This is a genomic window from Streptomyces sp. NPDC093149 (assembly GCF_044754145.1).
Classification (GTDB): domain Bacteria; phylum Actinomycetota; class Actinomycetes; order Streptomycetales; family Streptomycetaceae; genus Streptomyces.
The window spans coordinates 57,672-173,014 of record NZ_JBIVON010000008.1 but is presented as its reverse complement, the minus strand read 5'-3'; the positions used below and the strand labels follow the sequence as shown (position 1 = coordinate 173,014).

The following is a 115,343-nucleotide window of genomic DNA, read 5'->3' as shown; positions in this document are numbered from 1 at the left end:
ATCCGCAAGGGCATCTACAGCGGGCCGCTGGTACTCAACTACGTTGCCATCGGAGGCGGGTTCGCCGGTCGGCACCCGGCCGACCTGATCGAGTTCATCCGCCGTGTCCCGGACGGCGCCGTGCTCACCATCGAGGCATCCATGCGCGCGGTGGCGCCGATGAACGCGATCGGCATCGCCCTCGGCACGCACGTGCGGGTGGGCAACGAGGACAACCTGTGGCGGCACAAGGGCGAGCGGATGTCCTCCGTGGAGCAGGTCGAGCAGATGGTGAAGATCGCCCATGCGCTCGGGCGTGAGATCGCCACCGGGCAGGAGGCGAAGAAGATCTACAAGCTCGGCGAAGTGTACTCGGACGCCGACGAGACCCTGGCCCAGCTCGGCATGGTGCCCAACCGCCGCCCCGGTCGGCGCGGTTCCATGCTGCGCGACCTCAAGAGCTGACCCGACCCCACCTGCGGTGGCACGGGTTCCCGCCACCGCCCCCACACACAGCCACACACGAGTAGACGGAGCACGCCTTGGTACACGCCATTCGATTCCACGAAACCGGTGGCCCCGACGTCATGCGGTGGGAAGAGGTCACCGTCGGCGACCCGGGTCCGGGCGAGGTACGGATCCGGCACGTCGCCGTAGGACTCAACTTCGCCGACACCTATTTCCGCACGGGCCTGTACCCCGCTTCACTGCCTGCGGGGCTCGGCGTGGAGGCTTCGGGTGTGATCGAGGCCGTGGGCGAGGGCGTGTCGCATGTCGCCGAGGGCGACCGTGTGACCTACACCGGCAGTCCGCTGGGTGCCTACAGCACGGAGCGGGTCATGCCCGCGGATTCACTGATCAGGCTGCCGGACGGGATCGACTGCGAGACCGCCGCGGCGATGACCATGCGCGGACTCACCTCGGCGTACCTGCTGCGCCGGATGCACCCGCTGAATCCCGGCGATACCGTACTGCTCCACGCGGCGGCCGGCGGCGTCGGCCTGATCGTCTCCCAGTGGGCGAAGCTCCTCGGCATCACGGTGATCGGCACGGTCTCCAGCGAGGAGAAGGCCGAGGCCGCCCGCGCCCACGGCTGCGAACACATCATCTACTACCGGCGCGAGAACGTGGCCGAGCGGGTGCGTGAGCTGACCGACGGCAAGGGCGTCCCGGTCGTCTTCGACAGTATCGGCAAGGACACCGTCGCCGGGTCCATGGCCTCGCTGCAACGCCGAGGTCTGCTGGTGTGTTTCGGCACGGCGTCCGGAGTCCCGCCGCTCGACGCCATGCAACTGGCCATCCACGGTTCGCTGTTCGTGACCCGCCCCGCGCTGGCCGACTACATCGCCGATCCGGTGGAGCGGGACGCCCTGGCCGCTGAGCTGTTCGGGCACGTCGCGGCCGGACGCATCAAGATCGAGACCAACCAGCGCTACGCCCTTCAGGACGCGGTGCAGGCCCATCGTGACCTGGAAGCGGGCCGGACCACAGGATCTTCTGTCTTCGTCCTCTGAGCTCGCCATGCCCCGCACGTCACCCCCAGGAGTGAGCACATGCCCCAGACCGTCCGCCCGAAGGAAGGCGCGCCCGCCCTGGTGCGTCCGGGCGTCCTCCGTCCCTCGATCAAGGTTGAGCCGCTGACCTGCACCATCGGCGCCCAGCTGTCCGGTGTGAACCTCGGCGACGCAGCGCGCGACGGGGACCTGTTCTCCGAGATCAAGAAGCTGCTGCTCCAGTACAAGGTCCTGTTCCTGCGCGACCAGGACATCACGCGCGCCGAACACACCGCCTTCGCCGGGCGCTTCGGCCCGCTGGAGGACCATCCGGTGGTAGGCAGCGACCCCGACCACCCGGGGCTGGTCCGCATCTACAAGGATCTGGACAGCAAACCCGAGCACTACGAGAACGCGCTGCACTGCGACGCAACCTGGCGCACGTGCCCGCCCATGGGTGCAGTGCTGCGCTGCGTGGAAACACCGGACGTGGGTGGTGACACGGTCTGGGTCAACATGGCCGAGGCCTACCGCAGACTGCCGGAGCACATCAAGACGCAGATCGCGGGCCTGCGCGCGCGGCACAGCATCGAGGCGACCTTCGGTGCCGTGATGCCGATGGAGCGACGCCACGAGCTGAGGGCCCGCTTCCCGGACCCGGAGCACCCGGTGGTGCGTGCCCACCCGGAGACCGGCGAGGAGATTCTCTTCGTCAACGCCTTCACCACGCACTTCGTCAACTACCACACGCCCGAGAACGTGCGTTTCGGCCAGGACTACGCGCCCGGAGCGGGCAGTCTCCTGAACTACCTGGTCAGCCAAGCGGCCGTCCCCGAGTACCAGGTGCGCTGGCGCTGGCAGAAGAACAGCGTCGCTATCTGGGACAACCGCTCAACCCAGCACTACGCCGTCCAGGACTACTGGCCCGCCGTCCGCAGGATGGAGCGCGCGGGGATTGTCGGCGACCAACCTTTCTGAGCCCCGACCAGAGACGAAGAGGTGATGCCAATGGGACTGCACACTGCCGGCACAACGGTGCCGGGGACGTCTCCCGCCGCGCCGGTCGTATCCCGTAGCTATGCCTGGCTGGTGTTCGCCCTCGGTTTTGGGCTGCTGCTGTCCGACTACATGTCGCGACAGGTCCTCAACGCGGTCTTCCCTCTGTTGAAGGCGGAATGGCTGCTCTCCGACGCCGAGTTGGGCTCCCTCAGCGGCATCGTGGCCCTGATGGTCGGTGTGCTCACCTTCCCCCTGTCGCTTCTGGCGGACCGCTGGGGCCGGGTCAGGATCTTGGTCATCGCCGCGACGGCCTGGAGCCTGGCGACGCTGGGCTGCGCCATTTCCGCGAGCTACAGCCAGATGTTCCTGGGCCGGTTCATGGTGGGCGTCGGAGAGGCGGCCTATGGGAGCGTCGGCATCGCGGTGGTCCTCAGCGTGTTCCCCATCGGTCTGCGGGCCACGCTCTCCGGGGCCTTCATGGCGGGGGGATCGTTCGGATCCGTGCTGGGTGTGTCGGTCGGCGGTGTGATCGCCCAGGAGCACGGCTGGCGCTGGGCGTTCGGCGCGATGGGAATCCTCGGGCTGGTCCTGGCCGCGGTCTACGGCCTCGTGGTCACCGAGAAGCGGTTGGGCCCGGCGTCCATCCGTGACAGCGCCGTGTCCGGCGAACGTGCCCCCATCCGGACCCAGCTGCCGCGACTGTTCTCCTCGGTCTCCGTGGTCTGCGCCTACATCGGCAGCGGGCTGCAGATGTTCATCGCGATGGCCCTGCTCGCCTGGATACCCAGTTTCCTCAACCGGTACTACGCCATGCCTCCTGCGAAGGCCGGTCCGGCCGCCGGGGTCTTCGCACTGATCAGCGGCATCGGCATGATCCTCTGCGGGGTCGTCGCGGACCGCCTCAGCCGGAAGGCCGCAGCCCGGAAGTGGATCGTCGCGATCGTCTGCGCTCTCGGGTCGTTCGTGCTGCTGACGGCGGGATTCCAGGCGCCGGCCGGCCCGCTGCAGCTCGTGCTGATCGCGGCCGGGACCCTGGTGGCCGGCGGCACGGCCGGTCCGGCGGCTGCCATGGTGGCCAATCTGACCCCCGCCGCCATCACGGCGACGGCCTTCGCCACCCTTACGCTGGCCAACAGCCTGCTCGGGCTGGCTCCCGGGCCCGCGGTGACGGGCATGCTCGCGGACCACCTGGGCCTGCTCGGCGCACTGCGGGTGATCCCGCTCGTCGCGCTCGCGGGCGGCGTGGCCTTCATCATCGGCAAGTTCTCCTACGAAAAAGATCTGCGCCGACTGGGGCTGCTCCCCGACCTGGCGCTCAGGATCCCGGAGTTGCAGTCATGAGTCTCAGCGCACTGCCGATGCTCGTCATTGTCCCTGGGCTGCGCGATCACGTGCCGGACCACTGGCAGACGGTCCTCGCCGACAAGATCGCCGACGCCCGAACCGTTCCCCCGCTGGAGCAGGACAGACTGAGCCGCGATGCTCAGGTTGCCGCACTGAACGAGGTGCTGTCGGACGTTTCCGGTCCCGTCCTGCTGGTCGCTCACAGCGCGGGGGTGATGACCGCTGTGCACTGGGCGGCGCAGCGACACCGGCGCCCAGTCAAGGGGGCTCTGCTGGCGACGCCGCCCGACTTCGTCGCCCCGCTGCCGGACGGCTTTCCCACCCCGGAAGCCCTGCGCGAAAACGGCTGGACACCCACGCCGCGAACGCCCCTGCCCTTCCCCAGCATCGATCAGTCGTGTCGAAGCGGTGCGGTCAAGGCCGCAGCGACACAAAGGGGATCGCGAGCCCGAGCCGTCAGGGGATCGCGAGCCGGACCCGTTCCGTCACGACCGTCAGGTCCTCCTCGATCGCGGCAGCCGCCGCCGTGAGCGCGGGGAGCACTGCTTGCCGCAGATCGTCCAGGGTGCCCCGGCTGGCGTGGGTGGAGACGTTCACGGCGGCCACCACCCGGCCGGTGCGGTCGTGCACCGGCACCGCGATCGACCGCAGGCCCTCCTTCAACTCCTGGTCCACCAGGGCGTGACCGTCCCGCCGCGCCTGCGCCACTGCCTCGGCGAGATCGGCGGCATCGACCCGGGTGAACGGCGTCAGCGGCCGCACCGAGGCCCGGGCCAGCCGCTCGACCGCCTCCTGCTCGGGCAGACCGGCCAGCAGCACCCGGCCCACGGAGGTGGCGTACGCAGGGAAGCGCGTGCCGACCGTGATGTTGACGCTCATGATGCGCACGGTGTGCACCCGGGCGACGTACATGATGTCGTCGTCGGCCAGTACCGCGACGGACGCCGAGTCGTGCACCTGCTCCACCAGCCGGGCCGGATGGGGCTGCGTGATCTCCGCGAAGGTCAGCCGGGAGAGGCGGGCGTAGCCCAGTTCCAGCAACGTGGGCAGGAGTGTGAAGCGACGCCCCTCACCGGCCGCGGCCGCGTACCCCAGCTGCTGGAGGGAGAGCGGCGCCCGGCGAGCGGTGGCACGGGCCAGGCCGGTGGCCTCCGCGGCGCCGGCGAGGGTGAGCCCACCGGGTGCCGAACCCAGGGCGGTGAGCACGGCCAGACCCCGGGTCAGCGACTGCAGGAATTCCGGACCCAGCTCCGCCTTGGCGGCGCGTGAGGTGTCGGGGCCGCCGGGTGCGGGCGGCGTGGCCGCCGGTGCGGGGGAAGCCAGGGCCGCCTCCATCCGCGCCCCGTACTCTCGCAGCCGGGGCAGGGCGTGCTCAGCCAGCGACCGAGCGCTGTGCCTGCTGGTGTGACTGACCACGCTGAGCGCGCACACGGTGTTGCCGTCGGGTGCGTGGACGGGGACTGCGACGGAATGTGGTTCGCGATGGCGAAAGCGGCGTTCGCTGCGGGCACGCCGCAGTGGACGGCCGACTGGAGCAGGACTTCCTCGATCTCCGCGGGGGTGAGACCGTTGCGCCGCGCGGCCCGCACATGCAGGGCCAGCTCCTCGTGGTGGCCGTGGGCCACCAGCGCGGTGAGGGTGATGCAACTGCGGGTGCTGCGGCTCAGTCCGGGCCGGGTCCAGATCTCGTCCCATGCGTAACGCGTGATGAAGTCCTGGAAACCGGCGGTGAAGTCGGTGGTGCGGGTGATCGCCCGGTCCACGTGCTCGTCACCGAGCACGGCGCGGCGCGCGGCCGTACCGGCGCGGTGCCGGGAGGCGTCGTCGGCGGGCGGGGCGGCATCGGCCGCGAAGTGCCCCAGCAGGGCGGCCAGGACGGGCACCGGACGCTCGACGTTGGCGAGGTGCGCGGCGTGAGCCATCTCGGTCAGGGCGGCGCCGGGGATGCCGTCGGCCAGCTCCCGGGCGTGCGCGACGGGCGTCGCGGGGTCCTCGCGGCCCGCGACGATCAGGGTCGGCGCGGTGATACGGGGCAGCTCGGCGCGCAGGTCGAAGCCGGCGAGTGCTTCGCAGAGCCCGGCGTAGGCCCCGGGGTCGGCCGCGGACAGGTCGTCGACCATCGCCCTGGCGGCGGGGGAGGCCGCGAAGGGCGGGGTGAATCAGCGGGCGGGGGCGGTCTCGGCGACCGGGCCGGTGCTCTCGGCGCGTACCAGCGCCGCACGGTCGTACCAGTCGTCCGGCCGGCCGAAGCGGGCCGAGGAGCAGAGGATCGCGAGCGAGGTGACCCGCTCGGGGTGGTGCACGGCGAGCCAGGTGCCGACGGCGCCGCCGAGCGAGATGCCGGCGTAGCCGAACTCCTCGCCGGACGTCGCGGTTTCCAGGCGCACCTGCCGCGCGGAACGGACGCGCCCGCGGAACGCCCGGCGTCGGCCGGGGTTCCGCGGGCGCGTCCGATCGCGTCACTCGCGGGGCGGGGTGGGGCGAGGTGGCGCGAGAAGCTGGTCGCATCGGCGATGACACAAGCCGTGCTCGGTTTCACCTCCGAGGTCAAACGGTCCGACCCGGCCGCGCCGAGCGGCCCGGCCGTCGTGGTCGTCGCGCTGATCCACCGGCCCGTCAACGCGTGGACCGGGTGCCCGGACGGAACCTCCGTCCGGGCACCCGGTCCGTGGTGATCAGTGGCGCAGCTCGAGACGGTGCACGCCGCCGTCGACGGTGCCGACGTAGAGCGTGCGGGCGTCGGGGCTCGCCGCCAGTTTGGTGGTGTCGGTGTTCTGCAGGCCGGATGAGATGTTGTGCCAGCTCAGGCCGTGGTCGGTACTGCGAAGTACGCCGCGGCCGCCTTGCAGGAGGCCGCTGGCCCCGGACCTGGTGGTGGCCGCGTAGAGCGTGTCCTCGACCCGGAGCAGGTCGGAGACATGGATCGCCAGAGCGCCGGTGTCCGAGGTGCGGAAGGTCCGGCCGCCGTCGGTGCTGACGCGGACACTCTCACCGCCGATGACCAGGCGCCGCCCGTCGAGGTCGATCGCGGTCACCGGGCCGTCGGCGACCTTGGTGACGGTCACCCCGCCGTCGTCGGACCGGTAGAGACCGGCGTTGTTGCCGAGCCACAGACGCAGCGGATTCGCCGGGTCGCCCGCGAGGGTGTCGAAGGAGCGCTCGTGGTAAAGGTTCTTCCACGTCGCGCCGCCGTCACTGGTGGCGAACAGCCCGTGGCCCAGAAGGCTTCGGAAGCTGACCATGACCCGGTTCGGGTCGGCGGGGTGGACCAGGAGTGCCGTCGGAACCTCCGCCGAACTGCCCCTGGTCCTCCAGGTGACACCGCCGTCGCCGCTGCGCTCGACGGTGAATGAGCCGAACGCGGTGCGCCGCACCTTCCAGATCACCTTCGGATCCTTGGCCGACACGGCGAGTTGCGGGACGGTCACGCCTCTCATGCCCTCGCCGCCCGACTTGCCCCATTCCGGGTTCGCGACGGGAAGGGCGGTGCGGTAGACCGCGCTGTCGGTGGCGGCGAGCAGGTGGCCGTCACTGACGGCGAGATCGTTGACGGTCAGTCCCTGGACGCCGATCCGCCGATATCCGGTGCCGTCCGCCGCACCCCGGTAGAGGCCGTCCTGCTCGCTGGAGACGGTGACGGAACCGTCGGCCCAACGGTCGTAGTCCATCGGCAGCGCTGCGCGCGACGGCGCGGCGACCGTGGTCCACGTCCGACCGTGGTCGCGGCTGAGACGGCCGCTGCCGGACAGCGTGCTCAGGTACAGGTCGCCACCCGAGGCGGTCAGGCGGAGGCCGCCGTCCGCCATGGACAGCAGGGTGGTCCAGGTCTCCCCGTTGTCACGGGAACCGACAACTCCCCGACCCGGGACATACACCGCCACGACCGAGGAGTCGGCGGCCGGCCCGCCGACGGTCCCGCCGGACGGTTCGAAGAGCAGGCGTGCCTCGCCGGGGTTGCCCGAACCGATGCCGGAGCGGGCCCAGACACCGTGGTACGTCGTCATGTAGAGGGTGTCACCGGTGACCGCGGCTGCGGTGACGGCGCCGGTCACACCGGTCGGATACGTCGTCCAGTGGTCACCCGCGTCCGTGCTGACCAACAGTGCGTCCGAGGTGATCGCGACCAGGGTGCGGGTCCGTTCATCGGCGGCGAGCGCCACGATGCGGGTGTCCGGGACGTCGAGCGTGCGCCAGGTCCGCCCGTTGTCATCGGTGCGCAGGACGGCGCCCCGGCGGCTGCCGTCGTGAACGCTGTTCACGGCGTACCACCAGCGGTCGGGATTCTTCGCGTCCACCACGAGCGGACCCGTGCCGTCCGCGACGGGCAGTCGGCCCAACTGGCGCCAGGTGGCACCGTTGTCGGTGGTCAGCCAGGGGGCCGCCTTCTGGTACTGGGTGAGGACGGCCTGCTTCGGCCGACTCGGCGAGAGGGCGACCGAACCGGCCTCGCTGTTGGGGCCGACCGGCTCCCAGCGGTCCCCGCGGCTGTCGACCGGGGTGACCTCGAAGGCGCCGCCGCCGGTGAGCCGCTGCCCGGTGCCGGCGGTGCCGTGTACCGAGACCCGGTAGGCGCCGGCCACGCTGCCGGTCACCTCGGCCCGGTAGTAGCCGCTGGCGGGATCGAGTGTGGAAGTGACGTCGACGGCCTTACCGCGCGGCGGGGTGACGGTGACGACCGGCGGTACGGCCAGCCGGGTCGGCGGGGCGATGTGCACGGTCGCGTGACCGTCGCTCGGGTCGGGTGCGGCCTGGACGGCCAGATGCCGGACGGCGAGCAGGTAGGGCACGCTGATCGCCGGCCCCCGGTCGGGGGTCGCCGTGAGACGGCCGCTGATCTCGGTGTCGGTGGCAGGCCTGGCGACACGCAGCGAGACCGTGACGGTCGCGGTCCTCCCGGCCGGTACGGTGACGCGCCTCGGCCAGGCCCTGGCCGGACCGTCGGTCCGCAGCGAGGTGGTGACCGGCCGCGTGCCGGAGTTCCGCAGCGTCACCTTCGCGGTGCCGCCGACCTGACGCCCGGACAGGTCGGCGAGTCCGAAGGACACCGAGGCCGGTGAGGAGCTGACGATGGCCGAGGCGGCCGCCGCCACATCGAGCCGGCCCGCGCCCCGCGTCGTGGGCCCGGTGTCGCTCAGCGGCTTCGCGGTGCCGACCAACGCGGCCTTGATCTCGGCGGGCGTCCGGCCGGGGTGCAGCTGACGCAACAGGGCCGCCGCGCCGGCGACGTGCGGGGCCGCCATCGACGTACCCGACATGCGGTACTGGCCGGGCCCGTACAGCGACTTGGGCACGGTGGAGCGGATCTCCACGCCCGGCGCGACCAGATCGGGCTTCAAACCGAAGCTCTGCCCGGGACCGCGTGAGGAGAACGAGGCGATCCGGTCGGTGGTCTCGGCGCCGCGCAGCGTCACCGAGACCTTCCCGGCGGCGAGTCGGGCGCTCAACTCCGTGTACTGGGTCGAGTCGATGCCCATGACCACCAGGCGGTCCATGCGCAGCGAGTCGCCGGAGGCGTCGATCCGCGCGGGCGACGACGGCACCTCGGTCACTCCCGGCTCGGGGTTCACCTCCGGCGGCCGCACCCCGCCCGGCGCACCGGCGACGAACACCGGGCCGTCGTTGGAGGGCAGGCCGGCCAGCACGGCGATCGCACCACGCTTCTCCGCCTCTCGCGCCCACTCCACGGCGCCCGCCGTCAGGTACTGGGCGTCGGAGGCGACGAGCATCTGCGCCCGTACGATCTTTCCGCGTACGTCGCCGACCCGCTTCCAGTCCTCGGGGGTGCCCTCGCCGACATCGACGAGCGGCGCCGTGACCGGGCTCTTCGGCGGGTTCGCGGACAGGACACCGCGGTAGCTCTGGATCAACTCGGGCTTCTTGCCGGCCAGATAGGCACTGGGCAGCCGTAGATTGCTCGTCGACGCGCCGACCGAGAGCACACCGTCGGCCGTGCCGGGGCTGCTGACCGTACCCGCGCCCGGCCCGTCGTTGCCGGCCGCGGCCACCACGACGACACCGGCTCGCACGGCCGCGGTCGCGGCGCGGCCCAGCGGATCGGTGCCGTCGCCCGGGCCGCCGAGGCTCATGTTGATGACATCGGCGCGGTGCGGATTGGCCGGGTCGGAGGCCGCCTCGATTCCGGCGATGATGTCCGACGTGTATCCGGAGCCGTCGGCGTCCATCACCTTGTAGGCCAGCAGATTCGCGCCGGGCGCCACGCCGGTGACGCCGCCCTTCCCAGCCGCCTTGCCCGCGATGATGCCGGCGACGTGGGTGCCGTGGCCGTTGTCGTCCATCGGGTCCTCGTCATCATTGACGAAGTCGTGCCCGCCGACGACCTTGTGCCCCTTGCCGAGTCCGCCGCCCAGGTCGGGGTGGGTGTAATCCACACCGCTGTCCAGGACCGCGACGGTGGTTCCCTTGCCCGTGACGCGGCTTCCGGCCGGGTCCCTGCGCTGCCAGACGCCGGGAGCGCCGATCAGCGGCACGCTCACGTCCGTCTTCGTCAGCACCCGCGTGTCGGGGCGGACGGCGGCGACGCCCGGCAGCGAGGACAGCCGCCCCACCTCGGACGCGGGCACCGTCATTGCCACGGCATCGATGAGCAGACCCAGTTTGCGGGTCGCCGAAGGGTGCAGCCCGGCGCTCCTCGCCGAGCCGAGGAACGTCTCCTGCCGCGCGTCGAGGGCGCGGCGGGCGGCGCCGACGCCGGGGGCGGCCTCGGCGGTCAGCAGGGATCCACCGGGCGCGGCGGTGACCGCCGGCTTCCCGGACAGTTCGACGAGAACCCGTTGCGACGGGTCGGGTGTGGACGCGTCGGCGGCACCCGGTGTCGCCGCCAGCGTGCCGGCGAGAACAACGGCGGCGAGGGCGGCATGACGCGATCTTCGTGACTTCATTGCCATGCGTAAAGGTCCTAGTGGTGAAGGCACTTGCCGCACAACTGATCTCCGTGGCCCATTGCTGTCGCTGGCACAACTGGGCCACCATCCGTCCATGACTCCCGAGACACCGCAACTCACGGCGGCAGGAATCGATCCGTTCGACGAGAGCGTCTACCGCGCCGTTCTGACCCGGCGGACGGCGGCGCCTGCCGAACTCGCCGCGGATCTCGGCTGTTCGGCCGAGCGCGTCGCCAGGGCGCTGGACCGGCTCCGCGACCACGGGCTGGTCGGCCGGCTCGCCGGCTCCCGCCGCCGGTACGCCGCGATCGAGCCGGGCGCCGCCGTCGAGGCGCTGGTACGGACCAGAAGCAATGAGCTGGAGCGTGTCCGTTCGGCGGCCGACGAGCTGTCGCGGCTGTTCGCCGCCGCGCGAACCGGCGCGACCTGTGAGGACGAGGTGGAGATCACCACCGGCAGCGAGGCGCTCGGCCGCTGGTTCGTCCGCCTTCAACAGGAGGCCCACGAGGACGTGATGACCCTGGACCGGCCGCCGTACGCCCTGACGACCTCCAACCCGGTGGAGGCGACGGCGCTTGGCCGCGGCGTACGGTACCGCGCGGTCTACGCCCCCGAGGCCCTGGAATGGCCAGGCGTCCTCGACGACATCCGCGAACTGGTCCGGCACGGCGAACAAGCCCGCGTCATGCCCGGCCTGGGCATCAAACTCGCCATCGCCGACCGCAAGCTCGCCCTGATGCCGCTCTCCCTCGACCTCGACGACGTCCGCGCCGCGGTGATCCGCCCGTCCACCCTGCTCGATGCCCTCACCGGTTACTGGGAAATGTGCTGGAAGCAGGCCCTGCCGCTCAACGCCCCCGCCGAGGACCCCCTCGGTGAGGAGGACCGACTCGTCCTCACCCTCCTGGTCAGCGGCCTCAAGGACGAGGCGATAGCCCGTCAGCTCGGCTGGTCCGTCCGCACCATGCGCCGCCGCATCAGCCGCCTGCACGATCTCCTCGGCGCCGCCAACCGCTTCCAGGCCGGAGTGATCGCGGCCCGCCGCGGCTGGTTGTGAGACAGCACGACGGCAGCAGGTGGGACGGCAATGAGTGGATATGGTCCCGGCGCGCCGACCTCGGACAACCACGAATGCCGTGACGAGCACGTGTGCCTGTACGGGGGACATGTGGGCCGAGGCGCGACGCTCTCCACCCACGACGCCGTATCCGGCCTCCGCGCCGTGGGGTTCGACGACAGGGCGCGCGGTGCCTTCAACAGCACCAGTGACGACTGGTGCCTGTACGGAATGAGAATTTCGGCGGTGAATGGCGGCTCGTGGAGCCCGGTGAGGCCGGTCACCTCACCGGGGAGTCCGACCGGGCGGTGTCCTCGTCGGGGCCGGGGTCTGAAGGCGGCTGCTGACCGGTCTGCGGCCCTGGGTGTGAGATGTCCCGCTTCTGTGCCCGGGGCCGACAGGTGTCCGGTTCACGTCCAACGGTGGTGGCTCGGGCTCGTGTGATGCCGCCACGCCGCTCCTCACACCCTCCCGGGAGGTGCGTGTGCGCGCCGCGGACGTCCCCGTCCTGGCGTCGCCGCTCCACCTGTGCGGCGACTACCCGGAACACCGTTCGGCGGCCATGGGCGGTCGAGTCGGCAAGGGGATTCACGGGGTGCCGGACCGGGGGTTGTGGTCGGTCGTGCCGGTGTCGAGTGCCTGCCGGGCGAACCGCAGGGCGTACGGCAGTGCGGCCCGGGTGAGCGGGCCCGCGCCGACGGCGACGGCCGCGGCCAGGACCACGGGCTCCGCACACGCGACGGCGCGGAGCAGGGCGGCGGGAGGGGCGCACAGCCGGGCGGGCGGGCCGGGGAGTACGAGGGTCAGGGTCCGGTCGTCGGTACCGGCGCGCGGCCAGGTGAGTTCGATGCGCATGGGACGGCCTCCGCGGAAGTGGGGCTCGGCGCCTGCGGCCCGGAGGACGTCGCCATCGCGTACAGCAGGACAGCCCGGGCCCGGCGGGGGAACGCGGGGGCGGGCCGGCCGGCGTACGCGGGGGACCGCGGTCAGGCCGGAGGGGCGGTGAGGGGGGTGATGGTGGTGAGGGTCGGCTTTCTGGAATACGGATCGGGACTGGACCGGGCGCTCATGCCGTCACCTCCTCATGGCCGGGACACACGCACATGTCCGGAAACCGAAACGCCGGTCGGGCGTCTTTGCGGGCTCGTCCGGCGGAGAGAAACGGGCGGCGCGGCAGCCGCACCGCCGACTCCGCCATCCAGCGGATACGGGCATCTCCAAAGTTGCCGAAATTTTCGGATCTGGTCAAGGTTGTCGAAAAGGTGAGCTATGTCACGGCATCGCCGCATGTCTCGCCTGTCCTACGGAGGGAGATCGACCATGACTGACAGTTCCCATGCGCACGGCTCAGGGGACACGAAGGCGCGGCATCCCGTTCAGGAGACGCTGGCGCACCCCATGAAGATGGCGACGACGGCGGTGGAGAAGGTTCCCGGTGCCGACCGGGCCAAGGAGTTCGTCGACGGTGTGCTGGACTCCGTCGGGATCGTCTCGCCCCACGCACGGCGCGTCGCGGCGTACGCCGGTGCCGGGCTGCTCGGTGTGGTCGGTGTGGTCGAGTGGCCGGTCGCCGCGGCGGGCGCCGCCGCCGTATGGCTCACGCAGCAGCGTCCCAAGGACGCCGCGACGGTCCGGACAGCCGGCGAGACCCGTGCCGAGGGGGCGTCGACGAAACGCACCGCCAAGTCGGCCAAGGCGTCGACTGCGACCCGCAAGGCGAAGGCCCCCGCCGGTAAGGCGAAGGCCCCCGCCGGTAAGGCGAAGTCCCGTCCCGACAAGGCCAAGTCCCGTCCCGGCAAGGCCGGTTCGGTGACGGCGAAGACCCGTGCGTCCAAGTCTGCGAGCACCACGGGCACGGCCGGGGCACGCTCGTCCGGGCGGACCGCCAAGAGCGCCGCGGCCGAAACCTCACGCACCGGGGCGGGCGCGCGGAAGAAGACCTGACGCCGGCCCTCCGCCCGCTCCGACGCCGAACACCGCGACGACCGACCGGCGCGGCCACCGCCCGCTCGACGACCCCGCTCGACCGTTCCGACGACCGTCCGTTGCCCCCGGCCCGTACGGCAGGCCCGCGAAGGTGAGACATGCTGCTCCGCTTACTGACCGGGCTGCCCGCCGTGGTCGTTCAGAACGCCCTGGCGGCCCCCGTCGGGGCCACGCGCCGGATCGCCCCGCCGGCCACCGGCACGGCGCAGATGGCCGCCGAACTCGTGAGCACCGGTGCACGTGGCGTCGTGAGCGGCGCGGCGGCGGTGTCGGCGACCGCACTGCGGGTCGGCAGGGTCGCCCGCAATGCCATGACTCCTCGGACCGGTCACTGGCGTGCCGGGTCCCGCATGCACCTCGCGCTGCGGCAGCACCCGGAGGCGAGGAAGCCCGCCGTGGAGGAGGTCGGAGCCGTTTGCGAGAAGGTCGCCGTCGAACTGGCCGAACACCCCGATGTGCTGGTCGCCTACTGGGACAGCGGCCTGGAACGGCTGGTCGTGCAGACCACCGAGGGCGCGGTCGGTGAGCAGCTGGTGGATCAGGTGTCCGAAATCGCCGCCCGGCACGGGCTGATGCGCGTCGACGACCAGACACTGGAACACACGCACCCGGGTGCGGCCGGGGGTGTACGCGCCAATGCCATCGCCGTGGCCTGCGATGCGGCGGGCATCGCGACGGCCCTCGTGGCGAGGGCGGCCTTCTTGAGGACCGTCCCGGAGATCGTCGTGGCCGCGGCCGTCGTCATGCGGGAGGACTCCCGGGTACGGGCGGTCCTGAACCGCGCACTGGGTCCGGACCCGGCCGACCTGGTGCTCGCCGCCGCCCATGCGGCCGCCTGCGGGATCGGGCAGTCCCCGAGCCCGCTGCTGCTCGACGCGGGCTTGCGGATCGCCCAGCTGGCGGAATCCGTCGCCCAGCTCGCGGCGTTCGACGCGGTGCACGACACGCTGTGCGTCCCGGGCAGGCCCACAGTGGGCGGAGACGACACCGTGCGTCCGCCGCTGCGTTCGTGCCCCGGCGAGGACTACGCCGACGCCGCGATCAACGGAATGCTGGGCGGGGCCGCCACCGCGCTCCTGTTCACCCGCAACCTCGACGGGGCGGCGGAGACCGTCCTCGCGGGTTCGCCCAAGGCCGCGCGCTACGGCCCGGCGGCCTTCACCGCAGCACTCGGCAGCATCCTGGCACGCGAGGACGTGCTGGTCCGCAGCCCGGAGCGACTGCGTCGGCTGGAGCTCGTGGACACCGTCGTCCTGCATCCCGGAGCACTGCGCAGCATCCGGCGCACCGTGCTGGAGGTCCATCCCAGCAGGACCAGTTGGGACCACCGCCGGCTGTGGCGGGAGGCCACCGCGGCACTGAGCCCGCCCGGGGACAGGGCGGCGACGTCCCGGACCAGGAAGCCGGGAATCGGCCTGCGCCCGGTGCCCGACGGGGCGGCGTCGGACGCCGAACCGTCGGACACGGGCCTGATGATCGCGTCGGTGCGCGGCATCGATGTCGGCACGGTCCTGGTCGGCCGGGAGCTCGACCCGATGGCCGAGGCCGTGCTGGACGCGGCGCGCCGGGCCGGCCTGCACGTCGTCGTACCGGACGACCACTCGCTCGGCGAGTTCGGGACCCTGGCCGACCAGATCGTCCCCTCCGGGGTTCCGCTGACCGAGGTGGTGGCCGGTCTGCGCGACGGCGGGCGGACGGTCCTGACGGTGGCACGCGTGCCGGCCGACCGGAGGGCGACGGAAGGGGCGCCGACCGACGCGGCCCGCGACGTGCTCGAAGGGCTGCTCGGCAGCGACATCGCTGTGGCCGTCGCCGACGAGCGCGGCGCCGTCGTCTGGGGCGCGGACGTGCTGCCGCTGCGCGGCCTGGAGGGCGCGTGGCGGTTGCTGTCCGCCGTACCCGCGGCACGGGCGGCCGGTCGCCGGGCCAAGTTCCTCGCCGAGGCGGGTGCCACGCTCTCCGAACTTCTGGTGCTCACCCGGGGGGCCCGGACCCAGCCGGTCCCCTTCCCGCTCGAACTGCGGATCAGTCCGGTCAGCATCGCCACCGCCGCGGCCCTGGTGTCCGGCTGGTGCGGCGCGCTGGGGGCCGCTTCCGGTGCGCCCCCACACCCCGGGCGGCGGGTGCCGTGGCACGCGCTGCACCCGGAGGAGGTCATGGCCCGGCTGGCGAGGGCGCCGCGGGCCGCGCCCACCGCGTGGGCGGTGGTGCGGGGCCGGGCCGGCCACGCACTGAACGCCGCGGCCACTCACCCGGCCCTCGCGCCGGTCAGGGTCGGCACGCGTCTGGCGGGCGCGACCTGGGCCGAACTCGACGACCCGTTCACTCCCGTCCTGCTGATCGGCGCCACCGCGTCCGCGCTGCTGGGGTCCGCGGTGGACGCGTTCCTCGTCGTCGGAGCCGTCACGGGGAACGCACTGGTCGGCGGAGTACAGCGGCTGCGCGCCGAGAGGGCGCTGGCCGAACTCGCCACCGGGCAGCGGCCCACGGCCCGGCGCCTGTCCGACGTGTCGGCGGACGAGCCGTCCGTCGTCGAGGCCGGACGACTGGTACCCGGCGACGTGATCGAGCTGCGCACCAACGACGTCGTGCCGGCCGACGCACGTCTGCTGGAGGTCAGCGGCTTCGAGGTCGACGAGTCGTCGTTGACCGGCGAGTCATTGCCCGCGCACAAACAGGTGGCACCCGTGGCGGAGGCATCCGTCGCGGACCGCAGCTCCATGGCGTTCGAAGGCACCACGGTGGTGGCCGGGCGCGCCCGCGCCGTGGTGGTGGGTACCGGCGACCAGACCGAGGCCGGCCGCGCGGCGTCCCTCGCCGCCCGGGTACCCGCCTCGCCGGGGGTCCAGGCGCGGCTGCACCAGCTGACCCGCCGGGCGCTGCCCCTCACCCTCGCAGGCGGCGCCGCGGTGGCGGGTCTGTCCCTGCTGCGCGGCCGCCCGGTGCGCACCGCGCTCCAGGGCGGGCTGGCGGTCGCGGTGGCCGCCGTCCCCGAAGGCATGCCCCTGGTGGCGACGGTGGCGCAGATGGCCGCGGCGCGGCGGCTCAGCGGGCTGGGAGTCCTGGTCCGCACGCCGCGCAGCCTGGAGGCCCTGGGACGCGTGGACACCATGTGCTTCGACAAGACCGGGACCCTCACCGAGAACAGGTTGCGGGTCGTCCGTCTGGTCACCGCCACCGGCGCCGAGCACCCGCCGTCCGGCCCCGAGGCGGAACAGATCCTTCGCGTCGCCGCCCGGGCCTGCCCGCGCGTGGCCGAGCAGCCGGGCGTCCACGCCCACGCCACAGACGAGGCCGTCCTGGCGGCTGCCCCGCGCGAGACCGGGTGGACCGTCGTGCGGGCCCAGCCCTTCGAGGCGAGCCGGGGCTACGCGGCCGCCGTCGGAAGGGAAACGGACGGCAGGGACACCCTGGTCGTCAAGGGAGCTCCCGAGGTCATGCTGTCGTGCTGTCCCGACGCGGACCCGGCAACCGTCGACAGGGCGCGCGCCCTTGCCGCCCGGGGCCTGCGACTGCTGGCCGTCGCCCGGCGCCGCCTCGCGGCCGAGGAGGCGGCCGAGGTGCTGGACAAGCCGCTCGAACTGCTGGAGCTCGTCGGGTTCGTGGCGCTCGCCGACCGTCCTCGTGCCAGTTCGGCCCCGCTCGTGGCCGGTCTCGGCGACGTTGGCGTACGCCCCGTCATGCTCACCGGCGACCACCCGGAGACCGCCCGTTCCGTGGCGGTGGCCCTGGGCTGGCCGTCGGACGTGACGGTCGTCACCGGCGACGAACTGGCCACGCTCGACCGGGCGGGGCGAGCGCGTCTGCTCCGGGACTGTGGTGTCGTGGCCCGCGTCGCACCCGAGCAGAAGCTGCTGGTGGTCGAGGCTCTCCGGGAGTCGGGACGCGTCGTGGGGATGGTCGGAGACGGCGCCAACGACGCCGCCGCCATCCGCGCCGCCGACGTCGGGGTCGGCATCGCGGCGCGTGGGTCGGCCGCCGCGCGCAACGCCGCCGACCTCGTGATCACCAACGACGAGCTGTCGGTTCTCATCGATGCCATCGGTGAGGGCCGTGCGCTGTGGCGCAGCGTGGCCGACGCGATCAGCATCCTGCTCGGCGGGAACGCCGGCGAGGTCGGCTTCTCCGTGCTGGGCACCCTGCTGTCCGGTACGTCGCCGCTGTCGACGCGTCAGCTGCTGCTGGTCAACCTGCTCACCGACATGTTCCCGGCGATGGCGGTCGCGGTCACCCCCCACGATCCGGAACCCGCCGGTGAGTCCGTCGCAGTCCTCGACGCCCCCGTGGGCCTCGCCGTCCTCGGTCCGCCACTGACCCGCCAGATCCTTCATCGCGGCCTGATCACCGGAGTCGGTGCGACCGTCGCATGGCTGTTCGGCGCACTCACCCCGGGCTCGGTCCGGCGCACCAGCACGATGGCCCTGTGCGGTGTGGTCGGCGCCCAGCTCACCCAGACCGTCGTCGGACGCCGCCACAGCCCGCTGGTGCTGGTCACCGTCGTCGGCACGGCCGCCGTGCTCATCACCCTCGTCCAGACGCCGGGTGTCAGCCACTTCTTCGGGTGTACGCCTCTGGGACCGCTGGCGTGGACCGGCGTGGCCGTCGCCGTCGGCGCGGCCGCCTGCGGGCCCCGCGTACTGCCGCACGCCGACCGGCTGCTGTCCGACCTCGCTTCGCGGGTGCGTCCCGTGGTGCGGTTCGTCCGCTGAGGGCTGTCCGCGTACCGCGGTCGCCCGGCCGGCGCCGGAGACACCGCAGCCAAAGGCGGTGGAGTCCGTCGACGGTCAGGTGATTCGACTGTCGCTGATCTCGTGACCGTTCGGCCGGGCCGTCGCAAACGGCTGGGGGAGAGGGTGACTGCCGTGACGATGGTGAATGGCACCCGGTAGGGTTGTGATCTTCGGTTGGCGGAAGCCACCCGGAGTCCCCCTGAGGCTGTGCCGACGACGATGAACCTCGACGACACTCCCGCACGGCTCCGGCTCGACCGCGCTCTGGAAGGCCTGGACGTCACCTTTCGTGGAATGACCGCCCGGAGCGACGAGACCCAGTGTGACTGCCACTGGGGCAGTGACGAAGAGCTTGCGCGACTGAAGGTCCCGGACGTGGTGCTCGACCCGGACCTTCTGCGTCGCACCTGGGATGCCCCCGACTGGAACGACCATGGCGCGGTGCTGCGACGTATCCTGCCTCAATTCGCCGGGGCGCTGGTCCGTGGCCTCGTGGAGCCCATGTTCGGCATGTACGAGGTCGGACGTTCGTTCGCTCGTGGCCACTGGCGGCAGTGGCCCGCGCACCAGGACGCGGCGGTCTGGGAGTTCCTGCATGCCTGGTGGGCTCGCACCCTCGCTGAATCGGATCCCGTCGTTCCCGTGCATGAGGTCCTCGCGCTATGCGCCGAGGCATCGGGCACGCTCAGCCCCTGGCTCACCACCTGGGAGGCACTCGAACACCGCGTTGCCGACCGGCATCTGGCCGAGGCGGCTGCCCACTGGGAGTACGAACTGCTGGGTGATCAACTTCCATGGGAGGCGTGGGAGAACGCAGATGCCCTGCGCGCCGGGCTCGCTGCCTGGCTGGTCCGTCACGCCCCTGCGCGGCTCCAAGGCCAGGATGTTTCCGAGGAACTGCTTCACCGGATACGGCTCATCGGGCTCACCGGCCCCGCCCGTTGGGAGGACCCGCACTGGCCCGGCCACCGCTACTGAGCCGGCTTCGCCGCGCGGCCTTCGTTGCTTCGGCTGATCGGACGGGCCGACCACCACGACGTGGAATCCGGAGAGCTTCAGCCCGCCGCTGATTGACATCGCAAGTGTGTCAATCGGTCGGATTTCGGTGTTGGTGCCGGACCCTGCCTCCCAGGCAGGCTGGGAGCCGTGTTCGACGGAATGCTCGAATTGATGTCGCTTCGAGCAACCGACATGTCCGTGTGGTGGAGGAAGACCGTGGATGTCCGCACAACGAAAGACGGTTTGGTCAGGGGCCGTCGGCCGGCCCCCGATATCGTGGCATTCCTCGGTATTCCCTATGCAGCCGCGCCTTTTGGGGCCAACCGCTTCAGAGAGCCGCGTCCGGTTCGGGCGTGGGAGGGTGTCCGTGAGTGCCAGGACTTCGGACCGGTGGCCCCGCAGTCCGCGCGGCTCCCGGAAGCGCCGTTCTGGTCGCCCGGCGAGGAGGACATCCTCACACTCAACGTCTGGGCTCCGGCATCCCACAACGGACCGTTGCCGGTTCTTGTCTGGATCCACGGTGGTGCCTACACCTTCGGCTCTTCCGCACAGCCCGACTTCGACGGCACCGCCCTGGCCGGTGCCGGGCTGGTGGTGGTGACCTTCAACTACCGACTTGGTTTTGAAGGCTTCGGTCATATCCCGCCCGGTGCCGAGCCGCCGTACCCGGAGAACCGGGGCCTGCTCGACCAGATCGCCGCGTTGCAGTGGGTGCGCGAGAACATCGCCGCCTTCGGTGGCGACCCGGCGAACGTCACGGTGGCGGGGCAGTCCTCCGGGGCGGCTTCGGCCGCCTGCCTGATGGTGATGGACCGGGCACGCGGGTTGTTCCGCCGCGTCATCGCACACAGCGCCGTCGGCCCTTGCTGCTCACCGGAACTCGCAGCTGAGACCACCCGCAGGGTTGCTGCGGCAGCCGGTGTCCCCGCCGCCTCCACGTGCCTGAGGTCCGCGACCCCGCACGCATTGGTCGTGGCTTCCGATCGTGTGGTCGAAAGCTACCGGCAGGATCCGGGTTCCGGGCCCCGCCACTACAACCCCGTCATCTACGGTCCGATCGTCGACGGAGACATCCTGCCCAGCGACCCCCTGTCCGCGATGGCAGCCGGGGCCTCGGAGACGGGGGCGGACCTTCTGGTGTCCCACACCCGTCAGGAGTACTGGTTGATGGACGCCGTCGGCAGTAGTGCGAAGGTCACCACCGACGAACAACTGACCGCCTTCGCCCGGGACTTCCGCCTCCCCGATGACCTGGTACAGGGCTACCGGGACCTGATGCCCGATGCCCCGGTCCTCGACATCCATCTTGCGATCCTCGGCGACCTGCTGTTCAGCGAATACACCAATCGGCTGGCAGAGCGGCACGCTCAAGCCGGTGGCCGAGCGTTCACATCCTGCTTCGCCCGCCACCGCAAGGGCCCCGAGGGAGAGGTACGCGCCTGGCACTGCGCCGACATCCCCTTTGCCTTCGGCAACCTCACCCTCAAAAGCGTCGAATTCCTCATCGGAGGTCCACCCGATGCCGCGGACCATGAGCTGTCCCAGCGCATGATGGGCGCGTGGGTCGGCTTCGCGACCACTGGTGAACCCGGATGGGCCCCCCTCAACGGTCCGACGACAACTCCCCATGTCTGGGACACCGCAGACAGCCCGGCCGCAGCACACAACACCGCGGCCCGTGCCCTGTGGCGCGACGTGGATTTCTCACCCCTCGGACCCTGAACCGAAAGTCGGGTTCGCAGGAGCCGAGGGAGGCAGCACAGCCACATGTCCCCGCCCGGAACGGCCGCTCCGGATCGGGATGCTGGACCGGGTGGCCCTGCCCCGGGTGGCCCTGCCCCGGGTCGCGTCGCCCCCGGCCGAGTGCGCATGAGCCCGACAGTCCCTGGCCTCGGCCGCCGAAGCGGTGGCCTCGGCAGAGGCTCCGAGCTGCCGGGTACATCGGGTTTCGCCGGGTCGTCGCCATGCCGCGCCCGAAGCCGTTGTCAGTGGGCGGGGATAGGTTCGTTCATGTTCCGCCGCGACGGCGCGAACATCCCCTTTGACATGCATGGGAGAGATGCGTTGACGGTCTGGGAGAGGGCGAGCACGGTGCGAGTGGTATCGCCCGCGCGGCCGCGGAAACTTGCCAAGGTACCGTTCGTGGAGCTGGCCGACGGGCGGCTGCAGGGCGTGGTGTCCAGCGGGTCCGACATAGGACGTGTGTACGTGTCCTCGATCGCGGCCGGAACATACGCGTTCGCGTGCAGCACCAACAACAACCGCCCCTGCGGCGGCGCGCGCGGCACCTTCTGCAACCACATCCGCGCGCTCGTCGGCGAGGCCGTCCTCCAGTACGGCGCCGGGCGCGTCGCCCGGTATCTGAAGGCCGAGACCCCCGACGGGGAGCTCGACGGCCCCGGGCTCGTCTCGATGATGACCGCCACGCGCCCCGCGCAGGGCGACACTTCGGCCGCCGCCCCGGTCTTCAGCCGGTTCCTGCGGCACCTGGCCTACCTCGAACTGGAGCCCGTCACAACACCGTTGCCCGAGATGCACTGGTTCCCGCCGACGAGGGCGGTGGCCTGATGCGTACGGACCTGCTCTTCGACCCCGTCGACGGGCTCGACGAGGCACTCGCGGCCGTGGACGCCTTCGACGGCGTACTCGTCGACGGGCTCCTCCGCCCGCAGCCCACGCAGGTCGCGGGCCTGACCGCGATCGCGGACGCCCTCTCGGGCACTCCGCTGGCCTCGAAGGTCGCCGAGGCGGCCGAGAAGGCCGCGGCCGGTGCCGCCGCCGAGGACCACTTCGTCGTGCTCGCCGCCGCCCGCACCGCCCTCATGGGCTCCGTCCACGACGCGCTGACGGCCCGCGTCGGGGACGTCACCGGGCGGCCGCGCGCCGAGGAGACCGCTCCCGCCGCCGACGGAACGGAGCACGGCGCGAACGTGCTCGCCGCCGCCCGCGCCTGGCTGTGCGACCTCGCCCGTGCCGGCTGGCACGGCATCGACCACGAACTGATCGCCGGTGCCGCGCCCGTGGTCTCCGCGATGCTGTCCGACCCGCTGCTGAGGCGGCAGGCGACACTGTTCGACGGCTTCGCCGCCGAACTCGCCGCCTCCTGCCCGGGGGCCGCCCTGGAGCGCGTTCCGGAGCGCCGCTGGGCCGACCTGTGGTCGCGCGCGCTGCTTCTGACCCTGGCGGGCGCCGCCCGCACACCGGCCACGTCCCCCGCGACCGGCCGCCTGCTGCCGCTCGGCGTCGACATGCAGGAACACGCGACCGCCGTGCAGGCCCAGGTCCACGCGGTGTTCGAGCCCGCCGACGGCACGGCACCGCGCCTGGTGCGGGCCTCGGTGTCCGCGCCCAAGCCCGACACCGTCGTCGGTGCCGGACTGTGGCAGCTGCTCCGCCCGCGCATGTCGCTTCTCGCCGCCGTGGGCGAGGGCCGCTCCATGGAGCTCGACGCCATGCCCCTCACCCCCGAGGGAGACCTCGTCTGGGACGACGAGCGGGCCCGCGCGGGCGAGGCCGCCGACCCGTTCGCGACGGCGCGGGTGATCCTCTCCACCGCGACCGATCCCGTCACCGCCCCGCTGGACCGCCACCCGGCCCGGATCGCCGTACCCGTCCTGCTGGAGGGGTACGCGGCCGAGCGGGAGGACGACGGGCCGCCGACGTTCAAACTCGCCGGGCACCGGCTGGCCGTCGACACCGACCGCGCGCCGGCCGCGGGCCCGCTCACCCCGGAGGCCGTCGCCGCGTCCGGCGCATGCGTGGGACTGCTGCGCTGGGACGCCGGGGAGTTCGTCCTCCAGCCGGTGGCCGTCGAGACGACCGTGCGGAAGAAGTCCGTCGCCGTCCACGCGGGCGCGTGGGCCGGTGGCACCGCCGACAAGGCCGGAGCACGGGCCGAGAAGGCGGCCACCGACTCCGTCGCCGTCCTGCGTGAGCGCGCCGGAAGGCTGCTGCGGAAATGACCGATCACACCCCTGGGAGCGGTCCCGGTTCCGCTGCCCCGCCGCCCGCCGAGCCGGCCCCCGACGACAACCGCCGCCAGGTCCTGTACTGGCGGCTCCTGGCCCGGCTCTTCGACCACGAGGAGCAGAGCGCGCTGGAAGCGGCGAGCCTCGCCGTGGTGGAGGACATCGGCCTGCCGTCCGCACTGCTGGACCCGGGCACGGCCGTCGACTCCGTCGTCCAGCGCCACCCGGAGCTGGCCGATGAATTCGACGACCTGATGACCCCGGAGCCCGAAGCGGACGGCGTGCGCGACCGTGCCGCCGAGGTGCGGCGCGCCGCGCTCGCGTCGAAGCTGCTGCTCAACGTCTTCGCCACCGGTTCCGGCACGGTCACCGCCGGCCAACTGGCCCGCTGGCAGTCCGACGCGAGCCGGCTCGAACGCGCGCTGGGCACCCCACCCGGCGAACGACCGGCCGGAGCGGGCATCGGCAACAACGGCCTGGGGCCCGAACTCGGGGCCATCGAGGCCGATCTGGTGCACCGAATGCACCTGCGCGAGGTACTGGCCGACCCGGTACTGGCCGCCCGGCTCACCCCGAGCATGTCCCTGATCGAGCAGTTGCTGCGCGACAAGGGCAACCTCTCCGGTGTCGCGCTGGCCAACGCCAAGTCCCTCATCCGGCGTTACGTGGACCAGGTCGCCGAGGTGCTGCGCACGCAGGTGGAGAAGGCCACAGTCGGTGAACTGGACCGTTCGGTCCCGCCCAAGCGCGTCTTCCGCAACCTCGACCTCGACCGCACCATCTGGAAGAACCTCACCAACTGGAGCCCGCAGGAGGAGCAGCTCTACGTCGACCGCCTCTACTACCGGCACACCGTCCGCCGGACCACGCCGCAGCGGCTGATCGTCGTCGTCGACCAGTCGGGCTCCATGGTCGACTCCATGGTCAACTGCACCATCCTGGCCTCGATCTTCGCCGGGCTGCCGAAGGTGGACGTCCACCTCATCGCGTACGACACCCGCGCGATCGACCTCACCCCCTGGGTGCACGATCCGTTCGACGTACTGCTGCGCACCAATCTCGGCGGCGGCAACGACGGACCGGTGGCCATGGCCATGGCCCGGCCGAAGATCGCCGAACCGAAGAACACCGTCATGGTGTGGATCTCGGACTTCTACGAGTTCGGCCGTTCCCAGCCGCTGTTCGAGGGCATCGAGGCGGTCCACCGGTCCGGGGTGAGATTCATCCCCGTCGGCTCGGTGACCAGCTCCGGACGACAGGAGGTCAACCCTTGGTTCCGCGAGCGGTTCAAGGCGCTCGGCACCCCGGTGGTCTCCGGCCACATCAACAAGCTCGTGCACGAACTCAAGACGTTCCTCACCTGAGACGACCCACGGCCCGGCCATCCGCCGTCCCTGCCGAAGGGGCGGCCGTCCGTCGGCCCCCGCATCGCCACCCGTGACCTGCCCAGAAAGGCCCTTCCCGTGTCCGACCTGCTGCGCGCCCCCGCCGAGATCAAGTACGCCGAGGAACTCGACTGGCTGGAGTCGATCGACGACAGCCCCAAGCCGTTCTCCTGGCGCCTGTCCCCGAAGATGATCCGCCTGTTCATCCTCGGTTCCGAGCGCGCCGACGGCCTCGATCGCGAGGTGTCGCAGAAGTGGTTCGGCGACCGGAGCTTCGTCGAGCGGTCCATCGTCACCCTCGCCTCCGACCGGGGCCTGCTGCTGATCGGCGACCCCGGCACGGGCAAGAGCTGGCTGGCCGAGCTCCTCTCGGCCGCGATCTGCCGTAACTCCACCCTGGTGGTCCAGGGCACGGCCGGCACCACCGAGGACCACATCAAGTACTCCTGGAACGTGTCCATGGTCATCGCCAAGGGGCAGTCGCGCGAGTCCATGATCGCCTCGCCGATCATGACCGCGATGGAGGCCGGCGTCATCGGCCGTTTCGAGGAACTGACCCGCTCCACCAGCGACGTGCAGGACGCGCTGATCTCGATCCTCTCCGAGAAGTACATCTCCGTCCCCGAGCTGCAGAGCGACGGCGATGGCGACAACATCGTCTTCGCCAAGCCCGGATTCTCGATCATCGCCACCGCCAACAGCCGTGACCGGGGCGTCAACGACCTCTCCTCCGCACTCAAGCGCCGCTTCAACTTCGTCCGCATCCCGATGGTGACGAACAAGAAGAGCGAGGCCGAGATCGTCCGCTTCCGCACCGAGGAACTGCTGCGCCGCCACGAGATCGAGCTGGAGGTGCCGCCCACCCTCCTCGACGTACTCCTGCAGAGTTTCGCCGATCTGCGCGCCTCGTCCGCCGCGGCCGGCAGCGACGACGAGAAGCTGGAGTCCGCGCTGTCCACCGCCGAACAGATCGGTGTGCTGGAGGACGCCGTCCTGCACAGCAACTTCTTCGGCGAGAGCACCCTGACCGCCCGCAATCTCGCCGCCTCACTGGTCGGTTCCCTCGCCCGGCGCGAGCCCGAGGACCTGGCCATTCTCAACAAGTACCTGCACGGCGTCGTCGAGCCGCGCGGCAAGGAGGAGGGCGGCTCCTGGCCCGAGTTCCTGGAGGGCGGCCGCGAAGCGATCGCGAAGCTGTCATGAGCAAGGCCCCCGAGAACCGCGCGGCCGCCGCGACCACCTTCGCCTCCCTGCGCGGTCAACTGCACGAGGCAGCAGACCGGTTCGCCGACGGCCCCGAAGCCCTGGAAGGCATCCTGCTGGGCATGGTCGACGACGTCGACCGCGCGGTGGGTGAACCGCTGGAGATCTTCCCCGTCTGCCACCACTCACCCGCCTCGGCGCTCGCCATGGCCCGCCGACTGCGCGAGAAGCAGCCGAAAGTCGTCTATCTGGAGCTGTGCGAGGACATGGCGCCGCTCCTCACCGAGCTGCGCAACTGCCGGCTGCCGGTGGCGGTGCAGGCGTTCGCGAGCGAGATCGACGGCTTCCCCGCCGAGTGGGCCCCCCTGTCGGTCGTCGCACCGATCACGGAGGCATCCGCCGAGTACCAGGCCATCGCCTACGCACTGGACACGCCGGGCGTCGAACTCGTCCTCGTGGACCGCTCCTCCGACCACGTCTTCCAGTGGGACACCCGGCACGAGCAGGCCGGGGAGCCGACCGGCGACGACACGACGGGCCCCGGCACCGAGGCCGCCGAGGCCGCGCTGCACGGCGAGGCCGTCGGCGTCGAGATCGGCGACCTGCGGCCGCGCTTCGCCGAACTGGAGGAACATCTGCTGCGCCACGGGAAGGTGCGGCACTGGTCGGAATGGTGGCACCAGTACGTCGAAATACCGCTCGGCGACAGCGACCACGACACCTACCGCCAGGTCATGTTCCTCATCGGAAGCCTGTTCCGGCGGCTCGCCCCCGGCGACGGGGAGCGTGTGCGCGTGGACGAGGACCGCGAGCGGTACATGTGGACCCGGATGCGCGAGCACCTGACCACGACCGGCACCGACCCGGCGGACTGCCTGTACGTCTGCGGTGCCTTCCACGCGGCCAGCCGCGTCGAGGAGTTCGGCGTGCACGGCGCCGACGGCTTCACGATCTCCCCGCGCACCGCCACGCGATGGCAGTACGGCCTGATCCCGTCCAGCCACGCTGCGATCGAGGCGCAGTTCGGCCTTGCCTCCGGCTCGGTGTCGATCGCCGCGACGCAGTGGGCGAAGAACCTCAAGCGCACCCGGGTGAAGCCGTACCGCCTGCAGGGGCAGGCCGGTACGAAGAAGGAACGCCCCACGAAGGCCGCGGCGCCCTCCGCCGCCGTCGCACCCGCCGCGGCGGAGGACCAGCTCTCCGGCTTCCTGAGCCGGCCACCGGTCCTCGACACCCTGGACGAGGCCGAACTGCTCGGCTGGTCCGTGGACATCACCCGAGCCGCGCGCCGCAACGGCTACCTCGCCTCGACCGCCGACGCCATCGCCGTGTTCGAGACGTCGATCCTGCTCGCCGGCATGAGGGACCGGGCCAAGCCGACGCCGTACGACTTCCAGGACGCGGCGATCACCTGCATCGAGAAGGACACCGTCCCCGGACGGCGGGACGTACGCCGCCTCGTCGAGATCATGATGGGCGGCGACCGCATCGGCCAGGTCGGCTACGACGCCCTGCCGCCCCTCGCCCGCGACGTGCACGACCGGCTGGCACCACTGGAGTTGAACCTCCAGCAGCGCGGCGTGCGCCGGGCCCTGCTGGACATGGCGTCCCACCCGGAGCTCCGGGCCTGCTCGGACGTGCTCTGGATGCTGCGCAGGCTGATGCCCGCCGGCGCCGCACGGCCCATCATGGGGGAGCGGCGACTGGGGGAGCGGTCGATCCAGGAGTCGTGGGACCTGTCGATCGGCACCCACCAGCGGGCGCTCATCGAAATCGGCTACGAGGGCGTGAGTCTTGAGCAGGTGCTGGAGCAGAGGCTCCGACGCACCGCGTACGGGCCGCAGGCGACGACGGCGGACGTGCTGGCCGCGGTCGAGGACGCGACGCTTTATCTGCCCGGCCGACGCCTCGCCGACGAACTGGGCACACGCGCACTCGAAGTCCTCGCGGCCGAGCGCACCGTCGACGGGGCACCCGAGGTGCTGCGCCGGGTACGCGGACTGCTGGCGTACTACCGCACCAACGAACCCGTCCTGCCTCCGTGGATCGAGTCCTTCGTCAAGGCCGGGTACGCGCACTACTGCACCCTGCTGCCGATGGCATTCACCGACGAGGACGCCACCGTCCGTCAGGTGGCGGCGATGCTGGGCTTCCTGTTCGGCATGGAGAGCCTCGCGCTCTCACTGGGATGCGACCGGACCCAGCTGGAACTGGCCGTCGCCCAGTCGCATCCGCAGGACCCGGCGAAGACGGCCCTGCTGTGGGCGGCGCAGGTACAGCTCGGCACCCTCTCCCGGGAGCAGTTGCGGACCCGCTGCGACGAACTGCTGGCCAACCCGCTGGTGGTGCCCTCCTACCCGCACTACCTCAGCGGCTTCGTGCACGCGCTGGAGCCGGTGCCGGGTCTGGCGGACATGGTGGTGGAGGCGGTGTCGAACGCGTTCGGCCGACTTCCGGACGCCGTGCTGCTGCCATGGCTGCCGGTCCTGATCACCACGCTCCGGTCGAACGCCTCGGAGCTCGCTCCACTGCTGATCCGCGAGGCCGGGCGGATCTTCCCGGCACGGCTCGCGGCGTTGGACGCCTGGCTGCCGCCGTGGCGGCAGCGACCGGCAAAGGCCCCGGCCGTCCGCGCCACCGATGGCGTGTCGTTGCTCCCTGCCCACCCTGCGACCTGCGACGCACTGGCGGACCTGCTGGGCTGCGCGGACGGCTGGGCGCCGGCCGATACGCGAGCCCGGGGCGTGTCGTTGCTCCCTGCCCATCCTGCGACCTGTGACGCACTGGCGGACCTGCTGGGGTGCGACGTTCCGTGGGCTCCGCCCGCCCAGGTGCCCGGCACTGTGGCCCTGATGGCCCGCCACCCCGCCCCAGCACACGCACTGGCGGCCCTGCTCACGGGACCGTGACACCGGCCTCGGCCGCCGGTACATCGCGTCCCGGCGGCCATGCCCGAGGTCGGCGGCAACGGGCGCGGGGCCGTCGATGCGCTGCTCGCGCACGTCCCCGAACACATTCGGCCCCCGGGAGGGCCCGGTCATCGCCCGTTCAAGGGGGGAACGGCCCCCTCCTGGCCGGATGCCTCCGTGCGTCGGGCCTTTGCCGGGGGCATGGTGTGCAGCAGTTCCAGTCGGCGCTGGGTGGCTTCGACCGCTCCGGGGCGCCGGCCAGGTACCCGGCGGCGCAATGAGACCAGGGGCGGGCCGAGTTCGCGGGCCTGCTGCAGGTCGCGAAGTTCCTGCCATTGGTGGTGGGCGCGGTCCACGGCGGCTTCTACGGCGGGGTCGTCCGGAGGCTGTTGCCGGGCGAGACGGGAGTTGGCGGCGGCCATCCACAGTGCGCAGCTGCGTGCCGGATCGTCGGCCAGACGGGCGAGGTCGGCGCGGACCTCGGTCCAGTGGGTGGTCTGCACGGAACCTGCGCCGTAGGTGCGCAGGGCCCACCCCTCCCATATGGCTGCGAGCGATGCGGCCTCGCCGTGCCGCCCGGCGTGGGCGGCGGCAAAGATCGCAGGCAACGGGTCCTCTTCGGTCGTCCCCGTGTTCTCCGATACCGGAGCAGGCACAGTCGGAACAGGTGAAGGCTCCTGGCGTGGCCGGTTCGGAACCGGCACGGCGGGTGCCGCAGGGGTGGGGACGGTTGTGCGGTCGACGGCCAGGAACAGTGCGTCGTCGGGGCCGGACTGGGCGGCGGCCTGTTCGTGGAGCTGGGCGAGTGGTGGGTTCATGCCGCTGCGCCAGATGGCGGCGAGGGCCTTCAGATAGACCGGTTCTGCGATCTGGCGGCGGGGTGGCGGCGGGGCGATCCGGCCGTATACGCGGATCCCGTGCCCGAGAGCGAGGCCCTCCGTACGGAGCTGCTGCCAGGCGTCCGGGGTGGCGACCAGGTCGATGACGACGGTGGTGGTGCCCGGCCGGCGCGGTTTGAGCTCGCCGACCAGCCAGTGCCAGGGCAATGCGGTGTAGCGCAGGGTCGTCGGCGTGGTCCGGGCGAGCGCGAGGTGGATCAGGCGCTGCTTGTGGTCGAGGTGGAGTTGTCCGGTCAGGTAGAGGGAGAGCGGACCGGGTGCGGCGGCCGCGGCGCGGATGCGGGTGAGGACGGTCTGAGGGTCGGCCGGGTCGGTGAGTTCAACGATGGTGGCTGCCGTCGTGCCGGTCAGGATGCCGGGCGGGACAGCCGCGAGCGTGGGCAGGACGCTGGTTGCGTCGATGAGACAGCCTCTGCCGGCCGGGGCCGCCGCGATCACCAGCGCCGTCCCGGATGCCGTGTCCCTGTTGATCATCACAACTGCACCGTAGCGGCTGCCCGGCCTGTGCATGTAACCAGTCGTTCAGGTACCACCGGGAGCCGGGCCGGGCCGTGGCGACTCCGTCACCCATTGATCGGGCGGCTGACGGATCTGTGACGCACACAAGGACCCGCTTCTCGACGAGTGCTCGCCGGACGGAATCGAGAGGGGCGATGGGCGATGACCGCGGCCGACCTCCTTTCCGGTGCCTGCCTCGGCTGCTCCCGTCGCGTCCGCTTCATGGACCGCGACCGTCCCCGTTCTGTGGCAGGTGCGCCGTGTCACGTCGCTGTTGACACCTGGAGCGGGTCACGATCGGGCTGTATGCCACCATGAACTGACGCTCACGGAGCGGTAGTTCGCCCCAGGGCGCTGTTGCCCGCTTCGTCGCTGGGTGCAAGCGGCCGGACGACCGAAGGATCCACAACGGGAGCCCGGTGCGACAGGAGTGTGAGTCTCGCCCGCCACCTCGCCGCCCCGCCCGCGATGTGCTCGGAGGCCGTTGCACGCAAGTTCGGCGGAGGACGAGTTCGCCATTCCGCCACGATCTTGCCCAAAGCCCTTCTAAGATCGCTGGCAAGGCGGTTCTCCGCATCTCTATGTACTCCCCCACGAGCAGGGCTTCAGGCCCTTCTGAACGCTGAGAGCAGGAGATGAAATCTACGAATGAACAAGCGAAGGGAGCCGCGCCCGGGCCGCGTCGGCGACGGCCGGGCATGCTCGGTCGCCGCACCGTCGGCTGCCTGGCCGCGCTCGCCTTGGGAATCGGTAGCGGCTCGTTAGCCGTGGCGCCTGCGGCGCACTCGCAGGCGGGGGACGGATCGGTGACGGTCCGGGTGATCCGAGCAGTGGACAACAGTGGCGTGTGGAAACCCGCGCTGGAACCCGGCATCGCGGGCGTCAAGGTGACCCTCACCGATGACGCCGGGTTGGGCATCGAGGGGGTCACGGCGGCCGACGGCACCGTGACACTGACCCCGGAGTCGGGCGGGACCACCAGCGGCAAGTACCGGGTGCAGGTGGTGAATCCGAAGCCGGGTGTGCTCTTCCCGGCTTTCGCCTCGCGCCAGGGGCTGGACGGCGCACCCAACCAGTTGAGCAGCAATGAGGAGTTCGTCGACCTCTCGGGCGAGAAGAGCGTGGCGTACACCACCGGACTGTGGAGTCCCGGTGACTACTGCCAGAAGAACGCACCGCTGATGACGACCTGTCAGCCCACCACGCGCGAGGGCGGGACTCAGCGCACGCTGGTCTCCTTCCCGTACGACGCGCGAGGCCAGGACGGCGTCGACGTCAATGTCACGAACGTCGCCACCAACGCCGAGACCGGCACGCTGTTCGGCATCGCGTGGAACAAGGCCGACCAGCGGGTGTTCTCCTCGGCGGTGGCCAAGCGCACCACGGACTACGGTCCGGGTGGCGCCGGGGGCATCTACGTGACCGATCGCGCGCAGAAGAAGACCACCCTGTTCACCGTCGTCCCGGACGCGGGGACGACGGCGCACGGCTCGGGTACCGACGACGCCTTCCTCGCCGTGCCGGGCAAGGAGAGCCTGGGCGGCATCAAGATCACCGATGACGGCAGGGACCTGTTCGTCGTCAACCTCAACAACCGCAAGCTCTACCGCTATGACGCCACGGTGGCGACCGCGGCGGCGCCGAAGGCCGTCTACGCGATCCCGGACCCGGGCTGTCCGGCGGCGGTGGACTGGCGCCCCTTCGGCCTGGGGATGCAGGACGGCACCGGCTACCTCGGCGGGGTCTGCTCGGGCGAGTCCACCGGTAAGGTCTCGGACCTGCGCGCGGTGGTTCTGCCCTTCGACCTGGGCACCGGCACCTTCCAGGAGGCCGTGCTGAACCAGCCGCTGGACTACCCGCGCGGCTCGACGGTCGGCGCCGGCCCGTGCGACGGCGCGGGCTGGTTCCCGTGGACGAGCACCTACCCGGCCTCGCAGGACGGCCGTCCGTGCGGCAACTCCACCATCGCCCAACCCGAACCGGAGTTGGGCGAGATCGCCTTCGAGGCCGACGGTTCGATGCTGCTGGCCTTCCGCGACCGCTTCGGCGACCGCGCGCCCGCCGGTCCCACGCCGAACTCCGCCGCCGTCGTCATGTCGGGCGGTGACCTGAACAAGGCCTGCCCGGCGGACGGCATGTATGTGATGGACACCAACAACGGCTGCGGGCTGTCTCCTCGGGGCACCCGGTTCTTCGACACCAGCTGGGGCGGTCACCGCAACACGGCGTTCGCTGGCATGGCGCTCTCCAAGGCCGAGAACACCATCGCGACCTCCGCTTTCGACCCCAACCACACCGCCCTCGGGTACGGCACATCGTTCCTCCAGCGCGATGGCACGCAGGACCCGAAGTTCGGCCTGCGCCTCAACCCGCCGGGCACCGTGGCCCCGTTCGGCAAGGGCGCCTCGATGGGCGACCTGGAGGTGCTCTGCGACCAGGCCCCGCTCCAGATCGGCAACCGCGTCTGGTACGACCCCGAGCGCAAGGGCATCCAGAACCCGGGCCAGCGGCCGGTCGTGGGCGCGACCGTCAACCTGTACGACGAGTCGGGCAAGCTGGTGGGCACGACCGAGACGACGGCGCGCGGCGAGTACTACTTCGACGACTCCAATGTCACCGGCGGCCTGAAGCCGAGGACCAAGTACACCATCCGCCTCGACAAGCCGGCCGACTACGCCAAGGGCGGCCCGCTCTACCAGTGGGTGCCCACGGAAGCGGATGTCGGCGACAACCACTTCATCGACTCCAAGGGAATTGTCCCGCGCGATGCGAAGTTCCCGGAGCGGGCGCTGACCACCGGCGGCCCCGGGGAGAACGATCACACCTACGACTTCGGTTTCCGGCAACAGGAAGGCGTGCTGCGCCTGGTCAAGCACGACCAGGACGGCAAGCCGCTGGCGAAGGCGAAGTTCCAGCTGTGGAAGGAGACGAATGGTTCCGACGGCTTGCAGGCCACCGGGACGGAGCCGGACACGCCGGTCGACAAGCCCTGTCTGACCGGGACCGACGGCATCTGCCAGGGCGCCGGCGCGCCGGGGACGTACTACTGGCAGGAGGTCAGCCCGCCCGAGGGGTACGCCGTACCCGACGTGGCGGTGTTCGGGCCGCTGGTACTGACCTCCGACAACCTCGACGAGGGGGTCTCGGTGACCGCGGTCAACGAGCGGCTGCCCGGCCCCACTCCGACGCCGACACCGACGACGCCGGGACCGGACACACCGGGTAAACCGGGTTCGCCGGGGGCTCCAGGTGCCCCGGGTGCACCGGGTGCACCGGGCCACGCGTCCAACTCGGGCCTGGCGTCCACCGGCATGAGCCAGGCGGTTCTGCTGGCCCTGGCCGGCTGCGCCGCGCTCACCGTCCTCGGCGGGGCTCTGGTCGTACTGATGCGCAGGCGAAGGACACAGCACTGCTAGCCCCGAAGCGGGGCGACCGGCACCGGTGACCCTCCGGGCCGGACCGGGCGGGTTCGCGGACCAGCGGTTCGCGAACCCGCCCTCCTGTGTGACCGACCGACGAGAGAAAGCGACCGCATGGCTCGGAAGAGAAAGACCGATGGCCGTACGCCGCGTCGGGCCCTCTGGTTGAGAACACTGATCGCGATCACGGCGTGCGGTGTCGCAGTGGGCGGCGTGGCCGCCTACCGGGCCTTCTCCGACGACACCGCCACCGAGCGGCCGGTGACGACGGAGGAGGCGTCCAGGCTGGCGCTGTCGCGGCTGAATCTGTACCAGGCCAGTCCCGTGGCGGTGACCCTCACCGCCACCGAGGGCGGCGGAGTGGCGGTGCGGGTCAAGGGGGTCGTGGATTACCGAACCCACCGGGCCGTGGGGAGCTACCAGGTCACCGGGGCCTCCGGGACCTCCGGAACGTCAGGGCCCGCCACCGGGCAGCTCGACCACGGGCTGATCGTCTGGGACACCGGCGGCCTCGGCCTGGCCCCCGCGCCCAAGGGAGACAACAGCCCGGCCTGGCAGCAGGCCGAGCACATCCCGCGCTCGGGCTGGTCCGCGCGCTCCTACACGACCGATCCTCTGGACGCCGGGCTTCAGTTGCTGATCGGGCTGGGCGCGGACCGCCCCGACAACCCGCTGTTGCTCGCACAGTCCGGGGCTCGCCGGCTGGGGCACGAACGCATCGACGGCCGCAGCTACGACCGGTTCGCCGGGCCGCGAGCCCAGGGCGCCACGCCCGGTGCGGGGCCCGACGGCGGACGGTCGCCGCTGACGTACTGGGTCGACGGTGACGGCGGCCTGCGACGGGTGACGATGCGGATGCCGGGCCTGGGGACCCCGACCACCCTGGAGTTCTCCGGACGCGACGACCGCGCGAAGCTCCCCGAGGCGCCGTGGGCCACCAGCTGATATTTCCGTGCCGATGCGCCCCGGCTTCCGTGGGTGCCGACGACGCTCCTCGGCCCACCCTTCGGGGCGGCACGGTGAGCGGAAGCCGAGTCCACCGCAGCACCGTGCTCAGCGCGAGTGCGGCACGACGTCCACGTCCTTCGGGAGCGGGTACGCGGCCGCGTCGACGACCCCCGGCAGGCCGGTCGCCGGGCTGCCCGGGGCCGTCGGGTCCGGCATGGACGGCTGGGCGGGTGGGGCCGGCACCTGGCTGAACGGGACGCCGGGCGGCGCCTGCACCGGCGCCGTCCGGCCGACGGGCAGCGCGCCCCGACGGCGATCGCCGCAGCCCGCGCGACCCTCCAGGCCGTCCGGGCTCTGGGTGGCGGGCCGGTTGCCGGCGAAACAGTTGCCGGGGTCGACAGAGGCCAGCACGAGGTCGATGCCGTTGCCGGTGGCACGGTTGCCTTCGACGCGATTGCCGCTCGCAGGATGCCCCGGCGGGTCGGTGACGATCACTCCGGCCGCCCGGTTGCCCCGGACCAGGTTGCGCTGGACGCGGTTCGCGGTGCCGCCGCCGATGCCGATGCCGATGCCGAAGCCCCCGTCCGCCTGCTCGGGCGTGTCGGCGGCGTTGTTGTCGGCGACCACGTTGCCCGCGATCACCGCGCCGTGCTGCGGCGCGAGGGCCTCCAGGTCGTTGGAGTTGACCGTGACGCCGACCCGGTTGCGGGCCACGCGATTGCCCAGCACCGACAGGCCGTCCGAGGCATTGGTCAGTTCGATGCCGACCGCGTTGCGCTCCACCGTGTTGCCACGGACGACGGTGGCGCAGGGCTTGCACTGGCCGACGTAGATGCCCGAGTCGGCATGCCCGGAGGCGTAGGAGTCCTCGATCACGCCGTCGCGCGCGTCAAAGGCGTAGATGCCGTACAGACCGTTGTTGTACGACGTCACCCGGGTTGCGCGGAAGCCCCGGACGGGAGGGAAGCGGGTGGTGTCCAACGGGTCGTAGGCGGAGCCGCCGGCGCCGCGCTGCTGCAAGCGCTCGTCGGTGACGCCGGTGAACAGCACGCCGTTGGCGAGGTAGCCGTGCACGGTGAGGTTCTCGACCACCGAGCCGGCGCCGGTCACGGTGATGCCGTTGGCCAGACGCACGCCGCCGTCGAAGACCACCTTGTTGCGGTCCGTTCCGCGCAGTACCACGCGGGGCCTGGTGACGCGCACGCTCTCCCGGTACACGCCCGGACCGATCAGCACCGTCTCGCCCTCACGAGCGGCGTCCACGGCCTGCTGCACCGAACGGAAGTCCTGCGGAACGCGCAGTACGCTCCCGGCCGGATGCCGCGCATCGGCGGACGTCGATTCCGTGCCGGAGCACCCGGTGGCCGCCAGTGCGACCGCGATGATCGGCGCCGACAGGCGCAGCGCCGCCCGGAACGCCGCCATCGAAACCGCTGAACGCGCTAACAGGCCTTCTGCAGACAGGATTTGCATGGCAGTTGTTTTATCGTCTCCAATAGGCGTATGCCCACCGAACAGGGAAATGCGCAGGATTCATCCAGACCAGCGGCAACCCGTTTCGGGCGGCGTCGGGCACTGCTCGCCGGCGGGGCGGTGCTCGCCGCAGGGATGGGCGCGGCGGCCGACGAACTGGTGAGGGACGACCGTACAGTCGGCCGTGCCGCCACCGGCGCCCCGTCGGCCGAGACCGCGACCCCCTTCCACGGCGCCCGGCAGGCCGGCGTCACGGCGCCCCAGCAACCGGCCACGCACCTGCTCTCCTTCGACCTCCCGAAAGTCTCCGCCGCCACCGACCGGAAGACCTTGCGCGGCGTCCTCGGCGCGCTGACCCGCACGCTCGCCGCCGCGGCCTCCGCCGCCCCGCCGGATCCGCGACTCCAGAGCGGCGGTGTGTCCCGGCTCGCCTCCCTGGTCGGCATCGGCCCCGCCCTTGCCGCCAGACTAGGCCTCAACGTCCCTGCTTCCTTCGGCGAGTTGCCGTCCTTCCCCGGCGACCGCCTCGACCCGCAGCGCAGCAACGGCGATCTCTTCGTCCAACTGTGCGCAGCCGACCGCTGGACGCTCACCATCGTTGCCGAACTCGTCGGCGCGGCCGCACACGCCGCCGGCGCCGTGCCCCGCTGGACCCAGTCCGGCTTCCTGCCCCACACGCCTCCGGGCACCACCCCTCGCAACCTGTTCGGCTCCAAGGACGGCATCGCCAACCCCGATCGCGCGGCTGCCGAGCGGTGGGTCTGGGGCCCGACGGGAGCTCACCGGAACGGCACCGTCCTGGTCTACCGCAGGATCCGCATGGACGTCGCCGCCTTCGCGGCCCTCCCCGAGGGCGAGCACGACCGGGTGATCGGCCGCCGCGCCCGCGACGGCGTCCCTCTCAGTGGCACCGCCGAGCATGACGAGCCGGACATCTACGCCAAGAACCCCGACGGTTCCTACGTCATCCCCGCCACCGCCCATGTGCGTCTCGCCAGCCCCCGCTTCGACGCCGGCGCCCGTATGCTCCGCCGCAGCTACAGCTACGACGACGGCCCGACCGACCGCGGCCTGCTGTTCTGCGCCTTCATGCGCGACCCCGGCCAGTTCACCCGCGTCCAGAACCGCCTCGCCGCGCGAGACGCCCTCAACCCGTTCCTCCAACACCGGGCCTCGGCCGTGGTCTACGTCCTGCCCGGCGCCGCACCCGCCGGGACTCTCGGCGAACAGCTCTGGACATGAAGTCGGCCTCGCTCCCTCCACCCGGAAATGCCAGGAACGGTTGGTCAGAGGAGGGACGCACCTGGGAGGAATCAGGAGCCGGCCCGGATGTCGACACATTGCGCCAGGAGAGCCGGACAAGGGCGCCTTCCAGGCATCTGCCCTGGTCAGGCTCCTCTTCTCCTGCTTCTGGAAGAAGCCGGGACTCTTCGGCGAGTACGACACCAGGAGGTTCTTTGTCTGCTGGTGGTACAGGCGCCGCACCTCTGTGACCAGGCTTCGCCGCCGTCCTCATCTGGACCCGCAGGTAACAGGACGCCGAGGTGATCCGGTCTATTGGAGGTCTGTGCTTGGCCGGCGCCGCCAGTCCCATCCGGGGTGGCGGCCCATCAGCGTGAGGAACTCGCCCGCCTGCAGGATCTCGTAGTGGTTGGTGTCGACAAGACCGTCGAGCCCAGGCAGGACGTCACGGAGAAACTCCCGGGCCGCGTCCATGGACTGGCACGACACATAGACCGCATACGGTTCGCCGATCCGGTTTGTCACCTGATCGATCTCGTCCGGCTCGTAGTCCGCCAGGATCCCGCCCGAGAGGTCGATGTAGTACGAGTACCCGTGCCAGTGCAGCCTTTCGTCACCCGTCACAGGATCCGGCAAGAGCTCAAAAGCGCGGATTCGCCCCTCGAGCGACGGGCGTCGCTCCGCGGAGACAAGGATGATCACAGATGGCCAGGACACGCGCATACCTCCCCGGCGACCGTAGCCGAGCAGACCCCTCGGGTCGCCTGATTTTCCGCCCGGCGGGGCGGCTTCTTCACCAAGGGGACAGGCGGTGAGCAAGATCGGCAGCCACGACCGTTCGTGGTCACGGTGACCCTCCGTGGCTCTGGTACGGATGTGATCCAGAGCCCGAATTCAGCCGTTGCCGACAGGTGTCCGTCACCGGCACCCGCTCGGCCCGTTCGTCGGCGGCCGACAAGGGCAGGCCAACGAACGTTGACTTGGTGGTCATCGAATCCGCTGGGCAGCCATTGAGTGGACGCGTAGCGGTGGGGAAGTCGGCTCGAGGCGTCGGAGGGCGGCTTACGCGCCTTGTCGCCCCTCGGCGCGGCTACCGCCTCCGAGGCGTCCGCTCCAGGGGCGGTCCGGTGGCCCGACCGCCGAGGGCGGTGTCGTGTTCCGTTGCACCTCAAGGCTGCCTCGCCCCCTGTAGAAGCCGCCGCCATCGGACTCCATCGGGCACCAGAGCTCTTGGGGAGATGTGGTCTGCGTGAGAAGCCACCAGCCGGGTCGAGGACCTCCCGATGCCTGCAACAACTCCTGCGCAGCCGTGCATCCCCTGCCACTCTGGATACGACCCCATCGGACTTTTCGGCGGTGTACGGCGGGACTCCGCACGGGCCTGCGCCCGCACCGTTCAGCCGGCCGACGGGGCACGGGCTCAAGGATCGTCGCCCGCTCGGCCGACTCGGCCTCGAAGAGTGGCGGCAAGCCGGAACGGCCATCGCCGCCAGCGACGAGCCCGCCGTCCCCGGCCCCGACCTCCTGGGGTCGAACAGGCCCCGAACGTCCTCCGTTCACACCCACATCGCCACGCCCGTCCGCCGGACGGAACCGCGAAGAGGAGATCACCGTGACCGAGTTCAAGCCTGTGCCTGACTTCGCCCTCGGGCCGGACATCCCGGAGTCCACCGGGTATGCCGTCACCAACCTGGGCGGTGATGCCTACCTCGTCACGCAAGGGATGATCAACACGATGTTCCTGGTGACCAAGAATGGCGTCGTGCTCGTGGACGCCTCGCCGTTCCTCGGGGACAAACTGCTGGAGGCCATGGAGTCGGTCACGCCCAAGCCCCTTACCCACCTCATCTACAGCCACGCGCACGCCGACCACATCGGGGCCGCTCACCTGCTGAACCGGGACGGCCTGAAGATCATCGCGCACGAGATCACCGGCGACCTCATCAAGGAGGCCAAGGACGACCGGCGCCCGCTGCCCACCGAGACCTTCAGCGGCTGGCACACGGAGATGGACATCGACGGGGTCCGGTTCGTCCTCGACTACACGAGGGACTGGCATGTGGCCGGCAACCTGTTCATCCACCTCCCGCAGCACAGGCTCATGGGAGCGATCGACAGCTTCACGCCGAAGAGCGCACCGTTCTTCCGGCTGTACTTCTCCGCGCACGTGCCCGCGTACTACGAGGCCATGAACGAGTTGCTCGAGTACGACTTCGACACGATCGTGACCGGCCACATGGCCCTGCCCGGCACCCCCGAGGACGTGGCGACGAACCGCGAGTTCATCCGCGACCTCCGCACCGCCGCCGCCGAGGCGCTGCGGACGGTCGACCTGAAGGAGAGCGCGGCCGCTGCCAAGGTTCCGCACAACAACCGACAGGCCGAACTGAAGGTCTGGATGGACGCGGTCGTCACACGCGCGGCGGAGCTGATGCCTTCCTGGGACGAGCGCCTGGCAGGAACCGACATCTTCCTGCGTGACAACCTCAACGCGGTCGCCTGGAGCGTCTTCATCGACTAGGGAGCGTCCGGGTGATCATGTGCGGAGCCAGATGGCCAGGGCTGCGAGGGTGACGGTTCCGAGGAAGTAGCCGCGTTTGTCGTAGCGGCTGGCGACGGCCCTGAACGCCTCGGCACCGGGGGGCAGGAGTGGTGTCCTGCGGGCGCCGGCCGCGTCCTGGTGGGTGCGCATCACGGTGGAGTCCACCGAGATGTCCCAGTCGATGCCCCGTCGGCATCGGCGACGGCCAAGGTCTGTTGGAACAGCCGCTCCCAAGTGCCGTCGGCCGACCACAGCCGGTGGCACTCATACGCTGTCTTTCAGGGGCTGAACCGTTCCGGCAGGTCCCGCCACGGCACCCCGGTCCGCACCCGGTGCAGTATCCCGTTGATCACTTGCCGGTGGTCGCGCCAGCGGCCGCACCGGTTGTTGCTCACCGGCAGCAGCGTTAAGCCGCTCCCACTCCTTGTCCGACGGCTTTCCCCGCCTCGCCATGCTCCGGGCAATGCGCCAAGGTTGTGATCGGATACGGGCCCTACAGTGGGGTGATGGCTGCAGACTAGCACCCCAACGTCATCGTCGACAGCGGTGTCGAGGTGCCGGTGCCCGCCGACGGCGAACTGTGGGCGGTAGGCGCGGTGATCCTCAACGGGCAGGGCCGGGCCTTCGCCCAGAAACGCGGCCCCCACCGGCGGCTGTTCCCCGATTGCTGGGACATCGTGGGCGGCCACGTCGAGCCCGGTGAGGACCTGTTGGACACGCTCATGCGGGAAGTCGAGGAAGAGACCGGCTGGCGTCTGCGCCGAGTCCGACGACTGCTCGGCGTCACCACCTGGACCGGCGACGACGGCGACGGGATGCGGCGCGAGGCCGACTACCTCGTCGAAGTCGACGGCGACTTGGACCATCCCGCCATGGAATGGTCCAAGCACACCACCTACCACTGGTTCGGGCCCGACGACCTGACCCGGCTCAAGGAGAACCGCGCCCCCGGGGAGTTCCTCATCCACGATCTAGTTGCCGCCGTACTACAAGATCGCCCGGACACGTGCTAGATGATCTATCCAAGGGGTCAGTGATCGTAGGCGATCAGTGAGCGTAGGACGGTTTGTCCGGTCGCGTCGTTGTGCCAGATCGCGGCGGTCAGCGCGAGGATGCGTTGCATGACGCGGGTTATGACACCTCCGGGTGTGCGCCCTCGGTGCCGTTCGAGGTCAAGCTGTCCCTTGAAGGTCTCGTTGATCGATTCGATGACCTGCCGCAGCTGCTTGAAGAGGGCGGCACCAGGCCGTTCCCGTTCGCCTTTACGGGCAGGCCGCAGCAACTGGACTCCATGCTGGGACAGTTCGCGTTCGAAACCACGGCCGAAGTAGTTCTTGTCGTCGATGAGAGTCTGTCGGGGGCGCTCTCGCAGAAGCTCGCATTCGGCGGCCAGGAGGTCGAGGAGGGTCTCGCGTTCGTCGGCCTTGGCCCCGGTCAGGACGAAGGCGATGGGCAGGCCCTGAAGGGTGCACAGCAGGTGCAGGCGCAGGCCCCAGAAAAGCGGCTGTGGCTGGCGCAGTAGCCGTATTCGGCCCAGCCTGCCAGGTCGGAGCGTTTGACGGTCTCGCGGGAGCGGCCGCATTCCACCGGGGTGGAGTCCACGAGCCATACGTCGTCGCTCCACACCGAGGTGGTGGTGGCCAGGATCCGGTTGACGCTTCGCATCAGACCGGCGGCCTTGCGCAGCCGCTTGTTGTAGCCGGGCTGCTGGGGCAGGTAGGGGAAGAGGTGGCGCAGGTGGGCACGGGCATGGCGGAGCCATTTGGCCTCGGAGGTGTAGCCGAGTATGGCCTGCATCGTGGCGAGGGTGACCGGTTCGGCATCGCTCAGGCGGGGCGTAATGCCGACCGGCGGGCGCCACGGCGCCAGCCCAGGATGCTCCTTCAGGATGTCGTCGGTCGTCGCATAGAGTGCTGTCGCGAGGGTGCCCACGTCGTTCGTCACAAAACGATCTTGGACACCCTCGTTCTCGTCTCCGCAGGCACCCCTTGGACCACACCACCAGGAGGAACCAGTGTCATACCCGCAACTGCTCACCCCCGAGGAGAGGCTCGCCGACGCGAAGAAGCTGTTGAGCCTCCCGCGTATCGTCGTGATCTGCGGTTCCACCCGCTTCATGACCGAGATGAACGAGGCCGATCTGCGGGAGACCAAAGCCGGAAAGATTGTCGTCAAACCGGGCTGTGATATGAAGTCGCCGCACGAACTTTGGTCCGATCCCGTCGAGGCCGAGGCGCTGAAGGTTCGACTCGACGATCTGCACCGGGCGAAGATTCGGCTCGCTGATGAGGTGCTCGTAGTCGGCGACTACATCGGAGACAGCACCCGAGCCGAAATCGCCTACGCCCGGTCGCTGGGCAAGCCCGTGCGGTTCACGCACCCCGAAGTCGACCCTGACGCCTGACCGCCCGCTGCCACCTCGACAACCAGGGCCGGCAGCCTGCCGCCTGACCGTCTCGCGGTGGCTTCGGCCACCGCCCACCCCACACCCTCCGCAGGCATCCCTTGGAATTGATCATCTAGACCGAAGGCCTACATGACGAGGGGCGAGCCGCGGCATGTCGATCCGTGCGCGAGGCGTGCGCCACGGAAGCCCGGCCCTGTTCGAGCGCGCTCCGGCACTCAGCGGCAGAAACCCGGGCTGGCGCTCCCGACGCGTCGGAGACGGCACGGAGTCGAGCACGCGCAGCTGATGTCCGGTGATCCGGCGGGCCCCGCTCAGCGGCGAGGGCGCGGACGCACCCGCCCGTCCTCTTCCGCGCCCCGGCATCCTTGGGTTGGAGCTGCCGTACCGGCTCCCCACGGAGAGGCTGGCGTGACCCGGCAGTGGGCTTCGGGGTGCTGCCGGCCCCAGGCATCCTGGCCGGTGCCCACGCGAAAGCGATGGCTGCGGCAACTTCCTTCTGCAGCTTGCCGGATGCGGCACCACCCTGGCCGCAGCCGCAGCCGCAGCCGCAGCCGCAGCCGCATAGCCCGTGCCCGGGATGCGGGGTCAAGCCCCCTGTCCGCTGGTCCTCGCGCCGTCCTCCGCCTCCGCCTGTGACCGGTCACCCGACTTGGCCGTTCCGCTCAGTGTGGCCCCCAGCCGGATCACTCCCTCGGCCCTGACCAGCGATGTGCCGTGGGCGTCCACTTGACGCATCAGTGGTGTCATCAGGGGGAGCCCGGAGGGCGGCTGGTCCGCGCCCACGGCAACGTGCAGCCGGGCCACGAACCGGGCGAGGCCGGCAGGGCTGGCCGGGTTGTCCATGTCGCCCGCGTACCGCTCGGCCCTGGCCATCGTGACTTCCGACTCCTGCACGCGTCCGGTGGCTCGCAGCACGAGTGCCAGCAGCACCCCTGACATGTGAAGGCGTTGGTGGCTGTTGGTGGCCTCCGCCCAGCGGAGCGCGGCGCGCAGGTCCGCCTCCGCCGCGGCGTAGTTGCCCACCAGACATGAAAGCCAGGCCCGGGTGTGCAGCGCCCTGGCCCGGTACTCGGGTTGGCCGGCCTCCCCGGCCCGGCGGGCGGCCGATCCGGCGAGCCGGCAAGCCTCGTCGTAGTGACCACGGCTCGGGAAGAGGCTGCAGACCGCGATCAGCATCAACAGGTCCACGGCCATCCGCAGGGCGTCGGGGACCGACGCCAGCGACTGCTCCACGGCAGCGGTCAGCACGGCGTGCTCCGCGCGGAACCAGGTCCGGGCCTGATCGGTGTCCTCGAAGGCGATGCCCGTGTGGTCCGCCGGGTGAAGCCAGGCGGGGGAGGGGGTGTTGTCCGGCAGAGCCGTGTGTGCCACGTGGACCGCGCTGCCGTAGAGGAGGGCCAGGACCCGGCGCAGCGCCTCCGTCCGGTCCTCGGCGCGCTCCATGGATTCGGCGTGGCCTCGGCCGTAGAGCCGGAGCAGGTCATGCAGGCGATAGCGGCCCGGGGCGGGGGACTCCAGCATCCCGGCGTCGACCAAGGCCTCGGCGAGGTCCTCGGCTGTGTGCACCTCCGTGCCGAGCAGAGCGGCAGCGACCGGCAGCGGCAGGTCGGGGGTGTCGAGGAGGGACAGGAAGCGAAAGGCCCGGGCCAGGTCGGGGGGCAGGGCGTCGTAGCCGAGCCGGAAGGCGGACTCCACCATGTGGTCGCCGTGGCTCAGTTCGTCCAGTAATACGCGGGTGTCGGTCAGCCGCGCGCCGAAAGCGCGTAGGCCCTGGCAGGGGAGGGCGGCGAGGCGGGCACCGACAATACGCACGGCGAGCGGCAGGCGGCCGCAGGAGTCGACCAGGTCCCGGGCGGCTTCGGGCTCCGCGGCCACTCGTGCGGCACCCGCGAGCGTGCCGAGCAACGACACCGCCTCGGCCTCGGCGAAGATGTCCACGGCGAAGGAGCGGGCGCCGGGTACGGCGAGATGAGGAGCCCGGGTGGTGACAAGTACCGCGGATCCGGCGGTGCCGGGCAGGAGCGGGCGGACCTGGGCGGCGTCACGGGCGTCGTCCAGGACGAGCAGCACACGACGGTCGGCGAGCAGGGTGCGCAGCAGCGCTGCCCGCTCTTCCCTGTCCAGCGGCAGCCGTTCGGGCGGGGTGCCGAGCGCGGAGAGGAGATCGGCGAGCACACCGGCCGGATCCGCCGGATGGGAGCCTGCGCGCAGGCTGACGTACAGCTGGCCGTCGGGGAAGGCCTCGCGCAGGCCGTGTGCCACATGGACGGCGAGCGCGGTCTTGCCTACGCCGCCGATGCCGGTGACGGTCGCGATGACGACGGCCCGGCTGTGCCCGGGGCGGGCCTTGAGCAGGTGCGCCCCGATCTCCTCGACGAGCCGACCACGCCCCGTGAAGCAGCCGATGTCGGAGGGCAGCGGTGCGGCGGTCATCACCGTGCCGCCTCGCGGAGTGCCGACGATCGCGGGTGCGCCGGGCCGCCGGTCCGCGCCCATGGACGACTGCCGCTGGAGCCCGAAGGCGCCTGCCAACCGGTCCGGGCGGAGGGGTGGGGCCGCGGGACGGACGTCGGTGCCCACGGGCCACGCGGGGGAACGCACCGTGTGCCCCGCGCGGAGTCCGCGATGCAGTTCCGTTAATTCCGCTGACGGCCGCGTCCCCAGTTCCCGCTCCAGGACTTCGCACGCCTCGTCGTACACACGAGCGGCGTCTGCCTGGCGTCCGGCGCGCTGCAGCGCCAGCATGAGCAGCCCGTGCGACCGCTCCCTCAAGGGGAACTCCTTTACCACTGATGCTAGTTCGGACACGGCCTCCTCGTGCCGTCCCAGGTCGACGGCTGCGGCGTACAGGTCTTCGCGCGCCGCCAACAGGGACTCAGTCAACTGCTCGCGGTGGTGCTTCGCCCAGGGCCCTGGCACCCCGGCCAGAGCGATGCCCCGCCAGCGTCCGACCGCGCGTGACAGCCGCTCGTACACGACCTCGGCAGAATCGCGCCGGTCCGCGGTCTCGCGCGCGAACACCTCGCTGTCCACGTCCACCGCCGACTCCAGGAACCGGTAGCCGCCCTCCGCGGCGACGATCGACCGGCTTCTGGACCGCGCGGGCCGGTCCGGTTCCAGGGCCGCGCGTAACTGGGAGACATAGGTGCGTACCGCCGAGGACGCGCAGCGCGGCGCGGCAGTCGATCCCCACACGCCTTCCACCAACTGCCCGATCGTGACGACGTGCCCACGCCGCAGTACCAGCATCGCGAACACCGCCTGCTGCTGCGGCGGTCCGAGCGCTATCCGCTCACCGCCACGCCTTGCACCGACCGGCCCCAGCAGACGCACCGTCAGATTCTTCGACGGTCCCTGTGCCTGTTCAAACCCCCGCATGACCGCACCCCTTGGCCAGGATGGTAGCCGTGTCCCTTCCCGAGCACGCCCTGGAACACGCCGCCGCCTTCCCGTCGCCTCCCCGCCGCGACGTTCATCGAACGTTGAGCTCTTCCTGGCAACCCGCGCCGAGCCTTGGACAGCCCGCAACGACATCCGACGAAACGGAGCGGATCCATGAACCACACCATCGGCAGATGGAGCAGGGCCGTCCTCGGCCGCTTCCTGCCCGTACTCGCCTTGGCCGGCCTGCTCTCCGCCGTCCTCACCGCGCCCGCGCACGCCGAGCTGCCCGACGGCGGATGGGGCGAGCGCCACCTCGACGAGGTCACCCTGTTGGGCAGCCACAACGGCTACGCCAACGGCCCCGACGGCATGAGCGCGCCGTTCACCAACCAGACGTACTCGCTGCGCGACCAGCTGTGGAACCAGGGCGTGCGCGCCACCGAACTCGACGTCTATGACTACAGCTACGGCACGGGCGACGACCGCCCGCCCTTCGCGCGCACCGGCCACGGTGAGGTGTTCCGCCAGTGGGGCCGCCCGCTGGCCGACCACCTGAGAACCATCGTCGACTTCCTCAACAGCAACCGACAGGAAGTCTTCGTCCTCACGCTGGAGGACAATGCCTCCAAGGACCTGCTGGCCGAGGCCTTCGACTCCGTCCCCGGCGCCCGCTCGATGATGTTCGACCCGCACGCCTGGAGAGTCGACTCAATCGGCTGGCCCCGCGTCCAGGACATGGTCAATACCAACCAGCGGCTGCTGGTCCTGTCCGGCAAGGTCGACCGGGAGGACATCGGCATCTTCCCCATGAGGGACTGGACGATCCAGAACCACTACGACAACGGCATCCGCCAGTGCACCGACCGCAGCGGAGACGGCATCTCCGACCCGCTGGACGTCGGCGGGAGGTACGGCGCGAGCGGACAGCGGGCATTCCAGAAGCTGTTCTTCAACAACCAGTTCAGCTCCCGTACCTACGACGACTTCTACCAGACGGTCAAGACTGCCTGCGAGTCCGCCACGCACGGGCGTATGCCCAACATGATCTCCACCGACTGGATCGGCTATGACAATCAGGACGCGTGGCGGTTCGTGAACGACACCGACAAGGGGGTGGGTTGGAACGTGGGCGGCCGCGACCTCTGCCTCGACGTGGAGGGAGGCCGCAGCGACAACGGCACTCCCGTACAGATCTACTCGTGCAACTGGACCAACTCGCAGGCGTGGAGCCGCGTCCCGATCCTCAAGCAGAATGTGTTCGAGATGCGTGCCTTCGGCAAGTGCCTGGATGTGGCCGGCGGGTCCACGGCCAATGGCACCCGGGTTCAGCTCTACGACTGCAACGGCACCGGTTCGCAGCTCTGGTGGCACGACAACCGAGCCCTGCGCAACCCCATGTCCGGCAAGTGCCTCGACGTGCCGTCCGGTGACTTCAGCCCGGGGCGCGACCTTCAGCTCTACGACTGCAACGGCATGCCGTCCCAGGCCTGGGACTGGCGCATGGTCTGACCCGTTGAGCCCGGCCACCGGTCACGTTCCGTTGGTCGGGCTCAGCCTGTTCGGTCGACGGTCCGCGGCGGCGGCAGACGGCTGCAGCAGCGCCGCCAGAAGAGTCCGGTCGCCGTTGCTGTGACAGGAAGGGTTCACCGGTTCGCGACGCCCGGCACGGCACTTCGCCGTGTTGCCGCATCATCCGAGTGCATCCGGTACGAGGTGGGGGCTGTCGGCCATCTGCCCCTCGGTCAGTTCGAAGGACGGAAGGCGGCAGCGCCGCTCGGCGGCGAGGGGGACCTTGCTGGTCAGTTCGCCGCGCGAGCGGCCCGGCCGAGCAGCCTTCAGACGGACCCGGCGTCTGCGCCGCAGTCGTCGCCGCTCGTTCTGCCGGGGGCGCCAAGCTCGCTGCTGCCCCAGACGTCCTGCGCCTGTCGTTCCTTTGCCCGGCTCCTTTTTCATCCGCAACGGCCTCTTCGAGGGAGGCCGGTACCTCCTCACGCACCACCGCCCCGGCCGCGTGGTGGTGGGCGCGGGCAACTGCGGAGTCCACGCTGACCAGCGACAGGTTCACCTGCCCCCGCCGTGCCGCCTCGGCGATTACTGCGTCCATCAGCTGCTCGAAGACGCCCGCATCCCGCCACACGGTGGTAGACGGTCTGCCAGGCGCCGTGGTCGGCCGACCTGTCCCGCCAAGGGCTGCCGGTGCGGAACCATCAGATCACGCCTTCGAACTGCGACCGCAGCCGCTCGGAACATGTACCGTTCCTGCCTACCGGCAGAAACGGTGCGAGCAACTCCCTTTCTGCGTAGCTGAGTTCGGTGGTGAATGGACCGCAAGCCTTGATTCGACGGAACGCTTTCTAGACGACTGTGGCCGTGACTGGCCATGCCCCGCGGCCCAACAGATCGACGACGATTGCGGCGATGTTCCACGCGTCGTCCTCGCCGCGGTGATGGCGTCCCTCGAGCGGCAGTCCGGCGATCTGCAGGGCGTGGTCCATGCCGGGTTTCTTGCGCAGCCCGTAGGCCGCGGCGAATACGGCCTTGGCGTTGGTGTGGGTGCGCTCCGTGGGATAGCCGAATGGGTACGCCACCCCGTCGGCCTGGCTCTGCCGAGCGAATTGCCGGCGGTCGTACTCGCCCCAGCTCGCCCAGGGGCGCTCACCGGCCTCGTACTCCTCGACGAGGATCCGGCATGCCTCGGCGAAGGTGACGCCCCGTTCCACCTCGGCCTGCGTCAGTCCGGTCAGTTCGGCGCAGAAGTCGCTCACCGCCGACCGGGCAGGACGGACCAGGACACGGTGCCGGGACACGCGGCGTCGTCCGACACGTCCACGACGGTGAGACCGATCTCGATGATCTCGTTCACGGAGCCGGGCGGCGGCTGCCCGTCCCAGCAGGTGGCTTCCACATCGATGACGTTCAGCAGGGCGGATTCGTCGCGCATGGGGCCGAGGGTAGGGATGCGCGCCCGGTCCCGGCACCGCGGACCTCTTCGAGCCGGACCTCACGCCTTGATCTGAAACAAGGAGCTGTCCCGTAATCCCCGGCAGGCACGCGACGACAGCTACGGCACCTCGCCGCGTTGCCGCATCATCCGAATGCATCCAGTATGCGGACCTCCCTCCGCCTTGCGATGCATCGCATCCGACGCCGCGCTATGAACCACCGCGGATTACGGGACAGCCCTTGGCCGCTGAGCTTGTCCCAGACGCCAACGATGGGCCCACCGAGCTGGATGTGCTCTCACCACCAGATTGGGCAGTCGGTCGAGGCGAAGCTCTTGCGGGGCCCCTTCAAGGGCCGATGATTCTGCAGCCGGTAGACCGGTCTGCTACCGAGATCCGGCGCCTGGACCTGCCACGGACAGGCACTGCGGGAAGGCTGTTCAGCATGGACGGTGATCGAAAAGATTGGTTGCCAGGCCGACCTCACCGCCGGCCATAGGGGGAGTAGATCGGCGTATGCCTCCGCACAAGCCGGACGGGAGCTGACCATCGCACAGGTTTGCCCCGGAGGTAGCGGCACCTGGAGGTAGAGCGTCCGCTCGATGTTCAACCGGGACTCCGAGGCAATTGCGCCCCGATTCGAAGGCTCGCGATCCCCCAACGAATTCGGCTGGTGCAGGGGGTGACTACTCGGTGTCTGATCGAGACGAAGCAGCGCGCTGACGCCACAGCGCCTCTCCAAGCCGAGTGAGGGCGCCACCGAGATCCTTCCATTCATCCTCGGCAAACACGTCGTGGTCGTACTCGGCGAGGAGCTGGTTCGCGCGCTCTATCGCTTCGACGCCTTGATCCGTCAACTCGATCACCGCCGCGCGGCCTTGGCCCACGCCACCGACCGTGACGACATAACCTTCGGTGATCAGCACTTCAATAATCGGGTGCAGGCTCTGCACTTTGATGCCTGCACGCCGTGCCAGCGCGCTGAACGAAATTCCCGGATCCGCCCGCAGATGCCCCAGAAGACCCAGTCGGCGTAGGGACAGGCCCATCGCCTTCAGCCCGTCCTCGACTCGCGCTTCCAAAGATCGCGCCTGCAGGATCAAGATCATCGTTGGACCCATCGGATACCGTGCCGAGCCGCCATCTTTCGCTTCTGCCATTCACGCCTCCTTGTGGGCCGCCCTCGACCTCACCGCACCGGAACCTGCAGGGATACTGTATCTTGTTGCTCGTATGTCGGTTCTCCTTCGGCGTCTCGCTCGGCCTCGTTGTTACGCTCGTCGACTGCTCAGGCGACGAGCTGCGGGACCCGAGTCCGGCGCCTGCCGTGCCGGGATCTCGCCCAGTGAAGCGGTTTAGCCCATCGCCGTCCGGAACCGCGCGGGTCTCTGCTTGAAGCGCGCATCTGCTGGTAGTGACTCTCTGGACAAGGGGCAGGTAACCGCACACATCCCGGGCGTTGGAGCCACCCTCGCCCTGCGTCAATTCGCCTCCGCCAACGAAGAACCAGCAGCGGCTGCGCGAGCCTGACCTCACTGCACAAAAGACACACCCTGCAGTCCATGAACCTCGGCGCCTGCGTCTTCCTCCGACCAAAGACCACGCGGGAAGAGACGCCCTGAGGTTCCCAGCAGAATGTCGGCAGAACCGAGACTTCCTCATCCGATCAGGAAGCCCCAAAAACGGCCTCCAGTGCGACGACTTCCCCGGGGCGCACTGGAGGTCCCACCATGAACATCCTCTCGACCACCCAACGAACGCGATGATGGAGTCCTTCAGGGTCCGGGTTCAGGTTGAACTGCTCAACCGCAGACGGTGGCGGACACGCCTGGAGCTGTCCACCGCTCTTCGAGTACCTGGAAATCTTCCCATAACCGCCGGCGCAGCCACTCCGCGCTGGGCATGCTCAGCGCGGAGTGGTACCAACTCCGCCCCCGCCAGTAGCCTGAAACCAAGCAACTCGACTCCACCCAAGGCAGGGTATTCCGGAGCCTGCACCAGACCCGCAGCGGTTCACGGCCAGTTCCCCGCCAGGGACCTGATCCGCGGCTGGCTGAAGGCGGGCATGAATGACCGCGGCCGGTTCGCACCGACCGAGGAGGGCACGCCTCACGGCGTGATCAGCCCGCTGTTGCTGAATGTTGCTCTGCATGGAGTGGGACAGGCCGCAGGGTGCAAGTACACGATTCGCTTTTCCGGGCGCTCGATGACCGCCGGTGCACCAGTCGAGCAATGCTCAGAACTTGTGGATCGGTGCGGGGAGGGACACGGAGGGCGTACCTTCCCCGAATGATCCTTTGATGGTCACCGAGTGGGCCCGCGTTCGCAGCGTGGGTCGGGAAGGCCCGCCCGTGCTCAGCGTAGTCACCGACGACGGCTCCACCCAGCCCGCCTCCCTGATCGACGGGATCGTCGGCGAGGGCTCGTCGAGTCCGCCCAGGCGCGATGGCGCGCGATCACCGGCGCCCACCTGGTGCCGCTCGTCCGTGCGGGAGCCCGGTTCGAGAGCGGCGTGGTCGCGCGGTCCGAGGTGACAGCGTGAAGGACATGTCCGCTGCACTCGAAGCTCTGACCGACCGCGATCCGGGCCGGCGGGACGTCGCAGCCGCCTCGCTCGGGGATCTCCTGCGCGGCACCGCCCTCGACGCCGATACAGCCCGCCTCGTCGTCGGGCGTCTGGTCAGTCTGACCGTCAACGAACCCGTCACCCGGGTCCGGGAGTCCGCTCTGAACGCGGTCAGTGAGGCGTTCAACCATCACCGCCTGCCCCTTGACTTCCTCAAGCCGCTGGCCGCTGCCATGCCGACGATGGAGACCGAGATCCTTGGCCACACGATCTACATCCTCGGTGCCACGCACGCCCCCAAGGCGCTACCGGTGATCGAGCCTTTCCTCAACCACCCCGACCAGGACGTGCGCGAGGAAGCCCGTCTTGCCGCAGCTGAGATCACCGCCTCAAACCCAGAAGACGCCACCCACAACTCTTGACGATTGCTCGCCGGTTTTTCCGATGGCGCTGGCCTGCACCCTGCACCCGCTCCTGAAGCAGGAACAGCCGACGTGAACGTTTTCCAACCTCAGGATGACGGTGCCAGGGGTCCTTGGCGGGGTTTGGCAAGAGCAGCGCGAGCAGTCGTGAGATAGCGCTGGTTGCGACCCAAGCTCACTGCTGTCCAGGACAGGTGCTGACCTAATTCACGCCTATCGTCGTTGCCTGCCACCAACTTCAGCGAAAGGACCGCGATGCCCGAGCAGACCAGCGCCGCGCCGGAGGGCTACACCACCGTTGCGCCCTGGGTCGTCACCGATGACACGGGGGCCTTCCTCGACTTCGTCACCCAGGCGTTCGGGGGTGAGGAGCTCGGGCGGGTATCGACCGAGGATGGCTTGATCGGTCACGGTGAGATCCGAGTTGGCGACACTGTCGTGTTGGCCTTCGACCGACATGCGGACTGGCCCACCATGCCGAGCCTGCTGCGCGTGTTCCTCGCCGACGCGGACGAGGCGTTCTCACAAGCTGTCGCGGCCGGCGGCCATGTCGTCACTTCCCTGGCCGACGACGCCTTCGGACAGCGCGGAGGGCGTATCAAGGACCCCTTCGGCAACATCTGGTGGGTGGTCAGCTGCGTTGAGGACGTCTCTGAGGACGAGATGTGGAAACGCCTGCAGGACCCCGTCTATGCCGAGGCCATGCGCGTGGCTCAGGAGACACTCGACGCCGAGCTCAGTGGTCGACACCACGGGCGCAGCAGTGCACCCATCAGGACAACCAGCCCATGATGCCGGGGTTCGCATGCGCCGGACTCATAGCCGAGGAGCGGTTCGATCCTGCTTCGGCAGCTTGCCAGTTGGCCTGACACAAGGGTGAAATCCCTGGTAGATGGGTTTTCGACCAAGAGATCCGTCTCTACCAGAGGCTTCACGTGCTTGTTTACCCGTCCGGGCCGGACGTGTCCAGTTCTGCCCTCCGCTTCCTCTCCGCCTGTCTGCGGGAACACCGCCGTGGTCTCGGCGCACGGTGGCGGCGCCTGAGCGCAGGTCGGCAGGCCCTGCTCGCCCTCGCCCATCTCCGCAACGGTCATCCGTATGTGCAGTTCGGGGCCGGGTTCGGCGTGAGTACCACCACTGGCTACCGCTATGTCACCGAGGCGGTTGAGGTCCTGGCCGCCCGCGCCCCGACGCCACCTGCCCGAGCAGGACCTGGGCGGCGGCGCGGTCGCCGATGTCCGCGGCGGTGACCATCACCGCGAGCAGCAGGCCGAGGGTATTGACCACGACGTGTCGCTTGCGGCCGTTGACGAGCTTGCCGCCATCGAAGCCGCGGCCGTCCGCACCGACGATGGCATCCGCCTTGACGTACTGCGAGTCGATCACGGCGGCCGTCGGCTCCGTATCCCGGCCCAACCTCTCGCGGACCTGCCCCTCTCATGCCCGCGACCAGCTGCGACCACCCGATCGAGACTCCTGTTCGACGCTCACCCCTCAAGAACGGAACGACAACAGCTCCTTACGAGCTGGCGCATGGTTGCGGGTGATGTGTTTCTGCTGGTGGGTGGCCTGATCCAGATGTGGCGATCACGGTTGATCGAGCGGTTCTCGCACAGCAGTTGTTTGTTCATGGGGATCTCTCGGCATCATCTCGCTTGCCTGGTCGAGGAGTTGGCCAGGCCGTGGCAGGCTGTTGTCGAAGGGCGCCGTCACGAAGCACGCGGTGGGGCCAGGAAGCGTGCGGCAGGGGCAGGCGTTCGGCACCAACTGGTCTTCGTTGACCGGCTGACGGTCACACTCATTCACCTGCGACACGATCTTCCGCGGTCTTCGGAGTCTGCGGCTGGAAGGTATCCAGGGAACGTCGACGCGGCGACCGTCGGCGGACCGATGAACAAGATCGCGGCCGTCACATGGACGACGAGAAGGGTGATTCCCACCATTCGCCTTTCGATTTGCACTGCGGATCAGGCTGGAAGAATGAGATCGCGCCATGGGATTCCTCGGCTCAGAGCGTCAGATGGAGCAGGGGGTCTATGGCGACCGCGACGAAGACGAGGGCGAGATAGGTGATCGAGCTGCGGAATACGCGCATGGGCCGGTCACCCGCCGCGTCAGATGTGCGGGTTTGCCAATAGAAGCGCCAGGCGTCGCAGAGGAACCAGCTACCCGACGCGACGGTGACCACCGAATACAGCAGTCCCATCCCGGCGACCGGGATGAGCACCATCGAGCACAACACTGTCGCGAACGCGTAAATGGCCACCCGCGCGGCGACGTGGCGTGTGCCCCGCGTAGCTCCGAGCATCGGTATGTCTGCGGCGCGATAGTCGTCGCGGTAGTTCACTGAGAGCGGCCAGTAGTGGGCGGGCGTCCAGAGGAAGACCAACACGAAGAGCACGACCGCTGGCCAGGAGAGCGTGTCGGTCACCGCGCTCCACCCGATGAGCGCGGGAAAGCAGCCCGCGATTCCTCCCCAGACGATGTTCTGCTCAGTCCGGCGCTTGAGCAGCACCGTGTACACCACCACATAGAAGAAGATCGCGAACGCGGACAACGCAGCCGACAGCAGATTGACGGTGATGAGGAACCACGCAGTCGATGCGACGGCGAGAGCCCACGCGAATGCAAGCCCAGCGCGAGGCGACACCTCACCGGTCACGAGAGGGCGCTTCGCCGTCCGCCTCATCCGCGCGTCCACATCCCGGTCGAGATACATGTTGAACGCCGCAGCCGCCCCTCCGCTGAGTATCCCGCCAGTCACGGTCGCGGCAATCAGCCACAGATCGGGAATCCCTCGCTGGGCAAGCACCATCACGGGAGCTGTCGTCAGGAGCAGCAGCTCCAAGACGCGCGGCTTCGTGAGCTCCACATAGGCCCAGATCCGGCGGAGAAGAGGGCGACGGCCTACAAGTGCCGGCCGTCCTGCGAGTTCGTGCATCTGATTCGACCCTTCGTGCATGCCTCTTCGTAGAAATCACTTGCAGTCTAACTGCAAGCAGAGTCGCCATCCGCACGCGCGGTCACGACCTCCTGTCATGAGGGACTGCGCAAGGCAACGGGCAGCGGAGTGAAGACGGAGCGCATGTGCGACCCCCGCTTGGCGACCGGAGGCACTGCCGCGCTGGAGCCGACGCGATCCATGGCGTCGGCTCCGGCCGGCTCCACCATTGATGGCAGGTCGCCGACGCGAGCGGCGTTACTCATTGCTCACGAAGCGGCAATGGTTCCCGGCGATCTGCCCGCCGCTTTCCATCGAGCACCCCCGCAGTACGGGCCGACGCCCCTGCGCGCGCTTTTCCGACGGCACCTGCCGAGCGCCAGGAGCTCCCGCACACGGAGTCGGAATCGTCCGTCCGGAGAACGCGGCCCGATACTCGGACGCGACACGTCGAGGATTCTCCGAAAATGCAGGCGGAGGTCGGATCCGGTTCCCGATCCGACGCGCTCGGCGATCTGATCGACCGGGAGCTTCGTGGCTTCCAGGAGTGCTCGGGCAGAGTCGACTCGAGCACGGAGGCCCCACTGCGGCGGCGTCTCGCCGGTCTCCTCGGCGAAGCGGCGCATGAAGGTGCGTAGCGACATCCGTGCGTGCGTCGCGAGATCGGTGACTGCGGGCGGTTCGTGCAGGCGTGTCAGTGCCTACTCTCGGGTCGCTGCGAGCGTGTCGCCATGCGGTGCCGGGCTGCTTCGGGGAAGGTGCTGAGCCTGGCCGCCGCTCCGATAGGGCGCCGTCACCAGACGGCGGACGATGTCGTTCGCCACGCTCACGCCGAGGTCGCGCCCGGACGATGTGAAGGCACAGGTCGATGCCTCCCGCGACGCCGGCTGATGTGAGGACCGAACCCTCATCGACGAACAGAACATTGGGCTCCACCGCGATGCCCGGATGGCGCTGCGTCAGCCTTCCTGCTCGCAGCCCTCGACAGGCGCGTGCGCGACGACGTCGAGCAGGCACTGAAACCGACCGGATACACCCTGCGGCACCTCGCCGCTCTCGGACATCTGCGCCGCGAACCTGGCTTCTCCTGCAGAGAGTTGGGGCGCCCGGCGGGGATTACAGTGCAGAGCGCCCAGGTCGCCGTCCGCCGGCTTGAGGAACGGGGGGCCGTCGAGCGGCGCACCGAAGCAGGTCGCGGCCGCACCACCGAGCTCCACATCACCGAAGATGGCATGCGACTGCTGGCCGCCGGTCGGGATCCCTACGCCGCGGCCGACGCGGGCCTGCAGGGCGCACTCGGCCCCGACGCCTGCCGCCATCTCGCCGGATTGCTGCTCCAGGCGCTCTCCGCTCGCGCCGGCTGCCCCCCCACGCACGGTTCGGCGGCGAGCCGTCCACCGCGCCGCGCCGAGACGTTACGGTATCGAGTACCATTTGGAACTCGATACCGAGGAGTCTGCCATGGATAGCCGGACCATCGTGTTGACCGGAGTGACCCGCGGTTTCGGCCGCGAGTCCGTCGAGTTGCTGATGCGGGAACGGCCGCAGAACCACTACGTCGTGCTGGCCCGCCGCGGCGAACGCCTCGCTGCGGAACTCGCTGAGGCCACCGGCGTTTCCGCGGTCACAGGCGTGGATTGTGACCTCGCTTCGCTCGCCGAGATCAGGCGGGCGGTGGAGGAGATTCTGCGTGGGCTCGACACCGGGTACCTGCCGCCACTCGGTGGCTATCTCGGCAACGCCGGCCTGACGGTCACGACGACCGAGAAGCGCACCACGGACGGGTACGAGATGACCTTCGGGGTCAATGTGCTGTCCCACTATCTGCTCGTCAGGGAGCTGCTGCCCCGGTTTACCGGTCCGGGCTGGGTCGTGCTTACGTCGAGCGACTGCCACTTCGGGCGGTTCCGCTATACGCTCGGCGCCACGCCGCCGCCGCGCTGGGAGACGCCGGAACGACTGGCCACGCCTCGTGCCGGTGGCGCGCGGCAGGCCGGGCGGGCGTACGCGACCAGCAAACTCGGCGTCATCTACCTGGCCCACGCGCTGGCCCGCCGCCTGCCCGAGAGTATCGGCGTCTACTCCTACAACCCGGCGCTCGTCGCGGGCACCGATTTCTTCCGCCACGCCCCGGGGCCCGTGCGGGGCGTGCTCAACGGATTCTTCCAGCTTCAGCGATTCCTCGGCCGGGGCATGACGCCGCAGCAGGCGGGCGCCCGGCTCGCTGAGACGATCCTGACCGGGCTGACCGCCCGGACCGGGTCCTACCTCGATCGCGGCCGCAACGTCCCGTCGTCGCCGGAGTCGCACGACGAGGCCCGCGAGGAGGAGCTGTGGCGCGAGGCCGCCCGCCTCGTCGACGCTGACCGCCGGGCGGGACGGGCGGATATCCTGGCCGAATGAACACGAACACGGTTCCGGTGGAGTCATTGCGGGACCGTAAACGCCGCCAGACCCGGGAGCGGATCATCGAGACGGCCTTCGCGCTCTTCATGGAGCGGGGGTTCGATGTCGTCACCGTGGACGAGATCGCCCAGCAGGCCGAGATCGGCCGCACCACCTTCTTCCGCTACTTCGGCGACAAGCAGGAAGTCGTCTTCTCCACCGAGGACGACTTCCTGCGCGCGCTCACCGCGGCCATGCACGATGCGCCCGCCGAGCCGCTCCAGGATCTCGCGCAGGCACTGGCCACATCTCGGCGACTGCTGCTCGCGATCTGCACCGAGGCCGCCCGCAACCCCGGCCACTACGCGGTTTACCACCGTCTGGTCAAGCAGCACCCCGAGCTCGAAGACCGCCACACCCGTAAGACCCGGCACTACGCCGACCTCCTCGAGAAGTACCTGATCGACCACGGCACCCCGCCGGCCACCGCCGTCCTCGCCGCCCAGTTGACCATCGCCTGCTACCAGGCGGCTTGGCGCCTCGGCAGCCACGACGCGACGGCGGTGCTCCGCGAGGCGAATGACGCCTTCGACCTCCTGCTGGCCGCCACCGCCGCATGACCGGCGGGCCGGCCTTCGCTCGGCCGGGACATGCGCCACCTCGCAGTGGACTCGATCACCAGTCCAGCACTCGGGCAGATACAGTTCCCGATCAATCAGCGTGTGCCCCCGCCGGGTCGCGTACGTCGCGAACACCCCGATCCGACAGTTCTCCACCTGCTCGGGGGCTTGTCATTGAATAACTGTCCCACGGTCCTTCAGCCGCTCCAGGGCGCGGGCGGGCGCTCCGGGCAATGGTGTGACGGTGATTTTGTGCAGGTCCAGGAGACGGGGCCCGTCCTGGAACTGATTGGACAGGTTGATGCGGGTGATGGGACGTCATGCACCACACCGTTCACCAAGCCGGCCTCGACCCCGACAGGCTGTCCTTCGCCCGCCCCCTTCGCATCGCTCGCCGCCACCTCACCGACCGGGCGGCACCCTCCGCCCACGACTCAGTCGGTCCCTGACTCACGCCATCCGTGAGCTGTTAGAACGACTCCTGCCACCCCGCATGCAACGTTCCAACCCCCGTGTCATCAAACGCAAGATGGCCCCAACTGGCGCCTCAAACACACCCACCACCGCAACACACCCCGACCGTCCGCAGCAGCAATCACACTGGTCCCACCCACCAAACCAACCAGCAAGCGCCAGAAAAACACCTAAATCACCGGTATTGCATGTAGGGCATGTTTCAGAGACCGAACCCACCAAGGTCGAGAGCTTGATCGGTTACTACAGTCACCTGCATGGCAGCACCAGTGATCCAAGCGATTGAGGCTAATGGGACGACCTGGGACGACCCGTCCGAGGAACAGCTACACGACTTGCTGGCCGACATGACCCTTACGTGGCGGTTTGTCATCGTGAAGCGACTCGACCTGGAACCTGTCGACCAGCATTACATGCAGGTCTATCTCAACGACGACCTGAGCTACCAGGTGGAATACCGTGACGGAGGGCCGGACAGGCACTTCCAGGCATGGGTACCCCACGAGGATTCGGTCTTCGCGGTAGAACCTGTGGCTGAGGTGCTTCAGGGCTGGGCCTATGGGCGACCCGGTTGGCGTGAGGCCCTTCCCTGGGTCCCGTGGTCACCAGCACAGTGATGCGCCCGCCACCACCCCGTCACAGCCACTCGTTGATGGCTGCGACCAGGACGGTCGCTGCGTAGCGGACGGCAAGCTCGTCATATCTCGTGGCGACCGCGCGGTGGCGTTCGAGGCGATTGATCCCGCACTCCACCGCATGGCGCTCTTTGTAGTCGGCCGGGCCGAACTTCGGCGGACGGCCACCGCGAGAGCCGCGCTTCTTGCGGTTGGCAATCTGATCGAGCTTCACCGGGATAGTGCAGCGGATCCCTCGTCGACGCAGGTAGGCGCGGTTCGCTCGGGAGCCGTACGTCTTGTCGGCGCGGACCTTGTCCGGCCGAGTACGAGGCCGACCGGATCCGAGCCGGGCACGCGGATGCGGCCGAGGGCAACCTGGAACTGCGGGGAGTCTCCACACTGCCCGCCCATGATCACCAGCAACATCGGCTTCCGGGCCTGCTCAACCGCCAAGTGCAGCTTGGTGGTCAGCCTGCCCCGGGAGCGTCCGAGCCCACCACACGGTCTTGATCCACTTCTGAAAGCTAGTCCCACCTGCACAGATGAGGTCTTCGGCGTGGCAGGGACAGCGGGGGAGAAGCTGGGAGTCACCAAGTAGACCGGGTTCTGCTCCGAGTGGGACCGGTGAAAGGGGCCTGACAGGCGAACGACCAGGTCGGTCGTCCTCGCCGTCCAGCCGATCAGCTTCGACTTGCTCCGGGCCTGCCGCAAGGACGGCCCCGGTTTGCCGCTCCCTGCGAGCGGCCGGATACCCGCTGGAGGCGACACGGGGGAGACCTGGGCCGTGGTGCCGGGCCGAGCTGGAGCGGACGCTGTACCAGAACACCAGCGATGTGGTCGGTGGGCTCCCCGGTGGGTTGCCGGGGCCTCGTCATGGCTGGTCGGTCGTATCAGGCGATCTTGATCCCGCTGGCACACCGGCCAGGCGGCGGAGAACAGCCTGTCGGGCGTCGGTACCCGGATCTACCCGCCGCATCCTCCGCCGTAGGGCTTCATGAAAGCTTCAAGGGCCCACCCGCACAAGGCACATGGGTGGAGGAGAGCCTCAGCGGGCCTCCGACAGATCCGCGGAGAGCCGTACGGCCCCGGTGCAGGCGAGTCGGTCCGCCACCTCGACGCATGCCTCGGCCCCCTTCGGGCTGGTCGCGGGCAGCATCGGGCTGCTTTTGCCGTGCGTCACCCTGTCCCGGCGCGAGGCGAGCAGCTCGTCCGCTCCGGATCGGATCGAGACCTCCAGGGCGCCATCGCGCGTGTCCGTCTCCACCTCGGACCAGACGGTGGCGCAGGACGGGCTGAACCGGAGTCGTACGGCGTAGGCATCCTCGGTGACGGTGCTCTCAGTGCGGGCATCCCGGTCGCAGTGGGAGGAGCTCGGATACTGGCCCCGGCAGCTTTCCATGCGGCAGGTCGCCGCTTGCCGCTCCGGGCTGCCGCCCGACAGGGCCGGGGCACCCACGGCGCAGGCCACGGCGCCCAGCGTGGCGGAGACGGCCAGCACGACGGCCGTCCGCAGCCGTCGCGTCCGGGCAGTTGCGTCGAGCGGCAGCCGCGGCGCAGGGGGCTGGGGCGCCGTGCTCAGTGGTCTGGTCTCGGCCCGGCAGGCGTTCTCCCACAGGGCGACCAGCGGCGCCATCTCCGTGCCGCCGAGTCGCCCCAGCGCCTCGACAGCGGTACGCGGCGGGAGCTTGACGCCGTTGAGATATCGATGCCATGAGGATTTGCTGTGGGCGGTGCGTGTGGCCAGCGCGGCCAGGCTCAGCCCGGTCTGCTGTTTGAGGTCACGCAGCCGCTCCACCAGCAGCAGCCCGTCGGGGCCGAGTGAGTCGGGCAGTTGCTGCCGGCGAGCCGTCGCTTGCTCCTTCATGCCGTTCCCAATCCTTCTCTCAGGCATCCGGTTCATTCCGGATCGCGTGATGTGTGCCCTGGGGTCGGGGCGGCCACACGCGCGGCCGGAGTCATCGGGCGATCGGCTTGTAGTACAAGGAGAAGGTGCGGTGCGAAGGTTGGCCCTGGGTGAAGCCAAGGCACAGCCAGGGCCCGCCCCGGCGCAGCACAGCCAGGCCCTCCGGCTCGCGCGGGTAGAGCCCTCTCGCAGTGTGGTCCAGCACCTGCTGCACCACGCGTCCGGTACGAACGTCGATACGGAACAGGCGGACGTCGCCGGCCGAGCCGGCAGGGTTGTCAGCGCCGTATCCGTGGCCGAGCAACTGGTAGGCGTACGGGCCGTACAGCGCCATGCCCTGGAAGGGGAGCCCCAGTTCGGCGCCGGGCTGGGCGAAGTCGATGACGGGCCGGAAAACCCCGGCCGCGAACTGATTGAGCCCGTACACCCCGTAGCGCGGCATGCCGCCCACCCTGTACCGCAGCAGCAGCCGGTCGTGCGCAGGGTCGAGGGCCACCTGGTTGTTCGTGGTGCCGGGGAGCGGGCGATACGTGGCAATCGTGCGGCTGGCGCGGGTCAGCACCCGGCCCGCGGTGAAGGTGAAGCGGCAGATACCGCGGCCGTTGCCGGAGCCCGGCTGTGCGTCCCACTCCGTCCACAGAGCGCCGGCACGGCGGGCCGCGTCCTCCACACCGAGGGCGCTGCCGTGACCGAAGCCCAGCAGGTACATATCGCCGGTGAGCGCGCCGCCCATGGTGAGCCGGTTCAGGCACATGTCGCCGCGGGCCGCGCGCTCGGCACGGGTGTACGCGCGCGGCTCACCCGGCAGCCGGACGCCGCCCTCCATGACCTGGAGCGCGTACATGTGGCCGTGCCGCTCGTCGAAGGCGAAGGACTGAAGCACCGTGGAGTGGTGCAGCCGTACACCCTGGAGCCACGGCTTGCCCGCCGGCGCCAGGTCGGCCGGCTGGTCCCTCGGCTGGGCCTCTGCCCTGCCGGCGGGGAATGTGGCGGCCAGTGCGACCGCAGCTCCGAGGCCGAGAACGGATCTGCGGCCCGGATCGGACGGAAGGGAAAGGGACATGGGGTCTCCTCGCTTGCTCGTGAGCTTCGTGGAACGGGCCCGCCCGCCCCGTGAGCGGGACGGGCGGGCACAGCGGCTCAGCACCAGGGGACGGCGCTCACGTTGCGGACGTAGCGGGCGGAGATGTAGCCCTTGTTGTGGGAGAGCTTGTACCAGAGGTGGTTGCCGCGGACGTTGCGCCCGTACTTCTTGCAGGGGATGTGGACCGTGCTGGCGGGACGCAGCGTGCCGATGACCCGGTACCCCGTGCCCGGGCCGGAGCGGATCCTGAGCGGCATGTGACGGGTTACCACACGGCCCTGGACGTAGCCGGTGCAGGTGACGGGCCGGGGCGTGGAGTGACTCGGCGCCCACAGCTGGGGCGGGGCCGTGCGCCGGTGGGTCATCTGCTGGTGAGGCGCCGTGTGTCGCTGCTGCGCGGCGGCGGTGTCGGCGGAAACGACTGCGGCGGGCAGCATCGCGATCGCCGCAACCGCGGTCACGAGGCTGCGCTGGATCATGCGATTCATGGACTCTCCTATGAGGGTGTCTTCAGGATCGGCTGAGTGAGACCCTGTGTCGCTCAGCGTTTCCTGGCCTTCGGACGAAGATTCCGTCCCACGTGTTTCCGGGAGAAAGCGGGACGTCCCACCCGAAGGGACGGTTGAGTCCCGGCCGCCGTCGCCCGGGAGGCCAGCCCCCCATTTCCCGCCGGGCGGCGGATGCGGGCCCCGTCAGGGTGGGCGGTGACCAACTGTTCGATCTCGTCTTCCAGTGCCTTGAGGAGGGCCTTGCCGGCCGTCGGTCGGTCGGCGAGTTCGCGGATGAGTTCGGCGGTGCGCCGCTCGCCGGGAGGCGCGACGCGGTGGGCCTGCGTGGAGTTCACGGCGGCGCCCGCGAGGGCCTGCGCCACGGTCTGCCTGCTGACGCCGTGCCTGCCCAGATGGCCAAGCGATGCGGGTGGTTCCGGCGCGCCGGAACCCGCTCGCGATGACGTGGCGGCCCGGCACGACGAGTCCGGACTTCGTCGTGGGGTCCACGGCGCGTTCCAGGCGGGGGAGGCCTCCGGTCCGCTGGAGACAGCGACACGCATATTGCCGAGGACATCTGGTCAGTGGCCGTGGAGCGGATCCGGCGGACCACTCGGTTCCCACAACAGCCGTCCCAGTCCTCGCCTGAGTTCGATGAGATGACGACCCGGTTCGTCGAGAGGGGCCTGATTCGATTCCCGGGGGTGGACATCGGGTCGGGTACCTCAGGGAGCTGCGGCATCGCGTCGGCGCAGTCGAAGACCTTGTCGTAGGACTCGGCGTGCTCGGCGATCAACAGCGTGTTGTCGCAGGCTTCAAGTTCCGCGCCCTGACCTGGAATAACGACGAACGGATACATGCACCCACCGAGCGTGACCGGATCGCGGGCATTGAGACAGAACCGGGCTGGGTGGCCGGAGGGCGGGCAGCAGAGCAGGCTGGAGGTACCGATGGCCCGGGCGGCCGGGCCGGGAAGCGAGGCTCCCGATGAGCAGGCTCGAAGAACAGGTCAACGTCGATGTCCCGGCGCAGGAGGTCTGGGCGCAACTGCACCGCATCGATGAGTATCCGATGTTCATGGAGGGCGTGAAGAGTGCCGCCGCGGAAGGCAGCAGCCGAGCCCATCTCGACGTCCGGATCGGGGACGACGAGCAGGCTTTCGAGACACGTATCACCGATCGCGGCAAGGGCCAGGTGATGGACTGCACGGTGGACAGCCCGGACCTGAAGGCAGCCTTCGCCGTGAACCCGCTGGACGACCAACACACCCAGCTGCAAGTCCGGCTGGAGTACGACCCGGACACCGTGCGGGCGACCTTCGGGGGCCCGAAGGGATTCGCCCAGGTCCATGCGATCGAGGACACAGTCCGCACCGACCTGGAGAAGCTCAAGGACCTGCTGGAGAGCAGGCATTGATCTCGACGTGTTGATCGTGCTCGGGAAAGGACGGGCGCACAGGCCGACACCACCGGCTCCGTAGCCCTGCACCACTGGGCGGAAGTCCTGGACCGGCACCTCCCTCTCGGCCGCCAATACCCGCGACAGCCACGGTCTGTGGTGCTCGGATGTCCCCTGGGCGCGGGTGTCGCAGCCCGGACCTGCGTCCCACTTCCGCCTCGGTCACCGCTGCTGCGTTCGGCATCGGCCGGGCGGTCGCCATGGGGCTGGTTGATGCCGGAACGTCCGTCATCGTGACCGGGCGCAACGCCCGGCACGGAGCCCGGACCTCAGTCGAGACGGGCGAGTTCGCCGTGGAGGCGGCCTGTCACTGAAAGCGGGACTGCTCTCAGCTGCGCGAGGTGGCACGCAGGCGCAAGCCGACAGTTGTGAGACCTTCGAAGGTGGCGAGCTGGTAGCTGGGTTCTGGTCCGGGCGGCTCGCTCAAGTGGTATCGGCGGGCGGTCTGCGCGGTCAGGAGCGTCAGCATCGCCATGGCCAGAGCGGCTCCTTCGCAGCCATGCGGCCCGGTACCGAAGGAGAGAAAGACCCCGGGTTTCGCCGGCGAGCCCGAATCATCGAGCCAACGCTCGGGCTGGAACCGGTCCGGCTCGGGGTGCTCCCGTGCGTCGCGGTGGGCGGTGTAGGGGCAGACAAGAACGGTGGACCCGGCGTCGATGGTGTAGTCGGCGAGCTGGGTCCGCCGCGTGGCGCGCCGGGTCAGTAGCCAGCTCGGGGGGTGCAGTCGGAGCACCTCGCGGACCAGTGCCTGGGTGTATTGCAGGCTGTCGAGGTGGGTGCTGGTCGTCGCGGCCGGGTCCGCGGGCAGCAAGGCGGCTTCGGCCGCGACGCGGCCCGCTGCCTGGGGGTACCGGGCCAGGTTGAGCAGAATCCATCCGGCTGCCCGGGAAGGTGTCTCGAAGGTGGCGAGGGTGATTCCGGGGAGAGGGTCGAGGACGGCCTCTTCCGGCAGTAGGCCGTAGCGGGAGGAGGGCCGGAGCATCTGTCCCAGCACGTCGTCACCGAGCAGGCCCGATGAACGGCGTCGGCGGACGATGGGCAGCAAAGCGTCGACGAAGGCGACTTGCTGCCGTGTACGGAACCGCCGTGCCGGTGTGGGGACCCAGCGCGGCCATACCCAGCGCGAGGGGCGTACGAGCACCTCCCGGGCCAGGAAGAGCTGCGAGGCGAAGGGCAGCAGAGTGGGAGCGTCCTCGGAGAAGAGGTAGCGCACGCCGATCTCCGCCAGGGCGTGCCGGACCGGGGGCAGAATCTCGACGTCCTGGTCCGTGGGCCACTGGTCAGCAAATCGAGCGGTGCTGGGCGCTATCTCACCGATCCGGGCTGCAACCGCCTGCGGGCGTAGTCCGCGCATGCGGGCGGCGTGAGCGTGCGCACGCTCCTCAGGCGTCGGTGCTCCGCTCGACCGCTTCAACGACGGGAAGAGTGGCGAGGGTGGTTTGGGGAAGTCCTGCGCGCGGCGCAGAACTGCTTCACACGGCCCGGCCGTGGCCGCTACGTAGACACCCGGCTCCAGTTGCCAGACGTCCCCGCACTCGACAGCGCCACGGCGCGCCAGCGTCAGCCGGTCGCGGCTCCAGGCCGCGAAGCTGCCTTCGGGCAACCGCGGCGGCTCATTCATCCGGCCCATGGGATCGCCCCTGGCTCTCGTACCTGTCCGGGCCGAAATTGTCGGCAACGTGACCAGAAGCCGACGGGCGCCCGGGGGCTCCCGCCGGCAGTGCTGTCAGACCCGGTAGTCGCCCCTTACGCACCCCAGTCGTGTTCCCCGTACGCACCGTAGTGGCGGGTGAAGGACAGCTTGCCGAGCAGCTTGGCGATCATGATGCACTCCTCTCGCCTGCCTGAGCCCTCCCAGCAGAGGGTTCAGCAAAGAAGTTCTCGCCAGCACCAACTGCCACATATCCCATGTTTCCACTCACGCCATATATGTCACATTCAGGGCATCAGCCGCGCGCGTGGATACGAGGCGCGTGCGTGCGGGCCGGGCCCGCAGCCAGCCGTCGTCGCCCCGTTGCTGGATGTCAGTGCCGCGCCCTCGGCCGCGAGGTGTGGCGACGCCGGTCACCTCCTGACCTGGCCAACTTCTCTGTCAAGTTCAGAGTGTTGAGCTGAGTTCGGCGTCAGGCCTTCCACTGGGAGAGGAGCTGATTGCCGAGCGCGATGCGGCGAGTGCGCCCAGTGATGCCAGAGGCTACGGGGTGTCTGGGTGCCAGGGGGCGTCGGATCGGGTGGGAAGCGCGCCAGCGGCCAGTTGGAGTGCGTACGTCGGCCGCTCGATGCCGGGGACGGGGCCGAGGTAGTGGTGGCCGGTCATGTGGCACCAGGCGGGGAGGTCGAGCGGTGCGGCCGGGTCGGTGGCGATGACGTGGACGACAGTGCCGGGTCTGGCGCCGTCGATCTCCTGGCGAAGGCGGAGCAGGAGGGTGACGCAGAGCAGGTCGGTGCCGTCGACGGTGATGTCCGGCGCTGGGATCTCGGGGTTCATGGGGCTCATCGTCGGTAGGCGGTGGCGGCGACAGCGGGCAGGAGGGCGAGGGAGAGGATGCCGCCGGTGAGGGCGAGAGCGGGGTAGCTGGTGGCGGCGACCATGATGCCGGAGGCCATGCCGCCGGTGGCGCCGGCGATGGCGATGGAGACGTCGACCGTGCCCTGGGTCTTGGCGCGGGTGGCGAGCGGGACGGTGTCGGTGATGATCGCGGTGCCGGACACGAGGCCGAAGTTCCAGCCCAGCCCCAGCAGAGCCAGGGCGAGCGCGAGGAGCGCGACGGAGTCACCGGGCGCGGCGGCTGCGAGGATGCCGGCGCCGAGGAGGGTGATTCCCGAGGATGCGGCGATCTTCATACGGCCGTAGCGGTCGACGAGCCAGCCGGTGAGCGGTGAGGGCAGGTACATGGCGCCTATGTGGATGGCGATGACGAGGCCGGAGGCGGCGGTGCCGTGGCCGTGGTCGTGCATGTGGACCGGCGTCATGGTCATGATCGCGACCATGACGAGCTGGGTGAGGACCATGACCAGTGCGCCGAGGACGACGCCTCCGCGGCCGCCGTTCGTGTCGGCGCTGCCGGTGGCGGCCGGGGCAGTTGCGGCGCCGGTGTCCTTGGACTCGGCGATGGTATGGGCCAGGAGCAGTGGGTCGGGGCGCAGCCAGAGGGCGAGGACGAGGGCGGCCAGGGCGTACGCGGCGCCGGAGAGGATGAAGGGGCCGGCGAGGTCGGGCATGCCGAGGGTTTCGGCGAGGACGCCGGTGGGGGCGGCGAGGTTGGGGCCGGCGACGCCGCCGAGGGTGGTGGCCACCAGGACGGTGGAGACGGCCCGGGCGCGGTGGCCGGGGGCGGCGAGATCGGCTCCGGCGTAGCGCGCCTGGAGGTTGGTTGCGGTGCCCGCGCCGTAGACGAACAGGGCGATGAACAGCAGTACCGGGTTGTCCAGGATGGCGGCGGCGATGACACCGGCGGAGCCGATCGCTCCGGTGAGGTAGCCGGTCGCGAGGCCGGGGCGGCGGCCGCGGGCCTGGGAGATGCGGCCTACGGCGACGGCGGCCAGCGCGGACCCGGCGGTGAACAGGGCGCTGGGAAGCCCGGCGAGGCTGGTCGAGCCGAGCATGTCCTGGGCGAGGAGGGCGCCGACGGTCACGCCGGCGGCCAGGCCGGCGCCGCTGAGGATCTGGGAGGCGACAAGGACGCGCAGGATGCGGCGTTGTGCCTGGGTGGGGTCGGGTATGGAGGCCGTCGTGCCGACGGGCGCAGTACCGGTCATGTCTCTTTCCGGAGCGGCAGTGAGTGATGCAGGACAGGAGGGAAGGCCGTCGACGGGCACGGTGGTCTGCGTCCGGCGCCGGTCTCCGCTGGGCGCCGGGCTGTCGTTCACCGGCCCGGCGCCGAGTGAGCAGTGCCGCGGGCCGGTGCACGGGGTGTGTTCAGTCGGCTTCGAGGGCTTGGGCGAGGTCGGCGATCAGGTCGTCGGCTCTTCGAGGCCGATGGGCAGGCGGATCATGCTGTCGGCGATACCTCGTTTTTGGTGCGCTCGGCCAGGTCCAGGCCGTGATGGGTGGTGGTGATGGGCTGGGTGACCGGTGCTGTGGCCGGAAAGGTTTGCCGGGAGGCTCGCGGCGTCCGGTGCGGTGGGTCGCAAGGCGGAGGATCGCCCTCGTGCTGGACGTACTCGGGTGATGCGACAACGCGGCGAGGTGCCGTGCCGGGCGTCGCGAGCCGGTGAACCTTTCCGGTCGCAGCACCAGGAACTCGACGCCGCCGAGGCTGGGAGGGATGGCGAACAGGCGCAGCCGGCCCACCACCGCGGCGGTCTGTTCGGCGTCCGCGTCCAGGACGACGCTGAGCATGCTGCCGCCGAGCATGTCGCCGCCGCGCATCTGTGTGTGCACGATCTGCTTCTGCTCGCCGGTGGCCGGCCTGGGTAGTTGACGAGGGCCACGCGCGGGTGGGTGGCGAGGAAGGCGGCGACGGGTGGTCCGGTCACTGCGCGCCGGCCGCCCCGACAAGGGCCGCTGCTGCCGTCTCGATGTCCTTCGGCGTGGTCCACCGCCCGAGGGACAGTCGCAGCGCCCCGAGCGCGCGGGTCGGCTCAAGGCCCATGGCGGTCAGGACGGGTGAGGGCGTGTGGGTGCCGCTGTGGCACGCCGAGCCGGTCGAAGCCGCGATCTCGCCGGCCGCGGCGAGCAGTTCGTGCCCCAGGGCACCCTCTACGCTGACGTTGAGCGTGTTCGGCAGCCGATGTTTCTCCGGCCCGTTGATGTGGACCCGGCCCGGCAGGGCCGTCGCCAGTCGCTGGTGGAGGTCGTTGCGCAGGGCTGCGAGACGAGCCGGGGCGCCGGTGGCGAGGTCGTCGACGGCGAGCTGGGCGGCGGTCCCGAGCGCGACGGCCAAGGCCACGTTTTCGGTGCCCGCGCGCAGGCCGCGTTCCTGCCCGCCGCCGTAGACGACCGGCTCCAGCCGTACGCCATCACGTACGTACAGGGCGGCGGCGCCCTTGGGCGCGTACATCTTGTGCCCCACGATCGTGAGCAGGTCCACACCCAGCTCGTCGATGTCGAGGGGGATCTTGCCCGCGGCTTGGGCGGCGTCGCAGTGGAACAGCGCATTGTGCTCGTGGGCGAGGGCGGCGAGTTCGGTGACCGGCTGGAGGGCGCCGGTCTCGTTGTTCGCTGCCATCACCGACACGAGCACCGTGTCCTCGGTGAGCGCTCCGGCCAGCGCCGCCGGGGCGAGGAGTCCGTGGCTGTCGACGGGCAGCACCGTGACGCGTGCGCCGTGCAGCCGTTCCAGCGCGGACACCGTCTCCAGCACGGCCGGGTGCTCGGTGGCCTGGGTGATCACGTGCGGGCTCGGGTGGGCGGAGGCGAGGACCGCGCCGCGCAGCGCGAGCAGGTCTGCCTCGGATCCGGAGGAGGTGAAGACGACCTCGCCGGGCCGGGCGCCGATCAGGTCGGCGACCTGGGCGCGGGCCTGATCGAGCGCCCGCCGCGGCACCTTGGAGAAGGGATGGCTGCTGGAGGGGTTGCCGAAGAAGTCCGTCAGGTGCGGCCGCATCGCCTCGGTCACCCGCGGGTCGACCGGGGTGGTGGCGTTGGAGTCCAGGTACACGGGGCCGTCGGCGAGGCCCGGGTGCGGCGGGAGCGTGCGGTCGGGGCCGCTCATGTCAGCTCCGCCGCGTCGACGGGCAGTTCGGACAGACGCCACTCCAGCATGCCGTCGTTGAGGCGGATCGCGCGGCGGCCGCGGTCGGTCAGCAGCCGTACGGCGTCGTAGGCCAGGACGCAGTATTCGCCGCGGCAGTAGACGACGATCTCGGTGTCCTCGGGCAGTTCGTCGATCCGGTCGGCCAGCTCCTGAACGGGGATGGAGAGTGCACCGGGGATGTGCCCGGCGTGGTACTCCTCCGCAGGTCGCACATCGAGCACGACGACGTCTCCCGCGGCGACGCGGGCGCGTAGTTCCTCGCGGCCCATCTCGTCGGTCGTGTCCGGGCCGAGGTAGGCGTCGCGCGCGGGGGGCACGGCCGTCTGGTGGCGGTCCGCGACCTTGCGCAGCAGGGCGAAGAGCTGGGCGACGTCGTCGCCGGCGATCCGGTAGTGGATGCGCACGCCTTCACGGCGGGTCGCGACGAACCCGGCCTGCTTGAGGGTCTGCAGGTGCGCGGACGCGGTGGTCAGGTTCAGCCCGGCCGCCTTCGCGAGCGCGTCCACCGTGCGCTCGCCCTGGGCGAGCAGATCCAGCAACTCCAGACGCTTTCCGCTGGCCAGCGCCTTTCCGCTGGCCGCGAACGCGTCATACAGCCTGGCCTTCGTCGCGCTCTTCATGCTCTCCGACATGGAATCCTCCATAAATCCATGGATTATCGTAGTTGAATCTTTGGGGCATGACTACCCCCTTCCCGAGATCTTGGAGGACGCCGTGGGCTCCGTGGACGATCACCTCACCCCGCTCGTCGACGAAGGGCTCGGCAACAGCGCCTACCCGCTCGATCCCGGCGACGGACGCGCCCTGGCCATGACCGCCGCCGGCCTGCTGGAACGCGCCGGGCGCACCGACCTCGCGGTCCTGGACGGCGGGCCGGACCAGTACGCCACCGCCCGCGGCCGGCAGCCCGTCCAGCACACGGAGGACGCGCACTCGTGAACGCCACGTCCCCCACCACTTCGACCGACGCCTCCGGGCGGCGTGTGCAACTGGGCCTGCGAGAGAACTGGCTCCAGTTCACCCTGCTGGTCATCGTCAACGTCTGCGTCGGCGGCCTGGTCGGCCTGGAACGCACCACCGTCCCGCTCATCGGCTCCGAGACGTTCGGCCTGACCAGCGACCTGGCCGTCTTCTCCTTCATCATCGCCTTCGGTCTCACCAAGGCGTTCACCAACCTCGCCGCCGGCGCCCTCACAGCCCGCTTCCGCCGCAAGCAGCTCCTGGTGGCCGGCTGGCTGCTCGGCATCCCCGTCCCCTTCACCCTCGCCTACGCACCGCACTGGGGCTGGATCGTCGCCGCCAACGTGCTGCTCGGCCTCAACCAGGGCCTGACCTGGTCGATGACCGTCAACATGAAGATCGACCTCGTCGGCCCCTCCCGGCGCGGGCTCGCCACCGGACTGAACGAGGCCGCGGGTTACACCGCGGTCGGCGTCACCGCCCTGCTCACCGGCTACCTCGCCACCGGCTACGGCCTGCGCCCCGTCCCCGAACTCATCGGTGTCGTCTTCGTCATCGCCGGCCTCGCCCTGGCCCTGGCCGTCCGCGACACCGCGGCCCACGTCGCCCTTGAACTCGCCCACCACACCAAGCCGCTGCCGACCGGCGAGGACACCGGACTGAAAGCCACGTTCACCCGCACCTCCTGGCACGACCGCTCCCTGCGCGGCGCCAGCCAGGCGGGCCTGATCAACAACCTCAACGACGGCCTGACCTGGGGAGTCTTCCCTCTACTGTTCACCGACCACGGACTGGGCCTGGCCGCCATCGGCCTGATCAAGGGCCTCTACCCGATCCTGTGGGGCATCGGGCAGATCCCCACCGGTCACCTCGCCGACCGCATCGGCCGCAAACCCCTCATCGTCAGCGGCATGCTCGTCCAGGCCGTGGGTTTCGTTCTCGCCCTCGCCCTGCTCGACCGCCCGCTGCTCGCGGGCGTCCTCTCGGCGGTCTTCCTCGGCCTGGGCACGGCCATGGTCTACCCGGCCCTCATCGCGTCCGTCTCCGACCACGCCCATCCTGCCTGGCGGGCCAACGCACTGGGCACCTACCGCTTCTGGCGCGACATCGGCTACGCAGCCGGCGCGCTGGTCGCCGGCATTCTCGCCGACGCCCTCGGCCTCAACGCCACCGTCATCGCCGCAGCCGTCCTCACCGCCGCCTCCGGGCTCCTCGCCGCCCGCTGGATCACCGGCCCGACCCCCACCGAATGACCAGCCTGCCCCGGCCGCTACCGGTGCAGGCCCTGAGCCCCTCCTCGAAGGCGTGCACCTTCGCCAGGCGCCGGCCTTCGGGTAGAGCATCGACAAGACCGCGGTCGAAGGAGTGCGCCGCGAAGCCGCGATGTTCGTAGATGCTGTCACCGTGCGGTGTGCCGACGCCGTAGTGGGGGGCGCCGTACGGAACCTGGAACACCGCTCAGCCGCGTGACCACTTCTGCTTGGCCCACGAAAGGTCGGCCGGCGCAACCCAGTAGTTGTTGAAGAACCTCACAACCTGCGCGGAGTCCGGCGCATCCAGGCCGGGCGGGGGCAACTCGCGGCGCTCCGCCGGCCGGGAGCACCCCAGAATGGCCTGCTCGAATCCGGCCGGGGTGTAGTAGTTGAGGCAGTGACAGACTTCCGTCCCCGTCACCTTGAACTCGTGCATCACGTTCCGCGGGAGGTGGCCCAGGCTACCCGGCCCGAGGACTGCTTTCTGCCCACCGATGATGGCTGTCATCTCGCCGGACAGGACGTAAAACGCCTCGTCCTCGAACGGGTGAATGTGCGGAGGTGGGCCGGACCCGACCGGCATGAACTGTTCGATGACGGAGTACTCACCGTTGGTTTCCTCGCCGCTGGCCAGAACCAGCCACAGGATATCGAGCAGCCATCGCGCAGGGGCGTCATCTCTGCTACGGGTAAAGGGATTGCCGGACACGATCAGAGCCATGGCGATGACCTCCAGGAGCTGTGGAAGTGCAGCTTTGTTCCGGGATGGTGGACGGCCCTTAGCCACTTGTTCGCCGGGCCCGCCTGCTTGCCGGATGACTCAGGCTGGACGCAACAAGCGTCACGCACAGGCGGCGCATCTACCCGGCCTGGGGCTGCTGGTCGGCCCGGAGTGGGGACTGTGTGCGAGGACGTCTTCGCCGGGCTGAGCCCGGATGCGCCGGTCCTCTGGTGGATCGAGCAACGGTCGTAGCGCCCTTGGTGCCGCGTACGCCGGTCCGGGCCTACCGCACACGCCGACTGCGTGCTTGTCCACTGCCGGCGATACGGGGCTTGGACACCTGCTCAACTGCTGAGGGCTGGCCCCGACGGACGAATCGGTCGTAGAGCACCGCGGCGAGGACACCACCGACCACAGGGCCTACCAGGCTCACCCACCAGCCGCTGAACGAGCCGGCCGCGATCATCGGGCCAAGACCGCGGGCGGGGTTGACCGCGGCCCCGTCACTGGGGCCGCCGATGAAGACCGCCGCGGCGAGGGCGAAGCCGACCACGACCGGGGCAATGGGGGCCGGAAACCGCTTATCGGTGACCGCGGCGGTCACCACGAGGACCAGTACGAAGGTGATCAGGATCTCGACGACCAGGGCACGGCCATCGCCCACCCCGGGCGCCGGGTTGGTGGCACCGAGGTGCGTGGTGGCCCGAGCGGCGTTGCCGTGAATGGCCCAGGTGGCGAGAGCGCCGAGGATCCCCCCGGTCATCTGGACAGCGATATAGCCGGGGACATGCCGCCACGAGAACCTGCGGATGACAGCCAATGCCACGGTGACGGCCGGGTTGAAGTGCGCGCTGGAGACGTGGGCGAGGCCCCCGACCAGCGCGGCCAGCGCCATCCCGTTGGCCAGGACGATGGCCAGCGAGCCGTAGGCCGGTCCGGCGATGGTGTGTGCCAGTCCGGCGGAGGTGGCGGTGGCGGTTATGGCGAAGACCAGGATGAAGGTCCCGATCAGCTCAGCGAGGTAGGCGCCGACCACGCCGTCGGCGTGCGGCGCCCAGGGGCGTGTGGCGGAAACTCGGATACGCTCTTCGACTTGCAGAGGCATGTTTCACTTCCTTGGCTGAAACGCACGGCTGGTGCTGAGCCTTGAAGGATGTTTGTCGCAACGCAGAGGGGCGCCCTGACGGCATATCAACCCACCCGATACTTCAACCGCAGCCTCAGGATGCGGAGATCGGCGTCGCTCGTCAGAGGTGTCGCTCGACCGCTCGCCAATGCCGCTGCGATGGGGGAGACCCGACGCAGGGCTTCGGCCGTTGGTCGGCAGACGCTCCTTTCAAGCGTACGACGTCGCTGTGAGGGCGTCTCCTTGGCCCAGGACAGGAGTCGCCGACGGGGCATGTCTTCCTCTGCCGGGAGCTCCTCCCACATCGCGTTCGCCGCGCGAACAGTGGGCACGGCCGACTCCGGGTCCCCGATGAAGCCCCAGTCGTCGCCGGCCGCTCGGACCTCCTCGTCACGAACCGCACGAATGGGAGGTCCGCGCCTTCGACATCGACAACCAGCAGTGCACCAACGGCGTGAGGGCGGTGGAAGGACTCGCGAATGCTGTCGCAGTCGCACTCCGTGCGGGCGGCTGCGAGATCCTGGATAGGGATGAGCTGGGCACTGTTGTCATTCTTGGGGCGATCAAGGACGGCAAGGTTCCCTGTATCGATGGCTGTGTCCAGGAGGAGCGCGCATGCAATGACCCTGGCCCGTGCATGGCCGATGGCTGCGCAGCGGACGGTGCGCAGCCATCACTGCTTGCAGACCTGGACGTTTGGGGCGCCGGTCAGGGGAGTTCGCGGTACTCGGTGATGAGGTAGTCGGCCTCGTCATCGATGGCATTCGCCAGCCAGTCGATGTGAATCTCAGTGGGGTGTCCATCTGCGGCAAATACCGCCTCCGCGACCTCAGCCTGGCCTGCACGGGCCTTCTGCACGTCAGTGAGGAGACTGCCAAGCGTTGGGACATCCTGCGGATTCTCCTTGACGGTACGCCGGGCCGGCTCGTCGAGGCCGATCGCCTTGACGACCGTCCCGTTCCCCACGGTGATCCGGTACTCTCCAAGGCCGCCCCGCTCTCCGGACTCGGAGAGAAGCCGGAATGAATACCGATCCGGTTCGGACCATCGGGCTGCCTCTGCTGTGGCACCGCCTCCGGCGGCGACCGGTGTGGACCCTGAGTCGCAGCCGACCACGGCGAGGGCAAGCGCAGCGGATGCGGCGAGCAGATACATGCTGGATTTCGTCACGGCCAGGCCTTTCAGCAGCTCAATTGCTCCTTCGACGGCGTCGCCATTGATCTGGTTCCTGCCCGAGCCTGCGCGTCGTTGCTCTCCGCTTCCACGTCGACGACATGACGGGCATCCCAGGCGGTGAAATCCCGGCAGCAGCTCATCGTGCCCGTGAGGCCGGTGATGCTCATACGTGACCACACGTCCCTGCCCAAGTCACTCAAGCGGGGTCCGCCGGATGTACAGTCCGGCGGCAGCGGTCAGAGGACGGGGCAGCCATGCACGGGCCAGGGTCACTGCATGTTCGGGATCGGTCCGGTTCTCCGGTCTCGGGCATGTGACGTCGTGTCCCTGTCCCCATTGCGACGAGATGCGCCGACTCAAGGTCGCCGCCTTCCGGCGCCTCGGCTGCGCGAGCGCACGGCCCTGCCGGCGAGTGCTCGGCCCGACGTCGGGTACGAGTCAGGACCTGGCCCGGCCCCCGGGGTTATCGCCGTGGGCGAGGAGGTGGGCCCGTTCTCGGCAGCACATCAGGGCCTCCGCACTCAGCCGTGAGCTGGCCTGGGCCGTCTTCGTCGGCGACGCCTTGGAGTGAACCCCCCTTCGTGTGAACCATTGCCTCATGCCAGGCTCCGCCCGGCACCCGGAACCCGGCACGCACCAACCAACGATGCGCCCGATCCCATGAGCTCACTCTGGTTCCGGGCTCTGGAAAGGTCCGGATGCGGGCGTACGCACGTGGGGCAGGAACCCACGGGCTGGCCGACCAGCCTGCGGCTTCCTGCCTCATCACCACCCCGAACAGCTGACGTCGACGCGACCGAGGCGTGGGCTACCGTGTGGCGGACACCCCGGGACGCACCGCGCAGGGACCTGGTCAGCAGCGGGTGAGCACTGCCACCTCATGGCCGAACCCCACCACCAGACGACCGTCCGGGGAAACGGTCACAGCGTTCACCCCTGTTGGAAACACCAACTCCCGTTCCTCGAGTCGGCCGGTGGCCAGGTCCCATACTCGCGCCGTGTTGTCATCGCTGCCGGTGACGGCGACCGGACGACCGTCCACGACCGTCGTCGCCACCGCCCTCACCCCGCCGGCGTGACCGGTCAACGGCTCGCCGATCTGTTGGCCGGTGGGCAGATCCCACACCCGTACCTTTCCATCGCTGCTGCCGGTGACGGCGACCGGGCGGCTGTCCATCACCGTTGTCGCCACTGCCACCACCGCTTCGGTGTGGCCGGTGAAGGGCTTGCCAACCGGTTGGCCGGTGGCCACGTCCCACACCTGCACCAGCCCGTCCCAGCTGCCGGTGAGGACGACCGGGCGGCTGTCCATCACCGTTGTCGCCACTGCCACCACCGCTTCGGTGTGGCCGGTGAAGGGCTCGCCAACCGGTTGGCCGGTGGCCACGTCCCATACCCGCACCGACCCGTCCCAGCTGCCGGTGACAGCGACCGGGCGGCCCTCCACCACCGCCGTCGCCACCGCCACCACCGCTTCGGTGTGATCGCTGAGGGGTTTGCCGACGGGCCGGCCGGTGGCGAGGTCCCATACTCGCGCCGTGTTGTCGTTGCTGCCGGTGACGGCAACCGCACGGCCCTCCAACACTGCCGTCGCCACCGTCACCACCGCTTCGGTGTGGCCGGTGAAGGGCTCACCAACCGGTTGGCCGGTGGCAACGTCCCACACCCGCACCGACCCGTCCCAGCTGCCGGTAACGGCGACCGGGCGGCCGTCCATCACCGCCGTCGCCGTCGCATTTACCTCGCTGGTGTGGCCGGTGAGGGGGTTGCCGACCGTGCCAGCGGCCCATTCCCACACCCGCGCCGTGTTGTCATCGCTGCCGGTGACGGCGACCGGACGGCCGTTTACGACCGCCGTTGCCACCGCCAACACCCCGCTGGTGTGACCGGTCAACGGCTCGCCGACCTGTTGGCCGGTGGGCAGATCCCATACCCGCACCTTCTCGTCCCAGCTACCGGTGACGGCGACCGGGCGGCCGTCCACCACCGCCGTCGCCACCGCCCACACCCCACGCGTGTGGCCGGTGAGGGGTTCCCCGAGCGGTTGGCGGGTGGCCAGATCCCACACCCGCACCGTCCCGTCGTCGCCGCCGGTAACGGCAACCGGGCGGCCCCCCACCACCGCTGCCGCCACCGCCAGCACCGGGCCGGTGTGGCCGCTGGGGAGTTCGCCGACCTGGCCGGTGACGAGGTCCCATACCCGCACTGTCTCATCCCAACTGCTGGTGATGGCGACCGGACGCCTGTCCACCACCGCCGTCGCCACCGCCAACACCCCACGCGTGTGGCCGGTGAAGGGTTCCCTGAGCGGTTGGCGGGTGGCCAGATCCCACACCCGCACTGACCCGCCGCTGCTGCCGGTGACGGCGACCGGGCAGCCGTCCACCGCTCCCGTTGCCACCGCCACCACCGAGCCGGTGTGGCCGGTGAGGGGTGCACCGACCGCCTGGCCGGTAGCCAGGTCCCACACCCGCACCGTCCCGTCGTCGCTGCCGGTGACGGCAACTTGGCGTTCCTTCACCACGGCCGTCGCCACCGTCAACACCATGTCCGTGTGGCCGGTGAGGGGTGCACCGACCGCCTGGCCGGTAGCCAGGTCCCACACCCGCACCGTCCCGTCGTCGCTGCCGGTGACGGCGACCGGACGGCCCGCCAACACCCCCGTCGCCACGCCATTGACCGAGTCCGTGTGACCGGACAGGGGCTGCGAGATGTGGCGGTCGACCATGCCGCCTGTGGCCCACTGCACCTCCCACCGAGCCACAGGTTCGTCCTTGACCGGGACGGCGTTGATCCGCGCCGACAGCTCCCGCTCCCCATATCGGGCCGCATCCAACGCCAGCAACTGCCGCCGCACCCCCGCCCCGGCATCCCGGTGCAGACGCGCCAACATCCGGCACACCACCTGCACCGACCGCCCCGCAGACCCCGAATCGGTACACACCAGCCCCGATACCTCCCCCGGCTCGGCGTTCACCAAGAACCCCGGATCCGCCAAACACCCACCCACATCCACAAGCCCGGAGTCAGCACCGTCACCACGCAGATCATCAGACATGACCCACATGCAACCACCCTCCACTGACACACAACCCACGCCCGGCACCGTGGAAGAGACGTCCCGGTCCGGCAAGGGATTGGCCGGACCGGACAAGTACCAGGTCCGCCGCTACTCCTGGTCCCGCTGGGTCACCCTGGCCATGCTCGCCCACGCCTTCCTCGCCGTCGTACGCGCCGACGAGACCCGCCACCCCGCACCCATACCGCTCACCTGCAACGGAATCCAGCGACTCTTCATCACCCTGGTCGTCCAGTCCGTCCACGCCACGGCCCACCGGATCGGCTGGTCCCACTGGCGACGCCACCACCAAGCCCGGTCCCAGGCCAGCCACTACCGGCGACAAGCCGCACGGGCATGAAGATCACGGTCTACGGCCGGAGGACTACCGACCGTGGAGCCTGACCGTGGAGGACCGGATCCTGCTGGTAGCGGCTCAGGACTCCTGACGTAGTGGGCTTGACCTGGTCAAGGGTCAGTGTCGCGTATGAGGCTGTCGGGTGGTGGGACGCGGCCAGTTGCGTAGTCGCATGCGATAATCTGGCGACGTCGGTGATCACCTCCGGGATACTGGTCGCCCATGGATGAGGTCGAAGTCGTCGTCGCCCATTCCGAGCGTGCGACCCTGCGCGTCGGCGACGTGTTCCTGAAGGTGGACGCCGATCAGGCGCGTATCGACGCCGAAGTCGAGGCGATGTCCCTCGCGCCGGTCCCGACCCCGCAGGTCCTGTGGCGCAAGCCGCCCGTGCTCGCGGTCGCTACGCTCCCAGGGGCGACGCTCGGGCGCCTCGGCAGGCCGTCGACCGGGTCGTCGGCGGCGTGGGCCGCGGCGGGCGCCGCCATCCGGAAGCTGCACGACGCGCCGCTGCCGCCCCGGCCCGGCCGGGCCGGGCGGAGCATCGTCGCGCTGGCGACGGAACTCGACGACGAGTGCGAGTTGCTCGTGACGAACGGCCTCCTGCCCGCTGACCTGGTCACCCGTAACCGTCAGGTCGCCGAGGCCGCGCTCCGGCCGTGGACTCCGGCGTTCACGCACGGCGACCTGCAGATCGCGCACGTCTTCGTCGACGGCGACGAGGTGACGGGCATTATCGATTGGTCCGAGGCGGGCCAAGGTGATGCTCTGTACGACCTCGCCACCTTCACGCTGGGACACGAGGACCACCTCGACGACTTCCTCGCCGGCTACGGCACCGACATCGACCTCGACGTGATCCACGCGTGGTGGTCGTTGCGAAGCCTGCTGGCAGTTCGCTGGCTGATCGAGCACGGCTTCGACCCGTTCGCGCCAGGCTGTGAGGTCGACGTGCTGAGGTCCCGGGTGTGAGGCTACGCGGGTACGACTACTACGTACGCGTTCTGACGCATCGATCAGGCCGTCCCCTCCGGCGATCGCCCGCCCTCACTCTCAACGAATTGTGGTGCGCAGTCGTCGCCAGCAGATGACGGCGCAGCCGAGGGTGACGAACGCGTGGTGGATGTCGTCGCGGCTCACCCAGCGGGTACGCAGGCGGCGGAACCAATGCAGCAGTGTGTGATCGCTCCTTCCACGACCCAGCGGTACACGCCCAGCTCGGCCGTGCCCGGTGCGGCCTGGATCAGCGGGATCAGTTGGGTGACGTCGACGTCGTTTCGGTTGCCGCCGGTAGTGATCGCGGCGACCGGGGTGCCATGCGCCTCGACGATCAGGTGGTGCTTGCTGCCGGCCTTGCCCCGGTCCACCGGGGACGGGCCGGTGGTCGGCCCACCCTTCATCGCGCGGATGTGGCTGGACTTCTCCCGTGGCGCGGGAGAAGTCCAGCAGGGCCGCGGCCCGCAGCTCGGAGAGCAGCAGCTCGTGCAGGCGCTGTCAGACCCCGGCCTCGTTCCAGTCCCGCAGCCGTCGCCAGCGGGTCGTCCCCGAGCCGAAGCTCAGCTCCTGGGGCAGAAACTCCCAGTGGGTCCCGGTGTACAGCACGAACAGGATCCCGCACAGCCCCCTGCGACTATCCAGACGCTTACGACCGGGACGCCGCGGATTACGCGGGACAACCGGCAGCAGCGGCTCGATGCGCGCCCACAACTCGTCGTCGATCTCCCACGGTCTGGCAGCGGTCTTCCTCATCTCGACTGGCTCGCCCCCTCCGGCCGGCATCAACGAGGACTGACACACCATCATTCCTGGAGGTTCAGACGCCTCCTTTTGTTAAGAGTCGTTACTGGCATACGAACCTGACGCTGCCACAGCTCGCTCCGATGTTGGGGGTGTCGAAGTCGGCCGCCAACCGCATCATCGGCAACCTCGGACCGTCGCTCGCGCTTCAGCCCCGCCAGCGGTTTTGCAAGGACGCCGTGCTGATCGTCGACGGCACCCTGGTTCCCACGCGGGATCATACGATTGCCGAGCAGTCGAAGAACTACCGGAACTCGACCAACCACCAGGTCGTCATCGACGCCGACATCCGACTCGTCGTCACCGTCGGCCGACTGGTCACAGGCAACCGCAACGATTGCAAGGCGTGGGAACTCTACGGTGCGAAGGCCGCCGTCGGCCGGGCCACGGTCATCGCGGACGGCGGCTGCCGGAGCACCGGCCCGAAAACTCAGTCGATACAGAACTCGTTGCCTTCGATGTCCAGCATCGGGATGCACGCATCATTGCCGTCATACAGCGTTTGCACGTGTACCGCGCCGAGCGGAACCAGTCGCGCACATTCGGCCTCAAGTGCGGCGAGGCGCGCTTCACCCACGAGACCGGTGCCGACCCGCACATCAAGATGCACCCGGTTCTTGGCGGCCTTCCCTTCGGGGACGCGCTGGAAGTACAGTCGCGGGCCCACTCCTGAGGGATCTATGCAGGCGAACCATGAATCCCGCTGCTCAGGTGCCTGCGAACGATTGAAATCGTCCCAAGTGGCAAACCCCTCCGGTGGCGGGGGTACAACGTACCCCAACACCTCGCACCAGAAGCGAGCGAGGCGCTCAGGTTCTGCGCAGTCAAAGGTGACTTGAAACTTCTTGATCGCTGACATCGGCGCACCATAGCAGAGGGACTCTGCCGCTCATTTCCCCAGGCGGATCCACCCGCCACTCGTCGCGCTCTGGGCCACCTTGGACATCAAGTGATCAAACCGGACAGGCCACGAGAACGACACGGCCGTGGCGGCGGAGGGCCCCAGTGGTCCCCAGGATCCAGTTCTGACCAACCACCCTCATGCCGAGATCAGTTGCGGGAAAATCCCTGGTCGGTTCGTGTCCGGCAACTTGGCGGCCTTGGGAACTCTGGGGCGCCCCCGGGCTTTCCCGCCCGAAAGCCCTTCGTCCCGGCAGGACGAGGCGGGTGATACTCCGCCCTTGAACGAGATCTTCTTGCGAGCTGCTGTGCCCGTTGAGGCGGGAGTGCTCACGGCGCTGACGCGGCGGTGGAAGGGGTACTGGGGTCACCTACAGGCGCTGTTGGATCGGATGGCTGAGACTCTGGCGGTCAGCCCCGCCGCCATGCGTGACGGGCATGTCGTGGTCGCGGAGCGGGACGGTGCGATGGTGGGCTACTACCAGATCACCGGAGAACCGCCGCACGGCGAGCTGGCAGACCTGTTCCTCGAACCCGAGGTAATCGGCACCGGCCTGGGGGACCCTGTGAGTAGCGGTTTCCCTTCGCGCCCTGTCCGGCGGGCAGCTTCTGCCAGGCCCTGCGCGGGAGGCGCTCGGCAAGGCGGTCGGCGCGCTGAGGTCCGGCCGGGGTGGCGTCGCCGATGTGCTCGGCGAGATTCCAGCAGTTCTTGCACGGCAGGTCCGACAGCAGCCCGCGCACACCGCAGCGGGGTTCGGCTGGGAGAACCGGCTGGCTATCGGGCCCATCCCACCCTCGAATGCGTCCTGGCAACGGGCAGGTACTACGCTGGCGCCCGAGGTCGCCGCGTGATCACCGGTCGTCCACACAACACCTAATGATCAACGGTGGCCTCACCTGCTCGGGCGCCACCGGAACCACCAGCGAGATCAGAATCTGCCCCTGAGCACTTCGCGGAGCCCAATGCACGAAGCGCCGAAGGATGAGGGGACGACCATGCGGTTGCCCGACGAGGTCCACGCTGAGATCAGGGACCTGTGTCAGGAGGGTGATGCCCTGGCCGGAATGGGAGAACTCGTCGAGGCCAAGCGACGCTACATCGAAGCTTTGCGGCTGTTGCCGGGCGATCACCGTGGGTGGGCGGCTGCTACCTGGATCTACGTCGCGATCGGCGACTTGCATTTCCGATTGGGTGTTTACGACAGGGCCTACAAGTGCTTCCACAACGCAGTTCAATGCCCCGACGGACTCGGCAATCCATACATCCACCTTCGGTTGGGTCAGACCACCTTCGAGCTGGGCGACCACGACCACGCTGCGGATGAGTTGATCAGGGCCTACATGGGCGGTGGACCCGAAATCTTCGAAGAAGACGACCCCAAGTATCTCAGGTTCCTGAAGACCCGGGGCGACCTGAACCGCCCCAGCGCCGAAGGCTCCTGACAGCTCACCGATCGCGAGTCGCGCGGGACCGCACCCCGGGCTGTCCGGCCGGATCCCCGACAGAGTCAAGCCAAGGAGTGTCTTCGAAGTCCCGTCTGCCCGGCGCTGTGTGGTGCGCACGTTCCTTAGGGCATTCCGGGTGGGAGGTGCTCCGCGGTTCTGCGCCGCGCCACGAACACGAACTCCCTCCCCGGCCGGTCGGGTGCGTCGCGTACGTCCTCGACGACGAAGCCGTGCTCATGCAAGTCCCGCTCGATCTCCGTACGTTCGCGGAAGCGAAGTGTCGATTCCGAGGTCAGTACGTTCCCGTCCGCAGCGAACACATGCGTACCCCGGAAGCTCACCAGCGGCAGGCTCACGTCCGTCAGCTCGGCCCAGGTCTCGACGTGGCCGACGCCCGGGATGTCCGTCATGCGGTACGTGGTCTCGCGCGTCCACTCCGCCCACTCTTCCCACACGCGCTGCGCCGGATCGCGCGTCTCGAAGACAAGCCGCCCGCCGGGCCGTAGCGCCTCGTACGCGCCGCGCAGCGTCGTACGCCACGCCTGCGGCTCGGCGATCGCCTGGGCGACGTTCCCGGTCATCGTCACCAGGTCGCTCTGCATGGGCGGCAGGTCCCCCGCGTCGCCGTCGAGCCAGCGCACCCGCTCCGCGCCCGGCTTGCCACGCGCGACGTCGACGGACGCCCGTGCGGGATCGATCCCGGTGACCGTCATCCCGCGCTCTGCGAGCAGCAGCGCTAACACGCCCGTACCGCACCCGATGTCCAGCACAGACCGCGCGCCGAACTCCTCCGCCATCGCGAGATACGCGTCGAGATCGCTGCGGTCCGGATCGAGTGGGTCGTAGATGGCGGCGAGGCGCGGATGCCCGAAAGCTGCGTCAACCATGGAGGCGAACGTATGTGGCCCCGAGCCCGCGCCGCCACCGCTTTTTCAGGATACGGCGCCAAGCGGGCGCCGACGAAGTACCGAGTGCGGCACCAGGAGATTCTTCGTCTGCTGGTGGTGCAGCAGTCGCACCACGCTGACCAGGGAAGACGCTGGTGCGTGTGGCGTCTGGGAGGGGGCTGATCCGGGAATGGTTCGGATCTCGGTGCGCGTGCCGCCCGGGAGAGGCTGGCTTCGAGTGCGGTGGGACGGTTTGGGTCAGCGGAGGTGGGGGCTGTGCGGACTCCAGTCGCGCAGCAACGATGTGAGGCCACGGACCCATCCACCGGCCTCATCGCCCTCTCGATGCGATACCGCTCAGGCCGTCCAACTCGTTGACATTCACGTCAGGTTGGATACAGCCCTGCGTCAATCGCTGACTCCTTCGACCGAATCGCTCGGGTCAGGGACGGCATGTGACGTGCAGGCGGGCCGCGGCGTTGTTGGCGTACCCCCTGGGGTTCCAGACGGTTGACAAGGACTCGGGCTGCACGGCCGCCGTGGAGTCCCAGGCGCGGGCGATGAGCTCGGTCTCGCCCGGGGGCAGGGTAAGAGCGGAGCGCCAGTGCTGCCACGTCCAGGGGTTCTCCGGCGGGTCCAGGTCGGCGCGGGCCCAGGTGACGCCGTGATCAACGGAGACATCCACACGTTCCACGGTTCTGTCGTCCCCGGCGAAGGCGAAACCGGTGACCTCGGTCGGCCCGGACGACAACTGGGCGTCTTTGCCGGGGTGCAGGATGGCGCAGTGGATGGCGATCGGGCCGAGGGTGATGCTGTCTGCCTGCTCGACCTGGTGAGGGTCGGCTTCGGCGGGCAGGACGCTGTATTCGATCTGGAAGTAGTTGTCGGACGGTTCGGCCTGAGCGGTGATGTGCTTGAGCCACTTGACGCTGCGGGCGCCGATCCAGCCGGGGACGACCACGCGCAGCGGCGCGCCGTGCGCGGTGGGCAGCGCCTGATCATTCATGGCCCAGGCCAGCAGCACCTCGCTGGAGGTTGCCTTCGCCACCGGTATCGAGCCGCCGAAGGGCTGCGGTGGCTCGGCCTGCTGCGATACGTCGGCACCGGTGAAGGCGATGTGGGCCGCCTCCGGCCGCACTCCCGCGTCGTCCAGCACATCCGCCAGGCTTGCCCCGCTCCAGCGCGCGGTGGAGATGGCTCCGGGGCCCCAGGAGACCTGGCCGGGTATGTCGCGGATCTCGATGAGGTCCGCGCGGCGGTTGCCCGCGCACTGCAGTGTTGCCACCACGCTCCGCTCGGGGAAGCGGCGCCGCAGTTCGTCCATCGACAGCTCAAGTGGGCGATCGACCAGACCGTCCACTCGCAGCCGCCAGCCCCCCGGGGCGATGCGGGGAATCGACGAGTGATTGCGACTGTAGAAGCTGTCCAGGGGGGTGATCTGACTTGCGAGGGCGCCGGGAGGCGATTCGGCGTTGTACGGATCGGTCTGGTGTACGAGTACATCGTTCCATTTGCCCGATATGTCCATATAGCTACTATTCATCGTGTCTAGTGCCTACGCCAAGCCGCCCACGAGGAGCGCAGGTGTGGTCGGCGTCATCGGCCACCTGGTGCACCGGGCGCCGGGCATAGGCCGTCCCTCCCTGGAGAGTGGTGCCGAGCACCGCGCCGATCAGGGCTCGGGTGTGTCTGCGACGAGCGTCATCCGCTCCACCATCGGGTAGCCGACGTGGCCCGGGTTCCGCGCCAGGCAAGGTTCCGCGCGGTGTCCGGGACTTTGATCGAGCTGCAGCCGTCGAAGGAGACCGTCCGGAACGGTCCGAACCGCACCCCTGACGCCGCCCGTTGCGCAAGCGGCCCGGACAACGCCTCGAAGACGGGCGCGTCGGCCTTCTGCCCATCCGACGGCGCGGGTCACGTAACGCCCTTGCGGTCGGCCATGCCGCCTCGAGCCCCGCCGGGCCGGTCGGACCTGCGGTGAGCTTCTGCTGGACCGGCCGGCTCACACGGCACCCGATCACTGCGGTGAATCCTGCGACAGGGCGTCGCGGGGCGGGGCCCCGGCGCTGATACCCAGCTCGGGGAAGATCTTGTGCAGGTGGTAGTCGACGGTGCGGGGTGAGAGGTACAAGCGGGCCGCGATGTCGTGGTGGGTCGGGCCCTGGGCGGCCAGTTCGGCGATCGGCCATCCCGGCGCGGTCAGTGCGTCGGCCGCACTCGCGGCCCTTGCCGCTGCCCCGGGACTCCTGCTGCCCGCAGGCGACGGAGTGTTCGTGCCGTCCGCGCAAGGCTGGGCCGCGGACCTTCGGGACGGGCAGTGCTCTGTCACCGCACGCCTGGTTGGACACGGCCCGCGGTTCACCGGGCCCCGCGCGGTGCGGTCCGTGCCTCCGCCGTCAGCCGGGTGGACCGGCAAAGGTGGCGGGGCGCCCGTGCCCGGTACAAGCATGGATCATGACCGACGCACCGAGCGGCTCCCCCCGGGGACCGGAATACGACGACCGCCACGCCCATGCCACGGGTGACGAGCACGCGCCTAAACCGCACCCGGGTTACGTGGAGCCACCCTTCGAGGGGTTCCTGCACCGCCTCTCCCGCACCGCCTGGCAGGTCGTCCTGATCACCGGCATCTCCTCCCTGGTCCTTGGGATCGTGATCCTGGCCTGGCCGGGCCCGTCCCTGCTCGTCGCCGGGATCCTCTTCGGCATCTACCTCATTCTCAGTGGCGCGCTCCAACTGGCTGCCGCCTTCGGCACGCACAGGGCTACCTCGCTGCGTGTCCTGGCCTTCATCAGCGGCGCCCTGTCGATCCTTCTGGGCCTCTTCTGCTTCCGGGGCAGGCTGGAGTCGATCCTGCTGCTCGCGTTGTGGATCGGCATCGGCTGGCTGATCCGCGGGATCACCCATACTCTGGCCGCCGTTCACGACTCCACCATGCCCGCGCGTGGCTGGCAGGCCGTCCTCGGCGTCGTCACCTTCATCGCGGGGATCGTGCTGATCATCTCGCCGTTCACCTCAATCGCCGTCCTCACCCTGGTCGCCGGCTGGTGGCTGGTCGCGGTCGGCATCGTCGAGTGCGTAACGGCGTTCCGGCTCCACGGCCGTGCACAGCGGATCCCGCGTACGGCATGAACCCCGTGCAGTTCGTCAACTTCGTGCCGTACAGATGGTTCGTGTCGTACAGGTGGCCCGAGAGGGCGGTTCTCGGGGTCGATACGCTGAAGGCGCGTGCGTTGCCGACAGATGCTCCTTTGTGAGTCCAACCCCGCGGCACGCAGGCACCGCTCGTCGATATGCCTGGCTGCGGGTGCCTCTGGTGCTCGTCGCGCTGCTGCTCGCGGCCGGTGCGCACGCGGAGGCCCCGGAGGCGAGTCCGCCGCGGTGCCCACGGCTCGGGCGTGCGACGCGCCCGCCGCGGCACTTCGCCGGGCCTTCCGGGACATCGGGCCCTCGCGCTGCTGCGGCCGCGGTCGTCCACCCATGACTCCGCTGTGCGGAGCCCCTCGTCGAGTCCGGCCGCGCGGGGTGCCGGGGTGCGCAGCAGCTCGGCCAGGGCCCGGGCCGACAACGCACGGCCGCCGGTAGATGCGCCGTCCACGGACCGCTCGGTACCGGCGACCAGCGCCGGCTCGCAGCCCATCCCCGCAGCTACGGCCCCACCGAGGGCGTCAACACCAAAACCAACACCAACACCAAGACGACCAAGCGGCAGGTATACGGCCAGGCAGGCTTCGGCCTCCTCCGTCACCGCATCCTCTTGGCATGCCCTCCCGCACCGTCACCACCGAAAGTGCGACAGAGCCGCTCATTTGACAGGCCCAGTTCCGGCGTGCCGGGCACGTCCAAGGAATCTGGGCTTCCTGTTGTGGTTATTCACGATTCTCTTGTGATCCATATCACAGGAGGTGATCGACTGGGTCTGTGCAATGATTCACCGGTGCCGGAAGAGATCCGGCTGCGTCACGATGAAATCGCAATAACTTCTCCCTGGCTCGGCAAGTCGTAACACTGGAGACGGCGCATGCCCACGATGGTGGTTATTGGATATCGGGATGATCTTGACGAGGCGCTACGGCGTCGGGATGTAGATCCTTTCTACATCGTTCCGACTCCGATCATCTCGCCGGAGAAGAAAAAATTTCGCTGTGTCGGCGACATGGAGAACGTCCAGGAAGTTCTCCGGTCGGTTCTCTCCGTGCAGACGGAAGACCTGGCAGGCGTGCTCAGCGTCCATGAGATGGGTGTATTCCCGGCGGCATATCTGCGCGGGCAATTGAATCTTCCGGGGAATATGGATTCCCGTAAGGTTCTCGCCTTCCGGGACAAGTACCTCCAGAAGAGCCTGCTGCCGCCGGAGGTACGGCGCGCGCGGTGCCGGTATTTGCCCGTGGGTACGCCCTACGAGGAGCCCGCCGCCGAGCTGGGCACCCCTTTCGTCGTCAAGCCGGCCGCCGGGGCGGGCGCCCTGCGCACCGGCGTCGTCCGCTCGCCCGAGGAGTACGCCCGAGCGCTCGAGCCGTTCTCCGGACGCTCGGACGTCGAGGTCGTCGCCGAGTCGTTCGTCGACGCGCCCGAGGTCTACCTCGACGGCGTCTGGCAGCACGGCGTGCTCCAGTGGTCGTCCCTGAGCAGCAATCACATCTCCCCGCTCAGTGCCGTGCAGGGCGGCGTCCTGGCCGCGCATGTGCTCGACCGACAACGATGTCCGGAGCTCTTCGGGCAGGCGGAGGCCATGGCCCGCCGGGTGCTCGCCACCCTGGAGGCACCCGACTGCGTCTTCCATATGGAGGCGTTCCATGAGCCCGACGGGCTGACGTTCGGCGAATGCGCAGTCCGGCTGCCGGGAGCCCTGTCGCCCCGGGTCAATCAACTGACCTACGGCGTCGACCTCCTCGACATCGAGATCGCCCTCGCCCTGGGGGAGGCGCCCGAGCCGCCGTACGGCCACCGGCCACCGGATCGTTTCCACGGATATCTGCTCCTGCGTCACCCGCGTGACGGCATGCTGACTCAGGAGGACTTCGAGCGCGCCTTCTCCTTCGACGAGCTGCACTACCCCTCCGCTCCCGACGCTCCGGTCGGTCCATACGGCCGCGTCGGTCACGCCATCGTGTCCGACGCGGACGAGTCGAGGCTCGGGCGCACGATCGACGAGATCGCACGCTTCAACGAGGCAGGCGGCGCCCGCGGCGGATCGTCGCTCGCATGACGGCGGCCCGCCCGGATCCGGCCCCGGGCGCGGCGAATCGTACGCAGGCGTCCTACGGGTCATCGGTCATGTAATTACATGGCGTCGCAAGCCCTGACCGGCTCGGCGAATATCTCCCGGCGTGCAGAGAGGGTTCGCGAAGCGACTGATTGCAAGAACCCGCATTGTGATCCATATTTCATGATTCGTCGTCATGTGGTTGCGTAATGATGCATCGGATGTCAGGGGGTGGATCCCGTCGCGCATCGCGACGTAACACGAAGTAATTCGTCATTTCGGCAGTGGTGACTTTGGAGACGGCGCATGCCCACGATAGTCGTTGTCGGATACCGGGAAGATCTCGATCAAGCCCTGCGGCGTCGAGGCCTGGAACCCTTTTACATCGTGTCGGCGCCCCTGCGTTTACAGGACAGGAAGAACTATCGCTGCGTCGCGGACATGGAGAACGCGCAGGAAGTCTTCCGGGCGGTGCTCTCCGCCGGTCTCGGCGACCTGGCCGGCGTCATCAGCGTCCATGAATTCGGGGTCTTCGCGGCAGCCTATTTGCGTCGGCAGTTGCATCTTCCCGGAAACTCCGATTCCCAGGGAGTTCTTTTCTTCCGGGACAAGTACCTGCAGAAGAACCGGCTCCCGCCGGACGTCCGGCGCGCGCGGGCCCGTTATACGTCCCGGGCCACGCCCTACGCGGAACTCGCCGGGGAACTGGGGAAGCAGTTCGTCGTCAAACCGGCCATCGGCGCGGGCTCGCTGCGCACCGAGGTCGTCCGCTCCGCCGAGGAGTACCACCGCGCACTGGAGCCGTTCCCGGGTGAGTCGGACGTCGATGTGGTCGCCGAGTCGTTCGTCGACGCCCCCGAGATCTACATGGACGGCATCTGGCAGGGCGGCGAACTGCACTGGCGCTCCCTGACGCGCTATCACAACTCGCCGCTGAGCGCCGTGCACGGTCGGGTCCTCGCGGCCCATCTGCTCGACGAGCGGCTGCACCCGGACCTGTTCGAACAGACGGAGGACCTCACCAAACGGGTGCTCAAGACCCTGGAGGCACCGGACTGCGTGTTCCATATGGAGGCGTACGTCGAACACGACGGGCTGACCTTCGGCGAATGCGCCATCCGCCTGCCGGGCGCGCTCTCCCCTCAACTGGTCCGGCTCACCCACGGAGTCGACCTCTTCGACGCCGAGATCAGCCTGGCGCTCGGACTGAGCGTCTCCCTCCCCCCGGCGGTCCGCCCGCCGGAGCGCTTCCACGGCTATCTCCTGCTGCGGCGCCCCGACCACGGCAGCCTGACGCGCGAGGATTTCGCGCGCGCCTTCACCTTCGACAAGCTCACCTATTCCTCCTCACCGGACACGCCACCCGGCCCATACGGCCGTGTCGGCGAGGCGATCGTCTCCGACCCGGACGAGCGGCGGCTGAGCCGCACGATCGCAGAGATCGTCCGGTTCAACGAGACCGGCGGGAAGTAGAGCCCCGGCGCGGACATTCCCACGTCGCAGCGCCGCAACGACTCCCACCGGCACATCACCCGCACGCGGACCCCCACCCGCCGGCCTGAAACCGGCCGCGACCGTGTGCCGCACACCGCCCGCGGCGGGCCCCGCCCCGCCCCGGACTCACAGGGCCTCACCGCTCGCGGACACCACCCACCCTCCGCCAGTACGTGCGCGCTGATCCAACCCAGTTCAGTCCCACCTCGATCGGGGGTCTCCACTGCCATGCCGGACATACGTCACGCCACAAGCGTCACAACGCTTCCGCATCTGCTCGAACGCGCCGCACAGGACACCACACGCGGCGTCACCTTCGTCGACGGGCCGTTCGTCTCCTACGCCGACCTGCGCGAAGGCGCCCTGAGAATCGCCCAGGGCCTGCGCAGCCGGGGCAGCGTACCGGGGGACCGCGTCCTGGTCGCGGCCGGCGACCCCGAGGGCTTCTTCCGCGCCTTCTGGGGCTGCCTGCACGCGGGCGTCGTGCCCTGCCCGATCGCCCCGGCCGCCGATTCCTCCCGCCTGCGTCCGCAGCTGGAGCACCTGCGCGGCCTCCTCGGCGACCCGCTGGTCGTCGTACCCAAGGCACACGACGATCTGCCCGACGTCGGGCTGACCACGGTGACCGTGGAGGAGCTGGACGCCGCTCCGACCGAGCCCGAGCACATCCACGCGGCCGCCCCGGACGACCTCGCCCTGCTGATGCTCACCTCCGGGTCGACCGGATCGAGCAAGGCGGTCCGGCTCACCCACGCCAACCTTCTCGCGGCGCAGGCCGGGAAATCGGGGGCGTTGGACCTGGGGCCCGCCGACACCATGATGAACTGGATCTCCGCCGACCACATCGCGGCCATCGAGGCGCACCTGCTGCCGATGCGCAACGGTGCGAACCAGGTCATAGCCACCCCGGCCACCGTGCTGGCCGAACCGGTCGGATTGCTCAGACTCCTGACGACGCACCAGGTGCGGGTGACGTTCACTCCCAACTTCCTCTTCGGTCAGGTCAACCAGGCCCTCGCGCGGACGGCCGGGACCGTGCCAGGCATCGACCTCTCGCGGATCCGCTACATCATCTCCGGCGGCGAGGCGACCGTGACCGCCACCGTGCGGTCGTTCCTGGACGCCCTGGCCCCCTACGGGCTGCGCCCCGACGTGGTGGTGCCCGCGTTCGGGATGACCGAGACCTGCGCGGGCAGTGTGTTCAACCGCGAGTTCACCGACCGCGACCTCGGCGAGGAGTTCCCGCCGCTGGGCCACCCGGTCGAGGGGCTGCACATCCGGATCGCCGACGGCACCGGCACGGTGCTCTCCTCAAGCGACCGTCCCGCCTCGGCGGCGTCCGGCGAGGTGCAACTACGCGGAACCATGGTGACCAGTGGGTACTTCGGCAACCCCGCGGCCACCGCCGAGGCATTCACCGACGACGGCTGGTTCCGCACCGGCGACCTGGGCAGGCTCGACGCCGACGGGCGGCTGACCCTCATCGGCCGCACCAAGGACTCGATCATCGTCAACGGGGTCAACTACTACAGCCACGACCTGGAAGCGGTCCTCGACGAACTCGACGGCGTCCGGCGCGGACAGGTCACCGCCTTCCCGATCCGACCCGAGGGCGCCGACTCCGAACAGCTGGCCGTCGCCTTCGTGCCGGCCGTCGACCCGGCCGACGAGACGACCCTCTACCGCACGCTCGTCGCGGTACGCAGCTCAACGGTGATGCACTGGGGATTCCGTCCCCAGCTGATCCTGCCGGTCGCCGAGACGCAGATCCCGCGCGGCAACCTCGGCAAGGTCCAGCGGTCCCGGCTGCGCACGGCCGTCGAGTCCGGAGCGCTGGACGCAGCGGCCCGGCGCGCCCAGGAGGTGACCGGCCGCTTCCTCGGCGGCCACGTGGAGCCGGCGGACGAGGAGGAGACCACCTTGGCCCAGGTGTTCGCCGAGGTGCTGAACGTCGAGCGGGTCCCGGTCACCGCGAGCTTCTTCGACCTGGGCGGCACTTCGCTCGACGTCCTGCGGCTCAAACTCCGCGTCCAGACCGCCTTCGGTCTCGACGACCTCCCCATGGCGACGCTCCTGCAGGCCCCGAACGTGCGGGCGCTGGCGGCCCGCCTGGCCTCGGCGTCCGGCGCGGGCGGCGACGTCGCCTACGACCCGCTGGTACCGCTCCAGGTCACCGGCGAGGGGATCCCGCTGTTCTGCGTCCACCCGGGGCTCGGCGAGGTACTGGTCTTCGTCAACCTCGCCAAGTACTTCACCGGGGAGCGGCCGTTCTACGCGCTGCGGGCCCGGGGCTTCGGGCAGGGGGAGTCCCACTTCGCCTCCTTCGACGAAATGGTCGGCGCGTATGTCGCGGCGATCCGGCGGACCCGCCCGAGCGGCCCGTACGCCGTGGCGGGCTACTCCTACGGTGGAGCCGTGGCGTTCGAGATCGCCAAGCGTCTGGAGGCCGACGGCGAAAGGGTCGACTTCGTCGGCATCTTCAACCTTCCCCCGCGCATCTCCGGCCGAATGAACGAGATCACCTTCACCGACGGCGCCATCAACCTGGCACTGTTCCTCGAACTCATCAACCCGGCAGACATCCCCGAACTGACCACCGCCCTGCGCCTGTTGCCCGAGGCGGACCAGCTCGCCCACCTCGTCGAGCACGCCCCGCCCCGGCGGCTGGCCGAACTCGACCTGAACGTCGCACGGTTCGGTGCCTGGGTGCACCTGGCGCAGAGCATGGTGCACCTGGGACGCGACTACGAGCCGTCCGGCACGGTCGAACGGGCGCGGGTCTTCTACTGCACCCCGCTCAAGGGCACCAAGCAGGAGTGGCTGGACGGTCAGCTGCGCGACTGGGACGAGTTCACCCGCGAGGCGAACAACTACATCGAGGTGGGCGGCGAGCACTACACGCTGATGAGCCCCCAGCACGTCCAGAGCTTCCAGGCAACCCTGCGCAGGGAACTGACTCGCGCGCTGGACCGATGACCTGCCGGGCCACCTTCGACACAACCGGGAGCGACTGACCATGCAAGGCAAGAAGATTCTCATCACCGGCGCCACCGGACAGGTCGCGCGACCCGTGGCCGAGGCGCTCGCTGCCGGCAACGAAGTGTGGTGCCTCGGCCGGTTCGCCGACGCCGAGGCCCGCAAGAGACTGGAGGCCGCCGGCGCCCGTACCGTCGTCTGGGACATGGCCACCGACGAACTCGACGGACTGCCGGACTACTTCACCCATGTGCTGCACTCGGCCGTCCACCGGGGCGACGGCCACGACTTCGAGGACACCGCCCGCATCAACGCGGTGAGCACCGCGCGCCTGATGACGCACTGCGCCGGCGCCGAGGCCTTCCTCTACGTCTCCTCCGGAGTCGTCTACAACCGGGCCGACGCGACCCACCGTTACCGGGAGAGCGACCCGCTCGGCGGCGCGGCCCCATGGCTGGCCACGTACCCCGTCGCCAAGATCACGGCCGAGGGAGTGGCCCGGGGTCTCGCCGAGAGCCTGCGACTGCCGACGGTCATCGCCCGGCTGAACATCGCCTACGGCCCGTACGGGCACGGCGGCGTGCCGATGATCCTCTTCGAGCAGCTGCGTAGCGGCCGGTCCTGCGCGGTGCCGCGCGAGGGCCAGAACTACTGCAACCTGCTCCACACCGATGACGTCGTCCGTCAGGTGCCGCTGCTGTGGGCGGCCGCACGCACGCCCGCTCAGGTGGTGAACTGGGGCGGAGACGAAGAAGTCGGCATGACCGACCTCATCGGGTACATGTCCGCTCTCACCGGCGTCCCGGCCCGGCTCGACCACGAGTCGCCCAGCCGCGAGACAGCGATATTCGACCACCGTGTCCGCCGCGACCTCATCGGCGACTGCACCGTCGACTGGCGGCCGGGCATCGCTCGCACGCTGGCCGAGATGTTCGAGGAGTACCGCGACCGTATCGAGGCGCATCTCGCCGCCGACGAGGGCGAGACGTCCGGCGCCACCGGGGGAGTGGAGGGCAGCGATGCGTAGGGAATCGGATGTCACCGAGCTGCGGCGCGTCCTGTGCGCCGCGCTGGAGTCCGGCCGGCCGGTCGGCGCGCCGGACCGACTCGGCCTGCACCACGAGTGGTTCACACGGGCCGACGTGTCCGGCCCGCAGCGCCCCACGTTGATCGGGGGAGTCCCCCATGGCCCGAGCAGTCCCGCCCCCACCCTGCTTGCAGTGAACGAACTCATCTGCAAGGCAAAGGAGTTGGGACTCGAAAGGATTCTCGTGCCGTACGTGCGCCGCACCGACGACACCGGGCCGCTGCGCGCGGCCGGGTTCGTCGTCTCGGCCGCGGGAAGCGAGGGGCTCGTACGGCTGCCCGGCGAGGTGGCAGACGTGCTGGGCAGCCGGGTCGGCGAGCAGCGGCTCGGCGAACTGCGCGCCCGCCACGACGAGCACCGGGAGCTGAGCTGGGAGCTCATCCGGCTCGGCGACCTGCCTCGGCAGCCCGCGGCGCGCGAGGCGTTCGCCGCTCTCCATCGGCAAGAGGGCGGGCGCGGCGCGCTCTGGAGCGCCGAGGCGCTCGACGCCCTGGCCCAGGGGACCCTGGCGGACCGCACCGACCTGCTCGTACGCCGCCGCGGTTGCGACGTCGTACAGGCCGGGCTCCTGGTCCGCTCGCACAACGGGCGCGGGATCTACAGCCTCACCCAGGCCCTGGCACCAGACGCTCCGACCGTGCGCCAGGCCCTGTACGAGGCATCCCTGTACGAGCTGTATCTGCACGCCCGACGCACCGGCCTGGAATGGGTCCACCTGGGGCCCGGCGACACCGAGCGGATGCGGGCCCTGGGCGCCGACCAGTTCGTCCTCCTCGACCACTGGCTGCTCGCCCCGGGCATGGACGCCGAGCCTGAAGAGCCCACGGAAATCGAGGTGTCGGCCTTCGCCACCGAACCGGTCGCCGCGGTACCGGTCCCGGGCCCGGCACGCTTCCGCGGCCGGCCCAAGTTCGACCTGCTCGACCTCTCCGGCAACACCAACCCGTTCCTCGGGGCGGACGGACGCTACCCCGAACTCGACACAGCCGAGTTGGCCCGTACGTATCTGACCACCGTCGGACGGCTGCCCGGACACGAGGGTCTCGGCGAACTCGGCGCCGAGTACGCCCTGTTCACCAGCGGGGCCGTCGACGCCGTCATGCTGCTCCTTGCCGCGCTGGCCTCACCGGGCGAGGCGGTCTGCGTCACTCCTCCGACCTTCGAGCTGTACGCGCACTTCGCCCGTGTGCTGCGGCTGCCCGTCGTCGAGGCACCGCTGCTCGGCGACGACCTGGCACGGCTGGACGTCGAACGGATTCTGGCGGCAGACCCGCGCGTGACGTTCCTGTGCGACCCCAACAACCCGGTCGGCACCAGGCTCGACCCGGAGCAGGTGCTCGAACTGGTCACCCGCAGCCGGGGCCTGGTCGTGATCGACGAGGCGTACGTGGAGTTCAGCGTGGGGCCCTCGTATGCCCCGCTCATCGCCCGGCACGACAACCTCATCGTGCTCAGGACGCTCTCCAAGGCATGGGGGCTGGCCGGGGCACGCTGCGGTGTCGCTCTGGCACAGCCGGGGCTCGTCGACGCCCTGCGCCGGGTCCAGGTGCCCTTCGGGTTCACCAACGCCTCGCAGCGGGCGGTACGCGACCGGCTCACCGACTCCGCGCGGGTGCTGGACAGCGTCCGGCGCATCCTGTCGGAGCGGGACCGGATGGCCCGTGCGCTCGCCCGGCACCCGGCCGTGGAGCGGGTGTTCCCCTCCGAGGCCAACTTCCTCCTGGTCCGCACGCACCAGCACGAACGCGTCATGGAGCAGCTGCGCGGCGCCGGGATCATGGTCGCCGACACCGCCCGGCTGGTCCCCGACACCTGCCGTGTCTCCATCGCCGACGAGCGGGCCGGCGACACCCTGCTCGACGCCTTGTCCCGTGTGGGGTGAACCGCCGGCCGACCGTCGAGCCACCAGCACCCCGAGACCGAAAGGACCGGCCCGTGGGTAATCGCCCCCAGACCGACCACCACCCGGTGCACGACACCGCGCTGACCAGCGAGGTCGTCGCCGAGAACTACGACCGCTGGAGCCCGCCGCTGCACGCGGACTTCGCCGCCAACGAGCACAACGGCCGCGTCGGCGGCGCCCTGCTGGTCGACACCGAGACCCTGCGCGTCTGGGAGACGCGTCTCGAGCCGGGCGAGCGCCTCCCCGTCCACCGTCATGTCCTCGACTACCACTGGATCGCCCTCACCGACGGTCGCGCCCGCCAGCACATGAGCGACGGCACCAGCCGGGAGATCTCCTATGCGCGCGGGCAGACGAGGTACTTCACCGTCGCCGACGGCGGACATCACCTGCACGACCTGAAGAACATCGGCGACGAGGTGCTGTCCTTCCTGACCATCGAGTCCAAGGGCGGCCCGAACGAGCCGATCGACCTTCCGCAGGACCCGTGACGGCGTCCGTGGGGTCGTGTCGCAACCATCGTCGCCAGGGAGGCTGAACCACCGTGATCGTGCTCGGATACAACGGATTCACCAAGGGCGCCGAGATCTTCGGGCGCCTGTTCGGGGCGACCGGCGTCGCCCGCAACCTGCTCGTGGGCCACGACGCGTCGGCGGCCCTCGTGGTCGACGGCGAACTGGTCGCCGCCGTCGAGGAGGAACGGCTCAGCCGCGTCAAGAAGACCTCCGACTTCCCCGCCCACGCGATCCAGTGGTGCCTGGACTTCGCCGGCGTCTCCCTCGACCGGGTGGACGTGGTCGCCTTCCCCTGGCGCTTCTCGCCCGAGGTGGCCGACGAGATGATCGCCCAGGTCGCCTCGGGCGATCAGTCGCCCGCCGAGAAGTTCGACGTCCTGCGGCGCACCGGCGAGTTCTACACCGACATGGTCAGCCGTGAGGCGATCCACGACGACTTCGTCCAGCGCACCGGCCACGAGCTCGACCCCAACAAGCTGGTCCTGGTGCCCCATCATCTGGCCCATCTGACGTGCGGCGCCCATCTGGCCGGGGGCGGGGACGCGGCGTTCCTGGTGAGCGACGGGCGGGCCGAGACCCTCTCCTCGGTGACGGGCGAAGTGCGCGACGGCGTGGTGCGCGTCTTCGACGACAGCACCATCCCGATGACCAGTTCGCTCGGCGTGGCCTACGGAAGGATCACCCGCTACCTCGGCTTCGTCCCCAACAACGACGAGTACAAGGTGATGGGCCTGGCCGCATACGGCCCGTCGCCGCGTCGCAACCCCCTGCTGGAGCGCTGCGTACGGCTCCACGAGAACGGCACGTACACCATTTCCATCCCCATGGACGTGACGGCCTACTACGCGCTGTTCGACGACCTGTTCGACGGAGACAGCGAGAAGCGCGAGGAGTTCGACTTCCGGGTGAAGGTCGCCGCCATGGCCCAGCACATGGTGGAAGCCGTCACCACGCACCAGGTGCGGGCGCTGACGGCCGCCTCCGGTCTGGACACACTCCTCTTCGAGGGCGGTCTCGCATTGAACTGTGTGGCCAACACCAAGATGCTGGAACGCTCGTCGTTCACCGGCATGGAGGTCAGCTTCGGCGCGAGCGATCCGGGGGTCGCCATCGGCGCGGCCGTGTACACGGCCGGGCTCAGAAACCGCTCCGCCGACGCCGTCACGCCCTACCTCGGGCCCTCCTACGACGAGCCGCACATCCTGGAGGCACTGGAGGAGTACGCCGACCGTGTCGAGTGGCAGGAGGAGGCCGACATCGAGGCGGTCACCGAGCACACGGCGCGGCTGCTGTCCGAGAAGAACGTCGTCGCCTGGTTCCAGGGGCGCACCGAGTACGGGCCGCGCGCTCTGGGCAATCGCAGCATCCTCGCCAACCCGGCTTTCCCCGAGATCAAGGACATCATCAACATCCGGGTCAAGCACCGCGAGCCCTTCCGCCCCTTCGCCCCGGTCGTCCTCGAGTCCGAAGCGCCCCGGGTGTTCGACCTGGGCAAGAAGACCTCGTCGCCATACATGACGTTCGTCTTCCCGGTCCGCGAGGAGTACCGCGAGCGGATACCAGGAGCTTGCCACGTCGACGGCACCGCGCGCGTGCAGACCGTCGACGACCACCAGAACCCGGTCCTGGCCGGCCTTCTGCGCGCTTTCACAGATCGGACCGGCGTGCCCTGTCTCCTCAACACGTCCTTCAACGTGGCCGGCGAGCCCATCGTCTGCTCGCCGCGCGACGCTCTGGAGTGCCTCCTCGCCACGGAGATCGACCACCTGGTCATCGACCGCTTCGTCATCACCAAGAAGTCCGGCTGACCCGGCGCCCCCGTTCCCCCGGTGAGCCGGGCGGATGCGAGGCCCACGGCGGCCGACACACCCGCCGTCCGGCCCCGCCCGCGCTCGCCGCCGGCTCGGAACCACCGGCCCGTCACGTCCTGCGCCCGTGCATCCGGGTCACCCACGCGGTCCCGGGGCGAGCGTCGGCCTCAGCAGACAGGAGCGTGTCGGCGAACGTCTCGACCAGCGTCGCAGCAGATCGGGACTGGCCGTCGCGAGGTCGTCTTCCGCGAGGGTGTGCATGGGCACAGGGTGAGATGAGGGCATCGTGCTGATCTCCTTCAAAGACTGGGGCGGTCGATCTCCTGGCTCTTCGACTATCGCCGCCTCATCGTCCGGTGCGAACGAAAGGGCGGCCGCTGAGCCCTTTCCGACCTGCTGACGAACTGGTCGGGTTGAGGCATCCCAGCGGTGCTGAATGACGAAGCTTCTGGCAGAGCAATGACGAAGCATGCGCGCCAGCCCGTCACAGGTCCCGGAGCACGGGTGTCCTGAGCAGATCCTCCAACCCGGCCCACTCGAAGAGGCAGACGGCCAGCACGGCGTGATCCGTGAGGTCCGGCAGCTCCCACTGATTGCCGAATGAGCGGAATCCGACCTTCTCTCCCCGCTCGACTAGACGGAGACTGAACGCGCGCGGCACGATCCGGACATCAATCGTGGGTCCTTCGTAGGTGACCGATCGACGAGAGCGCCGCAGCGCGGACGTGCCGGTGAAACGGAACGGTTCCCCGTCTACCCCACCCTCAAAACCCTTCCCTCCAGATCCGCCGGCGCAACGACAGCGGGTCCGCCACGAGCCGGTGGACCTTGAGCGTGGCTTCTCCGTCCCGCAGGGACACTGTCCAGCTCTCCACCGCATCGGCGTGATCCTCCGGACGGGTCCGTGGGCCGCATTCCCGGAACGGCATGTTGTGGGTGACGGGACACGTTCACAGCCTGGCGGTGAACTTCCCATCCGGCCGCTTGCGCAGCCAGCCTCGCTCAGCCAGCCAGCCAGCCAGCCAGCCGGTTCAGCTTCGCGCGCAGCGCCTCCGAGCGGGCCGGCTCGTAGGACATCCCCAGCTCGGCGCACACCTGCTTGACCATGACCGGCCCGTCGGCCCGGCGCACCACATCCATGATCCGCTGGCAGTCCTCGGGCAGGACCGCCTCGTCCATGCCGCGCTCACGCTGCGGCACCAGCAGCACCGCACGGCCCGCGACCTGCCCGGCAGCCTGCGCCGGTGTCGTTTCCCGCTCCGTTTCGGCGTGCAGCTGTCCGACCAGCCGGTACGCGACCCGCTCGGCGACGGCGAGCTCCTCCAACTCGTCACGCACCTCTTGAAGCTGCTGGCTCAACTTCTCCGCCTGCGCCTCCAGTTCGGATCTCTGGGCCTGATCAGCTCCCGAAGGTCCGGTTCCGCATCCATGGCCACCCGATGCACCTCCCGCCCGGATCGTACGGACAGGCGCCTCACTCACGCCGGGGAGTCCACGGATCCCCGATCAACGAAACGGCAGACGATCTTGAGTTCCGACAACCGCCCCGACCAGCACGAGAACACGATCAGCGACTCACACCAGCTCCGTGACCAGCGACTTCAAGATGGTGGATCTTCATTGAGGACCACCACCGCGCCTGGGGCGTGAAGCGGTTGTGTCAGGTGCTGGAGGTCGCCCGCCCGCGCCGCCCGCGAAGTGTTCTCCACGAGCGCGGTGTCTCATGAGGTCTGTTGTGGGCACCCGTGCCGATGGGTTGCGGCGAGGAGTCGAAGGGCCGCGGCGGACGGGGAGTCCGGTTCGGCGTTGAGTACGACGAGGCGCTGTCCTGCGTCGGCCGGGAGATGCATGACCTCTTCGTCGAGGGCGAGTGAACCAACCAGGGGATGATGGTAGCGCTCCGTGATGGAGCCACATTCGCCGACCGGGTGCGTGGCCCATAGTTCGGCGAACTCCTCACTATGGACGGCGAGTTCGCCGACCAGGCGGAGCAGGTCCCGGTCGTCGGGAAAGTGCCCGGCGGTCTGCCGCAGAGCGGCCACCGCATCCCTGGCCCTGCGGTTCCAGTCCGGGTACAGCTCGCGCTGGTGCGGGTCGAGGAACAGCATGCGCGTCAGGTTGGGACGGCTGTCGGTCGATACGTGCGGGGCGTCGTAGTCGAGGTGGGCGGCGAGCAGTGCGTGGGCCTGCCGGTTCCAGGCGAGTACGTCGGTGCGACGGCCGACGATGTAGGCGGGCACGGCGTCGAACGACTCGAGCATGGTGCGGAGTCGGGGTCGCAGCCGTTCGGGGTGGGGCTCATGCCGGCGGGCCCGGATCGGCTTGGCGAGGGTGTGCAGGTGGGCCGTCTCGATGTCGTTCAGGCGCAGTGCACGGGCGAGTGCGTCGAGGACGCCGTCGGAGGCGTGGTGACTTTGGCCCTGCTCCAGGCGGATGTAGTAGGCCACGCTGACCCCGGCGAGCTGCGCGAGTTCCTCCCGGCGCAGTCCTGGTACCTGGCGGCGTGCGCCGACCGGGTTCAGCCCGACGTCCTGTGGTTGGACTTGGCTGCGGCGGGAGCGCAGGAAGGCGCCCAGTTCCAAGGTGCGCTGCATGCCGCCACTATGCCCGAACCCGTGAGGCGTGGGGTGACCCTGTCAGGGGTACGCCTCGGCGGCGTACGAGTGCGGGAGGGCTGGGCAGCGGGCGAGCATCACCGCAGGCTGCTCGGCATGACAACCACGAACCACGTTCCGGTGCTGGCCGGCGCCCGCGTCCTGGTGGTGGGCACCGGGAAGATGGGGCTCGCCACCGCACGGCAGGCCCTCGCTGCCGGTGCCGACGTCACCCTGTCCAGCCGCTCCCGGCACCGTCTTCTGGCCGCACCACCCGAGGTACGGACCGTAGTCGCCGACCCGGAGAATCCCGACGACGCGGTCCGGCTGCTCACAACGGCCGGACCGGGACCGCTGGATCACGTTGCCGTGCTGGCAGGCGGTGCGCATCCCAGCTCCGCCCGCGGCATCGCGGGGACTCCGGCAGCGGTCGCGAACGAGGCGTTCGCCCGGCTCTGGCTGAGCTACCACCTCGTCCAGGCGGCCGTCGGCCGTCTCCGTGACGGCGGGTCGATCACCCTGCTGTCGGGCTCGAGCAGCCGGCGGCCGTCGGACGGCCGCGGCGTATGGGGAACGCTGCACGGCGCGATCGAGGCCCTGGCTCGCAACGCCGCCTGGGAACTCGGCCCGATCCGGGTGAACGCGGTCAGCCCCGGCGGCATCGCAGTACACCCCAGCAACCGTCAGCTGATCGCGCACCCCGGACAGCCGGACGACGTCGCGGCGATGGTCCTGGCCCTGATGGCCAATCCGGCGGTCACCGCCACCGTGGTCGACGTCGACGGCGGAGAGTTCCTCGGCAGGCCCGCATGACCAGCACCACAGCGATGCCACGGCACAGGCCCGGCTTGGCGCTCGGGGTGCTGGCCGGTGCGCTCGCACTCGACCTGAGCGGTCTGGCGGTCCTGAACGCGGCCCTGCCATCCGTCGGAGCACGCTTCGGCCTGGACGACGCCACCTTGCAGTGGGTCATGACCGCCTACTCCGTCACGTTCGCCGGTTTCCTGCTGGTGGGCGGTCGACTGGCCGATGTGTTCGGCCGACGATGGGCGTTCGAGGCCGGGGTCGCCCTGTTCACGGCTGCCGCGCTGACGGGGGCCCTGGCACCGAACGCCGTGGTGCTGCTCGGCGCGCGGGCGGTCCAGGGAGTCGGCGCGGCCCTGTCCGGTCCCGCCGCACTGGCCCTGCTGACCGAGGTGTTTCCAGCCGGTCCGGCGCGCAACCGCGCGCTGGGCGTGTACGCCGCGGTCGGCGCGGCCGGCTTCAGCGGCGGGGTAGTGCTGGGTGGCGTACTGGCCCAGTTCCTCGGCTGGCGGGCGGTGCTGTGGTTCTCCGTGGCACTCGGACTGGCGGTGCTGACGGCGACACGGGCCGGACTGCCCCGTGGTGCCGGCCGCAGAGGCCCACTGGACCTGCCCGGCGCTGTATCGGGCACGCTCGGCCTCGTGCTGCTGGTCGTCGGCGTGAGCTGGCACGGGGCGCGTGCATGGACCATGCTCGGCGCCGCGGCGGCCTTCTTGCTGCTCTTCGTCGTGCGCGAACACCGCACGGTCCAGCCGCCCCTGCCAGTGGTGGCGCCTGCACGACGAGTACGGGGAATGAGTGCCGACGGCGCCCCCGCCGTCACCCGCACCGACCGTCCCACCCGCACCACCGCACCGAAACGGAAGCAGCGATGGCCAGGAACGCGCTGGCCCCGACCCCACGGGGGTTACGTCGTGACAACGAGAACCAGGACAGCTGGTGCCTCCTGCGGAAGCTCCGCTGCAGCACCAACCGAATCACCGATGTCGTAAAGGCCTTCGTCGTCCTTCACTACGCGTCAGTGTGAGATTGGAAAGGGCTCACCGTCTCGTCCTTCTGGGCCTCGCCGAGACCCTGAGCTGCTACAAGAGCCACACCAAACGCACGACCTGAGACATCATCTTGGCTCTGACCGCAAGATAGGGCGTAATAAGCTTCCTTGTCCCCATATCAGAAACGTGCCTCTTGACGTGTGTCAGTCAACGCCAATACCGTTTCGGCCGTTGATGCTCTACCGGGATCTGAGTGTATTCATCGGGAGGTGTATCTCTATGCGTAAGCTCGTGCTCACCGGAGCCCTGTTCATGCGGCTCACTCGCAAGGACCGGCTGACCGCCCCGTACCTGTATTACTGATCGGCGCGGAAAGTAGCTGCCGGGGTGTACGAGCGCCGCTCGCACACCCCGGTAATCCTGGAAGGCGGGGCGGGGTGTCAGAGAAAATGCTGATGGACATACCGGGACCGGCAGGCGACCGCGTACTCGGAAATCTTCAAGAATTCAGCACCGATCCACTCCGGTTTCTCACCGCATGCGCGAAGGAGTACGGGGACGTCGTCCGCATCAGTCCGCGGAACGTCCTCCTCGCGGGCCCTGAGCACGTCGAGCGCATGCTCGTCGACCGCAACGCCGACTTCGTCAAGCAGGGCCCCGAGACCCGGCGTGCGGGACGAAGGCAGAGCCTGCCGCTGTCCACCATGAGTGCTGACGGGGAGGACTGGAAGGCCAAGCGTCGACGCATCCAGCCGGCCTTCGGCCGGGAACTGTCCGCGACGGCCGCCGCCGCCATGCGCGGGCAGGGCGAGCGGATGCTGGAGCAGTGGCGTCCGGGCCAGGTGCGGGACCTGCAGCAGGATGTGTCAGTGGTGACCCTGCGCCTGGTCACGGCTCTGATGTTCGGCGAGGAGTACACCGAATCGGAGGTCGCCGAAGTCGCCGGGATGGTAGCTCCGATCATGGAACTCTCCGCCTCACCGGTGGTGCTCCCCGAGTGGCTTCCCACCCGTCGCAAGCTGCAGATCCGCCGCAACCTCCGTCGGGTCGAACAGACTCTTGCCCGAGTCGCCGCTTCGGGCCGCGCGGCCGACCCGGAAGCCGCGCCCGTGCTGCACGCACTGCTCCACGGCACGCCGACGCCCACGCCGGCCGAGGTGAACGACGAACTGGCAACCCTGCTCATGGCCGGATACGAGACCACGAATGACGCCGTGGTGTGGGCCAGTGTTCTGCTCGCCCGAAATCCGGAAGCGGCGGAGCGCGTGTACCGCGAATCGGAGAAGGCGCTCGCCGGGAATGCCACCGGGATGGCGCTGCTGGGCGAACTGCCGTACACCGACGCAGTTCTGCGGGAAAGCCTTCGGTTGTACTCACCGGTCTGGATGACCAGCCGGGACGCCCGTATCGATGTGAAGTTCTCGGACTACGTTATTCCGGCCGGCACCACGGTCACGGTGAGTCAGTGGGTGAACCACCGCGACCCGCGGTATTGGAAGCAGGCCGGGGAATTCCGCCCAGAACGCTGGCTGGGGAAGGAGCCGACGGAAGTTCCACGCGGCTCCTACTTCCCCTTCGGACTCGGCCCGCGCACGTGCTTCGGTGCATCCCTCGCAGCGGTCGAGGCAGTCAGCCTGCTGGCCGCTGTCTGGTCCCGCTTCCGCCTCCGCCTCGCGACCCCGGAATCCGTCCGCCCTCGTCCAGCCCTCGCTCTGCAACCGCTGGACGCACGCTTCAGGGTAGAGGCATGGTGATCGACGAGGATCTCCAAGGCGAAGCGGGCCGCGCCGCCGAGTCCTGACAGGCCGAGCAAGCGCGTCCCGTGGCAAGGAGAGGCCGAACCGGGGCCTCTCGGCGCCTTCCACCCACGCCAGCATTGTGGAGAGCGGCGCCGCCCAGGGCGACGTCGTGCACCTGAGCGATGCGACGAGCGACGGCGAGCAGAACGCCGTGGTGTCGCCCGACGGGCGCGGCGTCTGGTTCACGTACACGATCCTTGTCGACAAGCAGAGGATCGGTTTCCGGCCCGTTGAGGGGGGCCACCCCTTGCGGGACGAGGGGCCGGCGACCGGGCACGGCCCGTCCCTGACCGTCTCGGGTAACGGCCCGGTGCACGATGGCGAGCGGGATCCCGGCGTCATGCGGCTTCGCCTCCGGCGTTGTCGCCGGTCGACGACGCTCCGCGTCGCCTCCCTCCTCCGCTCGGATCCGAAGCCGTATTGCGCCGCTCGCCGATCCGCTCTCCGTCGTGCACCAGGCCGTAAGGGCTCGCAGAAAAACAACACGCCGATTTCAGGATCTGCTCGAGCCTTGGTGATGGCAGACGCCGACCTGCAGCGATGTCCCGAGCGATAAGGAGTGAGGCCCCTGGACCTACTTGAGACACATCCCTGTGACCTGCGGGTTCAGCGTCCGATATCACAAGGACAGGTCCCAGCAACGAAATCGGCGTGTTGTTTTTCTGCGAGCCCTAAGCCCCCGCGCCGTCCAGGCCGACACGGTCGGCGTCGCATGGGACGGCGGCCGTCCTGGCGCGGTCGATCACGGGCAGCGCGAACCGTACCCCGATCGATTCGCGGTTGAGCAGGTACGGCGCCACGGCGTGCTTGATGGGTCCGAGCCGATCTTCGGCGGCAGTCGCCCGACCACTTCCTCCGGCGTGATCATGTTGATTCCTCGTACCTCAAGGGTGCCGCGCGGCGAGGGCGGGCCGTTTGGCGCACCCGCACGAACTTCGTCGCGAAGATGGTGCTTTGCGCCCAGTGGCTGCTTGGCCGCGGACTTCTAGCGTCGTGTGCAGAGAAGCGTCGTGTGCAGAGAAGGGAACTCATCTCCGGAGACCGGAAGGAGCCGGACATGAACGCAACACGCGGCACCGCGCCCGGGCCGGGGCCGAACATCCCGGAAGGGGACGGGCATCCGGTGGTGGAGCCGCCTGTGCTGGGTGGGCCCGAGGAATCCGACTACTACCTGCTCGGGGATCTGCTGACGGACGAGCAGCAGGCTCTTCGCCATCGGGTCCGCGACTTCATGGACCGGGAGGTCGACCCGATCATCAATCCGTACTGGGAGCGGGCGGAGTTCCCTCACGAACTGGTCCCCAAGCTGGCGCAGCTGGGTATCGCGGGTTTCCAGGTCTCCGGTGACGGCTGTCCGGGGATGAGCAATGTGACGGCCGGCGTGGTGATCCTGGAGCTGGCCCGCGGGGATCTGAGTGTCTCCACCTTCATGGGCGTGCACTCCGCACTGGCAATGACCTCGATCGGGCTGCTGGGATCGGAGGAGCAGAAGCAGCGTTTCCTGCCGCCGATGGCGCGCCTGGAGAAGATCGGCGCCTTCGGCCTGACCGAGCCCGCGCACGGCACGGACGTGGTCAAGCTGGAGACGACCGTGCGCCGGGACGGTGACTCCTACGTGCTCAACGGCCACAAGCGGTGGATCGGCAACGCCACGTTCGCCGACTACGTGATCATCTGGGCCCGGGGAGAGGACGGGCACGTCGGCGGCTATGTGGTGGAAAAGGGTACGCCGGGGTTCGATGCCCAGGTGATCACGGGCAAGACGGCTCTGCGATGCGTGCAGAACGCACAGATCTCGCTCACCGACGTCCGGGTGCCCGCAGAGAACCGGCTGGCCGGAGGCCACACCTTCCGCGACACCGAGAAGGTCCTGCTGGCCTCCCGCTTCTGCGTGGCCTGGGAGTCGGTGGGAGCGGCCATCGCGGGGTACGAGACCGCCTTGGCCTACGCCAAGCAGCGGCATCAGTTCGGGATGCCGCTGGCGTCCTTCCAACTCGTCCAGTACCGGCTGGCGCGGATGCTGGCGGATATCACCGACATGGTGTGCATGCAGTACCGGCTCAGCCAGCTCATGGACGAGGGCAAGTTCTCGATGCCGCGGGTGGCCCTGGCCAAGATGCACTACACCGAACGCGCCCGGGCCATCCTCGCCGACGCCCGCGACATGCTCGGCGGCAACGGGATCGTGCTCGACTACCACGTGGCCCGGCACCTGTGCGACATCGAGGCCATCGACACCTACGAGGGCACGGACACGGTGCAGGCGCTGATCGTCGGCCGGGACATCACCGGATACAACGCCTTCGTCCCGGTGGCCGCGGGCCGCTGACCAGTGAGGAAGGGAGCAGCCATGGACAACGTGCCCCTGCTGGAGGGACTGCACGTCGTCGATCTCGCCAGCTTCATCGCCGCTCCGGCGGCGGCCACCATGCTCGGTGACTTCGGTGCCGACGTCGTCAAGGTGGAACCACCACACGCCGGCGACACCTACCGCGCGCTCAGCCGTGTACCACCGAATCCGCAGGTCGATGGGGTCAACTACCCCTGGCAGTTGGACAATCGCAACAAGCGCAGCATCGCCCTGAACCTGAAGTCGCCCGGTGCCCGGCCGGTGCTCGAGCGGCTGGTGGCCTGGACCGACGTGCTGGTGACCAACTTCCCACCGCGGACGCGCGCGAAGCTGGGCCTGGAGTACGACGACCTGGCCCCGCTCAATCCGCGCCTGATCTACGCCGACGTCACCGGCTTCGGCGAGGCGGGTCCGGACGCGCACCTGCCCGGCTTCGACGTGACGGCGTACTGGGCGCGCAGCGGCCTGATGGACGTCACACGCCAGCGCGACGCGCCGCCGGCGATGAACATCTTCGGATCGGGCGACCATGCGACCGCGGTCACCCTGTTCGCCGGGATCATGACCGCGCTGTACCGGCGGGAGAAGACCGGCCAGGGCGCACGGGTCACGGCGTCGCTGCTGGCCGAAGGAGTGTGGGCGGCCGGCATGTGGTTGCAGGCCATCCTGGTCGGCGCGAAGAACCCCCGCCCGGTCGACCGGATCCATCCGCCGAACGCGCTGGCGAACATGTACCGCACGGCGGACGACCGCTGGGTACTGCTCGCCTTCGCCAACGAGGACAAGCAGGTCCCGCTGTTCCTGAAGGCCATCGGCCACCCCGAGGCGGCGGAGAACCCACGCTACGCAGACACCGCGAGCCGCCGCGCCAACTCCGCCGAGATCGTCGCCTTGTTGGACAAGACCTTCGCGAGTCGTCCCCTGGCCGAGTGGCGCGAGCTGCTCGACGCCGCGGGCCTCACCTACGGAGTCGTCCAGACACTCGAGGAGTGCGCCCGCGACCCCCAGCTCGTCGCCAACCGGATCGTCGTACCGATCGAGGACGGCAGCTCCGAGCCGCCCCTGACCGTCGACAGCCCTGTACGGCTGGACCAGGAGCGGAAGGTGCCCCCGCGTCCGGCCCCGGACCTCGGCGAACACACCGAATCCGTGCTGCGTGACCTGGGCTTCGACGCCGCCGGGATCGAGGACCTGCGCAAGGCGGGGGCAATCGTTTGAAGCCCCGGCCCGGGGGACGTCGCGAAACCAGGACCACGCCACCGGGGCGCATACCACCGTGAGGGCGGGACAGGGGCGGGGGAGAAGGGAACTCTCACCATGACCGACGCCGCTGACACTCCGACAGTGCGCACCGAGGAATTCGACGGCACGCTGGTGATCACCATCGACCGGCCGCAGGCACGCAACGCCATCGACGGTGCCGCCGCCCGGGCACTGGCTGCCGCCCTGGACCAGCTCGACGCCCGCGACGACCTCCTGGTCGGCATCCTCACAGGTGCGGGCGGAACTTTCAGTGCCGGCATGGACCTCAAGGCGTTCGCCGCCGGGGACACCCCTATCATCGCCGGCCGGGGCTTCGCAGGTATCACCCGTGCCCAGATCACCACCCCCCCTCATCGCCGCCGTCGAAGGCTACGCGCTGGGCGGCGGCACCGAGATGGCACTCTCGTGCGACATGGTCGTGGCCGCCCGCGACGCCACCTTCGGCCAGACCGAGGTCCACTACGGACTCGTCCCGCCCGAAGGAGGCCTGATCCGACTGCCGGAACGTATCCCCCGCAACATCGCCCTGGAACTCCTGCTCACCGGCGATCCCCTGCCCGCCGAACGCGCCGAGCGGCTCGGCCTGGTCAACCACCTCACCGAACCCGGCCAGGCACTCGACCGGGCCCTGGCCCTCGCCACCCGTATCGCCCGCAACGCCCCTCTGGCGGTGGCAGCCGTCAAACGCTGCATCGACCAGCGGACGTCCTACCGCGACCAGGATGCCTTCCAGGAGCAGGACCGGATCGTCGCGCCCGTCCTGGCGTCCCAGGACGCCGAGGAAGGCGCCCGCGCCTTCGCGGAGAAGCGGTCACCGCACTGGCAGCGCCGCTGATCCCCGGCCCCGTCGAGGCGGCCCGCCGCACCCTGGGCGCACCAGGGTCCGGCCACCCGACGCAGCCATCCCACCACGCCCACAAGACCCCAGGCCACACCATGCGCACCCAAGACGTGACCCAACAGCTCACCACCCCGCTGGACGCTCCCGCCTACCCCCGGGGCCCGTACCGCTTCACCGACCGGGAGTACTTCACCATCGTCTACCGCACCGACCAGCGAGCGCTGGAACGCCTCATCCCCGAGCCGCTGCGGGTCGCCGAGCCGACCGTGCGCTTCGAAATCATGAGAATGCCCGACACCACCGGCCTGGGCGACTACACCGAGTCGGGCCAAGTGCTCTCCGTGGACTACGAGGGCGAGCGCGGTGAGTACGTCCTGGCGATGTACGTGGACAACCTGCCGGCCATCGCCAGCGGCCGCGAGATCAGTGCCTACCCGAAGAAACTCGGCGCCCCGAGGCTGACCGTCGACGCCGACACCCTGGTCGGCACCCTTGACTACGGCTCCCTGCGCGTCGCCACCGCCACCATGGGCTACAAGCACGCCCCGCTCGACGCCGACCGGGCACGACAAGAGATCTGCCGTCCCACCTTCATGCTGAAGATCCTCCCCGGATACACCGGCCGGCCGCGCATCTGCGAACTGGTCCGCTTCCAGATCAACGACATCACCGTGAAGGGCGCCTGGACCGGCCCCGCCCGGCTGCAGCTCTTCCAGCACGCCCTGGCGCCGCTGGCGGACCTTCCCGTCCACAAGGTCCTCTCGGCCGGCCACGTCCTGACCGACCTCACCCTGCCGCCTCCCGAGCCCGTCCACGACTACCTCATGGCAGCACACCAGGAGTCATCATGAACGGTACTTCCCCCGCCAGCGACGGCACCATGGACGGCTTCCACCACGTCACCGTCATCGGCGCCGGGGTCATCGGAGCATCGTGGACCGCCCTGTTCCTCGCCAGGGGCCTGACCGTCACCGTCAACGACCCGCTCCCCGACGTGGCCCGACGCACGCGCGACCAACTGCGGCAGGCCGTCCCGGCGCTACGGGCGATCGGCCTGCGCACCGCCGGCCTCGACCGCGGTCTGCGCTTCGAAGCCGACATCGGCAAGGCGGTCGCGGACGCGGACGTGGTCCAGGAGAACGGCCCGGAGCGCCTGGACTTCAAGCAGAACCTCTTCGCCCGGATCGAGCAGGCCACGGGCCCGGATACCCTGCTGCTCAGCTCCACCTCCGGCATTCGCGCCACCGCGATGGCCCAGGCGATGAAGCAACCGGGACGGCTCGTCATCGGCCATCCGTTCAATCCGCCGCACCTTGTGCCGCTGGTCGAGGTCGTTCCGGGCGAACAGACCGATCCGGACACGGTGCGGCGCGCCGTCGCCTTCTACACGGCACTCGGCAAGAAGCCGCAGGTGCTGCGCAAGGAGGTGCCCGGATTCGTCGCCAACCGGCTGCAGGCCGCGTTCTTCCGCGAGGCGGTCGACCTCGTCGTCCACGGCGTGGTGACCGAACAGGAACTCGACGATGTCGTCACCTCCTCCCTCGGTCTGCGCTGGGCCGTCGCCGGCCCCTTCCGCAGCTTCCACCTCGGCGGCGGCCCCGGCGGTCTGCCGCACTTTCTGCAACACCTGGGCCCCGCTCTGGAAGACCTGTGGCGTGATCTCGGCACCCCGACCCTTGACGAGGCGACCGTTGAACTCCTCTCCGGACAAGCCGACTTCGGCGCGACCGTCGAGGAACTGGAGAGCGCGCGGGACGAGGCACAGATCAGGGTCATGCGCGCCCTCGGCGAGGGCTGACGGCTGACCCGGCGGAAGGCTGACCGAGTGCTGCCCGCGAGGGAGCGAGTGCTGTCTCATGAGGAAGTCAGGAGCGTCGAGCCCAGGTACTGGACGGCAAGGAGCGCCACCTCGAGATCGGTCCGCTGTTCCTGCACCGTGTGCCCCATGGCCTCCTCGGCCTTCCGGATGCGGTACTGCACGGTGTTCTTGTGGAGGATCTGCCGACGCGCCGTAGCGGTGTAGCTGCAACCGGTGTCCAGGAAGATCCGCACGGTCTCCCGCGACCGTGCGGCGGGTTCGTCATCGACGGCCAACGGACCGAGAACGCTCCGTACCCAGATCCGCACGTCGTCGATATTCGTACACATCAGGGCAACCGGAGCAACGCGAGAGTAGGCGGTGAACCGAGCCCCCGAACTCGACGCCGTGGCCAGCTCCTGTGCCCGCAAGGCCTGCCGGTGCGTCCAGCGGAATCCCTCGATACCGGACTCCGGACGCCCGGCGCACACGCACATGGACGGATCGCCGGCCTCGACCACACCCCACATCCGTTCATATGAGACCTCACCGTCCGAGCCGAGCGGCAACCAGGCCCAGCACGACTTCTCATCATGAGGGATGGACAACGGCCTTGCGGAACACTTCAGTTCTTCGGCGATGGCACTGGTGATCCGGCCGAGTCGGGCCAACCCTCCACCACCGTGCGTCGGCACGGGCAGCCAGGCCACCAGCCCCAGGTGCACCTGCCCGAGCCGATAGCCAAGTGCCGATTCCGCCCGGTCGACGTCGACCTCCTGCTCGGCAAGAATCTCCCGCACCCGCGCGGCACGCCCTGCCGTCTGGCCCAACAACCAGCGTTCCTGTTCCAACTGGTAGAGCTCGATGACATGCTCGGTCACTCGGTCGATGTAGCCGAAACTCACCGTCAACATGCGCCAGACGGTCGCGGCAAAGAGATCCTCTCCGATCCCCTGACCGTGGAGTTCCTCCAGACACCACTGCAGGAAGCGCCAGTGTCCGATCCGGTAGGACCTGACCAGTGCACTGATGGGAACACTCCGCTGCGCCAGCCTCCTGGCGTACTCCAGAGCCGCCACGGGCCCTTCGACATTGTCCAGGGGTATGTCGTTCTCAAAAACGTGCAGCAGCGTGGCAACATTTTCCGCGACGCTTGCGTGCAAGAGTTTGAGGACGGGCTCGTCTCCCCTGAGCTCCGGGATTTCCTCAAGCACACAATCCCATATGTCGCGGCTGACCTCCGGGAGGCGTGACCCTACGTTCGTCGCAACCACGGAAAGTGTTTTCCCGACCTCGGGAAACTCCGTGCCCATGCCACAACGCTACCTGGCTGAAGTCGAAACGACGCGGCAGCTCCGCCAGATATGCATGCCTGATGATCCAGCCGTAGTTCGTGATCTTGCTGGTCGGGGCCAGCTGGAGGAAGAAACCTGAGTGTCCTTACGGGGGTAACCCCCAGAACCGCCCTGAGGACAGCGCATCGGCACGTCGGGGGGAGTGCCGGATGGGCCGATCCCTTCATCGCTGGTGGGATGGTCGTCGACCATCGGCTCCGGGGGGCGGAACACCGGGGGCCACAGCCTGGGCGCTGAACGCGCAGGCAACCCGAACAGGACGGGGATCATCATGCGTGTGCCGGGAAGGCGTCGGCGGGACCAGCTTGTCCTGACCAGCCTGGGTGCGGTTCTCTTCGCCACGTCGACCGGGACGGGGGCGGCGAAGCTGCCGCAGGACGATCCGCTCCAGCAGCAGGTGGATGCGGTCCACGACACCGGCGTCGTTGGTGTGTCCGCTGAGGTGACGTCACCGGATACACGTGACATCGCGCGCGCGGGGACGGCCGAGAGGGGCAGCAGGAGGCAGATGCCACTGAACGGCAGATTCCGGATCGGCAGCGCCACCAAGACCTTCACCGCCACGGTCGTGCTGCAACTCGTCGGCGAAGGGCGAATGTCCCTGGAGGACACCGTCGAACAGTGGCTTCCGGGAGTGGTCCAGGGCAACGGCAACGACGGCAGCCAGATCACCGTGCGGCAGCTGCTGCAGCACACCAGCGGCATCCGTGACATCGGCCCGCCGGAGATACCCGCGTTGAAAAGCGCGGGCGGCTATCGAGCCGAGCGGTTCCGCACCTACACCCCCGAGGAGTTGGTGGGGCTGGCGATGCAGCTCCCTCCCAACTTCCCCCCGGACGGCGAACAATGGTCGTATTCCAACACCAACTACATTCTGGCCGCGATGATCACCCAGAAGGTCACCGGCCGGAGTTGGGCGAAGGAGGTGAACGACAGGATCATCCGACCGCTGGGCCTGAGGGGCACCAGTACGCCCGGCACCTTCCCGTTCATCCTGGGCCCGCACGCGCAGGGCTACGCGTTCAGCACCGGCACCGACGTCACGGTGCTCAATTCGAGTATGGCCGTCGGCTCCGGATCGGTCATCAGCACCGCTCACGACCTGAACCGGTTCTACGCCGCGCTGCTCGGCGGTCGTCTGCTGGCTCCGGCGCAACTCGACGAGATGACGAACACCATGGACGCGCCCGAGCTGGGCGTGAGGTATGGACTCGGTCTAGCCGAGATCCCGTTGTCCTGTGGTGGCAGCTACTTCGGCCACCGGGGCGAACTGCTCGGCTATATCACCTGGGGTGGTGCCACCCGAGACGGGACCCGGACCGCCGTGGTGTACGTCAGCAGTGACGGCGGCCGAGACACCCAGCAGGCCATGATCACACTCGTGGACCAGGAACTGTGCCGGACCCGCTCCTAAGGGCTGTCCCGTAACCCCTGGCGGGCGCACGACGACAGCTACGGCACCTCGCCGCGTTGTCGGAACATCCGCATACATCCAGTATGCGGACGTCCCTCCGCCTTGCGATGCACCGCATCCGACGCCGCGCGCTCTACCTGCCCAAGTCCTGGACCGGCAACGAAGAATGCCGCGCACAGGCCGCCGTCCCGGACGAATCCGGGTTCGCGACCAAGCCGCACCTGGCCCAGCAGATGATCGAACGCGCCCTCGACGCCGGAGCCCCTGCCGCATGGGCCGCCGGCGACGAGGTCTACGGAGACAACCCGAAACTTCGCGCCGCTCTGGAAGCACGGCAGCTCGGCTACGTCCTCGCGAACGCCGCGAGGCGTCGTAGCCGTCGTCGCGTGGCCGCCATGGGTTACGGGACAGCCCTTGACTCCGGCACGGGTCTTCGACCATCTCACCCGGTGGCCCGCCAGCTTCTCCGGCGTGGCTGTTCATGTGTCAGCGGCCGGCCTCGTGGCGTACTGGGTGGCCGGCCGGCGTCACCTGTGTGGCGATGAGGGTTGAGGGGATCGTGAAGGCGCGCTGTCCCGGCGACGTGTTCCTGTGGTTGTCCGAGCTGAATGCCTGCTGGCCGGTCGGTCGGGACCTGAGCAGGGGAAGCTGCCGCGATTCATGCCGGTTTCGCGTGGGCAGTCGGGGCCTGGCGTTCAGGCGACACAGCGGCGGGCATGGCGCGAGAGGGCGCTCTGTATCCAGGCGGCCGTCACCGAACGCGCCGCCGCTGCCGGGGCCGAACGGTACGAGGTCGAGAAGACCGTGAAGACGACTGTTCGGCACCCCGGGACGGAGTAGCCGAAGGTGCTGGAGCCTGCGGTGGCAGAGACAGTGGAGGCCAGGAACCAGGGGCCGCGCATCACGGTTCACCCGCCTGTCGGGCGGGCGCTGCCCCGGTCGGCCGAAAGGTGCATCCCAATGTCCACGGAGCGCGCAAATCTCGACCCGCATCCCGTGACCGCCCTGGTCACCGGGGCCACGTCCGGCATCGGCCGGGCGGTTGCCAAGCGGCTGGCCGCCGACGGAATGTCTGTCGTCGTGGTCGGCCGCAACGCCCAGCGCGGTGCCGAGACCGTCGACGAGATCACCACGGCCGGCGGCCACGCCCGATTCGTCGCGGCGGACCTGGAGGACCCGGTCGGCATCGACCGGCTCGCCGCGGAGGTCGGCGAGATCGACGTCCTGGTCAACAACGCAGGACGAGCCGTCTGGGCACCGACCGAGGACATGAAGGTCTCCGACTACGACGCGATGTTCGCCGGCAACGTCCGCGCGCCGTTCTTCCTCGTGGCCGCCTTCGCCCCGGCGATGGCGGCGAAGGGATCGGGCAGCGTGATCAACATCGGCAGCATGGCCGGAAGCCTCGGCTTGGCCAACGGTGCCGCCTACGGCGCGACCAAGGCCGCGCTGGCATCGCTGACGCAGAGCTGGACGGCTGAGTACAGCGGCCGTGGCGTCCGCTTCAACACCGTTGCCCCCGGCCCGGTCTACACCCGCGGCGCGTCCCGCGAGCTGTTCGACGCGATCGCCGAAACCACAGCGATGAAGCGCGTGGCCGAGCCTGCCGAGGTGGCCGAGGTCGTCGCTTTCCTCGCCTCGCCGAAGGCCAGCTACGTCACCGGCGCGACCGTCGCCGTCGACGGCGGCCGCACCGCCATCTGAACCCTGGCTCGCACCAGAAACAGACCTCGATCCCTGATGCGTCGGCAACGGTCGAGCACACGGGTTCACCAGGTGCAACCCCGACAGGAGCCGCAGGAGCGAGAGTGCGGGTGGACTCTCCCACTGTGGGAGGGTCCACCATGATGGCGTGCAAGACGAACTTCTCACCATCGGGCGCTTCGCCCGCCTGTGCCGACTCAGCGTCAAGCAGTTACGTCACTACGACGAGATGGGGCTATTGGCTCCGGCTCGCGTGGAAGCCGGCTCCGGCTACCGCTATTACGCACCTGAACAAGCACGTGATGCCCTGACCATCGCCCTGCTCCGCGAGATGGATCTCCCTCTGGCTGTGATCGCCCAGGCACTGGCTGCCGAGCCTGCGCACAGGGCGCA

Annotated in this window: 93 protein-coding genes and 11 pseudogenes (2 of these 104 cut by a window edge); 62 read left to right on the top strand and 42 right to left on the bottom strand. The window is 69.5% G+C overall.

The genetic code is table 11. The features are described from left to right. From ACIQCZ_RS24430 to ACIQCZ_RS24410, 5 genes are all read left to right on the top strand, one after another. Positions 1–444: the final stretch of a 3-keto-5-aminohexanoate cleavage protein gene (locus tag ACIQCZ_RS24430; RefSeq protein WP_402284806.1), read on the top strand. It extends 615 nt beyond the left edge of the window; the window shows 444 of its 1,059 coding nt (coding positions 616–1,059); its start codon lies off the left edge, out of view; the stop codon is at positions 442–444. A 77-nt stretch (positions 445–521) separates the two neighbouring features. Then, positions 522–1,493, top strand: a complete 972-nt coding sequence (locus ACIQCZ_RS24425; protein ID WP_402284805.1) for a quinone oxidoreductase family protein — start codon at positions 522–524, stop codon at positions 1,491–1,493. Positions 1,494–1,532: 39 nt separating this feature from the next. After that, complete coding sequence (locus tag ACIQCZ_RS24420) at positions 1,533–2,450, top strand: TauD/TfdA dioxygenase family protein (RefSeq protein ID WP_402284804.1); 918 nt, start codon at positions 1,533–1,535, stop codon at positions 2,448–2,450. 30 nt (positions 2,451–2,480) lie between these two features. Continuing rightward, entirely contained in the window at positions 2,481–3,812 is a 1,332-nt protein-coding gene (locus ACIQCZ_RS24415; protein ID WP_402284803.1) for an MFS transporter, read from the top strand. Continuing rightward, a complete protein-coding gene (locus ACIQCZ_RS24410) occupies positions 3,809–4,345 on the top strand; it encodes an RBBP9/YdeN family alpha/beta hydrolase (RefSeq protein WP_402284802.1) in 537 nt (178 codons plus the stop codon). The genes ACIQCZ_RS24415 and ACIQCZ_RS24410 overlap by 4 nt, the downstream gene beginning before the upstream one ends. Here ACIQCZ_RS24410 and ACIQCZ_RS24405 read toward each other — a convergent pair. From ACIQCZ_RS24405 to ACIQCZ_RS24395, 3 genes are read right to left on the bottom strand one after another with little or no spacing between them, the layout of a single operon-like run. Further along, entirely contained in the window at positions 4,272–5,021 is a 750-nt protein-coding gene (locus ACIQCZ_RS24405) for an IclR family transcriptional regulator C-terminal domain-containing protein (protein ID WP_402284801.1), read from the bottom strand. The genes ACIQCZ_RS24410 and ACIQCZ_RS24405 overlap by 74 nt on opposite strands. Positions 5,022–5,035: 14 nt before the next feature. Next, positions 5,036–5,935, bottom strand: a complete 900-nt coding sequence (gene pcaC, locus ACIQCZ_RS24400) for a 4-carboxymuconolactone decarboxylase (RefSeq protein WP_402284800.1) — start codon at positions 5,933–5,935, stop codon at positions 5,036–5,038. Positions 5,936–5,974: 39 nt separating this feature from the next. Then, positions 5,975–6,202, bottom strand: a complete 228-nt coding sequence (locus ACIQCZ_RS24395) for an alpha/beta fold hydrolase (protein ID WP_402284799.1) — start codon at positions 6,200–6,202, stop codon at positions 5,975–5,977. A 126-nt stretch (positions 6,203–6,328) separates the two neighbouring features. Between ACIQCZ_RS24395 and ACIQCZ_RS24390 the strand changes: the two genes are divergently transcribed. Beyond that, entirely contained in the window at positions 6,329–6,490 is a 162-nt protein-coding gene (locus ACIQCZ_RS24390) for a hypothetical protein (RefSeq protein WP_402284798.1), read from the top strand. Here ACIQCZ_RS24390 and ACIQCZ_RS24385 read toward each other — a convergent pair whose 3' ends face one another. Further along, positions 6,491–10,720 carry a S8 family serine peptidase gene (locus ACIQCZ_RS24385; RefSeq protein WP_402284797.1) on the bottom strand — a complete coding sequence of 1,410 codons (4,230 nt, stop codon included), beginning with the start codon at positions 10,718–10,720 and terminating at the stop codon, positions 6,491–6,493. 91 nt (positions 10,721–10,811) lie between these two features. Here ACIQCZ_RS24385 and ACIQCZ_RS24380 point away from each other — a divergent pair, with 91 nt between their 5' ends. Further along, entirely contained in the window at positions 10,812–11,774 is a 963-nt protein-coding gene (locus ACIQCZ_RS24380; RefSeq protein ID WP_402284796.1) for a helix-turn-helix domain-containing protein, read from the top strand. Positions 11,775–11,804: 30 nt separating this feature from the next. Then, positions 11,805–12,218, top strand: coding sequence for a peptidase inhibitor family I36 protein (locus ACIQCZ_RS24375; RefSeq protein ID WP_402284795.1), 414 nt, complete (start codon positions 11,805–11,807; stop codon positions 12,216–12,218). 144 nt (positions 12,219–12,362) lie between these two features. Here the strand turns inward: ACIQCZ_RS24375 and ACIQCZ_RS24370 are convergent, their stop codons facing one another. Continuing rightward, positions 12,363–12,629 carry a hypothetical protein gene (locus ACIQCZ_RS24370; protein WP_402284794.1) on the bottom strand — a complete coding sequence of 89 codons (267 nt, stop codon included), beginning with the start codon at positions 12,627–12,629 and terminating at the stop codon, positions 12,363–12,365. Positions 12,630–13,094: 465 nt separating this feature from the next. Between ACIQCZ_RS24370 and ACIQCZ_RS24365 the strand changes: the two genes are divergently transcribed. The 9 genes from ACIQCZ_RS24365 to ACIQCZ_RS24325 all read left to right on the top strand — a co-directional run bounded on the left by ACIQCZ_RS24365 (position 13,095) and on the right by ACIQCZ_RS24325 (position 28,954). Continuing rightward, on the top strand, positions 13,095–13,718 hold the full coding sequence (locus ACIQCZ_RS24365) for a hypothetical protein (protein ID WP_402284793.1): 624 nt from the start codon (positions 13,095–13,097) through the stop codon (positions 13,716–13,718). A gap of 140 nt (positions 13,719–13,858) precedes the next feature. Beyond that, complete coding sequence (locus tag ACIQCZ_RS24360) at positions 13,859–18,469, top strand: cation-translocating P-type ATPase (protein ID WP_402284792.1); 4,611 nt, start codon at positions 13,859–13,861, stop codon at positions 18,467–18,469. A gap of 240 nt (positions 18,470–18,709) precedes the next feature. Then, positions 18,710–19,468 carry a hypothetical protein gene (locus ACIQCZ_RS24355; RefSeq protein ID WP_402285059.1) on the top strand — a complete coding sequence of 253 codons (759 nt, stop codon included), beginning with the start codon at positions 18,710–18,712 and terminating at the stop codon, positions 19,466–19,468. 213 nt (positions 19,469–19,681) lie between these two features. Further along, positions 19,682–21,211, top strand: coding sequence for a carboxylesterase/lipase family protein (locus tag ACIQCZ_RS24350; protein WP_402285058.1), 1,530 nt, complete (start codon positions 19,682–19,684; stop codon positions 21,209–21,211). 324 nt (positions 21,212–21,535) lie between these two features. After that, entirely contained in the window at positions 21,536–22,057 is a 522-nt protein-coding gene (locus tag ACIQCZ_RS24345; RefSeq protein WP_402285056.1) for a hypothetical protein, read from the top strand. Further along, on the top strand, positions 22,057–23,451 hold the full coding sequence (locus ACIQCZ_RS24340; protein WP_402284791.1) for a hypothetical protein: 1,395 nt from the start codon (positions 22,057–22,059) through the stop codon (positions 23,449–23,451). Before ACIQCZ_RS24345 ends, ACIQCZ_RS24340 begins: the two co-directional genes overlap by 1 nt. Further along, positions 23,448–24,821 (top strand): VWA domain-containing protein, encoded by a 1,374-nt coding sequence (locus ACIQCZ_RS24335; protein WP_402284790.1) that lies wholly within the window; start codon positions 23,448–23,450, stop codon positions 24,819–24,821. Before ACIQCZ_RS24340 ends, ACIQCZ_RS24335 begins: the two co-directional genes overlap by 4 nt. Positions 24,822–24,920: 99 nt before the next feature. Then, complete coding sequence (locus ACIQCZ_RS24330) at positions 24,921–26,045, top strand: AAA family ATPase (RefSeq protein ID WP_402284789.1); 1,125 nt, start codon at positions 24,921–24,923, stop codon at positions 26,043–26,045. Continuing rightward, positions 26,042–28,954 (top strand): hypothetical protein, encoded by a 2,913-nt coding sequence (locus ACIQCZ_RS24325; RefSeq protein WP_402284788.1) that lies wholly within the window; start codon positions 26,042–26,044, stop codon positions 28,952–28,954. The genes ACIQCZ_RS24330 and ACIQCZ_RS24325 overlap by 4 nt, the downstream gene beginning before the upstream one ends. Positions 28,955–29,082: 128 nt before the next feature. On the opposite strand, the gene ACIQCZ_RS24320 is transcribed toward ACIQCZ_RS24325, so the two are convergent. After that, positions 29,083–30,327, bottom strand: a complete 1,245-nt coding sequence (locus tag ACIQCZ_RS24320) for a hypothetical protein (protein WP_402285054.1) — start codon at positions 30,325–30,327, stop codon at positions 29,083–29,085. An 854-nt stretch (positions 30,328–31,181) separates the two neighbouring features. Between ACIQCZ_RS24320 and ACIQCZ_RS24315 the strand changes: the two genes are divergently transcribed. Together ACIQCZ_RS24315 and ACIQCZ_RS24310 are read left to right on the top strand one after the other, a co-directional pair. Then, entirely contained in the window at positions 31,182–33,767 is a 2,586-nt protein-coding gene (locus tag ACIQCZ_RS24315) for an SdrD B-like domain-containing protein (protein ID WP_402284787.1), read from the top strand. A gap of 117 nt (positions 33,768–33,884) precedes the next feature. Continuing rightward, positions 33,885–34,715 carry a hypothetical protein gene (locus tag ACIQCZ_RS24310; protein ID WP_402284786.1) on the top strand — a complete coding sequence of 277 codons (831 nt, stop codon included), beginning with the start codon at positions 33,885–33,887 and terminating at the stop codon, positions 34,713–34,715. Positions 34,716–34,823: 108 nt separating this feature from the next. Here ACIQCZ_RS24310 and ACIQCZ_RS24305 read toward each other — a convergent pair whose 3' ends face one another. Beyond that, a complete protein-coding gene (locus ACIQCZ_RS24305) occupies positions 34,824–36,143 on the bottom strand; it encodes a right-handed parallel beta-helix repeat-containing protein (RefSeq protein WP_402284785.1) in 1,320 nt (439 codons plus the stop codon). A gap of 78 nt (positions 36,144–36,221) precedes the next feature. On the opposite strand from ACIQCZ_RS24305, the gene ACIQCZ_RS24300 reads away from it, so the two are divergent. Next, positions 36,222–37,433 (top strand): Dyp-type peroxidase, encoded by a 1,212-nt coding sequence (locus tag ACIQCZ_RS24300; protein ID WP_402284784.1) that lies wholly within the window; start codon positions 36,222–36,224, stop codon positions 37,431–37,433. Between the two features lie 312 nt (positions 37,434–37,745). Here the strand turns inward: ACIQCZ_RS24300 and ACIQCZ_RS24295 are convergent, their stop codons facing one another. Next, a complete protein-coding gene (locus ACIQCZ_RS24295) occupies positions 37,746–38,057 on the bottom strand; it encodes a hypothetical protein (RefSeq protein WP_402284783.1) in 312 nt (103 codons plus the stop codon). A gap of 988 nt (positions 38,058–39,045) precedes the next feature. Here ACIQCZ_RS24295 and ACIQCZ_RS24290 point away from each other — a divergent pair. Then, positions 39,046–39,954 carry an MBL fold metallo-hydrolase gene (locus ACIQCZ_RS24290; protein WP_402284782.1) on the top strand — a complete coding sequence of 303 codons (909 nt, stop codon included), beginning with the start codon at positions 39,046–39,048 and terminating at the stop codon, positions 39,952–39,954. 141 nt (positions 39,955–40,095) lie between these two features. Here ACIQCZ_RS24290 and ACIQCZ_RS24285 read toward each other — a convergent pair. Next, positions 40,096–40,428, bottom strand: a pseudogene (locus ACIQCZ_RS24285) (transposase); the annotation flags it as partial. A 101-nt stretch (positions 40,429–40,529) separates the two neighbouring features. Between ACIQCZ_RS24285 and ACIQCZ_RS24280 the strand changes: the two are divergent. Further along, positions 40,530–40,988 (top strand): NUDIX hydrolase, encoded by a 459-nt coding sequence (locus tag ACIQCZ_RS24280; RefSeq protein ID WP_402284781.1) that lies wholly within the window; start codon positions 40,530–40,532, stop codon positions 40,986–40,988. A gap of 17 nt (positions 40,989–41,005) precedes the next feature. On the opposite strand, the pseudogene ACIQCZ_RS24275 reads toward ACIQCZ_RS24280, so the two are convergent. Beyond that, a pseudogene (locus ACIQCZ_RS24275) lies at positions 41,006–41,919 on the bottom strand (IS982 family transposase). A 70-nt stretch (positions 41,920–41,989) separates the two neighbouring features. On the opposite strand from ACIQCZ_RS24275, the gene ACIQCZ_RS24270 reads away from it, so the two are divergent. Beyond that, positions 41,990–42,379 carry a hypothetical protein gene (locus ACIQCZ_RS24270; RefSeq protein ID WP_327275178.1) on the top strand — a complete coding sequence of 130 codons (390 nt, stop codon included), beginning with the start codon at positions 41,990–41,992 and terminating at the stop codon, positions 42,377–42,379. A 588-nt stretch (positions 42,380–42,967) separates the two neighbouring features. Here the strand turns inward: ACIQCZ_RS24270 and ACIQCZ_RS24265 are convergent. Continuing rightward, positions 42,968–45,760 carry an AfsR/SARP family transcriptional regulator gene (locus tag ACIQCZ_RS24265; protein ID WP_402284780.1) on the bottom strand — a complete coding sequence of 931 codons (2,793 nt, stop codon included), beginning with the start codon at positions 45,758–45,760 and terminating at the stop codon, positions 42,968–42,970. 177 nt (positions 45,761–45,937) lie between these two features. Between ACIQCZ_RS24265 and ACIQCZ_RS24260 the strand changes: the two genes are divergently transcribed. Further along, positions 45,938–47,275 carry an RICIN domain-containing protein gene (locus ACIQCZ_RS24260; protein WP_402284779.1) on the top strand — a complete coding sequence of 446 codons (1,338 nt, stop codon included), beginning with the start codon at positions 45,938–45,940 and terminating at the stop codon, positions 47,273–47,275. An 845-nt stretch (positions 47,276–48,120) separates the two neighbouring features. Here ACIQCZ_RS24260 and ACIQCZ_RS24255 read toward each other — a convergent pair. Then, positions 48,121–48,707 (bottom strand): annotated as a pseudogene (locus tag ACIQCZ_RS24255) (exonuclease domain-containing protein). Positions 48,708–49,394: 687 nt separating this feature from the next. Beyond that, the gene (locus ACIQCZ_RS24250; RefSeq protein WP_402284778.1) at positions 49,395–49,868 is read right to left on the bottom strand and encodes a MarR family transcriptional regulator; all 474 of its coding nucleotides are present in this window, start codon (positions 49,866–49,868) and stop codon (positions 49,395–49,397) included. A gap of 1,387 nt (positions 49,869–51,255) precedes the next feature. Between ACIQCZ_RS24250 and ACIQCZ_RS24245 the strand changes: the two genes are divergently transcribed. From ACIQCZ_RS24245 to ACIQCZ_RS24235, 3 genes and pseudogenes are all read left to right on the top strand, one after another. Then, a complete protein-coding gene (locus ACIQCZ_RS24245; RefSeq protein WP_402285053.1) occupies positions 51,256–51,696 on the top strand; it encodes a HEAT repeat domain-containing protein in 441 nt (146 codons plus the stop codon). Positions 51,697–51,951: 255 nt separating this feature from the next. Next, positions 51,952–52,488, top strand: coding sequence for a VOC family protein (locus ACIQCZ_RS24240; RefSeq protein WP_402284777.1), 537 nt, complete (start codon positions 51,952–51,954; stop codon positions 52,486–52,488). Positions 52,489–52,631: 143 nt separating this feature from the next. Continuing rightward, positions 52,632–52,889: pseudogene (locus ACIQCZ_RS24235) on the top strand (transposase family protein); the annotation flags it as partial. Here ACIQCZ_RS24235 and ACIQCZ_RS24230 read toward each other — a convergent pair. The 3 genes and pseudogenes from ACIQCZ_RS24230 to ACIQCZ_RS24220 form a co-directional block, all read right to left on the bottom strand. Continuing rightward, positions 52,849–53,112: a transposase gene (locus ACIQCZ_RS24230; RefSeq protein WP_402284776.1), complete on the bottom strand. Its 264-nt coding sequence runs from the start codon at positions 53,110–53,112 to the stop codon at positions 52,849–52,851. The pseudogene ACIQCZ_RS24235 and the gene ACIQCZ_RS24230 sit on opposite strands and share 41 nt — an antisense overlap. 592 nt (positions 53,113–53,704) lie before the next feature. After that, positions 53,705–54,637, bottom strand: coding sequence for a heme o synthase (locus ACIQCZ_RS24225; protein WP_402284775.1), 933 nt, complete (start codon positions 54,635–54,637; stop codon positions 53,705–53,707). A 417-nt stretch (positions 54,638–55,054) separates the two neighbouring features. After that, positions 55,055–55,600: pseudogene (locus tag ACIQCZ_RS24220) on the bottom strand (helix-turn-helix domain-containing protein); the annotation flags it as partial. Positions 55,601–55,629: 29 nt separating this feature from the next. Between ACIQCZ_RS24220 and ACIQCZ_RS24215 the strand changes: the two are divergent. From ACIQCZ_RS24215 to ACIQCZ_RS24200, 4 genes are all read left to right on the top strand, one after another. After that, positions 55,630–56,106, top strand: a complete 477-nt coding sequence (locus tag ACIQCZ_RS24215) for a MarR family winged helix-turn-helix transcriptional regulator (protein WP_402284774.1) — start codon at positions 55,630–55,632, stop codon at positions 56,104–56,106. After that, entirely contained in the window at positions 56,099–57,040 is a 942-nt protein-coding gene (locus tag ACIQCZ_RS24210; RefSeq protein ID WP_402284773.1) for an SDR family NAD(P)-dependent oxidoreductase, read from the top strand. The genes ACIQCZ_RS24215 and ACIQCZ_RS24210 overlap by 8 nt, the downstream gene beginning before the upstream one ends. After that, positions 57,037–57,642 carry a TetR/AcrR family transcriptional regulator gene (locus ACIQCZ_RS24205; protein ID WP_402284772.1) on the top strand — a complete coding sequence of 202 codons (606 nt, stop codon included), beginning with the start codon at positions 57,037–57,039 and terminating at the stop codon, positions 57,640–57,642. Before ACIQCZ_RS24210 ends, ACIQCZ_RS24205 begins: the two co-directional genes overlap by 4 nt. A 731-nt stretch (positions 57,643–58,373) precedes the next feature. Then, a complete protein-coding gene (locus ACIQCZ_RS24200; RefSeq protein WP_402284771.1) occupies positions 58,374–58,733 on the top strand; it encodes a hypothetical protein in 360 nt (119 codons plus the stop codon). A gap of 19 nt (positions 58,734–58,752) precedes the next feature. Here ACIQCZ_RS24200 and ACIQCZ_RS24195 read toward each other — a convergent pair whose 3' ends face one another. From ACIQCZ_RS24195 to ACIQCZ_RS24175, 5 genes are all read right to left on the bottom strand, one after another. Continuing rightward, a complete protein-coding gene (locus ACIQCZ_RS24195) occupies positions 58,753–58,965 on the bottom strand; it encodes a hypothetical protein (RefSeq protein WP_402284770.1) in 213 nt (70 codons plus the stop codon). 813 nt (positions 58,966–59,778) lie between these two features. Beyond that, positions 59,779–60,597: a DUF2690 domain-containing protein gene (locus ACIQCZ_RS24190; RefSeq protein WP_402284769.1), complete on the bottom strand. Its 819-nt coding sequence runs from the start codon at positions 60,595–60,597 to the stop codon at positions 59,779–59,781. 91 nt (positions 60,598–60,688) lie between these two features. Continuing rightward, entirely contained in the window at positions 60,689–61,699 is a 1,011-nt protein-coding gene (locus tag ACIQCZ_RS24185; protein ID WP_402284768.1) for a teichoic acid biosynthesis protein C, read from the bottom strand. Positions 61,700–61,776: 77 nt separating this feature from the next. Next, positions 61,777–62,208: an SH3 domain-containing protein gene (locus ACIQCZ_RS24180; RefSeq protein WP_402284767.1), complete on the bottom strand. Its 432-nt coding sequence runs from the start codon at positions 62,206–62,208 to the stop codon at positions 61,777–61,779. Between the two features lie 53 nt (positions 62,209–62,261). After that, a complete protein-coding gene (locus tag ACIQCZ_RS24175) occupies positions 62,262–62,591 on the bottom strand; it encodes a hypothetical protein (protein ID WP_402284766.1) in 330 nt (109 codons plus the stop codon). A 604-nt stretch (positions 62,592–63,195) separates the two neighbouring features. Here ACIQCZ_RS24175 and ACIQCZ_RS24170 point away from each other — a divergent pair. Next, positions 63,196–63,624: an SRPBCC family protein gene (locus ACIQCZ_RS24170; protein ID WP_402284765.1), complete on the top strand. Its 429-nt coding sequence runs from the start codon at positions 63,196–63,198 to the stop codon at positions 63,622–63,624. A gap of 370 nt (positions 63,625–63,994) precedes the next feature. Here the strand turns inward: ACIQCZ_RS24170 and ACIQCZ_RS24165 are convergent, their stop codons facing one another. The 6 genes from ACIQCZ_RS24165 to ACIQCZ_RS24140 form a co-directional block, all read right to left on the bottom strand. Continuing rightward, complete coding sequence (locus tag ACIQCZ_RS24165; protein WP_402284764.1) at positions 63,995–65,287, bottom strand: cytochrome P450; 1,293 nt, start codon at positions 65,285–65,287, stop codon at positions 63,995–63,997. Positions 65,288–65,860: 573 nt separating this feature from the next. Beyond that, on the bottom strand, positions 65,861–66,154 hold the full coding sequence (locus ACIQCZ_RS24160; RefSeq protein ID WP_402284763.1) for a sulfurtransferase TusA family protein: 294 nt from the start codon (positions 66,152–66,154) through the stop codon (positions 65,861–65,863). A gap of 5 nt (positions 66,155–66,159) precedes the next feature. Next, entirely contained in the window at positions 66,160–67,425 is a 1,266-nt protein-coding gene (locus ACIQCZ_RS24155) for an MFS transporter (RefSeq protein WP_402284762.1), read from the bottom strand. 160 nt (positions 67,426–67,585) lie between these two features. After that, positions 67,586–68,050 (bottom strand): hypothetical protein, encoded by a 465-nt coding sequence (locus ACIQCZ_RS24150; protein ID WP_402284761.1) that lies wholly within the window; start codon positions 68,048–68,050, stop codon positions 67,586–67,588. 91 nt (positions 68,051–68,141) lie between these two features. Beyond that, a complete protein-coding gene (locus ACIQCZ_RS24145) occupies positions 68,142–69,323 on the bottom strand; it encodes a cysteine desulfurase family protein (protein WP_402284760.1) in 1,182 nt (393 codons plus the stop codon). Further along, positions 69,320–69,997: an ArsR/SmtB family transcription factor gene (locus ACIQCZ_RS24140; protein WP_402284759.1), complete on the bottom strand. Its 678-nt coding sequence runs from the start codon at positions 69,995–69,997 to the stop codon at positions 69,320–69,322. The genes ACIQCZ_RS24145 and ACIQCZ_RS24140 overlap by 4 nt, the downstream gene beginning before the upstream one ends. Before the next feature lie 40 nt (positions 69,998–70,037). Between ACIQCZ_RS24140 and ACIQCZ_RS24135 the strand changes: the two genes are divergently transcribed. Continuing rightward, positions 70,038–70,304, top strand: coding sequence for a hypothetical protein (locus ACIQCZ_RS24135; protein WP_402284758.1), 267 nt, complete (start codon positions 70,038–70,040; stop codon positions 70,302–70,304). Further along, positions 70,301–71,578, top strand: coding sequence for an MFS transporter (locus ACIQCZ_RS24130; RefSeq protein ID WP_402284757.1), 1,278 nt, complete (start codon positions 70,301–70,303; stop codon positions 71,576–71,578). The genes ACIQCZ_RS24135 and ACIQCZ_RS24130 overlap by 4 nt, the downstream gene beginning before the upstream one ends. Before the next feature lie 205 nt (positions 71,579–71,783). On the opposite strand, the gene ACIQCZ_RS24125 is transcribed toward ACIQCZ_RS24130, so the two are convergent. The 5 genes from ACIQCZ_RS24125 to ACIQCZ_RS24105 all read right to left on the bottom strand — a co-directional run bounded on the left by ACIQCZ_RS24125 (position 71,784) and on the right by ACIQCZ_RS24105 (position 77,494). Beyond that, positions 71,784–72,299 carry a cupin domain-containing protein gene (locus ACIQCZ_RS24125; RefSeq protein ID WP_402284756.1) on the bottom strand — a complete coding sequence of 172 codons (516 nt, stop codon included), beginning with the start codon at positions 72,297–72,299 and terminating at the stop codon, positions 71,784–71,786. A 283-nt stretch (positions 72,300–72,582) separates the two neighbouring features. Next, positions 72,583–73,404, bottom strand: coding sequence for an MIP/aquaporin family protein (locus ACIQCZ_RS24120; protein ID WP_402284755.1), 822 nt, complete (start codon positions 73,402–73,404; stop codon positions 72,583–72,585). A 729-nt stretch (positions 73,405–74,133) separates the two neighbouring features. Next, on the bottom strand, positions 74,134–74,580 hold the full coding sequence (locus tag ACIQCZ_RS24115; RefSeq protein ID WP_402284754.1) for a DUF6174 domain-containing protein: 447 nt from the start codon (positions 74,578–74,580) through the stop codon (positions 74,134–74,136). A gap of 26 nt (positions 74,581–74,606) precedes the next feature. Then, positions 74,607–74,768: a hypothetical protein gene (locus ACIQCZ_RS24110; protein WP_402284753.1), complete on the bottom strand. Its 162-nt coding sequence runs from the start codon at positions 74,766–74,768 to the stop codon at positions 74,607–74,609. 686 nt (positions 74,769–75,454) lie between these two features. Continuing rightward, positions 75,455–77,494 (bottom strand): WD40 repeat domain-containing protein, encoded by a 2,040-nt coding sequence (locus tag ACIQCZ_RS24105; RefSeq protein WP_402284752.1) that lies wholly within the window; start codon positions 77,492–77,494, stop codon positions 75,455–75,457. Between the two features lie 214 nt (positions 77,495–77,708). On the opposite strand from ACIQCZ_RS24105, the pseudogene ACIQCZ_RS24100 reads away from it, so the two are divergent. Together ACIQCZ_RS24100 and ACIQCZ_RS24095 are read left to right on the top strand one after the other, a co-directional pair. Continuing rightward, a pseudogene (locus ACIQCZ_RS24100) lies at positions 77,709–78,020 on the top strand (IS701 family transposase); the annotation flags it as partial. A 219-nt stretch (positions 78,021–78,239) separates the two neighbouring features. After that, positions 78,240–78,986, top strand: coding sequence for a phosphotransferase family protein (locus ACIQCZ_RS24095; RefSeq protein WP_402284751.1), 747 nt, complete (start codon positions 78,240–78,242; stop codon positions 78,984–78,986). Between the two features lie 81 nt (positions 78,987–79,067). On the opposite strand, the pseudogene ACIQCZ_RS24090 reads toward ACIQCZ_RS24095, so the two are convergent. Continuing rightward, positions 79,068–79,763 (bottom strand): annotated as a pseudogene (locus ACIQCZ_RS24090) (IS5 family transposase). Between the two features lie 92 nt (positions 79,764–79,855). Between ACIQCZ_RS24090 and ACIQCZ_RS24085 the strand changes: the two are divergent. After that, positions 79,856–80,233 (top strand): annotated as a pseudogene (locus ACIQCZ_RS24085) (transposase); the annotation flags it as partial. Between the two features lie 8 nt (positions 80,234–80,241). Here the strand turns inward: ACIQCZ_RS24085 and ACIQCZ_RS24080 are convergent. Further along, complete coding sequence (locus ACIQCZ_RS24080) at positions 80,242–80,670, bottom strand: VOC family protein (RefSeq protein ID WP_402284750.1); 429 nt, start codon at positions 80,668–80,670, stop codon at positions 80,242–80,244. Positions 80,671–81,674: 1,004 nt separating this feature from the next. On the opposite strand from ACIQCZ_RS24080, the gene ACIQCZ_RS24075 reads away from it, so the two are divergent. Then, positions 81,675–82,154, top strand: a complete 480-nt coding sequence (locus ACIQCZ_RS24075) for a tetratricopeptide repeat protein (protein ID WP_402284749.1) — start codon at positions 81,675–81,677, stop codon at positions 82,152–82,154. Positions 82,155–82,279: 125 nt separating this feature from the next. On the opposite strand, the gene ACIQCZ_RS24070 is transcribed toward ACIQCZ_RS24075, so the two are convergent. Together ACIQCZ_RS24070 and ACIQCZ_RS24065 are read right to left on the bottom strand one after the other, a co-directional pair. Next, positions 82,280–83,044, bottom strand: a complete 765-nt coding sequence (locus ACIQCZ_RS24070; protein WP_402284748.1) for a class I SAM-dependent methyltransferase — start codon at positions 83,042–83,044, stop codon at positions 82,280–82,282. A 442-nt stretch (positions 83,045–83,486) separates the two neighbouring features. Next, positions 83,487–84,572, bottom strand: coding sequence for a sulfite oxidase (locus ACIQCZ_RS24065; protein WP_402284747.1), 1,086 nt, complete (start codon positions 84,570–84,572; stop codon positions 83,487–83,489). 16 nt (positions 84,573–84,588) lie between these two features. On the opposite strand from ACIQCZ_RS24065, the gene ACIQCZ_RS24060 reads away from it, so the two are divergent. Further along, a complete protein-coding gene (locus ACIQCZ_RS24060) occupies positions 84,589–84,768 on the top strand; it encodes a hypothetical protein (protein WP_402284746.1) in 180 nt (59 codons plus the stop codon). Between the two features lie 293 nt (positions 84,769–85,061). Here the strand turns inward: ACIQCZ_RS24060 and ACIQCZ_RS24055 are convergent, their stop codons facing one another. Beyond that, on the bottom strand, positions 85,062–85,373 hold the full coding sequence (locus ACIQCZ_RS24055; RefSeq protein WP_402284745.1) for a helix-turn-helix transcriptional regulator: 312 nt from the start codon (positions 85,371–85,373) through the stop codon (positions 85,062–85,064). A 125-nt stretch (positions 85,374–85,498) separates the two neighbouring features. Between ACIQCZ_RS24055 and ACIQCZ_RS24050 the strand changes: the two genes are divergently transcribed. The 8 genes from ACIQCZ_RS24050 (at position 85,499) to ACIQCZ_RS24015 (ending at position 98,033) form a co-directional block, all read left to right on the top strand. Next, positions 85,499–86,176 carry an HdeD family acid-resistance protein gene (locus ACIQCZ_RS24050; protein ID WP_402284744.1) on the top strand — a complete coding sequence of 226 codons (678 nt, stop codon included), beginning with the start codon at positions 85,499–85,501 and terminating at the stop codon, positions 86,174–86,176. 1,159 nt (positions 86,177–87,335) lie between these two features. Continuing rightward, the gene (locus tag ACIQCZ_RS24045) at positions 87,336–88,253 is read left to right on the top strand and encodes an acetyl-CoA carboxylase biotin carboxylase subunit family protein (RefSeq protein ID WP_402284743.1); all 918 of its coding nucleotides are present in this window, start codon (positions 87,336–87,338) and stop codon (positions 88,251–88,253) included. A gap of 384 nt (positions 88,254–88,637) precedes the next feature. Then, positions 88,638–89,723, top strand: coding sequence for an acetyl-CoA carboxylase biotin carboxylase subunit family protein (locus ACIQCZ_RS24040; RefSeq protein ID WP_402284742.1), 1,086 nt, complete (start codon positions 88,638–88,640; stop codon positions 89,721–89,723). A gap of 249 nt (positions 89,724–89,972) precedes the next feature. After that, complete coding sequence (locus tag ACIQCZ_RS24035; protein WP_402284741.1) at positions 89,973–92,720, top strand: alpha/beta fold hydrolase; 2,748 nt, start codon at positions 89,973–89,975, stop codon at positions 92,718–92,720. Positions 92,721–92,760: 40 nt separating this feature from the next. Then, positions 92,761–93,747: an NAD-dependent epimerase/dehydratase family protein gene (locus tag ACIQCZ_RS24030; RefSeq protein ID WP_402284740.1), complete on the top strand. Its 987-nt coding sequence runs from the start codon at positions 92,761–92,763 to the stop codon at positions 93,745–93,747. Continuing rightward, a complete protein-coding gene (locus tag ACIQCZ_RS24025; RefSeq protein WP_402284739.1) occupies positions 93,740–95,689 on the top strand; it encodes a pyridoxal phosphate-dependent aminotransferase in 1,950 nt (649 codons plus the stop codon). The genes ACIQCZ_RS24030 and ACIQCZ_RS24025 overlap by 8 nt, the downstream gene beginning before the upstream one ends. 53 nt (positions 95,690–95,742) lie before the next feature. After that, positions 95,743–96,201: a hypothetical protein gene (locus ACIQCZ_RS24020; RefSeq protein ID WP_402284738.1), complete on the top strand. Its 459-nt coding sequence runs from the start codon at positions 95,743–95,745 to the stop codon at positions 96,199–96,201. Between the two features lie 53 nt (positions 96,202–96,254). Beyond that, the gene (locus ACIQCZ_RS24015) at positions 96,255–98,033 is read left to right on the top strand and encodes a carbamoyltransferase (RefSeq protein ID WP_402284737.1); all 1,779 of its coding nucleotides are present in this window, start codon (positions 96,255–96,257) and stop codon (positions 98,031–98,033) included. A 487-nt stretch (positions 98,034–98,520) separates the two neighbouring features. Here the strand turns inward: ACIQCZ_RS24015 and ACIQCZ_RS24010 are convergent, their stop codons facing one another. From ACIQCZ_RS24010 to ACIQCZ_RS24000, 3 genes are all read right to left on the bottom strand, one after another. After that, positions 98,521–98,697 carry a hypothetical protein gene (locus ACIQCZ_RS24010; protein ID WP_402284736.1) on the bottom strand — a complete coding sequence of 59 codons (177 nt, stop codon included), beginning with the start codon at positions 98,695–98,697 and terminating at the stop codon, positions 98,521–98,523. A gap of 341 nt (positions 98,698–99,038) precedes the next feature. Continuing rightward, positions 99,039–99,395, bottom strand: coding sequence for a hypothetical protein (locus ACIQCZ_RS24005; protein WP_402284735.1), 357 nt, complete (start codon positions 99,393–99,395; stop codon positions 99,039–99,041). A 362-nt stretch (positions 99,396–99,757) separates the two neighbouring features. Continuing rightward, on the bottom strand, positions 99,758–100,630 hold the full coding sequence (locus ACIQCZ_RS24000) for a helix-turn-helix transcriptional regulator (protein ID WP_402284734.1): 873 nt from the start codon (positions 100,628–100,630) through the stop codon (positions 99,758–99,760). A gap of 21 nt (positions 100,631–100,651) precedes the next feature. On the opposite strand from ACIQCZ_RS24000, the gene ACIQCZ_RS23995 reads away from it, so the two are divergent. The 5 genes and pseudogenes from ACIQCZ_RS23995 (at position 100,652) to ACIQCZ_RS23975 (ending at position 104,180) form a co-directional block, all read left to right on the top strand. After that, entirely contained in the window at positions 100,652–101,443 is a 792-nt protein-coding gene (locus tag ACIQCZ_RS23995; protein ID WP_402284733.1) for an SDR family oxidoreductase, read from the top strand. Continuing rightward, a pseudogene (locus ACIQCZ_RS23990) lies at positions 101,440–102,222 on the top strand (MFS transporter); the annotation flags it as partial. The gene ACIQCZ_RS23995 and the pseudogene ACIQCZ_RS23990, both read left to right, overlap by 4 nt. Before the next feature lie 146 nt (positions 102,223–102,368). Further along, positions 102,369–102,461 (top strand): annotated as a pseudogene (locus tag ACIQCZ_RS23985) (IS5/IS1182 family transposase); the annotation flags it as partial. A gap of 199 nt (positions 102,462–102,660) precedes the next feature. Continuing rightward, positions 102,661–102,789: a cittilin family RiPP precursor gene (locus ACIQCZ_RS23980; RefSeq protein ID WP_402285051.1), complete on the top strand. Its 129-nt coding sequence runs from the start codon at positions 102,661–102,663 to the stop codon at positions 102,787–102,789. A 74-nt stretch (positions 102,790–102,863) separates the two neighbouring features. Further along, on the top strand, positions 102,864–104,180 hold the full coding sequence (locus tag ACIQCZ_RS23975) for a cytochrome P450 (protein WP_402284732.1): 1,317 nt from the start codon (positions 102,864–102,866) through the stop codon (positions 104,178–104,180). A gap of 716 nt (positions 104,181–104,896) precedes the next feature. On the opposite strand, the gene ACIQCZ_RS23970 is transcribed toward ACIQCZ_RS23975, so the two are convergent. Continuing rightward, positions 104,897–105,025 carry a hypothetical protein gene (locus ACIQCZ_RS23970; RefSeq protein WP_402284731.1) on the bottom strand — a complete coding sequence of 43 codons (129 nt, stop codon included), beginning with the start codon at positions 105,023–105,025 and terminating at the stop codon, positions 104,897–104,899. Positions 105,026–105,282: 257 nt separating this feature from the next. Between ACIQCZ_RS23970 and ACIQCZ_RS23965 the strand changes: the two genes are divergently transcribed. The 6 genes and pseudogenes from ACIQCZ_RS23965 (at position 105,283) to ACIQCZ_RS23940 (ending at position 110,477) form a co-directional block, all read left to right on the top strand. Next, positions 105,283–106,554, top strand: coding sequence for an acyl-CoA dehydrogenase family protein (locus tag ACIQCZ_RS23965; protein WP_402284730.1), 1,272 nt, complete (start codon positions 105,283–105,285; stop codon positions 106,552–106,554). A 21-nt stretch (positions 106,555–106,575) separates the two neighbouring features. Continuing rightward, positions 106,576–107,793, top strand: coding sequence for a CaiB/BaiF CoA transferase family protein (locus ACIQCZ_RS23960; RefSeq protein WP_402284729.1), 1,218 nt, complete (start codon positions 106,576–106,578; stop codon positions 107,791–107,793). Between the two features lie 99 nt (positions 107,794–107,892). Then, a pseudogene (locus ACIQCZ_RS23955) lies at positions 107,893–108,063 on the top strand (enoyl-CoA hydratase); the annotation flags it as partial. Between the two features lie 103 nt (positions 108,064–108,166). Continuing rightward, the gene (locus ACIQCZ_RS23950; protein WP_402284728.1) at positions 108,167–108,673 is read left to right on the top strand and encodes an enoyl-CoA hydratase-related protein; all 507 of its coding nucleotides are present in this window, start codon (positions 108,167–108,169) and stop codon (positions 108,671–108,673) included. A 101-nt stretch (positions 108,674–108,774) separates the two neighbouring features. After that, positions 108,775–109,530 (top strand): acetoacetate decarboxylase, encoded by a 756-nt coding sequence (locus ACIQCZ_RS23945; RefSeq protein ID WP_402285049.1) that lies wholly within the window; start codon positions 108,775–108,777, stop codon positions 109,528–109,530. After that, positions 109,527–110,477, top strand: coding sequence for a 3-hydroxyacyl-CoA dehydrogenase NAD-binding domain-containing protein (locus tag ACIQCZ_RS23940; protein ID WP_402284727.1), 951 nt, complete (start codon positions 109,527–109,529; stop codon positions 110,475–110,477). Before ACIQCZ_RS23945 ends, ACIQCZ_RS23940 begins: the two co-directional genes overlap by 4 nt. A 56-nt stretch (positions 110,478–110,533) precedes the next feature. Here the strand turns inward: ACIQCZ_RS23940 and ACIQCZ_RS23935 are convergent, their stop codons facing one another. After that, the gene (locus ACIQCZ_RS23935; protein ID WP_402284726.1) at positions 110,534–111,790 is read right to left on the bottom strand and encodes a PucR family transcriptional regulator; all 1,257 of its coding nucleotides are present in this window, start codon (positions 111,788–111,790) and stop codon (positions 110,534–110,536) included. A 313-nt stretch (positions 111,791–112,103) separates the two neighbouring features. On the opposite strand from ACIQCZ_RS23935, the gene ACIQCZ_RS23930 reads away from it, so the two are divergent. From ACIQCZ_RS23930 to ACIQCZ_RS23915, 4 genes are all read left to right on the top strand, one after another. Beyond that, positions 112,104–113,246: a serine hydrolase domain-containing protein gene (locus ACIQCZ_RS23930; protein WP_402284725.1), complete on the top strand. Its 1,143-nt coding sequence runs from the start codon at positions 112,104–112,106 to the stop codon at positions 113,244–113,246. 83 nt (positions 113,247–113,329) lie between these two features. Further along, complete coding sequence (locus ACIQCZ_RS23925) at positions 113,330–113,791, top strand: transposase (RefSeq protein ID WP_402284724.1); 462 nt, start codon at positions 113,330–113,332, stop codon at positions 113,789–113,791. 415 nt (positions 113,792–114,206) lie between these two features. Beyond that, on the top strand, positions 114,207–114,950 hold the full coding sequence (locus ACIQCZ_RS23920) for an SDR family NAD(P)-dependent oxidoreductase (RefSeq protein ID WP_402284723.1): 744 nt from the start codon (positions 114,207–114,209) through the stop codon (positions 114,948–114,950). Positions 114,951–115,098: 148 nt separating this feature from the next. Next, positions 115,099–115,343, top strand: the beginning of a protein-coding gene (locus ACIQCZ_RS23915) for a MerR family transcriptional regulator (protein ID WP_402284722.1). The gene runs 562 nt beyond the window's last position; only the first 245 of its 807 coding nucleotides appear in the window; the start codon lies at positions 115,099–115,101; its stop codon lies off the right edge, out of view.

Bases quoted from the DNA above. Each gene is read 5' to 3' on its own strand.
- ACIQCZ_RS24360 (WP_402284792.1), top strand. From the start codon at position 13,859: ATGCTGCTCCGCTTACTGACCGGGCTGCCCGCCGTGGTCGTTCAGAAC.
- ACIQCZ_RS24385 (WP_402284797.1), bottom strand. From the start codon at position 10,720: ATGGCAATGAAGTCACGAAGATCGCGTCATGCCGCCCTCGCCGCCGTT.
- ACIQCZ_RS24140 (WP_402284759.1), bottom strand. From the start codon at position 69,997: ATGTCGGAGAGCATGAAGAGCGCGACGAAGGCCAGGCTGTATGACGCG.
- ACIQCZ_RS24145 (WP_402284760.1), bottom strand. From the start codon at position 69,323: ATGAGCGGCCCCGACCGCACGCTCCCGCCGCACCCGGGCCTCGCCGAC.
- ACIQCZ_RS23920 (WP_402284723.1), top strand. From the start codon at position 114,207: ATGTCCACGGAGCGCGCAAATCTCGACCCGCATCCCGTGACCGCCCTG.
- ACIQCZ_RS24260 (WP_402284779.1), top strand. From the start codon at position 45,938: ATGAACCACACCATCGGCAGATGGAGCAGGGCCGTCCTCGGCCGCTTC.
- ACIQCZ_RS24155 (WP_402284762.1), bottom strand. From the start codon at position 67,425: ATGACCGGTACTGCGCCCGTCGGCACGACGGCCTCCATACCCGACCCC.
- ACIQCZ_RS24095 (WP_402284751.1), top strand. From the start codon at position 78,240: ATGGATGAGGTCGAAGTCGTCGTCGCCCATTCCGAGCGTGCGACCCTG.
- ACIQCZ_RS24125 (WP_402284756.1), bottom strand. From the start codon at position 72,299: ATGGCTCTGATCGTGTCCGGCAATCCCTTTACCCGTAGCAGAGATGAC.
- ACIQCZ_RS24050 (WP_402284744.1), top strand. From the start codon at position 85,499: ATGACCGACGCACCGAGCGGCTCCCCCCGGGGACCGGAATACGACGAC.
- ACIQCZ_RS24310 (WP_402284786.1), top strand. From the start codon at position 33,885: ATGGCTCGGAAGAGAAAGACCGATGGCCGTACGCCGCGTCGGGCCCTC.
- ACIQCZ_RS23945 (WP_402285049.1), top strand. From the start codon at position 108,775: ATGCGCACCCAAGACGTGACCCAACAGCTCACCACCCCGCTGGACGCT.
- ACIQCZ_RS24205 (WP_402284772.1), top strand. From the start codon at position 57,037: ATGAACACGAACACGGTTCCGGTGGAGTCATTGCGGGACCGTAAACGC.
- ACIQCZ_RS24420 (WP_402284804.1), top strand. From the start codon at position 1,533: ATGCCCCAGACCGTCCGCCCGAAGGAAGGCGCGCCCGCCCTGGTGCGT.
- ACIQCZ_RS24225 (WP_402284775.1), bottom strand. From the start codon at position 54,637: ATGCACGAACTCGCAGGACGGCCGGCACTTGTAGGCCGTCGCCCTCTT.
- ACIQCZ_RS24075 (WP_402284749.1), top strand. From the start codon at position 81,675: ATGCACGAAGCGCCGAAGGATGAGGGGACGACCATGCGGTTGCCCGAC.
- ACIQCZ_RS24045 (WP_402284743.1), top strand. From the start codon at position 87,336: ATGGATTCCCGTAAGGTTCTCGCCTTCCGGGACAAGTACCTCCAGAAG.
- ACIQCZ_RS24325 (WP_402284788.1), top strand. From the start codon at position 26,042: ATGAGCAAGGCCCCCGAGAACCGCGCGGCCGCCGCGACCACCTTCGCC.
- ACIQCZ_RS24390 (WP_402284798.1), top strand. From the start codon at position 6,329: ATGACACAAGCCGTGCTCGGTTTCACCTCCGAGGTCAAACGGTCCGAC.
- ACIQCZ_RS23960 (WP_402284729.1), top strand. From the start codon at position 106,576: ATGGACAACGTGCCCCTGCTGGAGGGACTGCACGTCGTCGATCTCGCC.
- ACIQCZ_RS24170 (WP_402284765.1), top strand. From the start codon at position 63,196: ATGAGCAGGCTCGAAGAACAGGTCAACGTCGATGTCCCGGCGCAGGAG.
- ACIQCZ_RS24115 (WP_402284754.1), bottom strand. From the start codon at position 74,580: ATGTATCTGCTCGCCGCATCCGCTGCGCTTGCCCTCGCCGTGGTCGGC.
- ACIQCZ_RS24370 (WP_402284794.1), bottom strand. From the start codon at position 12,629: ATGCGCATCGAACTCACCTGGCCGCGCGCCGGTACCGACGACCGGACC.
- ACIQCZ_RS24030 (WP_402284740.1), top strand. From the start codon at position 92,761: ATGCAAGGCAAGAAGATTCTCATCACCGGCGCCACCGGACAGGTCGCG.
- ACIQCZ_RS24250 (WP_402284778.1), bottom strand. From the start codon at position 49,868: ATGGCAGAAGCGAAAGATGGCGGCTCGGCACGGTATCCGATGGGTCCA.
- ACIQCZ_RS24070 (WP_402284748.1), bottom strand. From the start codon at position 83,044: ATGGTTGACGCAGCTTTCGGGCATCCGCGCCTCGCCGCCATCTACGAC.
- ACIQCZ_RS24345 (WP_402285056.1), top strand. From the start codon at position 21,536: ATGCATGGGAGAGATGCGTTGACGGTCTGGGAGAGGGCGAGCACGGTG.
- ACIQCZ_RS24335 (WP_402284790.1), top strand. From the start codon at position 23,448: ATGACCGATCACACCCCTGGGAGCGGTCCCGGTTCCGCTGCCCCGCCG.
- ACIQCZ_RS24410 (WP_402284802.1), top strand. From the start codon at position 3,809: ATGAGTCTCAGCGCACTGCCGATGCTCGTCATTGTCCCTGGGCTGCGC.
- ACIQCZ_RS24120 (WP_402284755.1), bottom strand. From the start codon at position 73,404: ATGCCTCTGCAAGTCGAAGAGCGTATCCGAGTTTCCGCCACACGCCCC.
- ACIQCZ_RS24190 (WP_402284769.1), bottom strand. From the start codon at position 60,597: ATGAAGGAGCAAGCGACGGCTCGCCGGCAGCAACTGCCCGACTCACTC.
- ACIQCZ_RS24110 (WP_402284753.1), bottom strand. From the start codon at position 74,768: ATGAGCATCACCGGCCTCACGGGCACGATGAGCTGCTGCCGGGATTTC.
- ACIQCZ_RS24265 (WP_402284780.1), bottom strand. From the start codon at position 45,760: ATGCGGGGGTTTGAACAGGCACAGGGACCGTCGAAGAATCTGACGGTG.
- ACIQCZ_RS23940 (WP_402284727.1), top strand. From the start codon at position 109,527: ATGAACGGTACTTCCCCCGCCAGCGACGGCACCATGGACGGCTTCCAC.
- ACIQCZ_RS24365 (WP_402284793.1), top strand. From the start codon at position 13,095: ATGACTGACAGTTCCCATGCGCACGGCTCAGGGGACACGAAGGCGCGG.
- ACIQCZ_RS24210 (WP_402284773.1), top strand. From the start codon at position 56,099: ATGGATAGCCGGACCATCGTGTTGACCGGAGTGACCCGCGGTTTCGGC.
- ACIQCZ_RS24165 (WP_402284764.1), bottom strand. From the start codon at position 65,287: ATGAATGAGCCGCCGCGGTTGCCCGAAGGCAGCTTCGCGGCCTGGAGC.
- ACIQCZ_RS24320 (WP_402285054.1), bottom strand. From the start codon at position 30,327: ATGATCAACAGGGACACGGCATCCGGGACGGCGCTGGTGATCGCGGCG.
- ACIQCZ_RS24080 (WP_402284750.1), bottom strand. From the start codon at position 80,670: ATGTCAGCGATCAAGAAGTTTCAAGTCACCTTTGACTGCGCAGAACCT.
- ACIQCZ_RS24355 (WP_402285059.1), top strand. From the start codon at position 18,710: ATGAACCTCGACGACACTCCCGCACGGCTCCGGCTCGACCGCGCTCTG.
- ACIQCZ_RS24200 (WP_402284771.1), top strand. From the start codon at position 58,374: ATGGCAGCACCAGTGATCCAAGCGATTGAGGCTAATGGGACGACCTGG.
- ACIQCZ_RS24240 (WP_402284777.1), top strand. From the start codon at position 51,952: ATGCCCGAGCAGACCAGCGCCGCGCCGGAGGGCTACACCACCGTTGCG.
- ACIQCZ_RS24305 (WP_402284785.1), bottom strand. From the start codon at position 36,143: ATGGCGGCGTTCCGGGCGGCGCTGCGCCTGTCGGCGCCGATCATCGCG.
- ACIQCZ_RS23925 (WP_402284724.1), top strand. From the start codon at position 113,330: ATGCGGACGTCCCTCCGCCTTGCGATGCACCGCATCCGACGCCGCGCG.
- ACIQCZ_RS24245 (WP_402285053.1), top strand. From the start codon at position 51,256: ATGTCCGCTGCACTCGAAGCTCTGACCGACCGCGATCCGGGCCGGCGG.
- ACIQCZ_RS24380 (WP_402284796.1), top strand. From the start codon at position 10,812: ATGACTCCCGAGACACCGCAACTCACGGCGGCAGGAATCGATCCGTTC.
- ACIQCZ_RS23935 (WP_402284726.1), bottom strand. From the start codon at position 111,790: ATGGGCACGGAGTTTCCCGAGGTCGGGAAAACACTTTCCGTGGTTGCG.
- ACIQCZ_RS24035 (WP_402284741.1), top strand. From the start codon at position 89,973: ATGCCGGACATACGTCACGCCACAAGCGTCACAACGCTTCCGCATCTG.
- ACIQCZ_RS23930 (WP_402284725.1), top strand. From the start codon at position 112,104: ATGCGTGTGCCGGGAAGGCGTCGGCGGGACCAGCTTGTCCTGACCAGC.
- ACIQCZ_RS24025 (WP_402284739.1), top strand. From the start codon at position 93,740: ATGCGTAGGGAATCGGATGTCACCGAGCTGCGGCGCGTCCTGTGCGCC.
- ACIQCZ_RS24375 (WP_402284795.1), top strand. From the start codon at position 11,805: ATGAGTGGATATGGTCCCGGCGCGCCGACCTCGGACAACCACGAATGC.
- ACIQCZ_RS24000 (WP_402284734.1), bottom strand. From the start codon at position 100,630: ATGCAGCGCACCTTGGAACTGGGCGCCTTCCTGCGCTCCCGCCGCAGC.
- ACIQCZ_RS24340 (WP_402284791.1), top strand. From the start codon at position 22,057: ATGCGTACGGACCTGCTCTTCGACCCCGTCGACGGGCTCGACGAGGCA.
- ACIQCZ_RS24185 (WP_402284768.1), bottom strand. From the start codon at position 61,699: ATGTCCCTTTCCCTTCCGTCCGATCCGGGCCGCAGATCCGTTCTCGGC.
- ACIQCZ_RS24065 (WP_402284747.1), bottom strand. From the start codon at position 84,572: ATGGACATATCGGGCAAATGGAACGATGTACTCGTACACCAGACCGAT.
- ACIQCZ_RS24300 (WP_402284784.1), top strand. From the start codon at position 36,222: ATGCCCACCGAACAGGGAAATGCGCAGGATTCATCCAGACCAGCGGCA.
- ACIQCZ_RS24105 (WP_402284752.1), bottom strand. From the start codon at position 77,494: ATGTTGGCGCGTCTGCACCGGGATGCCGGGGCGGGGGTGCGGCGGCAG.
- pcaC (WP_402284800.1), bottom strand. From the start codon at position 5,935: ATGGTCGACGACCTGTCCGCGGCCGACCCCGGGGCCTACGCCGGGCTC.
- ACIQCZ_RS24160 (WP_402284763.1), bottom strand. From the start codon at position 66,154: ATGAACCCCGAGATCCCAGCGCCGGACATCACCGTCGACGGCACCGAC.
- ACIQCZ_RS23980 (WP_402285051.1), top strand. From the start codon at position 102,661: ATGCTCTACCGGGATCTGAGTGTATTCATCGGGAGGTGTATCTCTATG.
- ACIQCZ_RS24350 (WP_402285058.1), top strand. From the start codon at position 19,682: ATGTCCGTGTGGTGGAGGAAGACCGTGGATGTCCGCACAACGAAAGAC.
- ACIQCZ_RS24415 (WP_402284803.1), top strand. From the start codon at position 2,481: ATGGGACTGCACACTGCCGGCACAACGGTGCCGGGGACGTCTCCCGCC.
- ACIQCZ_RS23965 (WP_402284730.1), top strand. From the start codon at position 105,283: ATGAACGCAACACGCGGCACCGCGCCCGGGCCGGGGCCGAACATCCCG.
- ACIQCZ_RS24180 (WP_402284767.1), bottom strand. From the start codon at position 62,208: ATGAATCGCATGATCCAGCGCAGCCTCGTGACCGCGGTTGCGGCGATC.